At 35.5% G+C, this 115,343-nt stretch carries 104 protein-coding genes, 2 tRNA genes and 1 pseudogene (1 of these 107 only partly in view); 66 read left to right on the forward strand and 41 right to left on the reverse strand.

Going from position 1 to position 115,343, the window contains the following annotated elements; all coding sequences use genetic code 11:
* Positions 1-189 precede the first annotated feature (189 nt).
* The 12 genes from MHHB_RS04930 (at position 190) to MHHB_RS04985 (ending at position 12,793) form a co-directional block, all read left to right on the forward strand.
* Positions 190-987 carry an MBL fold metallo-hydrolase gene (locus MHHB_RS04930; RefSeq protein WP_131007560.1) on the forward strand — a complete coding sequence of 266 codons (798 nt, stop codon included), beginning with the start codon at positions 190-192 and terminating at the stop codon, positions 985-987.
* A 9-nt stretch (positions 988-996) separates the two neighbouring features.
* Positions 997-1,629, forward strand: coding sequence for a DUF2067 family protein (locus MHHB_RS04935; protein WP_131007561.1), 633 nt, complete (start codon positions 997-999; stop codon positions 1,627-1,629).
* Positions 1,622-1,921 carry a DNA-directed RNA polymerase subunit L gene (locus MHHB_RS04940; RefSeq protein WP_131007562.1) on the forward strand — a complete coding sequence of 100 codons (300 nt, stop codon included), beginning with the start codon at positions 1,622-1,624 and terminating at the stop codon, positions 1,919-1,921. The genes MHHB_RS04935 and MHHB_RS04940 overlap by 8 nt, the downstream gene beginning before the upstream one ends.
* Before the next feature lie 124 nt (positions 1,922-2,045).
* Complete coding sequence (gene psmB / locus MHHB_RS04945) at positions 2,046-2,687, forward strand: archaeal proteasome endopeptidase complex subunit beta (RefSeq protein ID WP_131007757.1); 642 nt, start codon at positions 2,046-2,048, stop codon at positions 2,685-2,687.
* A 143-nt stretch (positions 2,688-2,830) separates the two neighbouring features.
* Positions 2,831-4,738, forward strand: coding sequence for a beta-CASP ribonuclease aCPSF1 (locus tag MHHB_RS04950; RefSeq protein ID WP_131007563.1), 1,908 nt, complete (start codon positions 2,831-2,833; stop codon positions 4,736-4,738).
* Between the two features lie 468 nt (positions 4,739-5,206).
* On the forward strand, positions 5,207-6,454 hold the full coding sequence (locus tag MHHB_RS04955; RefSeq protein WP_131007564.1) for a phosphoglycerate kinase: 1,248 nt from the start codon (positions 5,207-5,209) through the stop codon (positions 6,452-6,454).
* 233 nt (positions 6,455-6,687) lie between these two features.
* Positions 6,688-7,698, forward strand: a complete 1,011-nt coding sequence (locus MHHB_RS04960) for a potassium channel family protein (RefSeq protein ID WP_131007565.1) — start codon at positions 6,688-6,690, stop codon at positions 7,696-7,698.
* Between the two features lie 644 nt (positions 7,699-8,342).
* Positions 8,343-9,179, forward strand: a complete 837-nt coding sequence (locus MHHB_RS04965) for a transketolase (RefSeq protein WP_131007566.1) — start codon at positions 8,343-8,345, stop codon at positions 9,177-9,179.
* Positions 9,180-9,217: 38 nt separating this feature from the next.
* Positions 9,218-9,874, forward strand: a complete 657-nt coding sequence (gene rpe / locus MHHB_RS04970) for a ribulose-phosphate 3-epimerase (protein ID WP_131007567.1) — start codon at positions 9,218-9,220, stop codon at positions 9,872-9,874.
* A gap of 21 nt (positions 9,875-9,895) precedes the next feature.
* Positions 9,896-10,849, forward strand: a complete 954-nt coding sequence (locus MHHB_RS04975) for a transketolase family protein (protein WP_131007568.1) — start codon at positions 9,896-9,898, stop codon at positions 10,847-10,849.
* 10 nt (positions 10,850-10,859) lie between these two features.
* Positions 10,860-11,651, forward strand: a complete 792-nt coding sequence (locus MHHB_RS04980; RefSeq protein WP_131007569.1) for a TrmB family transcriptional regulator sugar-binding domain-containing protein — start codon at positions 10,860-10,862, stop codon at positions 11,649-11,651.
* A gap of 32 nt (positions 11,652-11,683) precedes the next feature.
* A complete protein-coding gene (locus tag MHHB_RS04985) occupies positions 11,684-12,793 on the forward strand; it encodes an oligosaccharide repeat unit polymerase family protein (RefSeq protein WP_131007570.1) in 1,110 nt (369 codons plus the stop codon).
* Here the strand turns inward: MHHB_RS04985 and MHHB_RS04990 are convergent.
* The 8 genes from MHHB_RS04990 to MHHB_RS05025 form a co-directional block, all read right to left on the reverse strand.
* Positions 12,790-13,155, reverse strand: coding sequence for a hypothetical protein (locus MHHB_RS04990; protein ID WP_131007571.1), 366 nt, complete (start codon positions 13,153-13,155; stop codon positions 12,790-12,792). The two genes, MHHB_RS04985 and MHHB_RS04990, sit on opposite strands and share 4 nt — an antisense overlap.
* A gap of 67 nt (positions 13,156-13,222) precedes the next feature.
* Complete coding sequence (locus MHHB_RS04995; protein ID WP_131007572.1) at positions 13,223-13,417, reverse strand: 4Fe-4S binding protein; 195 nt, start codon at positions 13,415-13,417, stop codon at positions 13,223-13,225.
* Between the two features lie 60 nt (positions 13,418-13,477).
* Complete coding sequence (locus tag MHHB_RS05000) at positions 13,478-13,831, reverse strand: cupin domain-containing protein (RefSeq protein ID WP_131007573.1); 354 nt, start codon at positions 13,829-13,831, stop codon at positions 13,478-13,480.
* A gap of 38 nt (positions 13,832-13,869) precedes the next feature.
* Positions 13,870-15,525, reverse strand: a complete 1,656-nt coding sequence (gene hcp / locus MHHB_RS05005) for a hydroxylamine reductase (protein ID WP_131007574.1) — start codon at positions 15,523-15,525, stop codon at positions 13,870-13,872.
* A gap of 306 nt (positions 15,526-15,831) precedes the next feature.
* Positions 15,832-16,239 carry a CopG family ribbon-helix-helix protein gene (locus tag MHHB_RS05010; RefSeq protein WP_131007575.1) on the reverse strand — a complete coding sequence of 136 codons (408 nt, stop codon included), beginning with the start codon at positions 16,237-16,239 and terminating at the stop codon, positions 15,832-15,834.
* 20 nt (positions 16,240-16,259) lie between these two features.
* On the reverse strand, positions 16,260-17,093 hold the full coding sequence (locus MHHB_RS05015; protein ID WP_131007576.1) for a PhoU domain-containing protein: 834 nt from the start codon (positions 17,091-17,093) through the stop codon (positions 16,260-16,262).
* A gap of 12 nt (positions 17,094-17,105) precedes the next feature.
* A complete protein-coding gene (locus tag MHHB_RS05020) occupies positions 17,106-17,897 on the reverse strand; it encodes an ABC transporter ATP-binding protein (protein WP_131007577.1) in 792 nt (263 codons plus the stop codon).
* A gap of 9 nt (positions 17,898-17,906) precedes the next feature.
* Positions 17,907-18,665, reverse strand: coding sequence for an ABC transporter permease (locus MHHB_RS05025; protein ID WP_131007578.1), 759 nt, complete (start codon positions 18,663-18,665; stop codon positions 17,907-17,909).
* 799 nt (positions 18,666-19,464) lie between these two features.
* On the opposite strand from MHHB_RS05025, the gene oadA reads away from it, so the two are divergent.
* From oadA to engB, 6 genes are all read left to right on the forward strand, one after another.
* Positions 19,465-21,168, forward strand: coding sequence for a sodium-extruding oxaloacetate decarboxylase subunit alpha (gene oadA, locus MHHB_RS05030; RefSeq protein WP_131007579.1), 1,704 nt, complete (start codon positions 19,465-19,467; stop codon positions 21,166-21,168).
* 40 nt (positions 21,169-21,208) lie between these two features.
* Positions 21,209-22,729, forward strand: a complete 1,521-nt coding sequence (locus tag MHHB_RS05035; protein WP_131007580.1) for an acetyl-CoA carboxylase biotin carboxylase subunit — start codon at positions 21,209-21,211, stop codon at positions 22,727-22,729.
* Positions 22,730-22,973: 244 nt separating this feature from the next.
* The gene (gene gatA, locus MHHB_RS05040; protein WP_131007581.1) at positions 22,974-24,284 is read left to right on the forward strand and encodes an Asp-tRNA(Asn)/Glu-tRNA(Gln) amidotransferase subunit GatA; all 1,311 of its coding nucleotides are present in this window, start codon (positions 22,974-22,976) and stop codon (positions 24,282-24,284) included.
* 176 nt (positions 24,285-24,460) lie between these two features.
* Entirely contained in the window at positions 24,461-25,624 is a 1,164-nt protein-coding gene (gene mfnA, locus MHHB_RS05045) for a tyrosine decarboxylase MfnA (protein ID WP_131007582.1), read from the forward strand.
* Between the two features lie 821 nt (positions 25,625-26,445).
* A complete protein-coding gene (locus tag MHHB_RS05050) occupies positions 26,446-27,294 on the forward strand; it encodes a UbiA family prenyltransferase (protein WP_131007583.1) in 849 nt (282 codons plus the stop codon).
* Positions 27,295-27,565: 271 nt separating this feature from the next.
* Positions 27,566-28,216, forward strand: coding sequence for a GTP-binding protein EngB (gene engB / locus MHHB_RS05055; RefSeq protein WP_229701928.1), 651 nt, complete (start codon positions 27,566-27,568; stop codon positions 28,214-28,216).
* Positions 28,217-28,422: 206 nt separating this feature from the next.
* On the opposite strand, the gene MHHB_RS05060 is transcribed toward engB, so the two are convergent.
* From MHHB_RS05060 to MHHB_RS05075, 4 genes are all read right to left on the reverse strand, one after another.
* Complete coding sequence (locus tag MHHB_RS05060; protein ID WP_131007585.1) at positions 28,423-31,095, reverse strand: DNA-directed RNA polymerase subunit A'; 2,673 nt, start codon at positions 31,093-31,095, stop codon at positions 28,423-28,425.
* 109 nt (positions 31,096-31,204) lie between these two features.
* A complete protein-coding gene (rpoB, locus tag MHHB_RS05065; RefSeq protein ID WP_131007586.1) occupies positions 31,205-33,040 on the reverse strand; it encodes a DNA-directed RNA polymerase subunit B in 1,836 nt (611 codons plus the stop codon).
* Positions 33,041-33,078: 38 nt separating this feature from the next.
* Positions 33,079-34,611 (reverse strand): DNA-directed RNA polymerase subunit B'', encoded by a 1,533-nt coding sequence (locus MHHB_RS05070; protein ID WP_131007587.1) that lies wholly within the window; start codon positions 34,609-34,611, stop codon positions 33,079-33,081.
* 65 nt (positions 34,612-34,676) lie between these two features.
* Positions 34,677-34,913 carry a DNA-directed RNA polymerase subunit H gene (locus tag MHHB_RS05075; RefSeq protein ID WP_131007588.1) on the reverse strand — a complete coding sequence of 79 codons (237 nt, stop codon included), beginning with the start codon at positions 34,911-34,913 and terminating at the stop codon, positions 34,677-34,679.
* A gap of 188 nt (positions 34,914-35,101) precedes the next feature.
* Here MHHB_RS05075 and MHHB_RS05080 point away from each other — a divergent pair, with 188 nt between their 5' ends.
* Positions 35,102-35,650, forward strand: coding sequence for a methanogenesis marker 17 protein (locus tag MHHB_RS05080; protein ID WP_131007589.1), 549 nt, complete (start codon positions 35,102-35,104; stop codon positions 35,648-35,650).
* 528 nt (positions 35,651-36,178) lie between these two features.
* A complete protein-coding gene (locus tag MHHB_RS05085) occupies positions 36,179-36,955 on the forward strand; it encodes an ExsB family transcriptional regulator (RefSeq protein ID WP_131007590.1) in 777 nt (258 codons plus the stop codon).
* On the opposite strand, the gene MHHB_RS05090 is transcribed toward MHHB_RS05085, so the two are convergent.
* The gene (locus MHHB_RS05090) at positions 36,952-37,932 is read right to left on the reverse strand and encodes a cobalt-precorrin 5A hydrolase (protein WP_131007591.1); all 981 of its coding nucleotides are present in this window, start codon (positions 37,930-37,932) and stop codon (positions 36,952-36,954) included. The two genes, MHHB_RS05085 and MHHB_RS05090, sit on opposite strands and share 4 nt — an antisense overlap.
* A gap of 324 nt (positions 37,933-38,256) precedes the next feature.
* Positions 38,257-39,075, reverse strand: a complete 819-nt coding sequence (locus MHHB_RS05095) for an SPFH domain-containing protein (protein WP_131007592.1) — start codon at positions 39,073-39,075, stop codon at positions 38,257-38,259.
* Positions 39,076-39,185: 110 nt separating this feature from the next.
* On the opposite strand from MHHB_RS05095, the gene trm5b reads away from it, so the two are divergent.
* The 8 genes from trm5b to fwdC all read left to right on the forward strand — a co-directional run bounded on the left by trm5b (position 39,186) and on the right by fwdC (position 45,954).
* Positions 39,186-40,217: a tRNA (guanine(37)-N1)-methyltransferase Trm5b gene (gene trm5b / locus MHHB_RS05100; protein ID WP_131007593.1), complete on the forward strand. Its 1,032-nt coding sequence runs from the start codon at positions 39,186-39,188 to the stop codon at positions 40,215-40,217.
* A 446-nt stretch (positions 40,218-40,663) separates the two neighbouring features.
* Positions 40,664-40,837 (forward strand): hypothetical protein, encoded by a 174-nt coding sequence (locus tag MHHB_RS06495; protein WP_192893826.1) that lies wholly within the window; start codon positions 40,664-40,666, stop codon positions 40,835-40,837.
* Between the two features lie 294 nt (positions 40,838-41,131).
* Positions 41,132-41,599 (forward strand): 4Fe-4S binding protein, encoded by a 468-nt coding sequence (locus MHHB_RS05105; RefSeq protein ID WP_131007594.1) that lies wholly within the window; start codon positions 41,132-41,134, stop codon positions 41,597-41,599.
* Between the two features lies 1 nt (position 41,600).
* A complete protein-coding gene (gene fwdF / locus MHHB_RS05110; RefSeq protein WP_131007595.1) occupies positions 41,601-42,686 on the forward strand; it encodes a tungsten-dependent formylmethanofuran dehydrogenase subunit FwdF in 1,086 nt (361 codons plus the stop codon).
* An 18-nt stretch (positions 42,687-42,704) separates the two neighbouring features.
* Complete coding sequence (locus tag MHHB_RS05115; RefSeq protein WP_131007596.1) at positions 42,705-42,944, forward strand: 4Fe-4S binding protein; 240 nt, start codon at positions 42,705-42,707, stop codon at positions 42,942-42,944.
* Positions 42,945-42,954: 10 nt separating this feature from the next.
* A complete protein-coding gene (gene fwdD, locus MHHB_RS05120) occupies positions 42,955-43,347 on the forward strand; it encodes a tungsten-dependent formylmethanofuran dehydrogenase subunit FwdD (protein ID WP_131007597.1) in 393 nt (130 codons plus the stop codon).
* A 16-nt stretch (positions 43,348-43,363) separates the two neighbouring features.
* Positions 43,364-45,067 carry a tungsten-dependent formylmethanofuran dehydrogenase subunit FwdA gene (gene fwdA, locus MHHB_RS05125; protein WP_131007598.1) on the forward strand — a complete coding sequence of 568 codons (1,704 nt, stop codon included), beginning with the start codon at positions 43,364-43,366 and terminating at the stop codon, positions 45,065-45,067.
* Positions 45,068-45,138: 71 nt separating this feature from the next.
* The gene (gene fwdC, locus MHHB_RS05130; protein ID WP_131007599.1) at positions 45,139-45,954 is read left to right on the forward strand and encodes a tungsten-dependent formylmethanofuran dehydrogenase subunit FwdC; all 816 of its coding nucleotides are present in this window, start codon (positions 45,139-45,141) and stop codon (positions 45,952-45,954) included.
* A 172-nt stretch (positions 45,955-46,126) separates the two neighbouring features.
* On the opposite strand, the gene MHHB_RS05135 is transcribed toward fwdC, so the two are convergent.
* The 3 genes from MHHB_RS05135 to gatB all read right to left on the reverse strand — a co-directional run bounded on the left by MHHB_RS05135 (position 46,127) and on the right by gatB (position 49,619).
* Positions 46,127-46,774: a protein-L-isoaspartate O-methyltransferase gene (locus tag MHHB_RS05135; protein WP_192893827.1), complete on the reverse strand. Its 648-nt coding sequence runs from the start codon at positions 46,772-46,774 to the stop codon at positions 46,127-46,129.
* Positions 46,762-47,997: an MFS transporter gene (locus MHHB_RS05140; RefSeq protein ID WP_131007759.1), complete on the reverse strand. Its 1,236-nt coding sequence runs from the start codon at positions 47,995-47,997 to the stop codon at positions 46,762-46,764. Before MHHB_RS05140 ends, MHHB_RS05135 begins: the two co-directional genes overlap by 13 nt.
* 206 nt (positions 47,998-48,203) lie before the next feature.
* Positions 48,204-49,619 (reverse strand): Asp-tRNA(Asn)/Glu-tRNA(Gln) amidotransferase subunit GatB, encoded by a 1,416-nt coding sequence (gene gatB, locus MHHB_RS05145; protein WP_131007600.1) that lies wholly within the window; start codon positions 49,617-49,619, stop codon positions 48,204-48,206.
* Positions 49,620-49,936: 317 nt separating this feature from the next.
* On the opposite strand from gatB, the gene MHHB_RS05150 reads away from it, so the two are divergent.
* On the forward strand, positions 49,937-50,335 hold the full coding sequence (locus MHHB_RS05150) for a helix-turn-helix domain-containing protein (RefSeq protein WP_131007601.1): 399 nt from the start codon (positions 49,937-49,939) through the stop codon (positions 50,333-50,335).
* Positions 50,336-50,352: 17 nt separating this feature from the next.
* Positions 50,353-51,345 (forward strand): ribonuclease Z, encoded by a 993-nt coding sequence (gene rnz / locus MHHB_RS05155; RefSeq protein ID WP_131007602.1) that lies wholly within the window; start codon positions 50,353-50,355, stop codon positions 51,343-51,345.
* Here the strand turns inward: rnz and MHHB_RS05160 are convergent.
* On the reverse strand, positions 51,319-52,434 hold the full coding sequence (locus MHHB_RS05160) for a metallophosphoesterase family protein (protein WP_131007603.1): 1,116 nt from the start codon (positions 52,432-52,434) through the stop codon (positions 51,319-51,321). The genes rnz and MHHB_RS05160 overlap by 27 nt on opposite strands.
* Positions 52,435-52,678: 244 nt before the next feature.
* Between MHHB_RS05160 and MHHB_RS05165 the strand changes: the two genes are divergently transcribed.
* Complete coding sequence (locus MHHB_RS05165; RefSeq protein ID WP_131007604.1) at positions 52,679-53,473, forward strand: RlmF-related methyltransferase; 795 nt, start codon at positions 52,679-52,681, stop codon at positions 53,471-53,473.
* 241 nt (positions 53,474-53,714) lie between these two features.
* The gene (locus MHHB_RS05170) at positions 53,715-54,980 is read left to right on the forward strand and encodes an MBL fold metallo-hydrolase (RefSeq protein ID WP_131007605.1); all 1,266 of its coding nucleotides are present in this window, start codon (positions 53,715-53,717) and stop codon (positions 54,978-54,980) included.
* Here the strand turns inward: MHHB_RS05170 and MHHB_RS05175 are convergent.
* Positions 54,972-55,352, reverse strand: a complete 381-nt coding sequence (locus MHHB_RS05175; protein WP_229701929.1) for an Sjogren's syndrome/scleroderma autoantigen 1 family protein — start codon at positions 55,350-55,352, stop codon at positions 54,972-54,974. The two genes, MHHB_RS05170 and MHHB_RS05175, sit on opposite strands and share 9 nt — an antisense overlap.
* 117 nt (positions 55,353-55,469) lie before the next feature.
* Here MHHB_RS05175 and MHHB_RS05180 point away from each other — a divergent pair, with 117 nt between their 5' ends.
* The 6 genes from MHHB_RS05180 (at position 55,470) to MHHB_RS05205 (ending at position 63,896) form a co-directional block, all read left to right on the forward strand.
* Positions 55,470-56,597 (forward strand): DNA double-strand break repair nuclease NurA, encoded by a 1,128-nt coding sequence (locus MHHB_RS05180; RefSeq protein WP_131007606.1) that lies wholly within the window; start codon positions 55,470-55,472, stop codon positions 56,595-56,597.
* A 263-nt stretch (positions 56,598-56,860) separates the two neighbouring features.
* Positions 56,861-57,643 carry a proteasome assembly chaperone family protein gene (locus tag MHHB_RS05185; protein ID WP_131007607.1) on the forward strand — a complete coding sequence of 261 codons (783 nt, stop codon included), beginning with the start codon at positions 56,861-56,863 and terminating at the stop codon, positions 57,641-57,643.
* 177 nt (positions 57,644-57,820) lie between these two features.
* Positions 57,821-59,980, forward strand: coding sequence for an acetate--CoA ligase family protein (locus MHHB_RS05190; protein WP_131007608.1), 2,160 nt, complete (start codon positions 57,821-57,823; stop codon positions 59,978-59,980).
* A complete protein-coding gene (gene arfB, locus MHHB_RS05195; protein WP_192893828.1) occupies positions 59,943-60,611 on the forward strand; it encodes a 2-amino-5-formylamino-6-ribosylaminopyrimidin-4(3H)-one 5'-monophosphate deformylase in 669 nt (222 codons plus the stop codon). Before MHHB_RS05190 ends, arfB begins: the two co-directional genes overlap by 38 nt.
* A gap of 618 nt (positions 60,612-61,229) precedes the next feature.
* Complete coding sequence (gene cysS, locus MHHB_RS05200) at positions 61,230-62,660, forward strand: cysteine--tRNA ligase (RefSeq protein WP_131007762.1); 1,431 nt, start codon at positions 61,230-61,232, stop codon at positions 62,658-62,660.
* Positions 62,661-62,816: 156 nt separating this feature from the next.
* Positions 62,817-63,896, forward strand: a complete 1,080-nt coding sequence (locus MHHB_RS05205) for a tryptophan--tRNA ligase (protein ID WP_131007609.1) — start codon at positions 62,817-62,819, stop codon at positions 63,894-63,896.
* On the opposite strand, the gene frhD (MHHB_RS05210) is transcribed toward MHHB_RS05205, so the two are convergent.
* A complete protein-coding gene (gene frhD / locus MHHB_RS05210; protein ID WP_131007610.1) occupies positions 63,897-64,385 on the reverse strand; it encodes a coenzyme F420-reducing hydrogenase, FrhD protein in 489 nt (162 codons plus the stop codon). It abuts the gene before it with no gap.
* Between the two features lie 139 nt (positions 64,386-64,524).
* On the opposite strand from frhD (MHHB_RS05210), the gene MHHB_RS05215 reads away from it, so the two are divergent.
* The 4 genes from MHHB_RS05215 (at position 64,525) to tes (ending at position 68,182) form a co-directional block, all read left to right on the forward strand.
* The gene (locus MHHB_RS05215) at positions 64,525-64,938 is read left to right on the forward strand and encodes a hypothetical protein (RefSeq protein WP_131007611.1); all 414 of its coding nucleotides are present in this window, start codon (positions 64,525-64,527) and stop codon (positions 64,936-64,938) included.
* A 136-nt stretch (positions 64,939-65,074) separates the two neighbouring features.
* Positions 65,075-66,175, forward strand: coding sequence for a permease (locus tag MHHB_RS05220; RefSeq protein ID WP_131007612.1), 1,101 nt, complete (start codon positions 65,075-65,077; stop codon positions 66,173-66,175).
* 64 nt (positions 66,176-66,239) lie between these two features.
* Complete coding sequence (locus MHHB_RS05225; RefSeq protein WP_131007613.1) at positions 66,240-66,488, forward strand: MTH895/ArsE family thioredoxin-like protein; 249 nt, start codon at positions 66,240-66,242, stop codon at positions 66,486-66,488.
* 230 nt (positions 66,489-66,718) lie between these two features.
* Positions 66,719-68,182 carry a tetraether lipid synthase Tes gene (tes, locus tag MHHB_RS05230; RefSeq protein WP_131007614.1) on the forward strand — a complete coding sequence of 488 codons (1,464 nt, stop codon included), beginning with the start codon at positions 66,719-66,721 and terminating at the stop codon, positions 68,180-68,182.
* A 36-nt stretch (positions 68,183-68,218) separates the two neighbouring features.
* Here the strand turns inward: tes and MHHB_RS05235 are convergent, their stop codons facing one another.
* Positions 68,219-69,511 carry an amidohydrolase gene (locus MHHB_RS05235; RefSeq protein WP_131007615.1) on the reverse strand — a complete coding sequence of 431 codons (1,293 nt, stop codon included), beginning with the start codon at positions 69,509-69,511 and terminating at the stop codon, positions 68,219-68,221.
* A 347-nt stretch (positions 69,512-69,858) separates the two neighbouring features.
* On the opposite strand from MHHB_RS05235, the gene MHHB_RS05240 reads away from it, so the two are divergent.
* Positions 69,859-70,062, forward strand: coding sequence for a hypothetical protein (locus MHHB_RS05240; RefSeq protein WP_131007616.1), 204 nt, complete (start codon positions 69,859-69,861; stop codon positions 70,060-70,062).
* Here MHHB_RS05240 and fdhD read toward each other — a convergent pair.
* From fdhD to MHHB_RS05275, 7 genes are all read right to left on the reverse strand, one after another.
* Positions 70,052-70,747 (reverse strand): formate dehydrogenase accessory sulfurtransferase FdhD, encoded by a 696-nt coding sequence (gene fdhD / locus MHHB_RS05245; protein ID WP_131007617.1) that lies wholly within the window; start codon positions 70,745-70,747, stop codon positions 70,052-70,054. The two genes, MHHB_RS05240 and fdhD, sit on opposite strands and share 11 nt — an antisense overlap.
* 2 nt (positions 70,748-70,749) lie before the next feature.
* Positions 70,750-71,148, reverse strand: a complete 399-nt coding sequence (locus MHHB_RS05250) for a secondary thiamine-phosphate synthase enzyme YjbQ (RefSeq protein WP_131007618.1) — start codon at positions 71,146-71,148, stop codon at positions 70,750-70,752.
* A 10-nt stretch (positions 71,149-71,158) separates the two neighbouring features.
* The gene (locus MHHB_RS05255; RefSeq protein WP_131007619.1) at positions 71,159-71,797 is read right to left on the reverse strand and encodes a cobalt-precorrin-8 methylmutase; all 639 of its coding nucleotides are present in this window, start codon (positions 71,795-71,797) and stop codon (positions 71,159-71,161) included.
* A 10-nt stretch (positions 71,798-71,807) separates the two neighbouring features.
* Positions 71,808-72,083 (reverse strand): DUF2097 family protein, encoded by a 276-nt coding sequence (locus tag MHHB_RS05260; protein ID WP_131007620.1) that lies wholly within the window; start codon positions 72,081-72,083, stop codon positions 71,808-71,810.
* A 506-nt stretch (positions 72,084-72,589) separates the two neighbouring features.
* Positions 72,590-74,464, reverse strand: a complete 1,875-nt coding sequence (locus tag MHHB_RS05265) for a PINc/VapC family ATPase (protein WP_131007621.1) — start codon at positions 74,462-74,464, stop codon at positions 72,590-72,592.
* A 655-nt stretch (positions 74,465-75,119) separates the two neighbouring features.
* A complete protein-coding gene (locus MHHB_RS05270; protein WP_131007622.1) occupies positions 75,120-76,328 on the reverse strand; it encodes an ammonium transporter in 1,209 nt (402 codons plus the stop codon).
* Positions 76,329-76,351: 23 nt separating this feature from the next.
* A complete protein-coding gene (locus tag MHHB_RS05275) occupies positions 76,352-76,690 on the reverse strand; it encodes a P-II family nitrogen regulator (protein ID WP_131007623.1) in 339 nt (112 codons plus the stop codon).
* 529 nt (positions 76,691-77,219) lie between these two features.
* Here MHHB_RS05275 and MHHB_RS05280 point away from each other — a divergent pair.
* The 3 genes from MHHB_RS05280 to MHHB_RS05290 all read left to right on the forward strand — a co-directional run bounded on the left by MHHB_RS05280 (position 77,220) and on the right by MHHB_RS05290 (position 81,207).
* Positions 77,220-78,473, forward strand: coding sequence for a cation:proton antiporter (locus MHHB_RS05280; RefSeq protein WP_131007624.1), 1,254 nt, complete (start codon positions 77,220-77,222; stop codon positions 78,471-78,473).
* A 63-nt stretch (positions 78,474-78,536) separates the two neighbouring features.
* Positions 78,537-79,820 (forward strand): nucleotide sugar dehydrogenase, encoded by a 1,284-nt coding sequence (locus tag MHHB_RS05285; RefSeq protein WP_131007625.1) that lies wholly within the window; start codon positions 78,537-78,539, stop codon positions 79,818-79,820.
* A gap of 451 nt (positions 79,821-80,271) precedes the next feature.
* On the forward strand, positions 80,272-81,207 hold the full coding sequence (locus MHHB_RS05290) for a manganese-dependent inorganic pyrophosphatase (RefSeq protein ID WP_131007626.1): 936 nt from the start codon (positions 80,272-80,274) through the stop codon (positions 81,205-81,207).
* 520 nt (positions 81,208-81,727) lie between these two features.
* Here MHHB_RS05290 and bioF read toward each other — a convergent pair.
* On the reverse strand, positions 81,728-82,861 hold the full coding sequence (gene bioF / locus MHHB_RS05295; RefSeq protein ID WP_131007627.1) for an 8-amino-7-oxononanoate synthase: 1,134 nt from the start codon (positions 82,859-82,861) through the stop codon (positions 81,728-81,730).
* Between the two features lie 397 nt (positions 82,862-83,258).
* Here bioF and frhA point away from each other — a divergent pair, with 397 nt between their 5' ends.
* The 8 genes and pseudogenes from frhA to hmd all read left to right on the forward strand — a co-directional run bounded on the left by frhA (position 83,259) and on the right by hmd (position 90,561).
* Positions 83,259-84,488 (forward strand): coenzyme F420 hydrogenase subunit alpha, encoded by a 1,230-nt coding sequence (frhA, locus tag MHHB_RS05300; RefSeq protein ID WP_131007628.1) that lies wholly within the window; start codon positions 83,259-83,261, stop codon positions 84,486-84,488.
* Between the two features lie 51 nt (positions 84,489-84,539).
* On the forward strand, positions 84,540-85,067 hold the full coding sequence (gene frhD / locus MHHB_RS05305) for a coenzyme F420-reducing hydrogenase, FrhD protein (protein ID WP_131007629.1): 528 nt from the start codon (positions 84,540-84,542) through the stop codon (positions 85,065-85,067).
* Complete coding sequence (gene frhG / locus MHHB_RS05310; RefSeq protein WP_131007630.1) at positions 85,057-85,728, forward strand: coenzyme F420 hydrogenase subunit gamma; 672 nt, start codon at positions 85,057-85,059, stop codon at positions 85,726-85,728. Before frhD (MHHB_RS05305) ends, frhG begins: the two co-directional genes overlap by 11 nt.
* A gap of 24 nt (positions 85,729-85,752) precedes the next feature.
* Positions 85,753-86,608, forward strand: a pseudogene (gene frhB / locus MHHB_RS05315) (coenzyme F420 hydrogenase subunit beta).
* Positions 86,609-87,053: 445 nt separating this feature from the next.
* Complete coding sequence (gene mfnD / locus MHHB_RS05320) at positions 87,054-87,956, forward strand: tyramine--L-glutamate ligase (protein ID WP_131007631.1); 903 nt, start codon at positions 87,054-87,056, stop codon at positions 87,954-87,956.
* Positions 87,957-88,305: 349 nt separating this feature from the next.
* The gene (locus MHHB_RS05325; protein ID WP_131007632.1) at positions 88,306-89,169 is read left to right on the forward strand and encodes a radical SAM protein; all 864 of its coding nucleotides are present in this window, start codon (positions 88,306-88,308) and stop codon (positions 89,167-89,169) included.
* Between the two features lie 105 nt (positions 89,170-89,274).
* Positions 89,275-89,351, forward strand: a tRNA-Cys gene (locus MHHB_RS05330).
* A gap of 178 nt (positions 89,352-89,529) precedes the next feature.
* Positions 89,530-90,561, forward strand: coding sequence for a 5,10-methenyltetrahydromethanopterin hydrogenase (gene hmd, locus MHHB_RS05335; protein WP_131007633.1), 1,032 nt, complete (start codon positions 89,530-89,532; stop codon positions 90,559-90,561).
* Positions 90,562-90,745: 184 nt separating this feature from the next.
* Here the strand turns inward: hmd and MHHB_RS05340 are convergent, their stop codons facing one another.
* Positions 90,746-91,507: an ATP-binding protein gene (locus tag MHHB_RS05340; protein ID WP_229701931.1), complete on the reverse strand. Its 762-nt coding sequence runs from the start codon at positions 91,505-91,507 to the stop codon at positions 90,746-90,748.
* A gap of 146 nt (positions 91,508-91,653) precedes the next feature.
* Between MHHB_RS05340 and MHHB_RS05345 the strand changes: the two genes are divergently transcribed.
* Together MHHB_RS05345 and MHHB_RS05350 are read left to right on the forward strand one after the other, a co-directional pair.
* Complete coding sequence (locus tag MHHB_RS05345) at positions 91,654-94,908, forward strand: HEAT repeat domain-containing protein (RefSeq protein ID WP_131007635.1); 3,255 nt, start codon at positions 91,654-91,656, stop codon at positions 94,906-94,908.
* Between the two features lie 23 nt (positions 94,909-94,931).
* The gene (locus tag MHHB_RS05350) at positions 94,932-95,405 is read left to right on the forward strand and encodes a YkgJ family cysteine cluster protein (protein WP_131007636.1); all 474 of its coding nucleotides are present in this window, start codon (positions 94,932-94,934) and stop codon (positions 95,403-95,405) included.
* Positions 95,406-95,482: 77 nt separating this feature from the next.
* Here the strand turns inward: MHHB_RS05350 and MHHB_RS05355 are convergent, their stop codons facing one another.
* From MHHB_RS05355 to MHHB_RS05365, 3 genes are all read right to left on the reverse strand, one after another.
* Positions 95,483-96,532 (reverse strand): class I SAM-dependent methyltransferase, encoded by a 1,050-nt coding sequence (locus MHHB_RS05355; RefSeq protein ID WP_131007637.1) that lies wholly within the window; start codon positions 96,530-96,532, stop codon positions 95,483-95,485.
* A 5-nt stretch (positions 96,533-96,537) separates the two neighbouring features.
* Complete coding sequence (locus MHHB_RS05360; RefSeq protein ID WP_229701932.1) at positions 96,538-96,870, reverse strand: helix-turn-helix domain-containing protein; 333 nt, start codon at positions 96,868-96,870, stop codon at positions 96,538-96,540.
* A gap of 160 nt (positions 96,871-97,030) precedes the next feature.
* Entirely contained in the window at positions 97,031-98,200 is a 1,170-nt protein-coding gene (locus MHHB_RS05365) for a glycosyltransferase family 4 protein (RefSeq protein WP_131007638.1), read from the reverse strand.
* A gap of 156 nt (positions 98,201-98,356) precedes the next feature.
* On the opposite strand from MHHB_RS05365, the gene larB reads away from it, so the two are divergent.
* Entirely contained in the window at positions 98,357-99,157 is an 801-nt protein-coding gene (gene larB, locus MHHB_RS05370; RefSeq protein WP_131007639.1) for a nickel pincer cofactor biosynthesis protein LarB, read from the forward strand.
* Between the two features lie 76 nt (positions 99,158-99,233).
* Here the strand turns inward: larB and speB are convergent, their stop codons facing one another.
* Positions 99,234-100,082: an agmatinase gene (gene speB, locus MHHB_RS05375; RefSeq protein ID WP_131007640.1), complete on the reverse strand. Its 849-nt coding sequence runs from the start codon at positions 100,080-100,082 to the stop codon at positions 99,234-99,236.
* A gap of 427 nt (positions 100,083-100,509) precedes the next feature.
* Between speB and truA the strand changes: the two genes are divergently transcribed.
* Positions 100,510-101,322, forward strand: coding sequence for a tRNA pseudouridine(38-40) synthase TruA (gene truA, locus MHHB_RS05380; protein WP_131007764.1), 813 nt, complete (start codon positions 100,510-100,512; stop codon positions 101,320-101,322).
* Here the strand turns inward: truA and MHHB_RS05385 are convergent.
* From MHHB_RS05385 to MHHB_RS05395, 3 genes are read right to left on the reverse strand one after another with little or no spacing between them, the layout of a single operon-like run.
* Positions 101,290-102,483 carry an argininosuccinate synthase gene (locus MHHB_RS05385; RefSeq protein WP_131007641.1) on the reverse strand — a complete coding sequence of 398 codons (1,194 nt, stop codon included), beginning with the start codon at positions 102,481-102,483 and terminating at the stop codon, positions 101,290-101,292. The two genes, truA and MHHB_RS05385, sit on opposite strands and share 33 nt — an antisense overlap.
* A 4-nt stretch (positions 102,484-102,487) precedes the next feature.
* Positions 102,488-103,279 carry an SAM-dependent methyltransferase HcgC family protein gene (locus tag MHHB_RS05390; RefSeq protein ID WP_131007642.1) on the reverse strand — a complete coding sequence of 264 codons (792 nt, stop codon included), beginning with the start codon at positions 103,277-103,279 and terminating at the stop codon, positions 102,488-102,490.
* A 10-nt stretch (positions 103,280-103,289) separates the two neighbouring features.
* Complete coding sequence (locus MHHB_RS05395) at positions 103,290-103,772, reverse strand: FeGP cofactor biosynthesis guanylyltransferase HcgB family protein (protein WP_131007643.1); 483 nt, start codon at positions 103,770-103,772, stop codon at positions 103,290-103,292.
* Between the two features lie 257 nt (positions 103,773-104,029).
* Here MHHB_RS05395 and spcS point away from each other — a divergent pair, with 257 nt between their 5' ends.
* From spcS to MHHB_RS05420, 5 genes are read left to right on the forward strand one after another with little or no spacing between them, the layout of a single operon-like run.
* Positions 104,030-105,346: an O-phosphoseryl-tRNA(Sec) selenium transferase gene (spcS, locus tag MHHB_RS05400; protein WP_131007644.1), complete on the forward strand. Its 1,317-nt coding sequence runs from the start codon at positions 104,030-104,032 to the stop codon at positions 105,344-105,346.
* Positions 105,347-105,357: 11 nt separating this feature from the next.
* Positions 105,358-106,140: a cell division ATPase MinD gene (gene minD / locus MHHB_RS05405; protein ID WP_131007645.1), complete on the forward strand. Its 783-nt coding sequence runs from the start codon at positions 105,358-105,360 to the stop codon at positions 106,138-106,140.
* A complete protein-coding gene (locus tag MHHB_RS05410; protein ID WP_131007646.1) occupies positions 106,137-106,319 on the forward strand; it encodes a hypothetical protein in 183 nt (60 codons plus the stop codon). Before minD ends, MHHB_RS05410 begins: the two co-directional genes overlap by 4 nt.
* 27 nt (positions 106,320-106,346) lie before the next feature.
* Entirely contained in the window at positions 106,347-106,532 is a 186-nt protein-coding gene (locus MHHB_RS05415) for a hypothetical protein (protein ID WP_131007647.1), read from the forward strand.
* A 9-nt stretch (positions 106,533-106,541) separates the two neighbouring features.
* A complete protein-coding gene (locus MHHB_RS05420; protein WP_131007648.1) occupies positions 106,542-106,727 on the forward strand; it encodes a hypothetical protein in 186 nt (61 codons plus the stop codon).
* On the opposite strand, the gene dph5 is transcribed toward MHHB_RS05420, so the two are convergent.
* Together dph5 and MHHB_RS05430 are read right to left on the reverse strand one after the other, a co-directional pair.
* Positions 106,728-107,498, reverse strand: a complete 771-nt coding sequence (gene dph5, locus MHHB_RS05425) for a diphthine synthase (RefSeq protein ID WP_131007649.1) — start codon at positions 107,496-107,498, stop codon at positions 106,728-106,730.
* A 295-nt stretch (positions 107,499-107,793) separates the two neighbouring features.
* Positions 107,794-107,870, reverse strand: a tRNA-Thr gene (locus MHHB_RS05430).
* Positions 107,871-108,177: 307 nt separating this feature from the next.
* On the opposite strand from MHHB_RS05430, the gene MHHB_RS05435 reads away from it, so the two are divergent.
* The 3 genes from MHHB_RS05435 to hypD all read left to right on the forward strand — a co-directional run bounded on the left by MHHB_RS05435 (position 108,178) and on the right by hypD (position 112,750).
* Positions 108,178-109,557, forward strand: coding sequence for an HD domain-containing protein (locus tag MHHB_RS05435; protein ID WP_131007650.1), 1,380 nt, complete (start codon positions 108,178-108,180; stop codon positions 109,555-109,557).
* 9 nt (positions 109,558-109,566) lie between these two features.
* The gene (locus MHHB_RS05440) at positions 109,567-111,318 is read left to right on the forward strand and encodes a bifunctional N(6)-L-threonylcarbamoyladenine synthase/serine/threonine protein kinase (RefSeq protein WP_131007651.1); all 1,752 of its coding nucleotides are present in this window, start codon (positions 109,567-109,569) and stop codon (positions 111,316-111,318) included.
* 355 nt (positions 111,319-111,673) lie between these two features.
* Complete coding sequence (hypD, locus tag MHHB_RS05445; RefSeq protein WP_131007652.1) at positions 111,674-112,750, forward strand: hydrogenase formation protein HypD; 1,077 nt, start codon at positions 111,674-111,676, stop codon at positions 112,748-112,750.
* 70 nt (positions 112,751-112,820) lie between these two features.
* On the opposite strand, the gene MHHB_RS05450 is transcribed toward hypD, so the two are convergent.
* A complete protein-coding gene (locus tag MHHB_RS05450) occupies positions 112,821-114,125 on the reverse strand; it encodes an amidohydrolase (protein WP_131007653.1) in 1,305 nt (434 codons plus the stop codon).
* Between the two features lie 9 nt (positions 114,126-114,134).
* A protein-coding gene (locus MHHB_RS05455; protein WP_131007654.1) for a TldD/PmbA family protein crosses the window boundary here: on the reverse strand, positions 114,135-115,343 show its 3' portion. Its footprint extends 162 nt past the window's final position; only the last 1,209 of its 1,371 coding nucleotides appear in the window; its start codon lies off the right edge, out of view — the gene reads right to left on this strand; the stop codon is at positions 114,135-114,137.

The raw sequence follows: 115,343 nt of genomic DNA on the forward strand, positions 1-115,343 counted from the left end.
TAAGTATACAAAAAGGATAAAGTATATATAATGTATCGTAAGAATAGTAATTTACTATTTTAAAGTATGGTACGCACTGTAGTAAGGAAAACTTGAACTATTAATATCCATCTATGGAGATATCTCAAGGGATATATATCAAATAATTATAACTACCAGCTATTTTTACTATTAAATAAGGGATGTGGTATCTTGGTGGATATAATATTCTTAGGTGCTGGAGGAGGTAGGTGGGAAACTATATATCAAAATAAGGGTACAGGAGGTTTTAGGATACACACTGAGAAAACACGGTTACATATAGATCCAGGTCCTGGGACTTTGGTAAGGATGAAGGATTTAAATATAAATCCCCTAGATACTAACATTCTCTTCGTCTCTCACGATCATCCAGATCACTATACAGACGCTGAGATAATAGTAGAAGCCATGACTAAAGGAATGACAAAGAAAAGAGGCTATATTGTAAGTAACATCTCAGTTTTAGAGGGTTTTGGTAAGTATGAAAATGCAATCTCTAAGTATCATCAGTCTATGTGTGAGAAGGTCTATATACTAAATCCTGGAGAGTCTGTAAGTATCTACGATGTAAAACTAACAGGTACAAAGACGAAACATGGAGATCCTTTTGGTATTGGTTTAAGAGTTAGCACATACAACGGGGATATTGGATACACTGGAGATACTGAAAAAATAGATTCCCTCATCCAAGATTTCGATGGAGTTAGAGTACTTGTAGCTAACGTTATGAAGGAGAAGGGGAAAAGGATAAGGGGACATCTATGTTCCAACGATTTGATAGATCTCTTGGGGAGTATGAACAAAAAGCCTGAATTAGTGGTTATTAATCACATGGGTTTAAAGATGGCGAATGTAATAGGGGAATGTAGATATATCTTAGAAAATACTGGAGTTAAAACTGTTGCTGCAAAGATTGGGTTGAAGGTTTCACTATATAAGGATTTCTACAGTATAATGTATCTTTAGGGTGAGAGTATGAAAAAAATTATAAGTTTAAAGGCAACAAATAGGGAGATCCTAGATTTCTGTAATGAAATATCGAAGATTGATATTAACTGTTCTGTAGAGTCAAAGACAGTTTATAGTGAATGCGAAAATATAAACACTTTTAGGATTAAGATATATGGATACGATAAGGATAAACTTACAGAGGACTATAGAACTGTAAAAGCCTTGATAAACAAGATACATAGAAGATACAACCCAGATCGAAGGGGATTCTACGAGTTTCAACTCTCTGAGTTGAAGTACCCTATAAACAAAGATCTAATAATGGAAACATTGAAAATGTTGAATATTGACTATATATACAACAAAGATAGTGGTAGTATAAAGTGTAAGTTATCCTATGACGAATTCAACAGAATCTTAGAGGAGTTAAACAGTATATGTAGTGATCCAAGGTTGAATATGATGAAAATAGGTTCAAGACCTGTAAAGAATATAATAGTTCTTATCTCTTACTTCACTAAAAAGGATGTAGAAGAGATTGTAGATGAATGTATTGAGAACGGTTTCTTTAGAGTAGAGGAAGATGGTAAAATACAGTTGAACAGGGATCCAAAACTTATAAAGGAGTATTACTTCAAGAGGGGAGAGAATGAGTGAATACGTGAAGGTGTTAAGCAGAGATGCGAACAGTATTGAATTAGAGATAGTAAATGAAGACCACTCGCTATGCAACCTACTTAAGGACATTTTACTAAAAATGGAGGATAAAGTCGTTATGGCTTCCTACTGTATAGATCATCCTGTTTTAGATCCTGAAACTGGTAGATATATATCTAATCCAAGGATAACTCTAATAACTAAAGAAGGGGTGGATCCTATAGAGGTACTCAAGGAAGCACTAAGAGAAATAATAGATCTATGTGATAGATCATTAAGAGAGCTAAAATGATCTGCAATATATTATAATAACAAAAATTATAAAAATAAAATTTTATTAATAATAACTATTTTTTTATTATATTGTATTATAAGGAGAAGGAGAGGATTGTATGATGATGCCCAACAACTTATATATGGAGTATATGAAAGGAACTACCACTATAGGCCTTATATGTAAGGATGGTATAGTACTTGCCACTGACAGAAGGGCTACAATGGGCAACCTCATTGCAGATAAAGAAGCGAAAAAGTTATATAAGATAGATGATTATATAGCTATAACTATAGCAGGTAGTGTCGGGGACGCCCAGGCCCTTGTCAGGTTGATCTCTGCAGAAACCAAGTTATACAAACTGAGGACTGGGAGTTATATACCACCACATTCCTGTGCAGTACTTTTAAGTAATATACTACACAGTAGTAGATACTTCCCTTTTTTAACCCAGATGTTAGTTGGAGGATACGACAACTTATATGGCCCAAAACTATTTTCCTTAGATCCCTTGGGTGGAGTTAATGAGGAGTCGTCCTTTACAGCAACAGGTTCAGGCTCTCCAACAGCTCTAGGTGTCTTAGAGAGTGAATATAGAAGAAACTTGTCTGTAAAAAAAGGTAAAGAGCTGGCAGTTAGAGCTCTTGTATCGGCCATGGAGAGGGATGCCTATTCAGGTAACGGCATCTCTCTTGGAGTGGTAGATAGGAACGGAGTTAAGATATACTCCGAGAATGAGGTGAATAGGTTAGTGAATAGAGTTAAAAAGAAGATAAAACATTAAAAGTCTTATTTAAAATTAATTATTTTTACTTAATTTTTAGATATTTTATTGTTTTTGTTAGAATACTATCTTTTATTTTTCTTCAATAATTAAAATAAAAATTTTGATTTTTTTAATTTAAAAAAATTTTTGGAGGGTTCGTTTTGTCAGCTGAGGAGTTATTAAAGGAGATAAAAGAATACATAATAAGGAATTTACCAGGAAATGCTACAATTACCGATGTTCAGTTTGAAGGGCCAGAAGTGGTAATATACTCCAAGAATCCTGAGATCTTTTCAAACACTTTTATTAAGGAGATTGCAAAAGTATTTAAGAAGAGAATAGCTGTAAGACCAGATCCTTCTGTTTTGACAGATCCAGAAACTGCCAAGGATAAGATATTGGAAATAGTACCTGAAGATGCTGAGATAACAGATTGTATATTCGATGTAAATACTGGGGAGGTAATTATAGAGTCTAAAAAACCTGGATTGGTTATTGGGAAAGAGGGGCGTACCTTAGAAGAGATCAAGAAGGCTATAAAGTGGGCACCTAAACCTGTTAGGACTCCTCCCATACCTTCTGAGACTATCAATGCAATAAGGGCCACACTTTACAGGGAGAGGGCAGAGATTAAGGAGATATTAAGAAAGATAGGGAGAAGGATACACAGAGATGTGCAACTGAAGGGGGACGTCTGGGTGAGAGTGTCTTTCTTAGGAGGTGCAAGGGAAGTGGGGAGAACCTGCAACTATCTTCAGACACCAGAGTGTAGGATTGTTATAGACTGTGGGATAAACATTGCTGTAGAAGGGGAGAAGGCATTCCCTCATTTTGATACTCCAGAGTTCTCTATCGAAGAAATAGATGCAGTAGTTGTCACCCATGCCCACTTAGATCACTGTGGTTTTGTCCCAGGGCTCTTCAGGTACGGCTATGACGGACCAGTATACTGTTCCAGACCTACAAGGGATCTCATGACTTTACTTCAGAAGGACTACTTAGAGATTGCAGAGAAGGAAGGAAAAATTGTACCTTACACCACTAAGGATATAAAGAAGTGTGTTAAACATACCATACCCATCGATTATGGCGTAACTACTGACATTGCACCTACAGTAAAACTCACTTTGCACAATGCGGGACATATTCTTGGATCTTCTATTGTTCATCTTCACATTGGAGATGGACTGTTCAACATAGCCTACACAGGTGATATAAAGTTTGAAGCCTCTCGACTACTAGAACCTGCAGTATGTCAGTTTCCAAGGCTGGAGGCGTTGATAATAGAATCTACCTATGGAGGGCAGGAAGACATCCTTCCAGATAGGGAGAAAACAGAGAAGGAGTTTCTAAGAATAGTTTCAGAAACTATAAAGAGAAAAGGTAAGGTACTTATACCAGTATTCGGTATAGGTAGAGCCCAGGAGTTGATGCTCGTCTTGGAAGAGGGGTACAATCAGGGCATATTCAACGCACCAGTTTACTTAGACGGTATGATCTGGGAAGCTACTGCAATCCATACAGCATATCCAGAGTATCTATCGAAGAGTATAAGGGACAGGATACTTCACGAAGGGGACAATCCATTTCTATCTGAAGTGTTTAAGAAAGTTAAAAGTACCAACAACAGGAGGAACATAATAGACAGTGATGAGCCCTGTATAATACTCACAACTTCAGGTATGCTAACTGGAGGCCCAAGTGTAGAGTACTTCAAGGCTCTAGCAGGGGATGAGAGAAATTCTCTAATATTCGTAGGTTATCAGGCTGAGGGTACCCTTGGAAGGAAGGTACAGAAGGGCTGGCGCGAGATACCTATTACTGGTAAAAATGGGAAATCCAAGGTGATAAAGGTAAATCTAGAGGTACATACTTTAGAGGGGTTCTCTGGACATAGTGATAGGAGACAGTTGTTAAAATATCTGAGAAAACTTAAACCTATGCCTGAAAAAATACTCATGGTCCATGGTGAGGCTTCAAAATGTGTCGATTTTGCAAGTACTGCTCATAAACTCTTTAAGAAAGAAACAAGGGCTCCTATGAATTTAGATGCTGTTAGAGTGAGATAGATTCTGTAAAACATGTGTCTGTAAAATAAGTAATAAGATAACATACTTTTCGACATCTATTAAGATAGAAATTAAAACAGCCCAGATTATCTTTTACAAGGTGTTAATCTAGATTTGGGATTGTCTGTAAAAGGATTATTTTCATTATTATTATATAATAACAGTTACACCCTACTTCCTATCAAAATAGTGATTAAAAATATAAAATATGTTTTTTAAAAAATAATAAAGATCTAAAAATAGAGGTATAACAATAAATAATGAAACCATCAGCTGTATCCGTATCTCAGAGTTATACAATATTTATATTCGAGGTAGGGATTTTATAATTATATTTTGTTTTTATAATTTTTATAAAATTTATGACATGAACAGGATAAATAATCGTTATTTTTAACAAAATTTTTAACAGTTTTTTATATATAATATCATTGGTAATTATAATATAAAAAATGTTGGAGGTAGGATATGTTCCTAACTATGGATGATTTCGATTTTAAGGGTAAAAGAGTAGCTTTGAGGGTAGATATAAACAGTCCTATGGATGTTAACAGTTATACAATCTTAGATGATACAAGAATAAGGGCCTGTAAGGATACCATAGAGGAGTTGTCTGGAGAAGGGGCAAAAGTGGTTATATTGGCCCATCAGAGTAGACCTGGAAAAAAAGATTTTACACCTCTCTATCCACATGCAAAGAAGTTATCTGAGATTTTAGGTAGGGATGTCGAGTACGTAGATGATCTCTTTGGGTCTCATGCTTTAAACACTATAGAAAGGATGGAAGATGGAGATATTGTAATACTGGAGAATGTAAGATTCTACTCCGAAGAAGTGTTGAAGGACTGGAATACCTGGAATGACTCTTTTCCAAAGAAACAGGGTAAAACTATAATGATAAAAAAGTTGTATCCTTACTTCGACTACTTTATAAACGATGCATTTGCAGCGGCACATAGAGCCCAGCCATCCTTAGTAGGTTTAGCTTACTACATGCCCGCAATTGCTGGAAGGATTATGGAGAAGGAGATAAAGGTACTTAGTAAAACCTTGGAGGATCCTGATAAACCTTCAATTTTTATACTTGGAGGAGCTAAAGCTGACGACAGTATAGAGGTTATAAAGAACGTGTTAAAAAATAACTCTGCAGACAAGGTACTCACAACTGGAATTGTGGCGAATATCTTCCTTATAGCTAAAGGTTACGATCTAGGACCTAACAGAGATACGATAGCTGATATGGGGTATTTAGATCTAATAGAAGTTGCAAGGAATCTCCTAGATACCTATGGGGACAGGATAGAGGTGCCGGTAGATGTTGCATTGAATGTAAATGGAGAAAGAAAAGAAGTAAAGTTGGATATAGGGGAGAGAATTACCTATTCTATATACGATATAGGTAGTGAAACTGTAGAACATTACGATGGAATAATAAAAGAGGCTAGGACCATAGTTGCAAATGGGCCTGCAGGTGTTTTTGAAAATAAAAACTTTTTAAAGGGTACTGCAGAGATACTAAAAAGTATGGTTAGATCTAGAGCATTTACGGTGATAGGAGGAGGTCATCTATCGGCAGCTGCCAGTATAGTTGGTGTTGCAGACAGAATAGATCATATCAGTACAGGAGGAGGAGCCTGTATACAATTCTTAGCAGGTAAGAAGTTACCTGTAATAGAGATACTGAAGAAGTCGTATAGAGAATACGTTGCAAGATAAAGTTTAAACTTTATATTAAGTACCCATTTTAAGAATAAAGACAGGTTGATAATCAGTAAAATGACAGATTCTTAATAAGATTTTAGATTTATTAGTAAATTTACTTTAGATTCCTCACTTTTATGAGGAATTTTTTAATAACGCACTTTGAAATATTCTATAACACTTATACAAACATAGATCCTTTAATAGTATTTTTGTGTTATTTTTGACAGTTTCGGGAAGGGAGAGGAATGAAAGCACTGAACAGAATAAAATTAGGTATTCTAGTGCTATTAGTTATTATTTTTTCAGCTACTTTGGGCCTAATGTACTTAGAGGGTTGGGATTTTTTTACAGCCCTCTACGTTACAGTGATCACTTTATCCACTGTAGGATACGGAGATATAACCCCTACTACCTTCTGGGGTAAGGTATTTACACTGTTGTATATAGTTTGTGGTGTTGGAGCGATGGCCTATACCTTCGCCTCCATCGCAGGATTCATAATTGAAGGAGAGTTGAAAAAGGTACTAAGGTTGAAAAAGATGGAAAATAAATTGAAAAATATCAATAACCACTATATAATATGTGGATTTGGGAAAATTGGAAAGGTAGTAACAAAGAAGTTTGATAATGCTGGAGTACCCTACGTAGTAATCGATATCGATGAAAAGAACCTAATGGAGGAAACAGAGAATTATAAAAATCTACTGTACGTTATAGGGGATGCTACCTTAGATGAAGTCTTAATAAAGGCTGGAGTAAAGAGAGCCAAGGGATTGATTGCAACAGTTAGTTCTGACGCTGAGAATCTATTTATCACCATTTCTGCAAGGGGATTGAATCCCAATCTATATATTATCGCCAAAGCCGAGGCAGAGAATACAGTCGATAAACTTCTAAAGGCTGGTGCAAATAGAGTGGTCTCTCCCTATAGTATTGGAGGAATGAGAATAGCCGAAATGGCCCTGAGACCTGAGATATTGGATTTTGTATCCACTCCGATGGATGAGACTTATGATATGGAGATTGGGAGATTCACTGTCCATCCAGGCTCAGAGGTCGTTGGAAAGACTCTTCACGAATCTAAGATAAGGCAGAAAAGTGGTGCCACAATACTAGCAATTATAAAAGATAATGATAATGTGATCATCAACCCAGGTCCAGATGTTGTCTTAGAGGTCTATAATGTTATATATGCTTTTGGTACAAAGGAACATCTTAAGAAACTTAAAAAGATATTGGGATGTCCTGAAGAGTAGAGTGAATTAAATAATACACCTATTATTAAATAATAATTTCAGTAAAATTTTTCTTTTTCTTTTGAAAATAAAGGCGGTTAAATTCATGTTTTCTCTCTTCTAATATTTTACCTTAATCATGATTTTTATGGAGGGAAAGAACTTCTGTATTTTCTGATACAATTGCGAATCATTCTTATATTTGTGTCATATTACAAGTTTTAAAATAATATAAATTAAAATAATATTATATAAAATTAAAAAATAAAAAAATCCTAAATAAAGTAACGTAAAAAAGTAAATTTTCTATTAATCTCCTTAGAAGTTTTTTGCTTTATTATTATTAATTTTGTGTTGTTTTTACTCTAAATTATTAATTTATTATTTATTAAATTATAATTTTAAAAAATTATGTTGCTCTATCACTTTTATTACTCTCCTAATTACTAATTTGATTGGAAGTAAGGTTTAACGATCATCTTTTAATGTGGTATTTAATTATATTAATGGGAATTAAAATTATAATAACATTAATTGACCATAGAAACATTTTTAAATGGATACATAAAGTTTAAACACATATATTAATATCTTAAGAAAAATAAAGTATATAAACAATATAACAAACCTTTTTAGAAATAAAGTTGTCAAAAGGTGAAAACCTCATGAGTGGCACCCCTTATATCAAAAACACGGATTTAGAGGAGTTAAAAACAATAGCCAAAAAGATAAGGTACAATGTTGTGAAGATGATAGGATTAGCCAAATCTGGTCATCCCGGTGGTTCCCTGTCTGCAACTGATATTATAGTTGCACTGTATTACAAGATAATGAACCACGATCCAAAGAATCCAGAGAAGAAGGGTAGGGATATATTCGTATTAAGCAAGGGACACGCCTGTCCTGCACTCTACGCAGTTCTTGCAGAGTTGGGATACTTCGACAAGGAGGAACTATGGAAGTTGAGAAAGGTTGGAGCCCTCCTTCAGGGACACCCTTCTATAAGCATACCAGGGGTTGAAGCCAGTACAGGATCCTTGGGACAGGGTTTCTCAGTAGCTGTAGGGATTGCCTTAGGATGTAAATTGGACGGATTGAATAATACCGTCTATGTTCTTCTTGGAGATGGAGAGTGCCAGGAGGGGCAGGTTTGGGAAGCTGCTATGGCAGCCTCCCACTATAAACTCGATAACTTAATAGGGTTTGTAGATAGAAATAGGCTTCAGATAGACGGTTGTACCGAAGATGTGATGCGCTTAGATGATTTAAAGGAGAAGTTTAAAGCCTTTGGATGGGATGTATTTGAGATAGATGGACATAACTTCAAGGAGATAATCAATACAGTCAATACTGCTAAATCCTTAAAGAATGGTAGACCTAAGATGATCATAGCAAATACTATTAAAGGTAAGGGAGTATCCTTTATGGAAGATAACATAGGATTTCATGGTAAGGCTCCAAATGAGGAACAGTTAGAAAAGGCACTTAAAGAGCTCTCTTAATCACTCTTTTTTACAGCATAACAACAAAAGGAGAAAGTATGGTGAAGATAGGAGCTTCTATACTCTCTGCAAACTACGGATATCTAAAGGAGGAAATAAGAAAGGTAGAAGAAGCAGGTGTAGATCTTATCCATGTAGATATGATGGATGGACACTTTGTACCTAATATAAGTATGGGTATTGGGATATCCAAGTATGTTAAGGACATAACTTCTCTACCCACTGAAGTTCATCTTATGGTAGAAAATCCTAACATGTTTATATCTGTCCTTGCAGGAAATGTGGATATAATTTCCTTCCATATAGAAACCTGTAGATTCCCTTTCAGAACTATAAACCTAATAAAGGAAAAGGGCTCCAAACCTATAGTAGCCCTCAATCCCTCAACTCCTATAAACACTATAGAGTACATCCTAGACGAGGTTTATGGAGTGCTTGTAATGACTGTAGAGCCTGGATTCTCGGGACAGAAGTTTATACCTCAGATGCTCAAAAAGATAGATAGTTTAAAGAGACTTATAAACAAAGAAGGACATGATGTCCAGATCTTTGTAGATGGAGGTATTAATTTAGAAACTGCTCCAAAGGTGGTAGAAGCAGGTGCAGATGTACTTATTTCCTCTTCTGCAATATTCTGTCACGGTGATGTAGAAGAAGCTGTTAGAAGATTAAAAGAGGCGGTTAAATTTAGATAACAAAGATCCAAAGGTGAATCTATGAAGTACAAACTTGGTGAAAAAAAGGGCATGAGAACTGCCTACGGAGAGACCTTAGTTAAATTAGGAAAGGAGCTTCCAAACCTTGTAGTCCTAGATGCAGATCTCTCTGGATCTACAAAGACCGCTATGTTTGCAAAGGCATTTCCAGATAGGTTCTTCAACGTAGGTATAGCAGAACAGAATATGATGAGTATGGCTGCTGGACTTGCTAAGACTGGAAAGATAGTATTTGCCTCCACCTTTGCCATGTTTGCAACTGGAAGGGCATGGGAACAGATAAGGAACTCCATAGCCTACCCAAATCTCAATGTAAAGATTGTTGCAACCCATAGTGGTATAACTGTAGGAGAAGATGGAGCTACTCATCAGATGACTGAAGATATTGCTATAATGAGATGTATTCCAAATATGAGGGTTATATCTCCAACAGATTATTACGAAACGAAGAGTGTAATAGAGTGGTGTGCGAGAAACGAGGGACCAGTTTATGTAAGGATGCCAAGGAGGGATACTGAGACTGTTTTCTCCAGTGAAGAGGATGCCAAATTTCAATTTGGAAAAGGCAGGATACTGGAGGAGGGTTCGGATCTAACAATTGTTGCCACTGGTGAGATGGTACCAGAGGCTATAAAAGCGCTGGAACTTCTAAAAGAGGATGAAATAGAGGGCCAACTGATATCTATGGCTACGATTAAACCTATAGATGAGGAGATGATAGTTAACTTTACTAACGATTTTATCATATCCATAGAGGATCACAACATCATAGGGGGACTGGGAAGTGCAATAGCAGAAGTGATTGCTGATCATGGTCTAAATAAGAGACTTTTAAGGATAGGTATAAGAGATGTATTTGGTATATCAGGAAGTGCCACAGATCTACTGAAGTATTACGGATTAGATGGAGAAGGTATATATAGAAGGATAAAAGAAGAACTTGAAAAACAATAATGGGGTTTTCATGAAGTTGAAAATTGGTATCCTTGAGGTGTTGGTAATAGTATCTATCCTAATAACTTCTGGGGCTCTGGTATATAAGTTTCTATTTTCATCAGGTGATACCTACCAATTTGATGGAGATCAGATGTACAAATGTGCATGGGTTTCTGAAAAGATTCTATCTAAGGGTTTTCCCCTTTATGCAGATATCTACGGTAGATGGACGAGTACTGGAAAAGAGTTTAACGGTACAGTCATTATAGTTGGGGCTCGGGGTGGAACCCTCTATGGAATATATAATAATCGATCTGTGACTATTGGAGGAGAGATGGCCTATAAGGAAAATATAGCTGCCGAGAAAGTTATTTTAAGACCTTTAGGAAACACAATAGTTTCATATCAGATATATCCTGTTGAAGGGTATTCTTTTAAGGATATAGAAGATAAAATAATGAATAGTGTGAAACCTTATAAGAAGTTGAATATTACAATACTTGGAATTTATATCACAGGAATTTTTGCTGTAGATTCAAAAACCTACACCCCCACTGAACAACAGTATATTAGAAATAAAATAGAAAATATAAACAATATAGGTGAAAAGGTAAATGTGCATTTTTTAGATAACGGATTAATTATAGGGGGAAGACAGAAGATAGAAACCTTAGAAATTTACGATAATTTGATAAAACCTAAGAAAATACTTACCTCTAAAATAACCGTTTATTTAATTTTAAATAAGACGTTGGATAGATTACCTAAAAACATTACTTCATACAACAATATTACTAATATAATCACTTTAAAAAATTAACTCTAAAATAATTATGAATATCATGGGTTATCATGAACTGGTTGAGAAAACATTCAGATGAAAAATTAGAAGGACATTTCTTATTTTTGATACTAACTTCTATATTTATAATACTCACTAGTGTATCTTGCTCTACGTCTATTTTGGTACTCCTAAGTGCTTTAGTATTTTATATTTCTTTTGTTGTGGGCAAGAGACTTTACCATGTTTTAGGTTTAGAGGATCTGTTGGATGAAAGTAGTTTGTTAAATTTAAAGAGTAAAGGAAAATATAAAATAGATTACTTAAAACACTATATCTTTGGATTGACCCTAATGACTGTTGGACTGGTCTTTTTAGTTATAGACATTCTCTGGACAGGAGGTGTGCCTCTCTTTGATCTAACCTCTAAAAGGTTTTTAAGCCCTTTATATACAATGTTATCGCGTCTCTTAATCTTGGGATGGGCTATAGTAGTAGCATCTAAATTGTCTCTGGATAAAATAAGAGTGATAATATACTCTCTTATTTTTTCAGGTGTTATAATGCTCCTAGGATATAGGACAAGTGTAATGGTGCTTTTAATGTCTACACTTTTTGTTCTCTACTATACAAATAAGATAAAAAATAGGGAGTTATTACTTTTTATCTCTGGAATACTCGCCCTTCTACTACTTCTCTCTTTGATAAAACTGAAGATATTGGGTAGTGGAGGTATCCCCTTACTTTCCAGGATGGATCTAACCATGAGTGTGTTGGATATAATAGTGCATAACTTCAACGGTGTATTTAATGGCTATCTAACCTACAGTGCCATATACTCCTACCTTGGAATGACTCCAGGTCCAAGGACTATTGTGGCTAACAGTTTAGGTATCTACGGCGTTACAATAACTCCAACGATATTTGGAGGGGTAATTGGAGACTATGGAGTATTGGGTATTGTCCCATATTTTGGATTATTAGGCATATTTATGGGATTCCTCTACAGGATCGCCGAAAGTTTTAAAGGGATATACTTAGGAGTTTATGCTGTACTACTCTCATATCTATTAGTGTCTATTGAAACTGGCATCTTAGATTTAGATGTAATACTGTATTACATCTTTGGTTTCTTGCTATGTATCTACGTTATACTCAGGAAGTTTATGTGTAGATCTTAACTCTCTGATAACAACCTTTTCAGATAATAGTAATACTTTTCATCTTCTGCCAAGGCATGGATAATACTCTGTCTAATTCCAAAGTTCGCCCCTATTTTTTTTGCAGAGGTTTTCTCCAACTCGATAGTTTCTTCTAAAATATCTATTATATTTTCCTTAGAATCTACTTCAAATTTTATATCAGGTCTCCCGTAGTGGATAAGATACTTCTCATATAATGTCTCAACACCTTCCATCTGAACCTCTGAAAAATCTTCCAATATATCATTACGGTACTCCTCAATAGAGAGAAACTTTGCAAGCACTCCCATCTTTATCTTATTACATATAATTTTTAATATACACTCTTTTAGATTATCCATAATTTCACTAACTGTTTATAATAATATTAATAATATTATTATAATAAAAATAAAAAAATTAAATATTTTACTCAAATTTTACCTTAACAGCACCTGTTGGACAGACATCTTCACAGACACCACAACCTGTACACTCCTCTTCATTGGCTACAACTACTTTATCTCCCTCAATGGTAAAAACCTCCATTGGACAGTTATTATAACACTCTCCACACTCCTTAGCACCTTTACATATTTGGTAATCTATTGTTACACTGGGCATCTATTTCACCATTTTTGTTTTTGATTAGGAATGTTAATAATAGATATATAAACTTAACTATTAATTGTCCACTTTAATAGGCTCTTCCGGCCCTCCGATCTTTGAAGGATGAGGAGCCTTGATTACGAAGAACTCCAAAATATCTGAAGTTAAATTTTGAGCGATCATCTTTGTATTAAAAGGTATATATATTATCGTCCCAGCGGGATAAACCTTTGGTTCTTCATCTTCCAGCGTTAAGGTCATTTCCCCTCTTACAACTATAAGATGGACGTTAGAGTTAGTGTAGTGTTTAGGAGTACTTTCTCCCTTAGGAAATATCATATGGATAATCTGGACATCTTCAGTGTTTACTATTTTCTCTACAACCTTGGTGTCAGACTCCCTTGTAAATTTATATACTTTCTCGATCATAGTATCCCCTATTAGTTATAAAAAATTAATAAAAATTATTATTTTTCATCGTATATTAACCTTTTAATATCCTCTTCTACAGTTGAAATAGTTCCTATTCCAAATTTATCTACAAGTACTTTTGTCACGTTTGGAGACAAGAACGCCGGTAGTGTAGGTCCTAGGAGGATATTCTTAATCCCTAAATAGAGTAGTGCTAAGAGTACTGCCACTGCCTTCTGTTCATACCATGCTATGTTGTATACAATCGGTAGTTGATTTATGTCCTCTAAATTAAATGCCTCCTTTAACTTGAGAGCTACCACTACCAAGGAGTAGGAGTCATTACACTGTCCAGCATCTAACACCCTTGGAATACCGTTTATATCTCCCAAATCCAATTTTATATACCTATACTTTGCACATCCTGCTGTAAGTATTACAGTATCCTTTGGTAGAGCCTTTGCAAATTCAGTGTAGTAATCTCTACTACTGTGTCTTCCATCACACCCTGCCATTACAACAAACTTTCTTATAGCCCCAGATTTTACGGCCTCGACGATCTTGTCAGCCAATGATAACACCTGGTTATGGGCAAATCCTCCTACAATCTTCCCTCTCTCAAGTTCCTTTGGAGGAGCACACTTTTTAGCCTGTTCTATTATCTCCGAGAAGTCCTTATTACCATTCTCATCTTCAGGAATTCTCTTTACACCTGGATACGAGACACATCCTGTGGTGTATAGCCTGTTCTTATAACTATCCTTTGGAGGTACTAGACAGTTGGTAGTTATTATAATCGGCCCATTGAATGCTTCAAATTCCTCTCTCTGTCTGTGCCATGCACTTCCATAATTACCTACAAAGTGATCATACTTCTTGAATGCAGGGTAGTAATGGGCAGGTAGCATCTCACAGTGGGTATATACATCTACACCAGTGCTCTTAGTTTGTTCTAAGAGTTGCTCTAAGGTTTTTAGGTCATGGCCACTTATCAATATACCTGGGTTATTCCTAACTCCAATATTTACCTCTGTTATTTTAGGGTGCCCATAAGTTTCTGTATGTGCTTTATCAAGTAGAGCCAAAGTATCTACAGCATACTTACCAGTTTCAAGTGCAAGGGCTAAGAGATCGTCCACAGATAAATTGTCGTCCATGGTAGATATAAGCGCCTTCTTTATAAACTTGTGGATATTTTCATCGTTGTACCCCAGTACCATTGCATGATGTAAGTAAGCTCCTATCCCCTTAACTCCATAGGTGATCAGCTCCCTTAGGGATCTTATATCTTCATCTTCTGTAGCTAGGATAGATACCTCTTCTGAGTTAGCCTTTTTAACGATATCTTCTTCATTCTCTGGTATCCATGTAGCACAGTCAGGCAATTCTACACCGTTAGGAAGCTCTTTTTTTAAATTCTCCCTAAGTTCAATGCCTCTCTTTATCTTCTCTATTATATCCCTATCGTCAAAATTTACATTTGTTATTGTGGCAAATAGACTATCTACTATGTATCTGTCGATCTCTTTAGTAGATCTACCTACCTTTTCACACACATAGGCTAACCCTTTTATAGTATATACTAAAAGATCTTGAAGATTGGCCACGTTATCCTTTTTACCACATACACCTACAACTGTACAACCTGTATTCCTTGCGGTCTCCTGACACTGGTAGCAGAACATCTTTGTAGGCCTTTTCTTATATTTCATTTTATACACCTTTTTTAACTTTTCAGCAAAAGTGTTATTAGTGATATTATTGTATAAAAAAATTTTTGATAATAACCATTAGATTTTATACATAAAAATTAATACTCTTTAATGAAAGGATTGTTACATAAATGATAATAATTATTATAAAAATAGTAATACTCATAAGTTAAAATATCATTCTATCTTTTAGAATTACTCTTAGCGATAAAAACAGTTTTAGAATTCTGTTAATCCTCCTCCTTTAGGTAGTTTTTATTAAATATTTTATAAATTATTAGGGATTTTGAATTAAAAATAAACCCCCTAAAATACTATTATCTTATCATAAATCTTTCCATCTAAGTTAGATACTTTACTGTAAAATTTAGATACTTCTTTAGAATTACCCTCTACGATAAATATCTCAACCTTTTTATTACATCCACAGGATGTTCTAATGTAGGACTGATTTATAGACTTTACTATACTGTTGTGTTCAAAATAGGCCTTACTCATTTCCTCCATGGAATTTTTAGTTGGATTATATACTACTATAATGATGGCATTAATTAGGTCTCTTTTACCCAGTTGATTATTCTCTAGGATATACTTTCTAACAGCATCCCTTATAAGTTCACTCCTACTGGAGTATCCTTTCTTTTTTACTACTTCATCTATCTTCTCCAGGAGAAATTTATGAAATGATAAACTGATCCTCTCAACATTCACCATGGTGATACACCAGGTATTATCTATTTTCTCGAATCTTCTCCTAATAGTCCATGATGGAACTCCCTCCCCGTCTCAAATATCTTTATACACCTATCTCCAAATCTCTCGATATCTTTCAGGAACATTCCAAATTGGATATAGTAATTTATATTTTTTGTTTTACACTCTTCCTTCTCAGATAGGACTTTCATAATTTTTTCTAATTTTCTATGAAGTTCTTCCTCTAAGTCATATATCTCAAAAGAGGCTTTACCATCTTTCACCATATCCATAGCAATGGAAAACATCTTCTTAGTTATATTAAATATTTCGTCTATGTCTTCATGGAGATACTCTTTTATATACAAACCCTTTGTAATCTCCTCTGCAATGTTTGACAGGTAATCTCCACATCTCTCAATATTAGAGGCTATCTTAGATAGGAGTGCAGTCTGTTTAGAAGGCAGATACTTGAGATTATCCATCTTAAGAGTGATATTAACTTCTTCCTCTAACTTGTTGAGTGTGTAATCTTGAAATATAACACTTTTTGCATCTTCTATATTCCTTGTCTTCAGTGCGTTATGGACCTTATCCAAGTTGTACAGTACGTTATTGCCCATCTTATCCAGTAGATCTATAATATGAAATATGGGTTTTTCTATACTGTGATATATCTCCAACTTCGACAACTTCTCTATATCCACCACGTAGGGATGCATAACTATCTTTTTATCTATCAGAGGTTTCAACAACTTTGCAACATACCTCCTACTTATGTTTAATTTTTTTGCTATTTCATCCTGGGTTTCAGGTTCCTCGTTTAGTATTGTTTCAATGATAGCAGCCAATGTAGCATCTTTTCCTCTCAACATCCTATCCCATTTTTATACATTTTTTGAATAATTATACATATTATATGATTTAAGTACTTCATCCTTTAATATATTTGTTATCTTTCTCTTATACTCTATAAACTCCAAGGTATCCCTCTTCCTTGGTCTCTCCAGATCTATGGGGATAATATCCTTTATTTTTCCAGGTCTTGCAGTCATCACTATAACTCTATCTGAGAGGTAGATAGCCTCATCTACACTGTGGGTGACAAATATAACCGTCTTTTTCTCCTTTTCCCATATCTTTAGAAGTTCATGCTGGAGTATAGTCCTAGTCTGGGTATCCAGGGCTCCAAAGGGTTCATCCATGAGTACTATCTTAGGGTCGTTAGCCAAAGTCCTTGCAATAGCCCCCCTCTGCTGCATCCCTCCACTGAGTTCATAAGGATAAGCCTCTTCAAATCCTTCTAACCCTATCATCTTGATGAACCTTTTGGCAATCTCATACCTCTCTTTTTTAGGTATACCTCTAATTTCCAGTCCAAATGCAACGTTGTCCAATACAGTTCTCCAAGGTAGTAAAGTGTACTGTTGAAATACCAGGCCTCTCTCTGCTCCAGGTCCTTCAATCCTCCTATTCTCCATTAGAATTTCTCCAGAAGTAGGTTTCTCAAGTCCTGCAATCATCCTCAACAGTGTGGATTTACCACACCCACTGGGGCCGACAATAGATAAAAATTCATTGTATTTAACGTTAAAAGTTATGTTATCCACTGCGAGAATCTCCTTCTTCTTACTTACAAACTTTTTACTTACATTTCTAATTTCCAGTATATTCTCCATAGAAACACCTTATTTTATTAGGTATCTCCATTTAAAGTATCTATCTTCTATATATCTCAATCCTCTATCTAAGACAAGTCCTATTATACCTATTATTATCATAGATGCAATAACTACATCCATTCTACTTAAAGAGTAGGCATACATGATGAGATATCCTAAGCCTGCACTACTTCCTGGGAGCATCTCCGCCGCTACAACACACATCCACGCTATACCTGCTCCTATCCTCAATCCAGTTAGTATATGTGGAGAAGATGCTGGTATGACTACCTTTAATAGTATGTCTTTCTCACGGGCTCCAAGGGTTTGAGCAGTCTCTATAAGTATTTTGGGAACACTCTTAACTCCTGCAATGGTGTTGAGTAATATTGGAAAGAAGGCTCCTATGAATATTATAAACAACATAGAAGTCTCTCCTACACCAAACCATGCAAGGGCCAGTGGTACCCATGCAAGAGGAGGTATTGGTCTCAGAAGTTCTATAACAGTATCAAAGAGATCCATAACTGTAGGGAAATAGCCCATAAGTATTCCCAAAGGTACTCCAACAATACCTGCCACAATAAACCCTGAAAGTACCCTCTTTATACTTACTAAAGTATTCTCAACTAAAGTACCAGTTCCAAGGAGGGTTGTCTGAGGATTTATTAAAATTTTAATCACGTTCTCCACTGGAGGGAGTATTACAGGGTTGTTCAACCATATAGCTAAAAGTTCCCAGAGTACAAGACCCACTATAGGCATTATTACCTTCTTGATATCCATACTATCTCTCCATAAAGTATTTGAGATTTTATAGGTAGTGGTGTATTTTTATACTTTTAAAGTTAAAAGTGTTATAGAGTTATAAAATAATACTAAATAATAATACTATAAATAATAATACTTTAGTTTTTTTAAAATATCAGTAAAAACCCTCGTTAAGGAAAGTACAATGACAAGTTGTAAATAATTTAAATAATAATTTAAATCTTGAACAAAACTTTTATACAATAAATAACAATACCTGAATTCAATAAAATAAAAATTAGAAAATTTTCTAAAGTTGTTAAACGATCTAAAAGGAATGAACAGATGAAAAATCCACTCTCTAAACGTTTCTGAGTATTGGAAGTAAAAAATAAGATCCTATCTTGTAATCAGACATAAACAGACTTGACAACAACTTCACTTGAAAGAGAATGAGAGATCTTAAAAAACCCTTAATCTCTTCAATTATAGTAATTTCCATATATTTAATGATATACGAGATAAAGATTAGAAATTTATTCGTAATATAAACAGTTATAGGGGATATTCAGGATCGCCCTTTCTACCAATGTCCAAAGGTGGATATATATCTGTTTATACCTTATTTATTTTTTTAAAGATTTATTTTGATTTTGGATTACTCCTAAATTTTTTCGATAATTATTCTTAATATTAGTATTGTAAAGTGGCTTTACTAATTTTTATGTGAAGTAAAAAGATATAAATAATACTTTATATAAACATACCATATGGCTATTTTTATCAATTTTTTGTAGATATGGTTTTGACAACTATTTTTTTTAAGGTGGAAAGTATGGTGAAGATAACAGATGTTACACTGAGGGATGGACATCAATCCCTTATGGCCACAAGGTTGAGAACTGAAGATATGATACCTATTTTGGAGAAGATGGATGAAGTGGGATTCTATTCCTTAGAGGTATGGGGTGGAGCTACCTTTGATGCCTGTATAAGATATTTAAATGAAGATCCCTGGGAGAGACTTAGAATAATAAGGAAGAGAGTGCAGAATACACCTCTTAAAATGTTGTTGAGAGGGCAGAATCTCGTAGGATACAGGCACTATCCAGATGACATTGTAGAGAAGTTTATAGAGAAGGCTTATGAAAACGGTATTGAGATATTCAGGATATTTGACGCCTTAAACGATATTAGAAATATGGAGTTCTCCATAAAAGTTGCAAAGAGGTTAGGCGCCCATGTACAGGGAGATATATGTTATACTGTAAGTCCAGTACATACCATAGATCAGTTTGTAGAACTCGCCAAGAAACTTGAGGAACTGGGCTGTGATTCTATAGGTATAAAGGACATGGCAGGACTACTTCTACCCTACGATGCTAAAGAACTTATCAAGAGGTTGAAGGAAGAAGTTTCCCTACCTATACATCTTCATAGCCACTGTACCAGTGGTATAGCTCCATTTACCTTCATGACAGCAATTGAAGCAGGGGTAGATGTGGTAGATTGTGCCATATCTCCCCTAGCAATGGGTGCTTCTCATCCACCTGTGGAGAGTGTAGTTGCTGCACTTAAGGGCACTCCCTACGATACAAAGTTAGATCTAGAACTTTTAAACGAAATTAGGGAGTACTTCGACAAGGTTAGGGAGAAGTACAAGTATCTCATAGATCCAATAGCAGAGAGAATAGATACAAGGATACTTGTGTATCAAATACCTGGAGGGATGCTCTCAAATCTCGTGTCCCAGTTGAAGGAGCAGGGGGCCTTAGATAAACTACAGGAGGTATTGGAGGAGATTCCAAGGGTAAGGGCAGATCTAGGTTATCCACCTTTAGTAACGCCGACATCCCAAATAGTAGGTACTCAGGCTGTTATGAACGTACTTACGGGGGAGAGGTATAAGATCATTACAAACGAGGTAATAAACTATATAAAGGGACTTTATGGAAGGCCACCTGCTCCAATAAGTAAGGAACTTATGAAGAGGGCGTTAGAGGAAGGTGAAAAACCTATTACATGTAGACCTGCAGATCTCTTAGAACCTGAGTACGAGAAGTTTAAGAAAGAGGCTGAGGAGAAAGGGATAGTATCAAAGGAGGAGGATATACTAACCTACGCTCTCTATCCACATGTCGCCCTTAAGTTCCTCAGAGGGGAGTTGAAACCAGAACCGATTCCAGAGGAGAAAGAGGTATCTAAATTCTTGGAGATACCAACTGAGTATATTATTGAAGTAAACGGTGAAGCATACGAAGTTAAAATAAAGCCTAGGTATGGAACTGAGATGAACAAGAGAAGGGAAGAGATCACTGTAGAGACAGAGGGAGCAGTAACTTCTCCTCTCAGGGGTATGATTACCAAGATAAAGGTAAAAGAAGGAGATACTGTAAAGAAAGGGGATGTTATACTTATACTTGAGGCTATGAAGATGGAGAACCCAGTTGAAAGTCCTGTAGATGGAAAGGTTGAGAAGATTCTTGTCCATGAAGGACAGACTGTGAATGTGGGAGATATCCTTATGATAATAAAATAATATAAAATAATTATTATTTATCTTTTCATAAAGTGATACTATGTTCAAGAAAATACTTATAGCTAACAGGGGGGAGATTGCTGTTAGGGTTATAAGAGCATGTCAGGAGTTAGGTATAAAAACTGTTGCTGTATATTCCCAGGCAGATGAGCATGCCTTATTTACATCCTTAGCAGATGAGAGTTACTGTATAGGACCTCCACAGGCATCTAAGAGTTATCTAAATATAGAGAGGATAATAAAGGTTGCGAAGAAAAGTGGTGCCGAGGCTATACATCCAGGTTATGGTTTCCTCGCTGAAAATCCAGAATTTACCAGAGCCTGTGAGGAAAATGATATAGTATTTATAGGCCCTCCTGTCAAAGCCATTGAGGCCATGGGTAGTAAGATAAACGCAAAAAAGATTATGAAGAAGGCTGGAGTACCTGTACTCCCTGGTACAGATGGGCCTATTGAAGATATAAAGGATGCAGTGGCTATTGCAGAGGAGATAGGTTATCCTGTAGTGGTTAAGGCCTCCGCTGGAGGGGGAGGTATAGGAATGGCAGTGGCTCATAACGAGGAGGAGTTGATAGAGACTATAGAATCTACACAATCCATAGCAAAGAGTGCCTTTGGAGATCCTACTATATTCCTAGAGAAATATCTAGAAAAACCAAGACATATAGAGATACAGATACTGGCAGATAAGTATGGGAATGTGGTATATCTTGGAGAGAGGGAGTGCTCTATACAGAGGAGACACCAGAAGTTAATTGAAGAGGCACCTTCACCTATTATGACTGAGGAGTTGAGAAAAAAGATGGGGGAGGCTGCAGTAAGGGCTGCAAAAGCTATAGATTATTGTAATGCAGGTACTGTGGAGTTTCTATACTATAATGGAGAGTTCTATTTCTTAGAAATGAATACAAGGATCCAGGTGGAACACCCAATAACTGAGATAGTTACAGGTATAGACATAGTAAAGGAACAGATAAAGATAGCATATGGAGAAAAACTCTCCTTCAGACAGGAAGATATAGAGATAAGAGGACATGCAATAGAATGTAGAATAAATGCAGAGGATCCATTAAGGGAGTTTGTACCATCTCCAGGGAAGATAAAGTACTACAGATCTCCAGGAGGACCTGGAGTTAGGATAGATAGTGGTGTCTGTAGTGGTGCAGAGATACCACCTTACTACGACTCTATGATAGCAAAGTTGATAGCCTATGGTAGAGATAGAGAGGAGGCAATTGCAAGGATGAAAAGGGCACTTAAGGAGTATATAATATTAGGTGTAAACACAAATATACCTTTCCACAGGGCTGTGATGGAGGAGGAGGATTTCAGAAAAGGAAATATATCCACTCATTACATAGAGGACCATAAGAAATATCTGAAGGAGAAGATAACTAAGTACGCTATAGAGACTATGGACCTTGAGAAACTCTTCAGGGAGAAGGTATTCTACGACAATAAGAAGATAGTTGCACTTGCAGGTGGTTTAAACGCCTATATTACAAGTGTTGTAAATAGAAATAAGTTAAATAAGAAATATTCAGAAGATTATGGGGATTAGTATAACCCTATTTTTTCAATTATAAATAATGTAAAATTAAAAAACTTTTAAAAAATTCCTCATCTTCTCTTTCCTTGAAAAGAGTGTTTCTTAGTAAGAGTGTAAAATTCAATCATTAATAAAGATCAATCTTTTTTTATTTAATTAAGATTTATATACTAAAATAAAATTAGGATTTAGTGAAAAAAGATTCAGGATAATTTACCTTTAATAATCTATTTTTTAAGTTATTAAGGTGAATACAATGGGCCATATTGTAGAGAAAGTTCAGGAGTATCTCGAAAAGATAGAAAAATCTGATATAAATGCATACATACATGTAAATAGAGAAAAGGTACTTAAGGAGGCAGAAAATTTAGAAAAAAATGAGAAGTTAAAGAAGAAACCATTATATGGTAAAATTATTGCAGTAAAATCCAATATAAACATCAGGGGATATTTAGTATCCTGTGCCTCGAAGACACTTGAGAATTATATAAGCCCCTACGATGCCACTGTAATTAAAAAGATAAAATCCCAGGGAGGTTTAATAATCGGTATGACAAATATGGATGAGTTCGCCTGTGGAAGTAGTGGGGAGACTTCCTACTATGGTCCTACAAATAACCCCAAGGCTGAGGGTAGGATACCTGGAGGAAGTAGCTCTGGGAGTGCAGCTGCAGTATCAGCTGACCTCTGTGATATGGCATTGGGGAGCGATACAGGAGGAAGTATAAGAAATCCTGCCTCCCACTGTGGAATAGTTGGATTTAAACCGTCTTATGGAGTTGTAAGTAGGCAGGGATTGTGTGATCTAGCCATGAGTTTCGATCAGATAGGGCCATTGACAAAGAACGCTAGAGATGCTCTATTATTGACTAATATAATTAAAGGTAAAGATATTTCAGATAGTACAACTGTAGATACTCCAGAGTTTAAGGTATGGAACGGGGAGGAAATGAAAAACTATAGGATAGGAATTGTTAAGGAGTTTATGGAGGTTAGTGATGAGAAGATAAGAAAGAGAATTGAGATGGGAATTGAGGTTTTCAGAGATCTCAACTGGAAGGTGGTAGAGTTAAATTATAAATATAGAGATCTTGCCCTTCCTACATACTATCTTATAAACTACGTGGAATTCTTCTCTGCAACAAGGAGGTACGACGGTAGAAGGTATGGATATCCAATAGAGGAAGTGTGTGGGGAAGAAGTATTAAGGAGGATAATGATAGGGAAGCATATAAGTGAAAAAGAGTTCAGTGGGAAGTATTACAAGAGAGCACTACAGGCTAGGAAGATAATGAAGAAGGAGATGTTGAAACTCTTCAAGAATGTAGATGCCATAGTATCTCCTACAGTGCCTAAACTTCCCCACAAACTGGGGGAGAAACTTACTCCGATGGAGATGTACGCCTACGATATCTTAACTGTGCCAGCAAACCTCTGTGGTATGTGTGCAGGTGTAGTTAGATGTGGAGATATAAACGGAATACCTGTGGGATTACAGATAATGGGGAAACCCTTTGATGACGAGAAGATATTAAATATTATGATACAATTTGAGGAGAATTTCTAAAGAGATTTTTCTATTCTTCTACTATCTGGAGTTGTTAGAGAAAAATATTAATTTTTATTTTTATAGAGTTTAACGTTTTGAAGATCTACTTTTTTATTTATTCTTATTTTTATTACTTTTTATGAACTAAGAATTTTATAATAATAACATTGTTAAAAGAAGATCGAAGGGAAAATATGGAAAAAGAAAGGGAAATCTTAGAAAAATTAAAAAAATACAGAGAAATGGACTTAAAATATGTGGATGGAAGGATATTGGGATCTATGTGTACTAAGCCTCATCCCATATCTAAAAAGATTGTTGAGATGTTCCTTGAGACAAACTTGGGAGATCCAGGTTTATTCCCAGGGACTAAAAATTTGGAAGAAGAAGTTATCAAGATGATAGGGGAGATGCTCCACAACAAAAATCCCTTCGGTTATATCATATCAGGAGGTACAGAGGCTAATATAACTGCTATGAGGGTTGTAAAAAAGATGTCGAGAGAGAAAGGAAGGAAAGAGGTAAATATCTTCATACCTGAGACTGCACATTTCTCCTTTGAGAAGGCTAGGGAAATGATGGATCTAAACTATATTGTGGTACCTCTCGATAAGAAATACACCATGGATGTGAAGTATATAAAGGACTATATAGAAGACAACGTAGAGAAGGGCATAGATGGTATAGTAGCTATAGCAGGTTCCACTGAACTTGGTACTATAGATAATATTCCAGAGATTTCCAAGGTGGCCAAGGAGCACAACATATATATCCATGTAGATGCAGCATTTGGAGGTTTCGTCATACCTTTCTTAGAAGATAGATATAGGTTGGAGGGATACAACTACCATTTTGACTTCTCAGTGGATAATGTCATCTCCATTACAGTAGATCCCCATAAGATGGGCCTTGCACCAATACCTGCAGGAGGTATAGTATTTAGAGACTCTTCCTTTAAGAGATACCTAGATGTGGAGACACCTTATCTAACAGAAAGTTATCAGGCTACACTTATAGGGACGAGGAGTGGTATTGGGGTAGCTACAACCTGGGGCATAATGAAACTCTTAGGATATGAAGGGTATAGGAAAATAGTATCCCAGTGTATGGAGAATACCTACTACCTGGTGAAGAGAATGAAAGAGTATAGTTTTGAGAAGGCAATAGATCCTGTTTTGAATATAGTGGCGATAAGGGATGAAGATCCTGTAGGTACATCTCTAATACTCAGGAAGATGGGATGGTATCTTTCAACCTGTAGATGTGTAGATGCCCTGAGAGTTGTAGTAATGCCCCACATTACAAAGGAGCATATAGACAGGTTTATCGAGACTCTTGCTCAGTGTAAGAAGTATTAAAAATAATAACAATACAGAAAAGAAGCAAAAACTTCTAAGAAGGAGGATTAACAGAAATTCTGTACTGCTTTTTAGTACTGATGTAGTCCGGAGAATAAGGGCTTATTTTTACTTTTTAATTTAGGCATTATTAAGATTATAGTATATTATTATAATTTTATTTGAGATTTCCATAGTTGTTGCTAATTTAATAAAAAATTTTTGTATTGATATAAATACTTGGTGCCATTCTCTCCTCTGGAGGGATAACAGAAGCAAAGATTTAGATATATACCAAGAAGAAAAATTACTATAAAACCGAAAAGATCAAGAACTTCTAAAAACTACCTAAGATCTTATTATTTCTACAGTTTTGAGGATAAACTCCCAGATACTCTGAGCAATGGAGAAAAAGATAAAATCTTCATTATAAATCTTTAGTGGAAAAAAGAAAAGATAGATTTAATAGTAATTCTTTATATTTTTTTATTTTTTTAACTTCTATAAAATCGTTATTTTTAGATTATGGAGTGTAAAATGTTATACACCTGGTTAATTAGGATTACAAACCCTAGTTTTTATCAAAAATAATTATAATAATTACAAAAAATAAGAAAAGGTTTTTAAAATAAAAAATAATAAACTCAAATAAGATTTTAAAGGAAATTGGAAAAATAATATTCTGAATATTTCCATACAACAGTTGGTATCACAGTAAGTTTTGAGATATTTAATGGTTTTATTCATTTTTATTAATTTATAATATTGTAATCCTTATTTTCAATTTTTAATCACTACTTTAATAAGAACTGAGGGTTGTAAATAATATATGTGGGATAATTATGGACATCAGGGATTATATGGATCTTATAAGAGTGAAAAACTGTTTAATCGCATCTTTTGGAACAGCTATCGCTGGGTTAATTGCCTCTAATTTTAACATCCACCTGTGGGATAGAATACTTTTGGCATCTCTTGTTGTTTTTTTCATCTGTGGTTTTGGAAATGTTATAAACGATATATATGACATAGATATAGACAAGATAAACAAACCTTATCGTCCTCTACCATCGGGGAAGATATCTCTCAAAAGTGCAAAATTATTTGCCTGGATATTGGCTATATCTGGAATACTTCTCTCAGTTTTCAATTGGAAATGTTTTATCATAGCCTTGGTAAATACTACTATTCTATACCTTTATGCTAAGAGGTTTAAAAGGAACAAAATTATAGGTAATCCCTTAGTTGCGTATCTTACAGGCTCTGTGTTTCTCTTCGGTGGTGCTTCAGTTGATAACATTTTTATCACCTTCATATTGTTTCTCTGTGCCATGTTAACAACCTGGGGAAGGGAGATAGTGAAGGACTTTGAAGACATGGAGGGAGATAGAAGGAGTGGTGTTCTATCCTTTCCAATAAAGTATGGGAAGAGATCCCTCTACCTTGCACTTGGGTTGTTGATTTTGGCGGTAATCCTCAGTCCTTTACCCTACTTGTTAGGTATTTTCAGTTTTCTCTACCTTGCAGGAGTGCTATTTTGTGACATACTACTTCTTTACTCTATTGTGAAACTCTTAAAGAACCCTACAAAGGAGGAGGCGTATAGATGTGCTAAGAAGATTAAGATGGTTACAACTCTTATACTGATATCCTTTATATTAGGAGCTATATATAGGGACTTTATAACATAATGATTAATGTAAAAAAATAAAGAAATAATAAAAAAGGAAAGAACTCCAGAGGAAAGACTAACATAAATCTAGCCTGTTTTTCAATATCCAGTATATAGTTCAGGGAAATATGGCAATTTTATGAATTTTTATTAGGTATTACGAGTTTTAAGTATCTTTATTATTACATTATATAAGACCTTCGATGGTATTGTTATAATATCATTGTTTAATTTATATTAAAACTAAAAAGTACTATAAAAGCATGGTGGATTTTAAAAAAGGGAAAAATATGAGGGAGTTAAAAGATATTAAAAAATTTAAAAAATTTATCAAAGAAGAAAAGATAGATAAGCCGGAGGTTATAGTTACTGGGAGGTCTAACGTGGGAAAATCTACCTTAGTTAGGTTGATTACAAACAACAAAAATGTTAAAGTTGGAAAAAGACCAGGAGTTACCTTAAAAATAAACAAGTATCCCATGAAAAACTATATCTTAGTGGATTTTCCAGGATTTGGATTTATGAGTGGTGTAGATAGAAAGGTTCAGGAGTCTATAAAGGATAAGATAGTGTGGTATATAGAAGATAACTGTGAGAAGATAGCCTGCTCAATTTTGGTGATAGATGGAAAGGCCTTTTCCGAGATAGTAGAGAGATGGGATAGTAGAAATGAAATACCTATAGATATTGAGATGTTCCAATTTTTAAAGGAGTTGAAATTAAATCCTATAGTCCTTATAAACAAGATGGACAAGATAAAGAGAAAAAATTGGGATGAACAGTTGAATAAGATAGTAAAGTTGTTTGGATATTCGCCTCCATGGAGACAGTGGTTAGATACCTTCGTAGTAGGTTCCCTGAAGAAAAATTTTGGATGGAATAGGTTATTAAGTATGGTCAACAGGTATGTTGAGGAGTATAGGAAAAAAAGAAGTAATTAGAAAGATTGTTATCTTCCAAAATAAAAAAATAAAAATAATAGAATCTAAAGTGGGAAGAACAATCCTCTTTTGTAGAGAGAGTATATTTAATAGTTCCAAATTCTAAATTTAATTTTTTAATTTATAATTATAATTTATATTATATTGATTAATTATTTTATCTTTTAATCACCACTTTTTAATGAAAACTTGGAGTTAACAGTACCTTATGTCATCCCTTCTCTCCTAGACAGTACCTTGGTAAATATCTTGTCTAAATCCACAGCCTTTCCATGATCTGCCTTGGAAGGATCTACACCATCTTCTCCATAGGAGAACTGAACTATACGCCCCTTCGCGTCCCTAACTGTACCGTCGTATTCTACCTTTAAATCCTGTAAAGCGTTTATAAGTCTCCTCTGCATATATCCTGACTGGGCAGTTCTAACTGCCTGATCAACTAAACCTTCCCTACCCCCCATAGCGTGGAAGAAGAACTCGGTTGGAGATAAACCCCTCTTGTAGCAGCTTCTAACGAATCCATGGGATCTTGCAGATAGACTACCTTTCTTAAAGTGTGGAAGTGTTCTCCCCCTGTATCCTCTGAATATTCTTCCCCCTCTTACAGACTGCTGACCTACACAGGCAGCCATCATAGTGATGTTTAAGAGAGAACCTCTGGCACCAGTTCTAGCCATCAGTGCAGCGTGGTTGTTCTCACTTAGATACCTCTCTGCAACCTTACCTGCTTCATCCCTTGCCCTACCCAATACCTGCATAATGTAGGTTTCCCTGGATTCCTCTAAGTTCCTTCCAGGTAGAGGTTCAAGGGTGCCCTCTTCGTATGCCCTGATAATATTCTCTACCTCCTCTTCAGCCTTATCTAGTATTTTCTCTATCTCCTTTCTAGCTTCTTCTGGTATGTCCTCGTCGTCTATACCAGTGGTAAACCCTTTTATCATAAGGGTTTCAATAGCCATTTTTGTGGATCTATCTAAGAAGTCCCTTGCAACCTCAGATCCATACTCTTTTACTATGGTGTTTAAGAGAACACCTGCCTCTGCACCGTATCCATTTTTATCTATCACTCCTTTTATAAGCTCTCCGTTCTTTATAATTACCTTAGCATCGTATGGACACTCCTCCTTACATTCATCACATTTTTTACAGATCTTTGCCTTGTACTTCAGATTGAGTCCCTTTGGTAGCACCTTACTGAAAAGTCTCTTTCCACTGTAGAGACCTACACCATCTTTAACCATGTCAGGCTCTCCTAAATCTTCCTTTATACCTGCAGCCCTCAATATAAGGGCAGCTTCATCCTTTGTGAAGTAGGAACTTGTTAAGATGTATGCTCCAGAGATGTAGTCATGGATAGCTCCTATAATAGGCCCTCCAAACCTTGGAGAGATGATATGTTTTTCTACTAACATTAAAATTTCAGCTTCTGCTCTTGCTTCTTCGTTCTGGGGGACATGGAGGTTCATCTCGTCTCCATCGAAATCTGCATTGTATGGTGGACATACACAGAGGTTATGCCTGAAGGTTCTGTAAGGCAGTACTTTAACCTTATGAGCCATTATAGACATCCTGTGAAGGGATGGCTGTCTGTTATACAGTACTATATCTCCATCCATTAAATGTCTTTCAACTATCGTTCCTTCTTCGACTTTCTCTGCCCATAGATCCTTGTTCTTCTCGTTTATCTTTATCTTTACCTCTTCTTCCCTTCCATCTGCCAATCTTATCTTCTTTATTATATAATTCACTCCAGGGTGTTTTCTTGAACCATTCTTTATAAGTCTTTTTATCCTCTCTATATTGTGTTTTGTTACCTTCTCAGGTACCGTCAGTTCCATCGCTATCTCTACAGGTACACCTACCTCGTTTATACTCAGTCTTGGATCTGGAGATATAACAGTCCTTGCAGAGAAATTTACCCTCTTACCTGCAAGGTTGTGTCTAAATCTTCCCTCTTTCCCTTTCAACCTCTGAGCTATGGTTCTAAGGGGCCTCCCACTTCTATGTTTGGCTGGAGGTATACCAGGAGCCTCGTTGTCAAAGTAGGTGTTTACATGGTATTGTAGAAGATCCCAAAGATCCTCAATAATTAAATTTGGAGCTCCTCCTTCAATATTCTCTTCTAACCTCTGATTTATCCTTATTATATCAACTAATTTATGAGTTAGATCGTCCTCACTCCTTTCCCCACTTTCAAGTGTAATAGATGGTCTCACCGTAACTGGAGGTACTGGTAATACAGTTAAAACCATCCATTCTGGCCTTGTAGTCTTTGGATTTATTCCTAACAATAGGCAATCTTCATCTGGTATCTTCTCCAATATCTCTCTAACCTCTGAAGGGGTCATTTGTTTCTCTGATTTACCATCTATCCTATAGTAAGTTGTAGGTTTAGAATATCTTATACTGTACTTTGTCTCCCCACAGTAAGGACATACCTCCTTCCCTGTAGCATCTTTAAATATCTCGTCTACCAGGCTCCATTTATCCCCTCCATCTTCCTCCAACTTTTTCATCTTCTTCAAGTACTCCTCCCTCTTTACCTCGGAGAGTGTTACTCTCCCACAGTGGGGACATACAGCTTTAAGGATCTTGTATATTTCCTTTGCAAATCCTATATGTATTACAGGTTTTGCAAGTTCAATATGCCCAAAGTGTCCTGGACAGTTTCCTATTCTACCTCCACATGTTTTACATATTAACCCAGGATCTATAACTCCCAATCTAGTATCCATCAACCCTCCTTCTATAGGATAACCGTCATCGTCATAGGTATCTGCCGTTACAATTCTCGCTACAGATATCTTCCTAATATAATCAGGGGAGAGGAGTCCAAATACAATCTCCCCAATCTCTTTTGGAATATCGTATTTATCCATAGGACTTCACCTATCTTAACTATCAAAGGTGTTTTATTTATACTGAAGTAGTAGTGTCCTCAAAGGTAGATCCAACATTTTTGTATTTTTTGTATTTTTAGAAGATATATTATATTCTATCCCTAATCTTCAACTTTGGATTTATACCCATACTCTTAAGTTCATCCAGGAGCAATTTAAATGCATAGGGCATTTTAACCTTTGGTATCTTTTTGTTACTTTGGGCATCTTCCATTTCTCCACATACTTGGCAGTACTTAATACCTTTCCTATGGTCGTATATTGCAATCTCTCCACAGTTTGAACAGATATAACACTCGTATGGATCGGATTCGTCAAATAATCTCTCCTTAAGAAGTAGGGCAGCACCATGTCCTATGAGCACATCTCTTTCCATCTCTCCGAATCTTAAACCACCTTCCCTAGCCCTACCTTCTGTAGGCTGTCTTGTAAGTACCTGAATTGGTCCTCTACTTCTTGCATGGATCTTACCTGCAACAAGATGGTGCAGTTTCTGATAGTAAGCTATTCCAATGAATATCTCACATTCCAACTTCTTACCCGTCCTTCCACTGTACATAACTTCTTTTCCATGGTGTTTAAAACCGTACATCTCAAGGGTTTTCCTTAGATCCCACTCTTTCTCCCCACTGAATATAGTACCATCTATTCTCCTACACTCCAAGGCTCCGACCTTTCCACCTATCATCTCTAGCAGTTGTCCTATGGTCATCCTAGATGGTATGGCATGGGGGTTTATTATCAGATCTGGAACTATCCCACTTTCCGTAAATGGCATGTCTTCCTGGGGAACTATCAGTCCAACAACCCCTTTCTGCCCATGTCTGGAGGCGAACTTATCTCCCAACTCAGGTATTCTAAGATCCCTAACTTTCACCTTTACTAGTCTATTACCCTCTTTAGTCTCTGTAAGTATTACAGTATCTACTATTCCCCTCTCTTCGTGTCTCACTGTAACGGAAGTATCTCTCCTCTGGGATTTCGTCCTAAGAGATATATCCTGCTCCTCTAAGAATCTTGGTGGAGATGTTTTTCCAATTATCACATCTCCAGAGTCCACTTCTGCCTCAACCCTTGCTATACCATCTTCTTCAAGGATCTTATATGCCTCATCCGATCTGTACCCCCTAACTCCTTTCTCAGGTATTTCAAATCTATCCATCTGCCCTCCTGGATATCTCTTTTCGTAACCTTCGTAGCATCTAAAGAAAGTACTTCTACCTAAACCTCTGTCGATGGATGCTTTGTTCAATATAAATGCATCCTCCATGTTGTATCCTTCATAACTCATAATGGCTACGACGAAATTCTGTCCAGCAGGTCTTTTATCGAATCCTAAGATATCTTGGTGTTTCGTCTTTACAATTGGTATCTGTGGATAGTGAAGGAGATGGCTCTTAGTATCCATCCTCTGTCTGATATTTGACATTGGAAAACCTATAGATTGCTTTGCCATGGCGGCAGCCATGGTAATTCTCGGTGCAGAGTTGTGCTCAGGATATGGTGCCACACCTGCACCTACTCCCAATATAGACATTGGATCTATCTCTAAATGGGTATGTTCTTCAGTTAGCTCCTCTTCATACACTGCAATATAGGCATTTTCCTCCTCTTCAGCATCTAAGTACTCTATAATCCCCTCCTTAACTAGATCTGAAAATGTTATTTCCCCTCTCTTTAACTTCTCAATGTGTTCTTTAGTTAATTTAGGTTTCCCATTCTCCACAACGATTAGAGGCCTTATAATCCTACCTCCATCTGTGGATATGTGGATGTCGTTACTCTCCTCGTTGTAGGATATTGAAGTATATGGTGATAACTCCCCCTTTCTTCTCTTCTCCCTCAGGTACTTTACAACCTCTTCTGGATTATCTACAGTACCTATTAACTTCCCGTTGATATAGAGATTTACCTCCTTTTTCAAGGATTTCACCTTTAAGGTATTTTATACTTCACAACCCTTTAGGTGTTAGGAGGGGTTAGAAAATCCCTAACAGGGTTTATAGATATATCTTTTAAAACTTCCAGTATCTTTTTCTCTCCATCCGTCTCATCTGTGGTAACCTTACACATTATCGCAAGGTTCTTGACGAGACCACAGTTTGGACCCTCAGGTGTTTCAGAGGGACATATCTTACCCCACTGAGTAGCATGGAGATCTCTTGCCTCGAAGTGTGGCTGGGATCTAGATAGTGGAGATACTACCCTTCTCAACTGGGAGAGAGTAGAGAGATAACTTGTCCTATCTAACAATTGACTTACTCCAGTTCTACCTCCTACCCAGTTTCCTGTAGCCATTGCATGCCTTATTCTCTCAGTCAAAACATCACTCCTTACTGCAGACTGTATAGATGGAGACCTCTTTCTAAGAACTTGCCTCTCCAACTGATATCTTATATCCTTAACTAACTGGTTGAAGGAGTATCTAAATAGATCCTCCATCAACTCTCCCGCAAGTTTCAATCTCTTGTTTCCATAGTGATCCTTGTCATCCTCAACCCTGAGATCTAGGTATAGCTCTATGGCGTTTCTAGCCATCCTCCCCAAGAAGGCACATTTTCTAATAAAATCTTCTTTTCTAACGCCCATATGTGGTAGTAGGTAGTTGCAGAGTACAGTTTCCGCCCTCTTAAGTCTGTAATCTTTTGGCTGCCCAGGTGCCACCTTCTTTCCAATGTACTCCAAAGCATCCTGCTGGGTAACTATGTTGTGTTCTTCTCTGATCTCCAGTATATTGGCGATCAACTGCATAACTACCCTTTGATCATCAGAGATCATATTTATAATATCGCTATCACTCTCTGCTCCAAGTGCCTTCATAAGTATAATGAGAGGAATACTTCCAGGGAGTCCTGGGAAGGTTACATTTAACTTACCATCTTCATGTTTCTCAACGGTACATAGAGCCCTGAACCCATGTCTAGTTGAAAATACCTTGGCAACATAAACCATCTTGTTGTTCCTTTCAGTCTTCTCACATAGTATTCTGTTTTGAACAAGATCCTCCTGGGCTACTAATACTCTTTCTGAACCGTTTATTATAAAATAGCCAAAAGGATCTTCTGGATCCTCTCCCATCTCTATTAACTCCTTTCTACTTTTCTTGTGGAGATAGCAGGCTTTAGATCCAAGCATTATAGGTAGTTCCCCTATATATACCTCTACAGTTTCACCGGCAACTTCCTCTTCCTCCCCTTCCCCGATAATAGGTGTCATCTCTAGGTATACTGGAGCTGAGTATGACAGGTTTCTTATTCTAGCCTCCATAGGAGTTATCTTTCTAATGGAACCATCTGCTTCCTTATTTATTGGCTTCTCTACCCTGATCTTCCCAAGTTTTACCTTATACCCACCTTTAATTTCAGTCTCTATATATCCTACCTCATCTATTATCTTCTGTAGTTTGTAATCTAAAAATCTGTTGAAAGATTCTATCTGATGCTTTACTAAGTTGTTCTCTTTAAAAAAGGAATCTACTATTACCTGGGTTTCCATAGTTCTCCCCATATCGATAATAATTTTAGTATAACGATCATTATAAACATAAAAATAATAAAAAATTACACAGTCTTTTTAATAACCAACCTGTAATATACACTCTTCCCAGCTGTAGGGCTCTCCCTCGTTATTTTAATAACATCCCCTGGTTTTGCTCCTATCTCTTCAACAACTGGATCGGTGTCAAATATCTTAGGTAACTGTTGTATTTTAATGTTATACTTTTTCAATAAGTTCTGCACCTCTTCTTCAGACATAATTTCATGTTTAGGTACCAACCTATGGGAGGTCACCTTCACACTCTTAGCCTCCATAAAAATAGTTTAGTATAATATTTTCTGATGTGCATCATGAGAAGTATTTTTTACTAATATATATCTTTTTCGGTGAGTGGGTATTTCAGTGATAAAAAGTTTTAAATAACCTTCATCAATAAAAGATACTAGTAAAAATTTTAAAATCTTAGAGAAACTTCTGAGGAAGAAATATGGCCAAGATACATATAGACTGTGAGGATAAAGCAGGGCGGGAGATATACCATAGGATTATTCAAAGTGCTTTGATGGATGTGGTTATTGGTAAATCTCTGATTAAGGTAGTCATGATATGTAGAGAAAAAGATCCTTACTTTATTATTGGAGTCCTTCCAAGATCTACCTCCAAACCTGTAAAACTTAGAGATGTTGCAACTGTGGAGGAAAGTAAAAGGGAGGGAGACAGAACAATCACAAGGTTGAAGATAGAGGATGAAACATACGCTCCCCAGTTGTTAGAGAGATTAAATATCTTAGATCAGCCTTCAAGGTTTGAAATTGTTACAGACACTCCCATAGATCCGGATATGGTTATATATGATGCAAAGGAGGAGTTCATATCTAAGGTTTTAGACTTTATGAATAGAGTATTTCCAGAAGGTATGAGGATTAGGAAGACATTCTACGGAAAAAGTATAGTTATGATAGCATCTGAGAGACCATTCGAAGACGGATGGATAAAAAAGGCCCTCGAGTTGAAAGAGGAATTGGAAAGTGGATAATTTTTAAAAATCGATAACAATTATAACAAAAGAAAAGAGAGAAATCCCCTGTCAATAATTATATTGGAGCAATTATAAATAAAAAATACCCACTCCCATCAAAAAAGTTACAAATTATAAAATTAATTGTTATTATAAAAATAATTCAGGATAAAAATAATATAAAAATAATAAAAAAGTTGTTTGAAAAAATAAAAGACCCTAACTTCAAATATAAAATTTTATAAGGATAAATAGAGTATATATTTACTCCTGAGAATTGAGGAGAGGTAATCTTCTCTGAATATTTTTAATAACTGTTTGACGTTACAGCAGAGATCTTTAATGTTTATTATTTTATGTTAATTTTTTCATAGCTTGTTTATCATTATAAACTTAATATTATTATACTTATTCTTTATAATTACTACTTCATAGAAGTCGGGGATTTATTATTTTATTAAATTTTATTATTTTTAAATTCCCACTCTGATCGGGAAACTATTCGAAATTTTTTATTTTATCTCAATATTACTAATGATGATATATATGTATCCAGAGGTAAGGGATATCAGATTAAAAATTTCAATGAAAAACTTAGAGAACTTCTACAGTAGTGGAGTGTTGGAGCCTCAAATTTACAATAAGTTAAAATTACTCCTATCACTTAGTAGGGATTTTAAAAAATTTCTAAAGTATATACTTGAAGAGGATAACGGTGAAAAAGAGAGAACTGTCGTGGCGTTCAGTGGAGGGGTAGATAGTACTGCATCTGCTTTAATCTCGAAGAAGGTCTTTCATGTAGTAGGTGTTACTATCTATTCACCGATCATAATGGAGAAAAAAGATAAGGACAAAATATCATATTTGGTAGAGAAGTTGGGAATAACTCATAGATTTATAGAGGTAGATCTTGAGGATATAAAGTTAGGTGCATTGGAGGGAAGGTATCATCCTTGTGGTAGGTGTCACAAAAGGATAGAAAAGTGTATTTTAAACTACGCCAGAGTGGAAGACATTAGGTATGTAGTATATGGAGATATGTTATCAACTGGTTATCTATCTATCGTAAAAGAGGATGATGATATAATAAGAATAAACATGCCATCCTTCCTTTCCCTAACGAAGAACCAATGTAGAGAGATATTAGAGAGTATAGGTATAGAAATAAAACAGAGATACACCTGTCCCCTCCTAAGGATCGCCCATAGGTATGAGAGAAATAAAAAATTTACCATCCAGAGGATATTAAGGGAGGTTAGGGCCCAGGTAGTAGATAGCAAAGAGGGGTTAAAAAATATTTTAGAAGTGCTATATCAACATTAACCTGCACCTATAGAAACTGTAACTCCATTATTTTTAAACTTTTTAAGTATAAGAACCACATCTCGAGGATCGATATTTTCTCCTCTTAATTTAGATACTCCCAAAATAGAGACTGGTTCAGATACTCCGTAGACCCCTAAACTTTTAAATACAAAAGGAGATTTTTCTAGATCATTCCTTATCTTATATATTTTCATTATCTCCTTCTTTGTGAAGGTATAAAGTTTTCCCTTAAACTTCCTTACACTTTCCAAAATTCCATTTTCCCTTTCTTTTATATCTATAGTTGCGAATCCATCCACTCTCCAGGGAGGTATATTTCTTATATAGAGTGCCTTTTTAACAGTCCAATATACCTTCCAGGTTTCAATCCCCTTTCTACATCCTAAACCTACTACAACGTACTTTTTAGGTAGTATTATATCATCCACTACTATGTAATCCCTGTTGTGATAGTGTACGTTGTAGGTGTTCTCTATCCTTCTATCAATCACTTTCCAATTTCTTGGTAGATAGAGGTCTACCTTCTCCTCTAACACTTTTCTGTTTATCCTAAGTATATCTTTCTTTTTAGGAGTTTCCAAGAAGTACATTCTGGAGAGCTCATCTATACCAACTTTGTTGTTTGTATCAGTTGCCGTAGTTAGCACAGCCTTTCCTCCTAACTCCCCTTCTAATAACCTGGAAAAGTAGTTACCTCCACCGAGATGGTTGGATAGTAGTGGGATGATATACTCCCCATTTTCATCTACAACTATTACAAAAGGATCTCTTGTTTTGTCATTCTTTATCTTATCTATACACTTTCTTATCACAATACCCACTGCCATTATAAAGATAAATCCCTTTTCTACCCCCTCTATCTGGAGATCCTTTAAGTGACAGGTAGAGGAGGAATATCTGTAGTATTTTAGGATATCTTCTATTTTTCTAGCTATGTTTTTTCCCTTTTCAGTGATATAAACTATTTTTATCATGTCCATCCATTTTTGTAATTGTTCCCGTAAGGTTTTATTTTTATTGATAGTTTTTTCCTTTAGAGTTTTTTGTTATCTTTGTTATTATAATAATATATAATAATAAAAGTAAAAAACAGCAAAAGATTAGTAAATAAAAAAGAGATAAAAAACTCTTAAAAAGAAGGATTATCAGAGATCTCGTTATACGTTTAGGATAGGGATTTATTTTTTGTTTTGACCTGTATTTATCTATATACTTATATACTTATAGTTTATACTATTATTTTATTTTTATTATTATTTTATAATTCATAACTTTTTATCTTTTACCAGGATCTAACTCTATTTACTCTTCTCCTTACTCTTCAGTAGATTCTTGACAAGATCCAACACATTTTCAGATATGACAAACTTACTATTATCTTTTAGAACTATACTGGCTACTTCGAGAGCCTTGTAGAGTTGAGCCTCATTTTTAAAGTACTGCTGTGCAGCCTCTGCAACTATTTTTATAGCCTTTGCCTGTCCTTCGGCTTCTATCCTTAGACTCTCGGCAACCCCTTCTGCCTTTAATATCTTACTCTGTTTCTCTCCTTCTGCCTCGAGGATTGCTGCCCTCTTTAACCTCTCAGCCTTCATCTGCTGAGTCATAGCATTTTTTATATCTTCTGGAGGGTCTATCTCCCTAAGTTCTACCTTCTCAACCCTGACACCCCAGGCATCTGTATCTCTATCTAAAGTCTCCAACAATTTCGAATTTATAAATTCTCTCCTATTAAGTACTTCATCTAATTCCAAACTACCTATGATAGCCCTAAGTGTTGTCTGGGCTAGATTTATTATGGCGTATTCATAATCTTGAACTTCTAAAAGTGCTCTCTTTACATCTATAACCCTGTAGTAGACAATTGCATCTACTGAAACTGTTGCATTATCCTTTGTAATCATCTCCTGAGGTGGTATATCTATAACCTTGGTTCTCATATCTACCTTTGCAGGGTACTCTATAAAAGGTATTATTATATTTACTCCAGGATGTAGTAATCTAGATACTTTTCCTAGTCTAAATACTAATCCGGATTCATACTGGTTTATTATAACTACAGATTTTATAATTATATATAGAACAATTAGTCCTATTATTAGCCAGAACCAGCTCATTATTTCACCCTTGTTTTAGAGTAATTATTTATTATATATATTAATAGCTCTATTATTAATTATTAATTAATACTGTTATTATGATCATATAATCAAAAATATGGGATCTTATGTACTGCTGTAAGGTATATAGGAAGGAAGGGGAAAGGGTAAGAAAATATCTCTTAGATAGAGGGCTACTGAATAGAGAGTACAAGATAAAGAAAAAGGGGGATTTTTTATACATACCTCTTATTAGAAGGTTAGAACCTATATTGGAAGGGGAGTTAAGATCCTTGTTTAGTAATATAGAGTTTTTAGAGTTGGAGGAGGAGTTTCAAAGGAGAAGATGTGGTAAAAAGAAAATGAGTTTTAGAGATTATCTTCTTAAAAACTTCAAAGAAGAGATAGAAGAAGGATTGGTATCACTCTCATACGATGTGATAGGGAGTATAGTTATACTTCAGATTTCTGAAAAGATAGATATAGAGACTAGAAAGGAGATTGGAAAAAATGCTTTAAAACTTATACCTTCTGTTAAAACTGTCTTCAGGAAAAAGGGAGGTATTGAAGGGGACTACAGAATCCGTAAGTTGGAGTTGTTAGCTGGAGTGTATAACACCCTTACACTCTACAAGGAGAATGGTTATAGATTGTGGGTAGATGTGGAAAAGGTGTATTTCTCCCCTCGTTTAAGTTGGGAGAGAAAGAGAATAAGGGAAATGGTATCTTCCAAAGATATTGTAGTGGATATGTTCTGTGGTGTTGGGCCCTTTTCCATAGCCTGTAGGAAAGCTAAGAAAGTGTATGCTATAGATATAAATCCCTATGCCATAGAATTACTTAAGAGAAATATAGAGTTAAACAAGGTTAAAGATAAGATTGTGCCTATACTGGACGATGTAAGGAATGTAGAGGTGTCTGGAAACAGAGTAATCATGAATCTCCCGAAGTATTCCTACAAATTTGTAGATAAGGCGTTGGATATTGTGGAGGATGGGGGTGTTATTCACTACTATACAATAGGTAAAGATTTTAAAGATGCAGAGAAGGTATTTGAGTCTAAATGTGATTACGAGATACTGGGGAGAAGGGTAGTGAAATCCTACGCACCAAGGGAGTACGTTATAGTGCTGGATGTGAAGGTCAATAAACAAATCTGAATAATAAAAGGGAACCACTTATTCTCACATATTCTATCCTAAATTTTTTTAATGTTTAAGCACTGGAGAAATAGAGTATGATCTTATCTACTATATTCTAATTCCCATCAAAAAACAATAAAATATATTATAATAATAAAAAGTGTAATAAAAATAATTTTTTATCTTAATGTTCAGAAAACATTACGAGGTAAAGATATTGTTTATAGTCGTTGAGATTTTTATAATATATTTTTTTACTTTTTTACTATATTTTTAATTATTACTTTAATAGGAAGTAGATTATCCTCCTATTATTTTTATTGATAACAATTTTATCATTATTTTTAATTACAAAAAAGATTTATCATTATTTTTAATGAGCAAAAAGGCATATATATCAGTTTTTTCCACTTTATAGTTAAAGATTAAAATCATATGGTAAAAAAGGTGAAGAGGGTGATATTATGAATGTAAAATTAGATATTGTAACCTTTAAAGATGATGAAAAAATTAAAGAAATTGATGAATTCTCAAAGGATCTAAAAAGGCCCTACAGAATGGACAATAAAATAAAAATACTGGCCTATATATTTAGTATATTGATCGTAATATCAGCGTTGTTTAATATAGTGCATTAAATTAGGGTAGAAGAGTTAGATGTTAATACAATAAAGGGGTCTTTTTTTTGGGTAAGATAAGTGGTTATCTAAAGGATTTATAATGAATAATCATGAAGGTTGTAGGGGATTAAATTAAGAACATTATTAGTAGTGTACACTTATATCTATATATTTAAATACATAGATATATAGGATGTTAATATAGCTAACTCAAATATATAAAATTTACTATCAACTATAGTTAAAAAAATATATAAAATATTAATAAAGAATGTTAGTTATACTAACACTGGATCGATGTTAGTGACATCCATGCCAGAGCATATCCTATCAGGAATCAAGGCCATAGTGGCAATGAAACTTAGAAGGGAGGGGAAATTACAGAAGGAAATAGCAGAATATCTAAATACAAATAGAGCTGAGATCTCCCACTATCTACAGGGAAGGCATCCATCAAAAAGGGTCTTGAAAGTGTCTGAAGAGATCTTAAAATTACCTCCTCAGTATGCAGTAATGATTATAAACTCCCTCAGTAATGATAAAGAAATCACATCGAGGATAATCAAGGTGTTATACAACACCAGGGTAGAGGTAGAAAAGGATAAGTGTATCTTCTGTGGAGAATGTTTAGAATGTCCCTACAAAGCTATAGAGAGGGACAGTAGTGGTACAGTTGTTGTTAATAGCAACAGATGTAGAGTATGTGGGAGATGTATATCTCTATGTCCAACAGATGCCTTGAAATTAGTATTTCTAAATAACAACAAATTGGGGGAATAAAATGACATTGGTAAAGAAAAAGTTTATTGAAGTAAAAAAGGAAAAATTAGGCAAAGATTTTAAGATAATAAGGGAAGGATCTGTTGAAAAGAGAGTGCTCTACTGGAGTGATGACTACTGTGTTGGCTGTGGTATCTGTGAAGATATCTGTCCAGTTGGGGCTATAGAGATGGGTCCCTTAGGTGCTATCTTTAAAGGTGTAGTGGATGCTCCAAAGTTAGATGTGGATAGTTCAAAGTGTGTACTCTGTGGCATGTGTGCAGCTGTATGTCCTTTTAACGCTATGGACTTGGAGATAAACGGTACTTCCATAAAGAAACTTCCACAGTTTCCAAAGATTAAAAGGGATATCACTATAAATCAGGATGTATGTGTCCTATGTAAGCAGTGTGAAGTGGTATGTCCCCAAGCTACCATCCATGTTGAAAGAGAAGTTCCTGAGAGAAAAACCCTGGTTTTAGGGGAGATATCCATCAACAAAGATCTCTGTGTATTCTGTGGAATATGTGCAGATTATTGTCCAGCAGATGCTATAAAATTGATACCTAACGAGGAAACCCCACTAACTTTGAACCCCTATAAGGATATAGTAATAGATACAGAAGTCTGTGTATACTGTAAGGTGTGTGAAAAAGCCTGTCCCCATGGAGCTATAGAAGTGATATGTTATAAGTGTCCCCTTGTAAAGAGGATAAAGACACCTGAGATACATAAAGAGATAAAAGGAAAAGTTGTTGTAGATAAAGACTTCTGTGTTGCCTGTAGTTGGTGTGAAAAGGTATGTCCAGTAGATGCTATAAAGGTGGAGAAGCCATTTGAAGGGAAGTTGATTATAAAAGAGGAACTTTGTAGTGGTTGTGGAGCATGTGTCGCTATATGTCCATGTAATGCATTGGCATTCCCAGAACCAAAGGAACAGGGGGAGAAGGTTCCGAAGTTGGTTGTAAATCAGGATGTATGTATCCTCTGTGGTGCTTGTACCAAGGCATGTCCTGCAGGTGCATTGGAAGTTAAGAGAACAAAGGGAAATATGACAGATACCAAGATACTTGCATGGAAGAAGGCATTTGATAAGTTGTTAAATTAAAAAGTCATAGGTGATCTTATGTATAAGTTAGAGGTGTATCCGGAGAAATGCCACGGATGTGGAAACTGTGTTATAGCATGTCCTGTAAATGCCAGAGATCCCAACGTATTTGGAGGAAAAGGTCCAGAAGACGACAGTAAAGTTGTAATGAGGATTATAAATGGAGTTGTTACCATTATCAACGGCGATCTATGTAAAGGATGTGGAGCATGTGTGGAAGCCTGTCCTGTAGATGCTATAAAACTTATAGTAGAGTAAAGGTGATACGATGAAGTTTATATTGAATACGGGAAGAACTATCTGGCAGGGGGAGGCCATAGAAGCAGGGAAAAACCTCGAGATGTACAGAAAGGCAGCAGCAGTTTGCTATATAAATAAAGAGGATATGGAAAAGTTAGGCCTAAAAGATGGAGATACTGTAAAGGTAATATCAGAGTATGGAGACGTTGTAGTCTACGCAAAGGAAGCAAGTGAGCATATGCCTGAAGGTATGGTCTTTATACCTATGGGTCCTTGGGCAAATAGTGTAAGCTCACCTAAAACTGACAGTACTGGAATGCCATCTTTTAAGGATGTACCTGTTGAGATAGTAAAGGCTGAGGGGGAGAAGGTTCTCTCTATGAGTGAACTGATGAGAAAGAAGTACATAGAAAGGGATTAACTTTGAGGTGATCTAGATGGAATACATCATAAAGAATGGGATTGTATTTGATCCCTTAAATAGGATAGACGGAGAAAAGATGGACATCTGTATAAAGGACGGCGTAATTGTAGAATCTGTATCTAAGGATGCTAAAGAAATAGACGCCAGTGGATGTGTAGTAATGCCTGGAGGTATAGACTCCCATACTCACATTGCAGGACCTAAGGTAAATACTGGAAGATTGATGAGGCCAGAGGACAGTTATAGAGATATTTATTACAAAAAAGGGTTGAAACCAGGTACTGGGTTTTCCATCCCTTCAACCTATAAAACAGGTTACCAATACTGTGAGATGGGATATACTACTGTAATAGAAGCTGCAATGCCTCCACTGAAGGCAAAACATGTCCATGATGAATTTGTAGATACTCCCCAGATAGACAAAGGAGCGTTAACACTATTTGGTAATAACTGGATAGTTATGAAGTATCTTAAGGAGAAAGAATATGAACTATGTGCTGCCTACGTAGCTTGGGTTTTGAGGAATGTAAAGGGGTTTGCCATAAAGATAGTAAACCCAGCTGGAACTGAAGCCTGGGGATGGGGAAAAAACGTCCATGGTCTTGATGATCCTGCCCCTTATTTCGGTATAACTGGAAGGGAGATAGTAAGAGGACTGTGTAAAGTAAATGAAATGTTGGGACTACCTCACTCCATCCATGTCCATCCAAATGACTTAGGACACCCTGGAAACTGGAGAACAACAATAGAAACCATGGGCTGTGTTAAGAATATGGAACCTAAACCAAAATATGGGAATAGAGAGACCGTGTACTACAATACCCATGTCCAATTCCACTCCTACGGTGGAACATCCTGGAAGGACTTCGTAAGTAAGGGAGTTGAGATTGCAGAGTACGTTAATAAGGTAGATCATGTGATGATAGACGTAGGACAGATTACTTTAGATGAGACAACAACTATGACTGCAGATGGGCCTATGGAGTACGATCTTCACATGTCAACAGGTAACAAGTGGGCAAACTGTGACGTTGAATTGGAGACAGGTTCTGGAGTTGTGCCATTTTACTACTCTCCAAAGGGACCGGTATATTCTGTACAGTGGGCAATTGGTTTAGAAATATTCCTCAATACAGATCCTAGTAAAGTAATACTTGCCACAGATCATCCAAATGGGGGACCATTTACTAGGTTCCCAAGGATAATAGCCTGGTTGATGAGTAAGAAGTATAGGGACTACTGGTTAAATGAAAAGGTCCATAAATGGGCAAGGACAAGATCATCAGTTGGAGACAACGATAAGGAATACACCATGTACGAGATTGCTCAGATAACTAGGGCAAATCAGGCAAAAGTGTTAGGACTTAGTCCAGAGAGAGGGCACCTGGGAGTTGGAGCTATAGCTGATATCGCCATTTACGAAATAGCACCTGAAGAGAAAGATCCAAAGATTATCGAGAGAGCATTTAGATACACTAAATACACATTCAAGAGAGGAGAGATAGTTGTTAAAGATGGAAACATAGTTAAGGAGATATTTGGAGATACCATATATGTAGATGTGAAGATAGATGAAACCTTAGAGAAGGAGATGATGAAGGACTTAGAGGAAGTATTTAAGAAAAACTACACTGTTCAGATAGAAAACTACAAAGTTTCTGATCATTTAGCTAACAGTTGGAAGGTTATCCAGATAGACAGCTCTGAGATCACTTAATTATTTTAAAAATTCAAAATTTTTATTATTTTAATAATTTTATTATTTAATAATAAAAATTAGGTGAGAGAATGGAAATTATACTTACACTTAAAGAAGATATAACAGTTCCAGTGGAGTTAGATGCACTACTTCCTGAAAAGATAGATAATATGGATGTGGAGGAAATCAAAAATATAAAGATACCACAGGGAAGGACAACTGTAAAGGTAGGGGAGTTATTCGATGTTGAGATAAGAGAAAGTGATACACCAAAGATGACAATAAAGAACTCCTCCATTAAGTTAAAGAGGGTTGGAGAAGGAATGACCACCGGGGAGATAGTAATAGAGGGAGATGTTGGTATGCATGTAGGCGCAGAGATGAAGGGAGGTAGGATAGTTGTAAATGGAAATGCAGATAACTGGGCTGGTAGGGGAATGAAAGGAGGAGAGTTAGTAATAAAAGGAAATGCGGGGAATTACGTAGGTTCTGCCTATAGAGGAGGATACTGGGGAATGTCTGGAGGTACTATAGTGATAGAAGGAAACGCCGGCCATGAGATAGGAGAATACATGACTGGTGGTAAAATACATATCAAGGGAAATGTAGGGTACTTTGCGGGCATCCATGCAAAGGGAGGGCTTATAGTAATAGATGGGGATGTCCCTGGTAGGTTAGGCGCAGAGATGATAAAAGGGGCTATTGTTGTAAATGGTAAGGTCTCTGAAATACTACCTTCCTTTAAATACAAAGGTATAGTTGAAAATCCCGTTATAAAGATAAAGAAGAAAGATGAGGGAACTAAGATAGAAGGAGTTTACCACATGTTTGCAGGAGACTATGTAAATAATAAACCTAAGGGACAGTTGTATATATCTGTAGATAGGAATCCCCATCTAGGATAAAAAGACATGATACTTAATTATCTATTTATATTTAAATGTAATGTAGAATGATAATTAAAATGATCAGAAATAAAAATAGTTAAAAAGATTGATAAATAAAATAGTAGATAACAGAAACTCTTAGAAAAATTCTACTTATTTTCCTGGTATATAGGATAATGATAATTTTTAACTACTCTCTCCATCCTTCTTCTCCAATAAGAGGGACAAATGCAACCTCACACAACCTTTTCTCAAATACTTTGCATTCTCTTTTTTCCAAGAGTATCAACTCCTGAATTTTCCTACCTACGGGAGCTACTATCTTTCCACCATCTTTCAACTGATCTATTAATGGTTTAGGTACCTTTGGACCTGCAGCTGTAATGTATATCCTGTCGTAGGGAGCGAGAGGTGGGTATCCCAAGGTACCATCTCCACATACAACTATAACGTTGTCATAACCCAACCTCTTAAGTACTTTCTTAGCCCTTTCAGCCAATTCAGGTATCCTCTCTATAGTCACTACTACACCATCTTTTCCAACAATTTCAGCCACAACGGCAGCATGATATCCTGAACCTGTACCTACCTCTAAAACTTTCTGCCCTTCCTTTAGATCTAGGGCTTCACACATCATACCTACCATATGTATTGCAGATATGGTCTGGCCATACCCTATACTTAGAGGTGTATCTATATAAGCATACTCCTTCAACTCTTCTGGTAGGAATTCTTCCCTTGGAACTTTCAAAAGGGCCTGGATAACTTTTTCATTTCTTATATATCCTTCTCTCTTTAACCTTTCCACAACTGGAATCATCTCTTTTATAACCTGCATAATTTCCCTTTTTTTCTATTCAACAAATAGTTACATATACTTACAACAATTAATATAAGAGAAGATATTTTGTACATATTAGATAGTCCAAAGACATCTGCAAGATATCCCAATACTACGGCACCCAGGAACATTCCAATATTTAAACTTGTGGTAAATACTCCCATGGCTGCTCCCTTTTCCTCCACACCTACTCTCTTCATGGCCTGGGAATTTACAGCGGGAAGGAACATGGCTCCACCTATGGCAACCAATTCCAAAGCTGAAAACATTTTAAGAATAGGAGGGAGAGTTGTTAAACACATGGGAAATATGGAAAGTAAGTAAAATCCAACTGCACTTAGGAGCAGTCCTCCACACACCAATAGAGTTTCATATTTACTATCTCTATCGTATATCTCCCCAAATTTCTTTTGGAAGGCACCCATAGTTAAATTTGTAGCGGCTATTAAGGCCCCAATTTCATCTAATCCTATATAATTACTAGCATATACTGCCAGGTAGGCAATAATACCTGTATTTACAACATAATATATTAAGTTTATAATATATGCAGAGAAAAAGTATCTATCCTTTAAAAACTTCATAAAAAAGAACCTTCTTTTAACAGGTGTCTCGTATTTTACTATAAGTTTCGAGACATATGTAATACTTCCATCCTTGTTTATCTTTATATTCTTCAATTTAAAGAGACATATTAAGAAGGATAAAAAACTTAAAGCACCACAAAAGTAGAAGGGTGCTTCTATACCATACCACTTTGCAATTACACCCCCTACCAAAGGTCCCAGGGAGAAGCCTAAAGGTAGTGCAGAGTTGAATAGTCCCATATACTTACCAAGTTTTTCCTTAGGTGCTACTGTGGCAACATAGGCTCCAGCCACAGGGTTTATAAGTGAAGAAGATATCCCGTTAAGTATTCTTAACACTATCAGATGTATCACAGAATTTGCAAAAGGATAGAGTATAGTGAAAAAACCATAAAAAAAAGTACCTATTAACAGAAATATCTTCTTACCATATTTATCTGAGAAATACCCTACAGGTATCTGTGCAAGGGTCCTTGCAAGTGCGAATGAACCAAAAATAATACCAATTTCAAAATTTGATGCCCCAAGTAGTTGGGCATACTTTGACATCAGTGGAGCTATTAGGCCTATTCCGATCATAGTTATAAAGGATATAAACCACAGTATAATCACAACCTCTGTAGGATTGTACATCTCTTTCAACATTTCACCATTTTGAGTAAATATAGTAAATATCTTAAAATCTTATGATTGGAAATAAAATTTTTAATAGGAATATCTTAAAATATTCAAAATTTATAGTAAGTAGATAACAATTGAGAGAGATACATCACCTCGAACTTTTGGAATTGATAGACTTAGTTAGGATAATAAAAAATTTATTTAAAAATAAAAGAATTTTACACCATAGTATCTAACTTCTCCTTCAATATCTTAACAACCTTCTTAGGTTCTGCCCTTCCCTTCGTTAACTTCATTACCTGGCCCATCAGGAAGTGTAGGGCTACTTTATTTCCATCTAAGTAATCCTTAACAGCTTTGGGATTGTTTTTGATAGCTTCCTCACAGGCCTTTACAAGGACATCGTCTTCAGTGATTACAGTTAGTCCCATCTCCTCTACAATTTCCCTTGGGGACTTCTTTCCCCTATGTTCTACCATTATTTCGATAATCTTTTTACCGATCTTCTGACTTATAATGTTATCAGTGATCAGTCTTATAAGTTCCGTTAAATGTTCAGGTTTTAGGTTACTCTCCAGGAAGTCTATCTTGTTATACGCCAAAACCCTTTTTAACTCGTTCCTTATCCAGGTTACTGCAAGGTTTACATGTTTCTCATTCACTCCTAGATCCCGAACAACCTTCTCAAAGACTTCGGCAAGGGCTAAATCAGAGACTAAAACCTTAGCATCCTCTTCCTTTATCCCATACTCCCTTATAAACCTTTTCTCCTTCTCAAGAGGAGTCTCTGGCATCTGGGATTCTACTTCTTTAATCCATCTCTCATCTATTACAATAGGTTGGATGTCAGGATCTGGTATATACCTGTAGTCCTCTGCAGTTTCCTTTGTTCTCATTGCCCGTGTGATCATCTGGGATTCCATAAATGCCCTAGTCTCCCTCTTAACCTCGCCTCCCCTCTTCAGAATATTCTTCTGTCTTATAAACTCATACTTTAGAACCTTGTAAACTCCTTTGATAGAGTTGATGTTCTTTACCTCAACCCTATTTCCCTGAATGCCTCTGTAATTAACGGAGATATTTACATCTGCCCTCATGGTACCTTCTCCCCTGAGATGTCCAATGTATCTAAACAACCTCATCAACTGTTTTAGAAACTCCCTAGCTTCTTCGGGAGATCTTATATCTGGTTCTGTGACAATCTCAATCAGCGGGATACCACTTCTGTTGAAATCTACAAGACCTAAATCAGGTTTGTACTGCCCAGGATCCTCTTCCAGGTGCACCTCCGCTATCCCAACATTTAAGAATCTTCCATTTACACCGATGGGGACAGTTGTTCTCTGATAACCACTTGGTAGATCTGGGTAATCGTAGTGTTTCCTCTGGAAGTAGATATCTTTATCAAGTACTATCTCACAGTTCAACATCTTTGCTACCATGATGGCTATATCTATAGCCTTTTTATTGGGGGGCATAGGTCTTGCTCCAGGGAGTCCCATACATACAGGACATACGTTAGTATTTGGAGGTACCTCGTTGTAATTAGTTGGACATCTACAGAACAATTTAGACCTAGTTTCCACTTGGACGTGTATCTCTAAACCACACTTCATAGTAGTTTCTCCATCCATAAAAATCACCGTAGTATTTTTTATATATATCAAAAATCTAGTTAAATCTTAAAAAAATTATTGTTAATTAAAGTTGTTATTATTAACATTAGTCCACTAATAATAAAAATATAAAAACATATTAAAAAATTTAACCAGACGATGAATAAATCCACCTAAGGTAAAGAAGTTGCTACCATATACATTACACTTTAACCTGTTATATAATACTTCTATGTTATTTAAAAAATAGATATTTTATTCCTATTTTAGGAACAAAAGTTAATACTTAATGTATTTATACTATAACATTACAAAAATATTATTGTGGTGATTCAATGAATAAACCCCTATTTAAATCACCTATCTCACCCTTAACCTTGGAAAATATAATGTGTTGTATATTTAATATAAAACCTTTAGATGTTGCTGTATATTTTACCCTCTTGAAAAAGGGACCTTCCAAAGTGAGCGAAATTGCAGAGTTGTTAAATAGAGACAGAAGTACAATCCAGAGATCTGTACAGAATCTAATAAAGGCAGGTCTTGTGAAGAGGAAGCAGGTGAATCTTAGAAAGGGGGGTTATTTCTACAGATACGAGGCAATCTCCTTCAATGAGATGAAGTGTAAATTATTGAAAACTATGGAAGAGTGGTATGACCAGGTTAGAAGATGGATAGGTGATATAGACAATATGAACTTGGAGGAGTATATCGGAGAACATGTTAAAAAATAATAAATAAGGAGGATATTATGAAAATAGTATTCTTAGGAACAGGTTCTTCCATACCTACAAAGAAGAGAAACCAGCCTTCAATAGCACTTAAATACAACGGAGATGTGCTCCTCTTTGACTGTGGAGAAGGTACCCAGAGGCAGATAGTCCATACAGACATCTCTCCTATGAAGATAAAGCATATATTTATTTCACACCTCCATGGAGATCATATACTAGGTATTTCAGGTCTTCTACAATCCATGGGGTTGAACAAGAGGAAAATCCCTATCCATATCTACGGTCCTCCAGAAACTGAGGAGGTAATAAGGAGTGTGATGAAATTAGGTTTCCATACAACCTTCGATATATATATACACGAAATTTCCACTGATAGTCCCCAGTGTGTTTTAGATGGGGAGAAGTATCAGATATATTCCTATCCTATGAAGCACTCAGTGCCTACATTAGGTTACATATTTAAGGAGAAGAAAAAACCACAGTTAGATATAAAGAGAGCAATGGAGTTAGGAGTAATGATGGGCCCAGATCTGAGAAGATTGAAAGAAGGTTACCCAGTGATATCCAAGGATGGTAAAAAGGTATATCCTGAGGACGTTCTACTTCCTCCAAAGAGAGGAATATCTATAGCCTACAGTGGAGATACCTTACCAGTTAAGGGCTTTGGGGAATTTATAAGGTCCTTGGATTGTAGAATACTGATTCACGAAGCTACCTTTGACAGTACTAAAGAAGACCATGCCATTGAAACCATGCACTCCACGATAGAAGATGCTATAAACATTGGATGTATTGGAAAAGTGGAGAAACTTATACTCACCCACCTTTCTGCAAGATATGATGATGAAACAGAGAATTATCTAAGAGAGTTTAAAACACTTAGGGAAGAGAAAGGTATAGATGCTATAGTTGCAGAAGATCTTATGGAGTATCCACTTATCTCTAAAGGGGGAGGGAACATAGGAGTTAACGTCAGTTGTCACCTAAAAGCCTCTAAGGTAATCCTCTAAATATCTATACAGATTCCCTCCTTTTATCACTTCATTGTAAATCCCATATACAAAATTTACGTCGTAATTTCTACTCTTCAAGAACTCCTTAAACACTTCATCAACATCTGTATTAGCAATATTTAATATTTCTTCCTCAGTAATTCCATCTAAGTACGTTATCTTCTTATAGAGGATTTTCTTACTTTCCAGTGCTCTCTCCAACCTCTCAGATAGATCTCTAAGAACGGAGCAGATAACCACAGGTTCATATTTAGATTCTAAATTTTCAAGGAATCTTTTAAAGGATTCCTCATCTATTATACATTTATCCACTACAAAATCTCTGCATTTTATATCTATTCTTTCTACGTCCCTTATATCAAAGTCTTTTCTACTAATATCTACTAAATAGAACCCTTTTCTATTTTTTTCATAATCTTCATATTCGTCGTATCTACATATCTCTGTAGAACCACTGTAGGCGAGGATTCCTTCTCCTACACATTTTAATATCCTCCGGTGTATATGTCCTCCAGCGTAATATTTAAATCCCCGGGGGAGATCTTCTAACTGTATCTCGTAGGTTGGAAAAGCTGAGTAAGAGTACAGGTCCTGGTGGAAGAGAAGTATTCTATCCCTGTAGTCTTTAGAGGCTACTTCTATCATCTTGTAGATCTCATGAAGAGTATCTACTCTATTTCTCGGAGTATAATCACTACCTCCTATAAACACTTCCCTACCTTCTTTTTTAAATATATGGTACTTCTTTTTAAAGAACGTCTTAAAATGATCACCTAAGATTTTCTTGAGTACTGTAAAGGGAGATTTCTTAAAAGTCCTCCTAGGTATTTCGTGGTTTCCATGTATTATATAGATAGGTATTCCACTCTCTATCAATTTCTTGAAACCTTCTATTGCTGTATAGAGAGCGTTAACTGAAGGCTCCGAATTCTCAAAGAGATCTCCACTGTGCACAACAAAGTCTGGCTTTATCTCTATTATCTTATCTATACACTCCCCAAATGCTCTGTATATGTCTTTTTCTCTTTCATCTAAGTTGTACTGCCTATATCCAAGGTGATTATCTGCGATATGGACAAACTGCAAGATATCACCTGATATATTAATTCAGATATATTTTTTATTAAAATTATTTTTTTTATTATTATTTTTTATTGAAGTTATATGTAAATCAGATCATTTATGTTTTTAGAGTCTTCTCTGAATATATTTATACTAATGTTATGCCTTTTTACTGCTACAACTCCCATAATATATTTTAACTCTTTATAGTTTTTTTGTAATAAATATTATATACCAAACTACAATAATTAAAAACTCTGGGATTCTTATGGAGTTAGGACTAAAAATAGAGGATGCTGTAAAGCTAAACCCGGAATTAAAAAAATACACCTACTACAAAAACGGAAAAATAAGAATAGATTTTAAGAGTAAAGAATCTCTCTACCTCTACAACAAAACTGTACTGAAATATGTATTTAACATAGATATGGATTTCCACAGAGATGCTCTAATACCAGCACCTATCAGTAGATACCTCTTTATAAAAAACCTATGTGAGAGTTTTAAAGAAGAAAACAAAAGGAGTATAGACGATGTACTGGAGATAGGAACAGGTTCAGGTATTCTTGCCATCATGATTGCAAAGTACTATAGGTGCAATGTCTACGCCACAGAAGTTGTAGAAGAGTATATAGAGTTGGCCAAGAATAACGTTATTAGAAACAGCTTAGAGGATAGGATAAAAATAATAGACTCTAAGGGCAAGGTCATTGAAGGGATAACCAAAATTGAAGGTAAAAAGTTCGATATAATCGTATCTTATCCCCCTTTCTACCCACCACATTCTGTACCATCTAAGAGGAGTTTTGGAGGAGCCTACGCCAGGAATGTAGAGTTAATTGGTGGGGGAAAATATGGAGAAGAATTTTCTTTAAGGATCCTCAGAGAAGGTATAAAGTATTTGAGAGAAGGAGGAATCATTGGACTTATGATGCCCCATAAACCTAAGGAGAGGAGAAAGATAATAGAGGAAGAAGTGGTTAATTTAGGATTAATTTTGGAGACAGATAAGATTAAAATTGGTAAAAGAATAAGACATATTATAAAGGGGTATCTCCTTTAAAGGGTAATTTTAATTTTTTATCTTTATAATAGTTTTTTATTATTTATTATCTTAATATTGAGGGAGATCAAAATAAATTTTTTAAAATAATAAAAAAGAGAAAAATAGACACTACTGCCAACTTCCAACTTAAATGGTTCTTGGAACATCTATAATTATCCATAAACCTGTAAACTACTTCACTTTAAATAGTTATTAAAAACTACTATATATATTTTTACAAAATCAAAACGTGGAGATCATGCCGGTAGTTAGGTTTCACGGAGGATGTCATCAAATAGGTATGTCTTGTATAGAGATAGATACAAAAAAATCCAGAATACTTCTAGATTGTGGTATGGATCCTAACAAAAACACTGTACCAAATATAGATCCGAAGGATATAGATGCTGTACTGGTATCTCATGCTCACTTAGATCACTGTGGAGCTATACCCTGTTTCAACTTCAAGAAAATATACTGTACAACACCTTCTGCAGATCTCATGTATATACTCTGGAAGGATGTTTCAAAACTCTCGAAAATTTACGGTGAAAAGGAGATAAAAAGAGCCCTGGATGTTATAGAAACTGTAAATTACAGGGAGAAGAAGAAAATAACTGAAGATATCACCATGGAAATGTATGATGCTGGCCATATCCTTGGGAGTTCTTCTATATACTTAGATATAGATGGGAAGAAGGTGCTCTACACTGGAGATATAAACGAGAGGGAAACTAGAACGTTGAAACCTGCAGATACAGATATAGAAGAGATAGATACTCTTATAATAGAATCCACTTACGGTTCACCTTTAGATATAAAACCTGCTAGGAAGACATTAGAGAGACAACTTATAGAGGAGATCTCAAGTACTATCGAGAAAAAGGGTAAGGTAATAATACCTGTATTTGCAGTTGGAAGAGCCCAGGAAATAATGTGTGTAATATATCACTATATGAACAGTGGAGCCTTGGAGGAAGTACCTGTATATGTAGATGGTTCTATTATCCATACCACTGGAGTCTATCTAAGTTACTCTCACTGGCTGAATCCAAAGATGAAAAGGATTTTAGAATGTGGACAGAATCCCTTTGGATATGTAAAGAAAGCTGATAGCAGTGTCTTCAATGAGGATCCCTGTATTATAATATCCACCTCAGGGATGCTCCAGGGAGGTCCAGTACTCCAGTATTTAAAACTTCTCAAATATCCTACCAACAAGATTATCCTAACAGGATATCAGGCTGAGGATACCTTAGGAAGAGCATTGGAAGAAGGAGCAAAGGTAATCAAACCCTTCAAAAACGAGATACCTGTTAGAGGAGAGGTGGTTAAGATAGAGTTCTCCGCACATGGAGATTACAACTCCCTTATAAGATACCTGAAAAAGATACCCACTCCAAATAAGGTATTTGTGGTGCATGGGGAGAAGTATCAATCATTATCTCTGGCTATGACTATATGGAAATCCCTCAAGGTCCCCACCTTTGCACCTCCAGTGGGAAGTGTATTGCCTCTATTCTAATTTAGACTTTAACTTTAGAAGAGCTTTGATGGCGTCGGTAATCTCCATTATTCTGGCGATATCGTATTCTTCATCTAACTTTTTAAATAAGTAGTCTATTTTTCTCTCTAATATTTTTATGCCAGTATCTTTACTGTAGGGAGGCACTGTATCCTTCTTATCTTCTTTATTAATATCTGTTATATTGTTTCTCTCTTTCTCCTCCTTTTTCTTCACTACCTCGCAGTATACACAGTATTTATTTCCTCTGGTATCTTCGAATAGGGGAAAACCACAAACTTTACAATGTTCTCCCAGCATCTTTGAACCTTTCAACATCTCCCTTGCAGCTATCTTTATAACATCCATCTCATTGTTTTCCACATCTTTCATAGTATCACGCTTTAATTTTTAAAGATGGGTTTATATACTACTACTATAAAAACTATATATAAGAATATTAAAAGATTGATATTTAAGGATGTATTTAGATTTTTAATAATTAATGAGGTGTCTCCTTTGAAGTATTATTATATTCTTAGTAAAAAGGAGGAGATCTCCAAGTTGATAAAGAGGATAAAGAGGGGGATCGACTATAATAAACGGATAGTTTATAACAACAACAGTTGGATAAGTTGTAACTTCGAAGGTAATGGATGTGAATATACATTTGCTGGAGGAGATGGTAGTTTCAACAGGATAGATTATACCGATTTCTGTTTCTACGTGGTGGGATCTGTCTCCTATACTAACAGAGTAGGGGAGAAATTAGAGGATTCCATCTCTTCCTGGGAACCAGGTATTGTTATTCCCTACAAGTATATGGAGTATAGGCTTAAACTATACATGATCAACATGGAGTTGAAAACTGCACTCTGGAACTTTGAAAACAAGGATATAGATTGCTACCTATTTGACGGTTCCCTCTATTCTCTAATTATACAGACCCATATATACGGAGGTAGGATTAACGGAGAAATTATAAAGAGTTATGAGGAGATAGTAGAGTATTATAAAAATTATAAAAAAGATATAAAAAATGAAATCTACGAAGATCTTAGTAATAATAAATTAACACCTCTTACAGATACTGTCAGGAATATTGAAGATAATAATCTTAGGGTTATACTGGAACAGGTTGAGTATATAGTACTACTAAGGGAGATTATTAAAAACTACGGGGATAAATTTGTAGGAATATCAAAAACCTCTAAAATGAGCATATACTCTAAAAAATACAACGATGGAACTTCTATCTTTAAGACTCTTCCTGATATGGGGATCTTTTCAATAATAGAAGGTACTGGTTATTCTAAACCTGTTAATCTGGCAGATAAAAAAGAGGTGGATAACGACATCTACTACAATATACATTACTTAAAGAGATTCAATTTTGATATCAATGAGTTGTACTATCAGTTTGTAAGGTTGGATAGGAGGGGAGGAGTTCTAAATATCACATCCTTTAAAAAGTTAGACGAGAATTTTTTTATAAATCTAAGGGATATATCTATGAGAGGTTATCCACTCATACTTAAAAAGAGTCATGATGAGGTAAAGATCAGTGATAAAGATATGAAGAAATGTGCCAAATTGTTTAAGTTATACGACAGTAGAGATAGGGATAAAGTATTATAAATAGTTACCATCTAAGTGATAATTTAAAAATTATCAACAATAAATAATAAGAATGAATAGGATAATATAATAACAGAATTTTCCTCTTTATCTCAGTGTTCAGGAAAGATCCTGGGATATAGGATTTATTATCTCATTTTTTACTAATTGTTTTTATTGGGATTTTTATTATAACAATGTTATATTCTTTTTATTTAATGGAACTAAAATATATAAAACAAAAATAATAATAAAAATAATAATTAAAAAATTAGGGTGTGGTTATGGTCGAAATTATAGAAAAGGTAATAAAAAAAGTTGAACCCCTAAAAGATGCAGTACTTATAGAAGGACTTCCTGGAATAGGACATGTTGGTAGGATAGCAGCGGAGCATCTTATACAGGAGTTTCAGGGAGAGAAGATTATGGAGATCTACTGTGATGACTTTCCTCCTCAAGTGTTGGTAAATGATGATGGTACTATGGAGTCTATGAATAACGAGATCTACATTATAAGGGAGCCTATTCCTATGGTGGTGGTCACTGGAAATACCCAGGCTCTATCTCCAATAGGGCAGTATCAACTCTCCAAGAGATTGGTAGAGATTGGAATCAAATACGGTGCAAGAATAACTTATACCCTCGGTGGATTTGGTATAGGACGTATAAAGGAAGACCCTCTTGTCTACGTTGCTGCCACCTCAAAGGAACTTGCAGAGAAAATAAAGGCTCATGGAGCACTCTTTAGGGTAGATGGTGGAGGTATAGTAGGTGCTGCAGGTTTGATGTTAACATTCTCAAAGTTGATGGGAATTGAAGGAGCATGTCTCATGGGAGAGACTCCCGGCTATCTCATAGATCCAAAATCTGCAGGGAAAGTGTTGGGAGTACTCTCTAAGGTTCTCAATATTGAGATAGATATGAAGGAATTAGAGAAGAGAGCTAAAGAGATGGAGGCCTTCTTAGAGAAAATCAGAAGATTCGAGAAACAGTTAGAACGGGAGCACCTTATGATTGGAGAGAAAGATAAAAGACAGAGGGACGAAGATTTAAGGTATATTGGATAACTTTTTTAAAATTATATTTTATAATATTTATTTTAATGTTAAATATGGCTATTATTTTTATTATATTTATATTTTTATTAATTATTTACAGAAGTTAGATTTAATTATTAAGTTATGTAAGATATTATTGATATTATTTCTGATTGCTAATTCATATTATATAAATAGGGATAGGTTATGTTAGATGCTATCTTCAATCCAAAATCTGTTGCAGTAATTGGTGCTTCCAATATCGAGGGAAAGGTAGGTTATTCAATAATGAAGAATTTAAAAGCTTTTGTGGAATACAGCCCTGATAACAAGGTGTATCCTGTAAATCCAAAGTACAGTAAAGTGTTAGGTTTCAAATGCTACAGATCTATATTAGATATTCCAGAGGAAAGTATAGACTTGGCAGTTATAGCTGTACCTGCAGAGTATGTGCCTACAGTGTTGGAGGAGTGTGGAGAAAAGAGTGTAAAGGGAGCAGTTGTTATTTCAGCAGGTTTCTCAGAAGTGGGCAACTACCATTTAGAGGATGAAATAAGGACCATAGGTAGGAGATACAACATAAGAATAATCGGTCCAAACTGTCTCGGTATAATAAACATGTACAACAGGTTAAATGCATCCTTCAGTAAGGAGTACTTTAAAGAAGGCAACATTACATTTATATCCCAGAGTGGGGCTCTGATAACTGCTGTGTTAGATATAGCTCCTCTCTTAAATCTAGGATTTTCTAAGATTGTAAGTTTAGGAAATAAAGTAGATGTACAGGAAAGTGATATACTGGAGTATCTTATACAGGACAACACCACAAAGGTAGTTGTACTCTATATAGAGAGTATCAAAGATAAAAAATTTATAGACAGTGCAAGGAAGTTGGCAAAGGTTAAACCGATAATAACACTTAAGGGAGGTAGATCTGAAGAAGGAGTGAAGGCTATCTCCTCCCATACTGGAAGTTTAGCAGGAGATATGCAGATATACAGTGCAGTATTTAAAAAGGGAAAAGTTCTTACAGTGGAAACCTTCGAGGAGTTGGTAGATCTGATGCATCTATTTTCTACCCAACCTCTTATGGAGGGGAGTGGGTTGGGAATTGTTACAAATGCAGGGGGCTTTGGTGTGATGGCTGCAGACAGTTGTAGGAAGTATGATTTAACGCTCCCTGATTTTGAACCTTCAACAGTGGAAAAGTTGAGGAAGTATCTTCCACCTACATCATCTATATCCAATCCACTGGATCTCATAGGGGATGCAGATACCGACAGGTACCGACACGCCTTAGAAACCCTTATAGAAGATAAAAATATAAATGGAATACTTGTAATACTGACACCTCAGGAGATGACAAAACCTTTAGAGGTTGCTGAAGTTGTGGTAGATATAAAGGAAGAGATAGAGAGGAGAAAATTGTCAAAGGTGATAGTTGCCTCCTTCGTTGGAGGAGTATCTATAAAAGGTTCAAAGAGTTATTTAAGGAAAAATGGAGTTCCTGCCTATATATCTCCAGAGAATGGTGTAGAAGTACTCTCCCGTTCTTATAAGTACAGTATTATGAAGGTACAGGAAGATGATTGTAGATACTTGGAAGATATAAGATCCCAGCTGATGGAGGTTAAGGAAGAGAATTTGGATACTATAAAAGAACTCCTAAGCAATCCTAACGAGTACAACTCAAAGAGATTCTTAAAACTCCATGGTATAGAGGTGCCTAAAGGGTATTTAGTAAAAACCCTGGAAGAAGCTGAATACTACGGTAGTATCTTGGGAGATGTTGTGATGAAGATATGTTCTAGATACATACCTCATAAATCTGATATCGGTTGTGTTGTAGTAAAACCAGAGGATGTTGGGGAGACTTTTCACAGGATTATGGAAAGAGGAGAGAATTATCTAAAGGAGAGGGGAATTAAAGGCGAAATAGATGGTGTACTTATAGAAGAATACATCGAAGGGATGGAACTTATCGTAGGGGGGAAAAGGGATAAGGTATTCGGCCCAGTGATCATGGTAGGGTTAGGAGGAGTGTTTGTAGAGGTGATGAAGGACGTCTCCTTTGCAATCCATCCCATTACAAGGGAGTATGCCTTGGATACTTTAAGGGAGTTGAAATCTTACAAGGTATTAGAGGGGATAAGGGGACGTCCAAAGAGAGATATAGACTTTGTAGTAGATACTATGATGAGACTTGGTTTAATTATGGAGTTGTATCCAGAGATAAGAGAGATAGATATAAACCCTCTCTTTGTAAAAGAAGAGGGCAAAGGTGGATACGTAGGAGATGCACTGATAATCATTGAAGATGAGGGATATATTGGAACTGAGATGGGAAGCAGGAAATATAATAGATAAGAAGGTTCATGAGGTAGGCGTTATCGCCTTAGGTTCCTTCTTGGAGAATCACGGCTCTGCACTTCCCATAGATACAGATGTAAAGATAGCATCCTATATATCCTTGATGGTTTCCTTGATAACAGGTGCCAAATTCTTAGGGATAGTGTTGCCTTCAACAGAGTACTCATATGTAAAACACGGGATACACAACAAACCTGAAGAAATAGTAGATTACTTAAGATATATACTCTCCTGGAGTAGGAAGTTAGGTATTAAAAAGGTGTTGATAGTAAACTGTCATGGAGGTAATATTCTTATCTCTAAGTATTTGGGCGATTTAGAGAAGGAGTTTAATCTAAAAATAGTAATGAAGAATATCACATTTATTCACGCTGGAACTGAAGAGGTATCCGTTGGAAGTGTTATAGGTATTGCAAGGGAGGATAAAATAGAAGATCACCATCCCAGTAAATATCCTGAAATAGGTATGGTAGGATTGAAGGAGGCAAGGGAGAATAATAAGTTGATAGATAGAGATGCAAAGATCGTTGAGAAGTATGGAGTAAAAATAGATAGAAAACTCGGAGAGGAGATACTTAATAGAGCTATAAAGGAGTGTGTAGAGTGCATTAGGGAGTTGATAGGTTAATGTTTTTTATTATATAAAAAAGTGTAATTAAAATTGTTATAATGGAAATAATAGATTCCTAAAAAAATATAACAGAATATTAATAATATATTAATAATAACGAAACTAGGAGATATTAGGAGGTCTTCTTTTCCTCTAAATTTTAGAAGTGGGAAATATTATATCAATTATGAGTAGATATTTATTATTTTTAAAATCTATCTCCTCATTTTTTATCTTATTACTATCTCCAGAGTTTTGTAGATATAAACTTTGTCTCCTTCAGGGTTTTTCAGTTCTCAGGATCACTCCAAAGAAGATAATAACAATAATTAAACACTCTTTATTTACATGATCCTTAACACTAGAAGAGAAGAAAAAATTTCGTTAACTACTTTTCTCCTTTTAACGTTTTCTTATCTTTTTTAATTATTTTTATATTTTATTTTATATTTTAACTATTACTTTTATTTGGAGATTAAGAATATTACAAGTTTTGAAATTAATGTTACGTGATTGAGTATAAAGATTATAAAAATTTTAAATTATCTAAATAGATGATTAAGATGATCTAAACTTTAAAAAGGTGGTAGGCTTCTTACTTCTTACTATATCTGCTACAACTCTAAAAGTTATGTGATACTTATGAAGATCTACAACACACTAACAAAGAAGAAAGAGGAGTTTAAACCTCTTGAGAAACTTGTAGTTAAGATGTATGTCTGTGGTCCTACAGTCTACGATGATGCTCATCTCGGACATGGTAGAACCTACATAGTGTTTGATCTCATAAGGAGATATTTAGAACATAGAAACTACATCGTAAAGTTTGTTATGAACTTCACAGATATAGACGACAAGATCATAGACCGTAGTAAGAAGGAAGGGGTATCTATAGAAGATCTTACCAACAGATATATTAAATCCTTCTTTGAAGACATGGAGAAGTTGAGAGTCAAAGGTGCAAATGTCTATCCCAAAGTTTCTGAACATATAGACGATATAATCCAGTTTATAGATGTGTTAATAAAAAAGGGATACGCCTATATATCTAAAGATGGAATCTACTTTCATGTTAGGAAGTTTAAAAATTATGGAAAATTAAGTAATGTAAAGTTAGATGAAAAAAAGGTACACAGGGTTAAAGATCTCAATAAAAGAGATCCTGCAGATTTTGCACTGTGGAAGTTTGTAAAACCTGGTGAACCATCCTGGGACAGTCCCTGGGGAAGAGGGAGACCTGGATGGCATATAGAATGCTCTACTATGGCTATTAAGTACCTTGGAGAGTGTTTCGATATCCACGGAGGAGGTAGTGATCTCATATTTCCACATCATGAAAACGAAATAGCCCAAAGTGAGGCATATACAGGTAAAAGTCCCTGGGTTAAATACTGGATACATACAGGTTTTGTAACTGTGAATGATGAGAAGATGAGTAAAAGTTTGGAAAACTATGTAACTCTTAAGGAGATCCTCAGAAGGTACGAACCTGAAGTTGTAAGGTTATTCCTACTTCAGAGACATTACAGATCTCCACTGGAGTACAGTGAGGAAGAATTAAGAGATACAGCGAATGCCTTAGAGAGACTTTACAACACTTTGGAAAATATAGAAGCCATGCTTAGAGATGCTGAAGTGAAATACAGACTTGAGAAGGACGATAGGGAGGTTTACGATACTTTAACTAACTTCTGGGCTAAGTTCTACAGTGCTATGGATGAAGACTTCAATACCCCGGAGGCCCTTAAATGTGTGTTTGAAGTCTCTAGTTGTATTAACAGGTATATAACAGTATCTAACAGACCTACTAGAAGCACGTTGCTCCTTGCAAAGGATTTTTTCAAGGTAGTTGGTGAGATATTTGGTATATTCAACAAGTATTATGAGAGTTCTCAGGGCGAAGATGAAGAATTTAAACGTCTCGTTGATATGGTGGTGAATATACGTAATAAGTTAAGAAGGGAGAAGAATTACTCATTGGCAGATGAGATTAGAGAGATGTTAAAAAAGGTAGGTATCCAACTGGAGGATACACCAAAGGGCACCATCTGGAAGAAGATAGTATGATTTGGAAATTATACGAAATAATGTGTAGATGGACCCTTTAATGATTAAATTCATTTTAACTCTATAATTTTAATATTAATAATTTTAATAATAATTAATTAATATTAATATTGAATTCAATCGAACTTTTTGCTATACTATCAAAAGGGTGAGAGGTTGATAACGCCCTGGGAGGTTTCAGAAGATATAGATTATAAAGAGACGATGGAAAAATTTGGAATAAAACCGTTTAAAGACATACTAAATAAACTGGAGACCCCCCATCGTCTAATGAGAAGGGGAGTAATATTTGGCCATAGGGACTTTGAGAATATAGTAGAGTGTATAAGAGGGGGTAAGAGGTTTGCAGTGGTTAGTGGTATGATGCCTTCTGGGAGGATGCACTTTGGACATAAGATGGTGGTAGATCAACTTATATACTATCAAAATTACAATGCAGAGATATACATCCCAATAGCAGATCTAGAGGCCTACTGGGCTCGGGGAATAGATTTTGAAAGGATTAAGAAGTTGGCAGTTGAAGAGTATATTACTAATTATATAGCTCTAGGTCTCACCTTGAAGAATACCCGTATCTACCTACAATCTCAGAATAGTGTAGTTAAGGATCTAGCGCTGAAGTTGGCAAAGAGGGTAAATCTCAGTGAGATGAAAGCTATATATGGTTTTAGTGGAGAGACAAATATAGGACATATCTTCGCCCCTATAATTCAAGTTGCAGATATACTCCATCCTCAACTGGAAGAAAGAATGCCAGTCTTGGTTCCTGTGGGAATAGATCAAGATCCCCATATAAGGTTGACGAGGGATATTGCTGGAAGGTGTAAAGAATACAACTTTATACATCCATCTTCCACATACCACAGGTTTATGACAGGATTAACTGGAGGTAAGATGAGCTCCTCTAAGGAGGAAACTGCTATATTTCTAAGTGATAAACCCTCTGAAGAGCTTAGAAAGAAAGTAATGTCCTGTAAAACTGGAGGTAGGGAAACCTTGGAGGATCATAGAAAGTACGGAGGTGTGCCTGAAAAGTGTGTTGTATATGAACTCTATCTATACCATCTAGTAGATGATGATAGGGAACTTAGAGAGATATACGAGAGGTGTAGATCTGGAGATCTAACCTGTGGAAGGTGTAAAAAATTATGTTATGAGAAGTTGACGGAGTTCTTAAAAGATCTAAATGAAAGAAGAGAGGTTGCAAGGGAACAGGCCTGGGAAATTTTGAGGTAACTATTTCTCTCTTTTAATTTCCTCTAAAACCATCTCAACAGCCTTTTCAATAGATCTTTCAACCTCCTTAGAGAGCCCTATCTTTATATCTGGACAGGATATCTCCTTCCCCTGGCAACCTATTATCACCACCTCTATTCCTCTCTTATAGACATCTATAAGATAGGGCGCTAAGGGCACGTCATGGGCGTCAAAGTTGTACTTCTCAATCCTTGGAAGATCTTCGACTCTCAACTTTTTCAAAGTCCCTGGAGGTAAGTTGAAATCGATGATATCGACAACTATTAACTTCTTAACTGAAGATTCTTCATCCAACAGAGATATTATATAGTAGGCACTCCCAGCCCCTGCATCTATAACTCCTACGTTGTCTGGAAGATCCATCTCCTCCAATCTCTTAATTACCTCATATCCAAACCCATCATCTCCAAATAGGACATTTCCACATCCTATAACAAGTATTTCTTTCCTTAGATAGGCCGGTATCAACGTTTTCACCTGGAGTTAGTGTTAAGAGATTACTGTATATCTTCTTCGTTAATTATACGTAATGTATATATATTAAAATAAAGTAGAAATAGGTATCTTTATTTTATAACGTTTTTTTAAAAATTTAGAGGGTGAAGGGATGAGGGTGGTTAGTAACCGTGGGATAGCAATAATTCCAGAGTATAGTGAAGGTAGTGTCAAATTGAAGATGGTAGATGAAAACGATAAAGAGATAGAATCAATAGAGATGGATCTTGAAAGTGCTTCTCTACTCACAACTTTACTAGAATACGGGGCTATATCTGCAGAAAATATAACCAAGAATTTTAAAAAAGATGGTGTAATGCTAAGGAAGATAAAAGATGTTGGTACATGTTTTGCAGGTAATGGAAATAGAATATCCATAGCCATCCTCCCTGCCGATGAAAAGAGAAGCGCATCTGTACTTATAGGATTTCACAAGGGGAATAAACACTCTTCGATAATACTAAAACCAAAGAAAGTTGCCTATCTAAGTAAGATACTGACAAAGTTAATAATTTCCAACATATAAAACAATAATATTTTTTTACAGTCTTTTTATCCATATATTTAAATATTTTTAAAATAAATTTCAATGTATCAATTAATCGAAAGTAATAAATATAAGAATTTTCGGATTTAATGTTATATAACTTAGAGGTGGTTCAATGTATATCTCGGGATTACTTACCTATACCTTGAATATTATGATGAAAACAGTATTAGACTATCTAAGTGTCAATAGATTAATAGCGTTAACATTTGCCTTCCTTATGGCAGGAGGTATTAGTACCATGATAAATAAAGAGTTCATACTGAAGTACTTCGGCCCAGATACGCCTAAAAGAATATCCTACCTCGTTGCCGCTGTAAGTGGATGTATCCTTGCAGTGTGTTCCTGTACTATACTACCACTGGTTACCAGTCTCTACAAGAGGGGAGGAAGTATAGGACCTGTTACCACCTTACTATTCTCAGGACCTGCCATCAACATTCTTGCAATCTTCTACTCGGCAGCTGTTTTTGGATGGGATATTGGATTCCTAAGGGCTTTGTATGCTATAACCTTCTCTATAATTATAGGACTAGCTATGGAACTATTCTTTGGAAGGGAGGACAGAAAGAGAGTGGAGAGTAAAGGTATAAGGAGAAGTGTAAGAAGTATCACCTCTAAGCCTTGGTATCAAACTCTAATATTCTTCCTCATACAGTTGTTGATACTCCTCACAATAACAGCTTCTCCAAAGTTTGCACCTTTCTTGAACATACCTATCTATGGTGAAATACTCACTAAACATGTTATTACAGCTATCCTCATTGTAGTCTTGATTATAGTTGTAAAGAGATGGTACAAACCTGAAGAGATAAAATCCTGGCTCTCCGAGAGTTATGTCCTAATTAAGATGATATTTCCTCTCCTTATAATAGGTGTAGCTATAGCAGGTCTAATAAGCGCATTCCTCCCACCTCAGTACATCAGTGAATACGTAGGTGGAAACTCCATATTTTCGAACTTCATCACGTCTTTATTAGGTGCCCTTATGTACTTCGCAACACTAACCGAGGTGCCTATTGTAAAAGCTTTGATGGATTTAGGGATGGGTGTTGGGCCTGCTATGGCTCTACTCTTAGCAGGACCAAGTTTAAGTATCCCTACTGTACTTACAATCTCCAGGGTATTTGGAAGTAAAAAAGCTATTACCTACTTAGCCCTTGTAGTAATACTCTCCACATTTGCAGGATATATCACTGGTATCATATTACAATAAAAAAACTATAAAAATTTTGAGTGGTAAATAGATAGATAGTAAGTAAGAAAAATGAGGTGATAATGTGATAATTAGAGTATTGGGAACAGGATGTCCCAAGTGTAAGAAGACCTATGAAAATGTTAAGAAAGCTGTAGAGGAGCTGGGTATAGATGCAGAGATCCTAAAAGTTGAAGATATAGATAAAATATCTGAATGGATAATGCTCACTCCAGGAGTAGTTTTTGATAATGTTGTAGTATTTGAAGGGAAGGTACCAACTGTAGAGGAGATAAAGAGAGAATTAAAGAAATATCTTGAGAAGAAAGATTAAAAAATTGTATGATTAATTAATTTTTTACTTTTATTTTTTTACTCTTTTTATAGTTTCGAACAAAGACTATCTTTTAGGTGTCTATAGATATTTCAAAAAGAGATTAAATGTAGAAGAGTCTTATTACTCTGTATCTTTTTATCAATAGTTTTATTTATATTATTATTTTATTTATATTATGATTATTATATTATTAAGAACTTATTTTACAACCCCTTAGGGGAGATATAATGAGAAAGATTATAGGTACAACACTATCCATATGTCCAAGATGCTTTAAAAGGATCCCTGCCACCCTCTACGAAGAAGAAGGAAAAGTATTTATGGAAAAAACATGTCCTGAACATGGGGAATTTAGAGATATCTACTGGAGTGATGCTGAATTATACAGGAAGTTTAACAAATACCAGTATATCGGTAATATTGAGATAACCCAAAGCAAGATAGAGAAAGGCTGTCCTTACGACTGTGGGCTCTGCCCCAACCATAAAACTGCAACTGTACTTGCAAATATCGATTTAACCAACAGGTGTAACCTGAACTGTCCCATATGTTTTGCAAATGCAGGTAAAACTGGGATAGTTTATGAACCAACCTTCGAGGAAGTAAGAAAAATGATGGAAATCTTAAGAAGTGAAATTCCACCAACTCCAGCCATACAGTTTGCAGGAGGAGAACCTACATTGAGGAAGGATCTCTTCGATATTATAAAGTTAGCCAGAGAAATGGGATTTTTGCATGTTCAGTTGGCTACTAATGGTATAAGGTTGAGGGATAAAGATTATCTCAAGGGACTTAAAGAGGCTGGTTTATCTACAATATACCTCCAATTTGATGGGATATCAGAGAAACCTTACTTAATAGCCAGGGGAAAGAATCTCTTACCTATTAAGATGAAAGTAATCGAGAACTGTAGGAAGGTAGGTTTCAACAGTGTAGTTCTCGTCCCAACCTTGGTAAGGGGCGTTAACGATGGAGAAGTTGGAGACATAATAAAATACACAGTTGAAAATTTTGACATTGTTAGAGGTGTTAACTTCCAGCCAGTTTCCTTTACTGGAAGAATAGATGAAGAGAAGAGGTTAGAAGGTAGGATAACAATCCCCGACTTTATAAAGTTAGTTGAAGAGCAGACTAACGGAGAGATCGTGAAGGATGACTTCTATCCGGTACCATCCGTCGCCCCAATATCTTTATTTGTTGAAAATCTATCAGGTGAAAAAAAACCAATCCTGGGAGCCCATCAACATTGTGGGGTATCTACTTACATTTTTGTTGAAGATGGAAAAATGATACCTATCACAAGATTCTTTGATGTTGAAGGCTTTTTAGAAATTATAAATGAAAAAAATGAAGAGTTGAAAGATAAAAAGAGAGGTAAAATTAGATCTGTTTTAGATCTAAGTATGAACGTATTGAAACTGATAGATAGAGAGAAGGCACCTAAAACCATTAATGTAAAAAATTTTGCCAACTTTATAGTGAATATACTGAGAGGTAATTACAGTTCACTTGCAAAACTACATCATAACGTTCTTATGATCAGTTGTATGCACTTTATGGATCCCTATAACTTCGATGTAAAGAGATGTGAAAGATGTTGTATCCACTACGTCATTCCAGATGGAAGAGTTATACCTTTCTGTACCTTCAACACTATCCATAGACCTTCATTGACATCTGGTAAAAAATAATAAATTAAAAATAATTAACTAGTAGTTCCAACAGGATTAATTAAATTTTTTTATAATACTATTTACCTTATGGTAGATATTCCTTAGATATTTATCATCTATCTTAGAGAATTTTTTGTTCTCCAGTAATACCTCTCCTTCTACAATTACAGTATCTACGTCATTTCCATTTGCAGAATATACTATATTAGACTTTATATTATGAACAGGTCTTAGATGAGGGCTATTGAGATCCAAGAGTACTATATCCCTATTTTCAAATCCTATGGACTCACTGTTGAAGGCCATACGTAAGACGGTATCTACATCTCCTACTGTAGGATCCCACCTGTGTGCCTTGTGAAGTAGTGCTGCTATTTTCATCTCTTCAAGTATGTCTAAGTTGTTGTTGCTGGCAGGTCCATCTGTTCCAAGGGATAAGGATACTCCTTCCCTTAACATTTCCACAAGGGGCATAACTCCCCCACTGGCAAGTTTCATATTGCTTCCTGGACAGTGAACTACCTTTACCCTGTGCTTTGCAAGTATCTTTACTTCCTCCTTTGTAATCCATACGCAGTGAGCAGTTATAAGGTTATCCCCTAAAATCCCTATACTCTCTAAGTACTCTACAGGTCTCATCCCTATCTTGTTCTCCATCTCCACAACTTCATACCTTGTCTCAGATAGATGGGTGTGTAGAAGGACGTTGTACTCCTGGGATATCTCTCTACACTGGACATACGTATCTTTTGAACATGTGTAAGGGGCATGGGGTGCTACAACTGGGTTAATCTTCTCCTCTGCAATATACTCCTTTATAAATTTTTCACAGTTATTTAGGAGTTTATCCAAGTCCTTACATTGAGGTGTACCAAAGTCTATTATGGGAAAACCTACAGTCCCCTTTATACCTACTTCCTTGGTAGCTCTAACTATCTCCTCGGGAAAAAAGTACATGTCGTTAAACGAAGTTATACCAAATCTCAACATCTCTAAACATCCAAGTAGTGCCCCATAATACACATCTTCTCCTGTAAGTCTCCCCTCGTTAGGCCATATCTTTTCCCTCAACCACTCCTGCAGTATCATATCATCTGCTATTCCCCTCAGGAGTGTCATAGGTATATGGGTGTGGTTGTTGCTCAACCCAGGTAGTGCACATTTCTTATCCCCATCTATTATCTTCAGATCTTTTTTATCTAAGTTAGATTTTTCCAGGAGATTTCTACCTCTATCTATTGATATCTTTTTACTATCTTCGTCTCTCCTGATAAGTATATCTATATTCTTATAGACGTTTAAATTGATATCTACAGCGTAATCTAGATCCCTAATGAGTATATCCATGATACCACCGTTGTATAGGTTCCAACGACTTCTTCTATTATTTATTATTTTTTTTATCTTTTTTAATGGGAACTAAGATAATCCTAAACTATGTCTATATTTATAACAACAACATAAAAATAATAAAAGTAATAACCAAATTCCTATATTAAAAATAATAATAAAATGATAAAAACTAGAAGTTTCCTAATACTGAGATAAGATAATAGAGTTTGACTGGAGGGAAAGATTTAACAGGATTTTTTTCTTTTATTTTATATAATATAATTAATAAAATTAAAAATATAATTAATATTATATTTAATGATTTTAAATTAAACTTTAACGATTCAAAGGTAGGAGGTACTATGGATGAAAAAACAAAAGAAGCTCTACTAGTAGATATAGCTCCTTATATTGAAGATATAGAATTTTTTAAAGAACTTTTAGAGAATTCAAGGAATATTGAAGATTTAAAAAGGAAATTAAAGGAACTACTGAAAAAGGAGGAAAATATAACGAGGAAAACAGATATAAAGATAATACTAAACAAAATAGAGTCTACTCCTTAAAGACTATTCTGTCATAACCGCTGTACACCGTAAATCTATCCCCTCTGGCAAATCCTATGAGGATTAAATTACTTCTCCTTGCAAGTTCTACCCCTCTATTCATAGGAGGAGACTTTGATATAATCACAGGTATTCCTGCATTCACCCCTTTATTTACCATCATGTAAGGTTGTCTACCGCTAGATACGAGGATCTTATCCTCTAGATCTATCTCTCTTAGTACACAGTAGCCTATTACCTTATCCACTGCGTTGTGTCTCCCTATGTCCTCGATGGAGATAATTTTCTTCCCATCTAAAGTATATATGGATGCCCAGTGAGTGCCTCCAGTTAACTCCCATACCTTTTTATCTCTTAACATGTCCTTTATAACCTTCAGAATAGTAGTTAGAGACAACATTATCTCTTTTACAACCCTGCTGTTGCTATTTTCTTTATCTACCTGGCCATCTACAACTATTTTGTTATCTTCTACATAGGCGTCTTTAACATCCTTTTTCTTTAAATATCCTTGGGAAACAGTATATCCTACTCCCAACTCTCTCAAATACTCAGGAGATGCAGAAATTTCCTCTGCTATCTTCTTATCCTTTATGTATATATCATAATCCCTTTCAATACATACGTAATCCTCTGTAATCTCTGGATTTCCCCTCCATATCAAAACATCCAACTTTTTTATCATAACTACTCTCCTACAACCTTAACGTAGAACTTCCTAGTCCTGGGCCCATCAAATTCACAGAAGAATATCCCCTGCCAGGTTCCAAGGAGTAACTTTCCATTGGATACTATGAGATTTAAGGAAACTCCCAAGAGAGAACTTTTTATATGGGCATCCGAATTGCCCTCAAGATGGGTATAAGGACCATCCTTAGGTATCATCCTCCTTAGAAATCCCAAGATATCTTCCTTAACTGATGGATCTGCATTTTCGTTTATCGTCAGGGCTGCAGTGGTATGAGGCGTATATACTACAACAATCCCATTCCTTACTTTAGATTCTTTTACAGATTGAATCACATGCTCTGTAATATCTATAAACTCTTCTCTCTTACTAGTTTTTATAACGTACTCCTTTAACATGGTATCACTGTTAAACCATCTTCCCTCTACTTAACTCCACTATACCGTTAGCTATAGACACTGCAACTGGAGTACCTCCTTTAGGTCCTTCAGTAGTTATAAAAGGAACATCTATACTATGTAGCAACTTCTTAGATTCACTTGCCTTAACAAATCCTACTGGAACTCCTATTACAAGTCTCGGCTCCACTTCCTCCTCTTCTATCAACCTAACAACCTCGAAGAGTGCAGTGGGGGCATTACCAACTATAACGATACCCCCATGGATGTAAGATTTTGCAATTCTCATAGCAGCAGCAGCCCTTGTAATTCCCTCCTCCTTGGCAATCTCATATACTTTTTTATCATTTATAAATGAAACTATATTGTTGTATCTTATACCTACCTTAACCATCTCTACATCCACTACCATTGGACAGTTACTCTTTACACCTTCTATTCCTTTCTCGATAGGATGGTTTTTGAATCTTATCAGTTTTGCATACTCTACATCTGCAGTGGCATGGACTACCCTCTCGATTATCTTCATCTCCCACTCTGAGTACTTATCTATATCTTTTCCTAGTACCTTCCTTATCTTTTCCCTAACTATCTCCCTGGATCTCCTGGCAATATCCAATCCATCTCTACTGATTGCACCCATGAACATCTATCCACCTTTACTCGATTAACTTTAAAACCCTCCTTATACCATCAGATTTTGTATATGCAACCTCTATCAAATCAGGGAGTACCTTGGTAAGTTCAAAATCTACAATTCCCAGAAACTCCCTCTTTGTATCTAACTTGAAGAAAGTTTCATCCTTTAAAACTATGATGCCTTCTACATGGTATCTGCCGAAGTAAGCCTCGAAGTAGTCCCCTTCTTCTATATCTTCCAAGTATTTATAGAGTTCATCTTCACCGTTTAGTACTATCTCTATCTCTTTATTCATAGCTATTCACCTGTAGTTTTAATGAATAATAATGAAGAGTTATGTTATAAATATTTTAATCACCTTAATTCCATATAAAGTAGTAGTTATTTACTGTGATATAAGGTAAGAAGATAATAATATCCTTGAGAGACCATCTGTTTATACTTTCTTTTTAATAATATTATATTTTTATCGTATTATATTGGTTTATAAAAGACTTTTTGAACAATAACTGTTAAAAAATAATAATTATAAACAGGGAATGAATTAAAATTAGAAATTACAAAATTAAAAATAGAAAATTTTAAACTCTGTCAATACCTTAAATAGAAATATAACAGGTAAAAAAGCAAAGTATACCTTTATCCTCTGGATCACAATCGAGTGTTCGAGAATTAGCAGGATTTCTGTCAGATCTTTTCTCAAGAGTTTTCTGCATCTTTTTCCTGTTTTTTGATTTATATTTTATTTTTTTTACTTTTATATAGATAATTATTATATTTTTATATAATTTTTTTACAGTATCAACTAATATCTACATAAATGTCCTTGTTCTTCTTCATCGCATCTAAAAGTTCCTTACCTATTTTACTCTTCTTGTTTATCCTCACCACTCCATCAGATCCCACTGTCGCATGGCATAGGAACTCACCATCTATGTAGATCTTGATATTACTTCCTACCATATCCTCACCAACATCCACTATAACATGTCTCTCAGTCTCAACCAATCTCGTAGTCTCGTAGTCGTTTATATACTCATAAGTTAGGTACTCCTTATTTTTTTTCCTATCTTCCTTTTTCTCAACGTTTATTTTAAGTCCTAAGTTATCTTCCAACTTTGCAATCTCCTTTCCTCCCTTTCCTATAACCACAGGTAGATACTTCTCAGGGACTATGAGATCTATGGTGTGTTCATCTTTTACACTAACCTCCATACTTTTCTTGATCTTCCTAGGTAGATACTCTCCTAAAACTTTCTTTATCTCATCTTCTGCATACTTATATACTGGGGGCTTGGAATCTTCATCCTTAATTGGCATAACTATAACTTCTTCCCCATAAGTGTATATCTCGTACTCTGTCTTCCCTGTCTCGAAGTCCCTTACCTCTATAACTGGCCTGGCTAAATCCGCCTCCTTCATCCCATGAGGCACTTTGACGGTAAATGTGATTTCATATACTTTCTTGATCTTACCGTCTTCTAGAAATATAACAGTGTCCACTATCTGAGGTATTATACCTAAATCTACTCTACCTATGAGACGTTGAATAGCATCTATAGGTTTTGAGGCATGGACAACTCCTACCATTCCCACTCCAGCCATTCTCATATCTGCAAATATCTCAAAGTCCTTGGTTTTTCTAACCTCATCGTATATGGTATAATCAGGTCTTACTAGTAGTAAAACATCACAGGTATTCTCCATACTGCCTTCAAGGGGTGCATACTGGGTAATTAACTCATCTACCTGGAGATCCCTTGGATTCTCCATAGTCTTTACTATCATGTTGTTCTCACAGTAGAACTTTGCCAGTGCAGAGACAAATGTAGATTTTCCACTCCCTGGACTTCCAGAGACAAATATTCCTCTGGATTTGTCCTTCAACCTCTCCAATAGTTTATCTGATAGTTTGTAATCCTCAAGAGACACTTTGGCGATAGGTCTCACTGCTGTAATCTCGATTGCCTCTGAGAATGGAGGCCTCGTTATAGATATCCTTATATTACCCAACTGTATTACCGTAGCACCTCTCTTCTGTATCTCGATTAATCCGTTGTTCTGCTCTGTGTATTTTAATATGTTGTCTATGAGATATTCTATATACTCTTTGGACAGTTTCTCATCGGATATAGGGACTAACTTTACATCTCCTGGTCTTCCCTTTTTTGCGTAGGGCTGACAGTTCTCCTTGAGATGTACGGACATGGTGTTTTCATCAAAGTACTTAAGTATTTCCAACTCTACCTTCTCCTCTTCGATTTCTAAATAGTACGCTTCTATACCTTGAGCTTTGGCTAGACTGTACTGTATTTTATCACTTGTAAGCAGTACAGAGTTAGTCTCCTTTGCAACCTTTCTGATCATGGCGTCTATCTCTCCAGTTTTGGCAAGTTGTATTGCATCTATGGAGGGTCTCTCACCGTAATACTCTACTTCTATGTTGTGATCTTTAGATATCTCCACAAGTCTAGTAAGTTCCTCTATACCCAGGAATCCTATCTCTCGGCCTTTGTTTGCCTGGGCCTCCAACTCTGCTACTACAGCCTCTGGGATTATGATCTTACAGTCTTTTATAACTCCATTTTTTATAAGTTCAGATATCCTCCCATCTATAATTACACAGGTATCGACAGTGATATTTTTCCCCTGTAAATTCATCTTCTCTTTTTCCATAATTGTATCACCTAAAAATAAATTAAAAATATCCCCTTTAAATTATCTTTAATCTCTTATTTATAAAAAAGTTTTAGATAGTATAAAAACTCACAATAATAAATGATTGTTGTATTTATATTTTACCTTTAGTTTCCCAAAATAACCATGGAAAGAGATAACAATAATAAACAAAATTATTATTATATAATAAATAACACTATGAAAATCTCGATAAAAATAGTAAATTGTTATTATAGAAGAGCTAAGTAGTAGGAACTTCTAACATTGAAAAGAATAAAATAAAATTCTGTTAAATACCACCTCCATAGGATGTATCCAATATCGTCCAAAAAACCTACAGGGAAATCCCATCTTTCCAGTGCGTAATTAGAATTTTTTTACTTTAAAAAGAAGGAACCATTACCTATTATCTCCCTATTTTATTGTAACATAGGATACCTTTAGTTAGGAGAAAATGATTTCTTGTTAGGAATTTCCTTCCAGTTGTTCAGGAGCAGCCAGGAAGGTTATTTATCTGTTTATTGATTTTTATATTAAATAAGAATAGATCGTATTATATTTATAATTAAAACTATAGTTTCCATCAAAAGTACTTTAAAAGAATATATTATATTGTAAAATATGATTAATGAAAAAATAATCGTAAATAAATCTACATCTTATCTTCCTCTGGATAGGCTGGTAGTTTGTGTTCTGCTAAATCGAGACCCATCTCTTCTTCTTCAGATACTCTGAGACCTCCAGTTATAACTCCAACTATCCTGGCCATTATATATCCTAAGATTGTACCATATAGAATACAGAATACAACTGCAATTATCTGGTTTATTATATTGATGTCTTGTCCTGTACCTCCAAAGACCGTCATTCCAAAGATTCCTGTCAATATCGCCCCAATAGCTCCCGCAGTCCCGTGGACCGCTACAACACCACATACATCATCTAACTTAAAGTTTTCCAAGAGTTTATACACAAGAGGTACCTGGGCACCTGCAATGAGACCTATTATCAACCCACCAACTGGACTGACTATATCTGTTCCAGCACAGATTGCCACTAAACCAGCAACTAAACCGTTGGCTGTAAACAGTACATCCTTCTTTGATACCAAGAGAGCCCCTATACCTCCTCCAGCCATGGCCATTGTAGTAGTGGCACATACCAATCCACTTATATCTTTTAAAGCTATGGCGCTACCTACGTTGAATCCATACCACCCTATAGCTAAGGCAAAGGCTCCAAAGACTGCCATAGGTATGTTATGTCCTAAGATAGGTACAGGTTTTCCATCTTTAAACCTACCCTTTCTAGGCCCCAACGCTGCAATAGCACCTAAGGCTAAGAATCCTCCTAAACCATGGACTATTAAACTTCCGGCATAGTCATGCCATGGTATTACACTTGCCCCCCATGGACCTAGATATACGAACAGTGGATAAAGGAAGGCTGTAATTAATATAGATAGTAGTATGTAGGCACTAAATTTTATTCTCTCGGCAACACCTCCTGAAACTATAGTAGCTGCCGTAGCTGCAAACACTAAACCGAAGAACCATTCTGCCAGTTCGAGACCGTTATCCTTTAAAAATGGCACTGTACTGAATATCTTTCCCCACCAGGCTATAAAATCATCTGGATTTAAAGATTGAGATATAATATAACCTATGAACAACCATGAAACACATCCAACTAACCAATCAACCATGTTTTTCATCATAACGTTATTTACGTTTTTACTCCTAACCTGTCCCCCTTCTAGCATTGCAAACCCTAACTGCATTAAAAATACCAATACTCCCATAACAACTAAGAAAAATACGTCTAACTGGGGAATTACCTCTAGAATGTTGGTACCGGTCATATCACCACCTCATCTATTATATATTACAGTGCCTTATCGTCTCTCTCTCCAGTTCTAACCCTTACAACCGATTCTACAGGTATAACGAATATCTTACCATCACCATGTTTTCCAGTTTTGGCATTTTCACAAATAACCTTAATAACATCTTCAACATCGGAATCCTTAACAACGATTTCAAGTTTTACCTTAGATAGCATATCTACGATATATTCCCTTCCTTTATATCTTTCGGTAATACCTCCCTGCAATCCTCTTCCTCTCACGTCGCTAACTGTTAAACCGATGTACCCTTTCTCTGCTAAGGCATTTTTGACAATTTCCAATTTCTCCGGTCTTATTATAGCCTCTATTTTTTTCATATTATCACCTAAGTTAAACTCTAAAAAAGATTAAGGAGGAATGGGAATTCCTATTCCTAATTCTTATTTAGTTATATATATACTTTTCTATAATATTAAAGAGGAATAGGAATTCCTATTCCTTAATTCTTACTTTAAGTTATATATATACTTTTCTATAATTTAGTTGATCTAAATAAAGCATGTGGTATAATCTTAATCCATTACAGTGATATTGAATCTATTAAAAATAGAATGAAAACATTTCTGTTATTTTTAACAAAAAATAATAATTAAAATAGAAAATTCTATTAATATTGGAATTTCTTCCTTATTCAAGTACTTATAAGTCTTCTAAAAGATAAATAAATTTCTCTTTATAGTTTCACTAAGTCGATTTTTAAATTTTTAGGTTTATTATTACCATTATTATTTTATATAATGTAGTAATTTTATAGATACGGAGTCTAGTTCAACTAATATAATGTATTAATATAAACTCCACTTCTATAGATAATAAATAGTTACTCAAAACCATAACGGTGATTCCATGGAGTTAGCTGTTAGCATCGGATATCTTGCCCTGCTCTTAATTTCAGGTGCATTTATTGCAAAAGTAGGAGAGAAATTAGGAATACCAGATATACCTTTATTTTTAATATTTGGACTGATAGTAGGGCCATTCTTAAATATTATATATCCAAGTTATGCTCAGAATATCTTCGAATACGTTGCCAACTTAGGTCTAATAATAATCCTTCTAGCAGGAGCATTTGAGATGAGATGGATAGTGTTAAAGAGAGTTCTAAACACAGTGTTAAAGTTAGATACCATTACCCTCATTATTACAATGTTGATCTCTGGTATTATTTACAACATCATCTTGAAGATACCCTTCCTCAGTCCAGTGGGGTATCTCTATGGGGCTATAACTTGCGCCACAGATCCTGCTACCCTCATGCCTATATTCTCCAAGTCAGATATAGATCCAAAACTGGCTATAACTTTAGAAGCAGAGAGTGTATTCAACGATCCTCTAGGTATAGTGGTCACAACTATAGTACTTACCACTATGGGATTAGGTACATCCTTGAATCCTGTAATCAGTTTCCTATCTCTCGCTCTCGGAGGTATAATCTTAGGGATCTTAGGGGGAAAGATCTTCGAAATGTTGTTTTTAAAGTGTGATTTTAAAGAATATATAATTCCTCTGTTAATTGGATTGGCCTTTTTCCTGTGGTACTTTGGAGATAAGATATTCCCAACTCTCACAGGATATCAAATAAGTGGTTTTATGGCTGTGGCTATTATGGGACTTTACTTGGGAAACACCCTTACTAAATATCACCATAAAACTAGATATATAGAGAGTATGGTGAGATTTTGTGAGGAGTTGTCTACAATATTCAGAATACTTATCTTCATATTCTTAGGGGCAAGTATCAGTTTAGTTATACTTGAAAAATACTGGGTAGTTGGATTACTCTGTGCACTGGGGTCTATATTCATGGCTAGGCCCTTAGGTGTATTTATTGCAACTTCTATTCCCCCTGCAAATTCCCTTAAGGAAAAAATATACTTTGCCTTAGAAGGTCCAAGAGGTGTAGTACCTGCAGCATTATCTGCTACAGTTTATGGTATAATAAAAACTCACTCTTCTTCTATACCTGCAACTATTGTTAAATACATTCCACCTCAGGAGATTGCAGGATCTATACTTGTGGCAACATTTATAACAATACTCCTAAGTGCGATCCTCGAGGCCTCCTGGGCAGAACCACTATATAAGAAACTTTTTAAATAGTATGGAATACGGTGACTAAATATTTATTATGTGGAAGTAAGAATCCATGCTTTTGGTGGTTAAATGGAGAATAAGGACAATAGGAGAATAAAAAAAATATGTGTAATTGGGTTAGGATATATTGGATTACCAACTGCTTCTATGCTTGCAAACCATGGATACTACGTAGTAGGTGTGGATGTCGACAGGGAACGGATAAGGAGGATAAAAAACGGAAATTTAAATATAAAGGAACCTGGGTTGAAAACTCTCGTAAGTGGTGCCATAAACTCTGGAAATTTAAAGGTAAAAACTACACCTGAAAACGCAGATGCATATATAGTATGTGTACCTACACCTGTAAAGTGGGAAAATAACTCTCCAAAGTGTAATCTTTCTTACATCTATAGTGCTATAGAAAGTATAAAACCGTATCTACGTGATAGGAATTTAATAATTATAGAGAGTACAGTACCTCCAAAAACTACGGAAAGAATATACAGGTATCTCAACGATGGAAGAAAAATATACATGGCTTACTGTCCTGAGAGAGTGCTGCCCGGTAAGATATTGAAGGAACTTGTAGAGAATGACAGGATTATTGGAGGAGTAAATAAAGAGTCTGCAGAGTTGGCCAGGGAGATATACTCATCCTTCGTAGATGGAAATATATATTTAACTGACTCCACCACTGCAGAGATGGTAAAACTTATGGAGAATACATACAGAGATGTAAATATAGCCTTGGCAAATGAATTCGCGAAAATATGTGAAGAGATAAATGTAAATGTATGGGAAGCCATAGATCTCGCCAATAAACATCCAAGGGTGAATATACTGAATCCCGGGCCTGGCGTAGGTGGACACTGTATAAGTGTAGATCCCTGGTTCATAGTGGAAATATCTAAGAATGCAAAACTTATAAGGTGTGCACGGGAGTTAAATAACAGTATGCCTTACTACGTCTGTGATCTTGTGTTTAAGGAACTTAAGAGGAGAGAGATAGAGAACCCAAAGGTTGCTATATTCGGAGTTGCCTACAAGGGAAATGTGGAAGATACAAGAGAAAGTCCTGGAAAGAATATAATAGAATGTCTCACCTCTAAGGGCGTCTCTGTTTCCATATACGATCCCTATGTAAAAACCTTTGAGTATCCTCTGGAGAGTTTAAAGGAATGTGTCACTAAAGGAGATGTTATCTTGGTGATAACAGATCATGAGGATTTTAAAAATTTCAAAGAAGAGGAGATTAGAGAAATATATGATCTGATGAGAAATAAGATAGTAATAGATACGAGAAATATACTCAAACATGATCTCTGGAGGAAGGTTGGTTTCTATGTTAAGTTGTTGGGAGATGGGAAATAAAGCTATAATTAGACAACGTCTCATAAAAATTATTATAAAAATAATACTGAGGTAAAAAAATAATTAGAAAAGAAAAATATAAAAAATGCATACTTCTGATCATTGGAAAATAGAAGTATTCTTTGCAATTATCTCCTGTTCTCTAGGATCTCCAATAAAAATAAAAAGATTTTCTTAAAATACCTAAAGAATAAAAGAGATAAAAACCAAATTGACCTTTATATCAGAGTACTAGAGAAGTAGAGTAAGATTTCTGTTGATCTTTTTTATTATTTTTTATTCTAATTTTTAATAATTAATTTATTATACTTTTGAATATTTAGGGGAGGAGAGCCCTCTCTAGCTGGAATGGCATTATTAAATAAGTAGAAGGTTTTTATAATTTTATATAATTTTATATAGAGAATGTTTTAATTATAATTAAACATAATAATAAAAACCGAGGGATACGATGTTATACGTGGTAGGACATAAGAATCCAGACACTGACAGTATATGCTCTGCCATAGTTTTAGCGTACTTCTTAGATGGAGTTCCTGCAAGGTTAGGAGGTGTAAATCCAGAAACCCAGTTTGTATTGAAGAGATTTGGAGTTATGGAACCTGAATTAATAAGATCTGCAGAAGGTAAAGAAATATTCTTGGTGGATCACAGTGAGAAATCCCAAACCTTAGAAGATTTAGAGAAGGGGAAACTTGTAGGTATTCTGGATCATCACAAAATAGGTATAACGACATCGGAACCTATCATATATCTTGCAAAACCTGTGGGATCTACTGCTACATTAATAGGAGAACTCTACTTTAAAAATACGTTGGATATTATAGGAGGAAAGAATAAGGAGTTAAAACCTGATTTAGCAGGGCTACTACTCTCTGCAATCCTCTCAGATACAGTTCTCTTTAAATCTCCAACTACCACGGATATAGATAGGAAGATAGGGAAAAAACTTGCAGAGATTTCTGGAATAGAGGACATACAAACCTACGGTATGGAGTTACTTAAGGCAAAATCTACAGTAGGTAAGATGGCTCCCGAAGAGATCGTTAAATTGGATTACAAGGAGTTCAACTTCAACGGTAGAAAGGTAGGTATTGGGCAGGTTGAAGTGATAGATATTGGGGAGATTCAGGAGAAGAAGGAGAAGATATATAGGATCCTCGAAGAGAAACTTAAAGAGGGTTACGATCTAATCCTGTTCCTTATAACTGATATAATGAAAGAAGGTAGTGAAGTGTTAGTTGTAGGTAATAAGGAGGCATTTGAGAGAGCCTTCAATGTAAATTTGGAAGGGAAGAGCATATACTTAGAAGGTGTTATGTCCAGGAAGAAACAAGTAGTCCCTCCATTGGAGAAGTACTATAAGGAGATCTCCAATAAAAAATAATAAAAAGATAATTAAAGAAAAAATAAGACAATAAATATAAAAATAAAAAAAGCAAAATAAGTTCTTATTCCCAGATTATATGATATAGTGGAAAAGTACGTGAAATTCCTGTTAAATCTCTTCCTATCTTTTTCTATTTTTTTCTTAGTTATTATTTTTATACTTTAAAAATTATGTTCTTGGTTTAATAATAATGATAAAAATGTTAAGGATTATAATAATTACAAAAAATAAGAAAAGGTTTTAAAAAAATAAAAAAATAATAAACCCAAATACAAGATTTTAAAGGGAGGAGATTAAGAAAATAATATTCTGAATATTCTCATACAACTGTTGATATTACAGCAGGGATTCCTTAATATCTTTGTATCCGGTGTTTATAGATATATTTTGGAATGTTTAATGGTTTTATTTTGTTTTTATTTGTATATTATAATAGATTTCATAAAATTTTTAATCACTATTTTTAATGGAGACTGGAGACTAAGTTTTATTTTTATTATATTGTATCATAACTATACTATGTCGAAATGGAGTTATTAGTTTGTCCAAATTTATTTAAGAGATTACATAACCTTTCAAAATCCTCCTCCCTATGTTCCACATTTATACTTACTCTTATCCTCTCAAGTCCTTTAGGTACAGAAGGATATCTGATTCCTGGAGCAAATATTCCATTTTTAATTAGATACTCTGAGATTTCCATAGTCCTCTTCCCCAATATTATGGGGTATATAGGCGTTAAATTGTCCTCCTTAATAAGGTTATATCTCTTAAATATCCTATTTGTACTCCTTATATTCTCCTGTAACATCTTAGTTAAATATCCTTCCTCTATCAACTCTAAACTCCTAAGAACTCCAGAGACTACTGGAGGAGGCAGTGCAGTTGAATATATGAAACTCCTGGAAGTATTTATCAGATACTCTACTACTTCTTCTATTCCACATACAAAGCCCCCCAACCCTCCAAAGGCCTTGGAGAGGGTGCCTATCTGGATGATGTTATCTGAAGGTTTTATGTTGAAATGTTTCAAGGTGCCCCTACCTCCACCTAATACCCCCGTACCATGAGCGTCATCTACTATTACTACACCGTTGTACTCCTCAGCAACCTTCTTTATATCCCTTAGTGGTGCAATATCTCCATCCATGGAGAACACTCCATCAGTAACAATGAATATATTGTTGTATCTTCTTCCTTTCTTCTCCAAGATATCTACTAAACTCTCTATATTACAGTGTTCGTATACCTCTACATCTGCTCTACTTAACCTACACCCATCTATTATAGAGGCATGGTTTAACCTATCACTTAGAATCAAATCCCCTTTTTTACAGAGGGAACTTATAACTCCCACGTTTGTAGAGTATCCAGTAGGGTATACTAAGGCTCTTTCTGTCTCCTTGAAGTCTGCCAATCTCTCTTCTAAAATCTCATGGTTTATATTTCCAGAAGTTAATCTGGATCCTGTAGAACCTAAACCGTATTTCAGCCCCTCCTTTACAGCCTCTATTACCTCAGGATGTTTTGAAAGACAGAGATAGTCATTTGAGGAGAAGTCTAAAATGTTTCTATCTTTTTTTCTTAGAAATCTGTATAAGCCGTTTCTCTTAATAATCCCCAATTCGTCCCTTAGTTTTAGCCTAAACATACTTTCACACATTTAAATTATGAAAAAAGATACTGTAAAAAATAAAAAGAGAGTAAATACGCCCTGTATTACATATTACTTTTTTCCGGAGTGCCTTTGGGATCTTGAAAGGCTAATTCCTATCGTTAACATGAGCCTGTCCATTCGTGAAGTTTTAAACTGATTATGTGATTAAATGTCCTTACTGTCTAAATCCACTTCACTACCGTAGGGTAATAGGGCTAGATTATAGATTTATTATTTTTAATTTTTTGTTTTTATTATTTTTTTAGATATTTTTAAGATTTAAAATGTTAAAAACCCCTATTTAGACATTTGAAAATATCAATTTATTATATCGTCATAACTATAATTGAAATCAGGATTCTATCTGATCTTTTTACGGAGAGGTGATACCTTGACAGAGGTTGTTAATATTGCACCATCTACCAGGCATGAAGGACATGCTAAGTTGATACTTGAAGTTGATGAAAAAGGTATAGTGAGTAGGGCCTACTACATAAATACTACTCCAGTTAGGGGTTTTGAAACGATGTTAGTAGGGAGACCTGCTGAATTTGCCCCAATTGCAGTCATGAGAATATGTGGTATATGCCAAACTACCCATGGTATAGCCTCATGTAGTGCAATTGAAGACGCTATCGGTTGTGAAGTACCAGAGGATGGACTTCTGTTAAGGGAGTTAGTAGGATTAGGAAATAGAATGCATTCCCATCTACTACACCACTTACTAACCCTTGAGGACTTTATAAAACCTGATGAAGAAGATCTAAAGATTGATACTATAAAACTTATCCAGAGGATGAGAAAGGTTGGACAGTTGATAGTGGATATTGTAGGAGGCGAAGGTATTCATCCTCCAAATATTGTGATAGGTGGTATGAGGACAAACATCTCTGAAAGAGCTAAGGCAAAGTTATACTATGCGTTGAAACAGTATGAAAAGGATGCCCATATGATGTACGAGATATATGTAGAATTAATAGAAAGATACTTGGAAGAAGTTGGTATTCCAGATTTAGGATCCCACGACTACCCTTACATAGCATCACATACCACCTACGGAGATAAATATGCTATAAACTGGGATAGTGTTGTAGAGATACCTCCCCACAGATACTATAAAGATATCAAGATCGCAGAGAGTACTTCGGTAATGATACCTCTCTACGAAGGAGTTCCTGCTGAAGGGGGACCAAGAGCTAGGTTAGTTAAATTTGGGAACTTTAAATCTGGAGGAAGTGTAATGGATATAAACATTGCAAGGGCCAAAGAAAATTTAGGAGCAGTATATAGAGCCATCGAGATACTCGATGAGTTAAATATAAATGGAAAGACTAGAACAACACCTGAGTACAGAGATGGCTTTGGAATAGGAGTACATGAGGCACCTAGGGCTACAAATACCCACTTTGCAGAAGTTGGAAAAGATGGGAGGATTAAATCTTATAAAATTATAGCTGCATCAACCTGGAACTTCCCCGTAGTTGAGAAGGCTATTGAGGGCTATCCTCACCAATACGCAGAAGTTATAATGCGTGCTTACGATATATGAGCATCATGTGCAACCCATGTAATTGTTAAAGATGATGAAAGCAAGGAGATAATAGAGATAAGGAAGATTTAAGACTCGAGGGGAACCATCTCTGGACCCGAGAGTCAAGATAAAGGTAATAACATGGAGGAGTTAAATCCATCTTACTTTAAGGATATAATGGTTTTAGGTTGTGGGAATATCCTATTTGGAGACGACGGTTTCGGTTTTCATGTCATCGAGAAACTTAAAGATCTATTAACTGAGGAGGAGAAGAAAAGAGTAGCCCTTGTAGATGCTGGTACGGGGGCACCACAACAGGTACTCTCCCTTATAGATGAGACTACAAAGACAAAAAAGATAATTGTTGTGGATATTATAGATTACAATCTAAAACCTGGAGAAATAAAGATATTGAAAAAGGAGGATCTACCAGATCCTAAGCATTCTCGATTGGATATACACAATTGGCCCTTGGCAGGTATCTTAAAAGAGGTATGTGAGAAGTATAACATAGACATCCTTGTGGTAGGCTGTCAGGGGAAGTATATACCAAAACCTGATGTATATATTGGACTTAGTAAAGAGGTTGAGAAGGGGGTTGATAAAGCTGTGGAAATAATTCTAAAGGAGATAAGAAACAACAGCAGAGAGGGATATGATGGAAGATAAAAGAATAACTGTAGCACATGTGCAGTTAAGTAGTTGCTGTGGATGTTTAATATCCTTAACAGATACCTACGAGAAACTTCTAGACGTCCTAAATAGTGTAGATCTTGTATACTGTCAGACACTGATAGATGTAAGGGAGATTCCTAATGCTGATGTTATATTGGTGGAAGGTGCTGTATGTCTCGATGATCACCACGCCATGGAAATAGTAAAGGAAGTTAGAGAGAAGGGGAAGATAGTAGTTGCATTAGGTGCATGTGCAGCAGTAGGAGGTATTACAAGATTCTGTAAAGGGGGACAGATGCCTAAGCCCGTCCAAAGCTCTTTTTCTCCACTGACAGAGGTAATAAAGTGTGATCTTGCTATACCAGGATGTCCTCCATCCCCAGAGTTGATAACAAATGTTATCACTGCAGTTATAGAAGGAAACACTGAATATTTAAAACCCTTTGCTAAATATGGGGAGAAGAAACATGAGGCTTGTGGATGTGATCTTATAATTAACGTTATAAACAAATCCCTGTGTATGGGATGTGGTACCTGTGTAGCTTCCTGTCCAACAAGAGCCATAGAGATGGTTGATGGGAGACCATTGGTCTCCTCTCAACTATGTATAAAGTGTGGAGCATGTTCCTTCCAATGTCCTAGAATAGGGATTTAAATATAATATTTTATAGGTGATTCCATGGAACCTCTCGGAAGTTATAAAAGTATAATATCAGCAAGAGCTACAGATAGTAGAATACTCAAAAGATCCCAGGATGGAGGTATAGTATCTGCAGTATTCATATATGGATTGGAGAATAGCATTTTAGATGGAGTTATTGTAGCAGATAAGGAAAAGAACTTTAAACCGGTCCCAAAGGTTGCTACTACACCTGAGGAGGTGTTAAAGGCAGCAGGTACTAAATACACAGTATGTCCGAATCTCAGTGTATTAAAAAGTGCTATAAGGGAGTACGGTTGTGAAAGGATCGGAGTAGTCGGCACCCCTTGTCAGATTATATCTTTAAGGAAGGCCCTTAAATATCCCGTAGGGTTTCGACATCTGGTAGATAAAGTTGCACTACTTCTAGGCATATTCTGTATGGAAAACTTCCCATATATGGGGATGAAGACTATAGTGGAGGAACTCTGTGGTGTAAAGTTGGAAGATGTAGTTAAGATGGATATTGGAAAGGGTAAATTCTGGGTATACACTAAATGGGGGGATACGAAATCTGTTAAACTGAAAAAAACCCATCCCTATGAACAGACTTCCTGTCATGTATGTACAGACTATACTGCAGAGTTGGCAGATATTTCAACAGGTTCAGTAGGTAGTCCAGATGGCTGGAGTACAGTACTCATAAGAAGTGAAAAGGGAGAAGAGCTTATTAATAGAATGATAGAAGAAGGTTATCTGGAAACTAAACCTATAGATGAAGGTAAGTTTGGATTAGGTATACTTAAAAAACTAGCACTAACTAAGAAGGAGAAAAATATGAAAAGAGATAGAGCATAGAAAAGAGTTAGGATTACCTGTACCTATTATCGAATAATAACATTAACTATTTTTTTAAAGTTATAATGATTATTAAAATTTTAAAATTTATTATTATAATTTATTATTGTATGGTAATATATGCTTAGTGTATGTATACATACCGATTAAAGTTAAATAGAAAAAATATTTATACGGCAATAGGTTTCCTAATGCCTATTGGATCTATAGTTGCTTGTAAATTTTTATTGGAATTTATTTACATACTCTAAAGTCCCAAATGGTTATTATTAGAGCATTTTAAAATAAGTTATATCTCCCTTAAATTCATTGAAGGTATTTTTTTAATATCTAATGTAAACAACTATACGTTATTATTTAGAAATATTCGAAAAACTATCAAAATAAAAACAGTTCAAAGTACCCCTTGTACTAACTGAAATAGTAAAATATGATTTAGCAAAACTATGGAAAATTTATAAAAGTAAGGGAAAGGGGTAACGATGAATATATTTCTCTTTGAATACGCCGTAGGAAGTAACGAAGATGTAGATCTTCATATACTGCAAGAGGGTAAGTTGATGTTCGACAGATTGTTAGAAGATTTTCTAAATAACAACTTCACTGTCATCACTGTTGTTGGTGAGAGGCATACACAATACTACAGGGATAGGGATAATCTGAAAGTGTACATCCAGAGAGATTCTAACGTAATGGGAACAGTAGAAGAAGTGTTAAATAGGGAAAAAATAGATAGTGCCCTTGTAATTGCACCTGAGTGTGATGGATTGCTTTACAGACTGACTAAATTGATCGAAGAAGAAGATATCTTAAATTTAGGTTCCCACAGTGAAGGTGTGAAAATATGTGGAAATAAATATCTAACCTATGAGAAGATAAAAAATATTGTTAAAACTCCTAAAACTTTACCTCCAAAGAGATACATAGTAAAGAAAATAGACGGTTGCGGTGGTTCCAATCAACTGATAATCCCTGAGAATCACATAATTCAGGAATACATAGAAGGGGAACCTTATTCCACAAGTTTCATAGTGGGAGACAAATTCTATCCACTATCCTTGAATAAACAGTATTATAGAGATGGGAGATACATAGGAGGAGAGATCAATATATCTCATCCCCTAAAAGATAGGATAATAGAGGAGTCGATGAAGGCTCTGGAGGAGATAGAAGGTTTAAATGGGTATGTAGGTGTGGATATCTTATTGGACGGAGATACTATATATATTCTCGAGATAAATCCCAGAATAACTACATCTATAGTAGGTATATACACCACTCCTCCAATCTCACAGCTATTAGTAGATAATGCCAAGGGAAAGGATCTTAGATACACTATAATGGGAAGTAGGAGGATCACTATAGATCTCCAGAGTTCCCATTAAAAACGATATAAAAAACATTTTATAGATAATAAATAATAAAAAAGAATAGAATAAATATAAAATAAAAAGATTTTTAATAAATAAAAACCTCTATCTAGATACGTCTTTCTTCTACTTCCGAAGAGTGAAGGAAAAAAGAATTCCTAACGTCTATCTAACTACAAACTCTGGGACATGCTTTATACTATATACAGAATTTTCTTATCTTATCTCCATATTAAGAAAACATCTAGGGATATTATAATTATATTATTTTTATTTTTGATCAACTACTTTTGAGGGAAACTGAGGTATAATTATGTAATTTATCAGGATTTTTGATGAGATATAAACGTAAATTTGTGATAATATGAAGTTTCTAATACTGATGATAACTAACAACTGTAATTTAAAGTGTATCTACTGCTATAGGAAAGATAACACAGGTAAAAAAGAGATGAGATTCAAAACTGCTAAAAATGCCATAGATTATATCCTAAAGAAGGATGATAAATTAAAGATCCAATTTACGGGAGGGGAACCTCTATTAAATTTCAAATTAATTGAAAGAATTGTAGATTACTGTAAGGATCAATATCCGGACAAAAATATAACCTACGCTGTCCAAACCAACGGAACTTTACTGGATAAAGAAATTATAGAGAAGATTAAAGAGTTGGATATAAAAGTTGGGGTAAGTTTAGATACTATAGATCCTAAAGATACTATCTTAAGACCATACAGGAATGGGAGACCTTCCACCTTGGATACCTTAAAAGGTATGTATCTCTTGAGGGAGAACAAAGTACCCTTTGGAGTTACAACTGTAGTGACCAATAAAAACCTCCCACACCTTCAGGATCTCGTGTATTACCTCATCTCCATAGGTGTGAGGAGTATAAGTTTTGATCTGTTGAAACCTAAGAAGAGAGAACACTTCTCACTGATGCCAGAAGAGGAAGAATTCAGAAAAGTTTTAGAGAAGATGAAGGATCTTCCCATATATATAAAGAATTTAAGAAAAAGGCCTGAGAATAAATACTGCTATCTAAACAGTGGAGATCTTCTTTTTGTCAGTGAAATCGGAAACATTTATCCCTGTCCCACCTTAGAGGGCTACTTCTACGGAGGAAACATTAACAGTGGAAAAGATATTAAACTATTTAAAGTTAAATGTAACTACTGTTTTGCCAGAAGTTATCTAATTAGAAGGATTGCTAACTACCTTTCCTAACGGTATTTAGATATATCCATTATTTTATTTTGTTCCATCATAACCGAAAAGTTTATATAGGAGATATAATTATTGCCATATAGGATATCCTTAACTGAGTATTGTGCCAGGGTAGTCTAGTCTGGCGAGGCGGCGGACTGCAGATCCGCTTTAGGAGGGTTCAAATCCCTCCCCTGGCTCCATTTTTTTTGTAGATATTATATTTATATATTCAAATATATCAGTAAAATATAGATAAGTTATTAAATATTTAGATACCATATTTTAAATTTATTAATAGATGTCTCCATAATTCCAAAACGATAATTTTTTATATAATTTCTATAAAGAATATTGATAGTTAAAAAATAAGGTGATATTATGAAGATTGCCATATTGGGAGCAGGGTGTTATAGAACTCATGCCGCTTCAGGAATTACAAACTTTGCAAGAGCTGTAGAAGTGGCAAATAAAGTGAATAAACCTGAGATTGCACTAACTCACTCTTCAGTTACCTACGGAGCTGAATTGTTGCACCTTGTCCCAGAGGTAGATGAAGTCATACTCTCAGATCCATGTTTCTCTGAAGATCCAGGCCTCGTTATAATAGATGAATTTGACCCACAAGAAGTTATAGAGGCACATTTATCTGGAGATCCTGAAAAGATAATGCCTGCCATTAGAAAGGCTGTAATGGAGAAGGCCAAGGAACTTCCAAAACCACCAAAGGCCTGTATCCATTTAGTACATCCGGAGGATGTAGGGTTAAAGACAACCTCGGATGATAGGGAAGCAGTAAGTGATGCAGATATTGTAATAACCTGGTTACCAAAGGGGAAGAGTCAGCCAGGAATAATTGAAAAATTCGTAGATGCAATAAAGGAAGGGGCTATAGTAACACATGCCTGTACTATCCCAACTCCAAAGTTTGCTAAAATATTCAAGGATGCTGGAAGGGAAGACCTAAATATTACATCATATCACCCAGGAGCAGTACCTGAGATGAAGGGACAGGTATTCTTGGCAGAAGGATTTGCATCTGAAGAGGCATTAGAGAAACTTTACAACATAGCAAAGATTGCAAGGGGTAGTGCCTACAGATTACCTGCAAATCTCATAAGCCCAGTGTGTGATATGGGTTCAGCAGTTACTGCCACAGTATACGCAGTATTGTTGGCATATAGAGAAGCTGTTACAAAGATACTTGGGGCACCTGCAGACTTTGCCCAGATGATGGCAGATGAAGCTATCACTCAGATACTGGAGTTGATGAGGAAAGAAGGTATAGATAAGATGGAGGAAAAGTTAAACCCCAAGGCTCTAACAGGTACAGCAGACAGTATGTGCTTTGGACCTCTTTCAGATATATTGCCCAATGCATTGAAGGTTCTTGAGAAGTACGGAAAGGATTAATTAGATAACCTCTAACTTTTTTCTTTTTTTAGTTAATAATTATAACTCCGTTCCTATTAAGAAATCTTATAAAAATAGTTAATTATTATAAAAATAATAAATACAAATATAAAAACAGAATTTTCATTAAATCTTACTTATTGAACTTTTGACATATTATTTTTTTTAAGATATTTTTAAGAACTTAAGATATTATATACCTATCTACAATTTTTTCAACTTCTCTATACACCTCGTTATTCTCGTCTATGTTAAATAAAGGTATCCCCAAAAGATCATACTTGGCTATTTCTTCACTGTAGGGTAGCTTTGCAATTAACTTGAGTCCAAGTTCCCTGGCGTATCTCTCTACCATTTCTGAAGTTTTCTCATTAACCTTGTTAGCTACTACATAGATATTTTTAAATTTGATATCTAACTCTTCTGCCAACTTTTTTATCCTCTTTGCAGTTCCAAGCCCTCTCTTAGATGCATCAGTCACCACTATCATAGTATCTACATTCTGAGTCGTCCTCCTACTTAGGTGTTCCAGTCCAGCCTCAGTATCTATCACTACGTAGTCGTAGGATGTTGATAGGTTATCTATTATCTGTCTTAACCAGTTATTTATACTACAGTAACACCCACTACCTTCCGGCCTTCCCATAACTAACAAGTCGTAGTTGTCAGTCTCCACTATTATCTCGTATATCTTTCCCATAAGGTACTCCTGTTTAGATATACCTGGCGGTAACTTATTCCCTTCTGCCAACTTCTTCAACTCCTCCCTTATATCACCTATGGTTCTCTCAACTTCTACACCAAGGGTTTCTGGAAGGTTAGAGTCTGGATCTGCATCTATAACAAGTAGATTTTTACTCCTTTTAGATAGTGCTTTTACAAGGAACGTGGAAAACATGGTTTTCCCAGTTCCACCCTTCCCACTCACAGCGATTATCTTTGTCAATATATCACCAAGGGAATTTAAAATATATATCATTTCCAATGATAACGAGTACTTATGTATCTACACAAAAGATTTATATTTGTTACAAATATTATCTTACTATATTGAATTTTTTAATTATTTTAAATTTATATATAGGGATTTATATGTATGACCAAATGTCTCAAAAAGATCTCTTACAACTTTTCCTTGAATATTACAAACAAGACTGGAAGAAAAGATCTGAAGCTGCTAGGATATTGGGATATATTAATGATCAGGAACTAATAGAAAAATTAACTCCATATATCGTCGAGTTAGCCTTAGATACAAATAGATTCATTAGAGTAAACCTCGCCCACTCCTTAAAGAAAATAGTGTTGGAATACAATATTATAAATGAAGATATTTTTGTTCTCTTATACATTTGGGCTAATTCTCCAATTGCTGTACTCTCAGAAATGGCTAGGAGAATTGTATCATCCTTAGATATACACGTGATATCAAAATATGTAATCTCCCTGTCTTTGAAGTTGTACTCTTCAGAACCTATAAAAGTGTTATATGCGCTATTCAGTATAGGGTTTATATCCACTGTAAACCCTGAATATATCATAAACACATTACCTGAGATAATAACCACTGCCTGTGGACATAGGTACAAACTTATACAGTTACTTGCCCTTGAGATATTGGAAGAATTAGTAGACATAAAAAAAGAGCATTTAGTATCTAACTTTGCACCTGTCTACAGAGTATATATATGGACTGTATACAAGAAGGAGGGTTTACAATTTAAGAAAGGAAGTGTTGAGTATATTCTCTCTAAGTACTTTAAAAAACACCTGACAAAGGATGATGTTACAGACTTAATCTACGATTTGATACAACTTCAAACACCACGTAAAAAGATTATTTTACTGTTGATGTACACCCACTTCAAGCCTCTCAGGGAGTTGTTAAATGAAGATGAAAACCTCGGTAAGGTACTACTGGAGGAAGTTCTAAACAATATAGAAAGTGACAACTTTATCGTCAAACTCTCTGCAATACTACTCTTCTCAAAAATCATAACTGTAGAAAAAGTTTATAAAAATTTAAGTAAAAATGATATTGACAATTTCTTTAAGGTGATAGAAGATAGTTTAGTTAAGGGAAATTATCTCCTCAAAGGATTTTCCCTTGAGGCACTGTGCAATCTTGTGAAATGGAGCAATTCCCAATATATTCTGAAGAAGGTAGAGGAAGTGATTGATAAGGTTGATATGGAGAAGGTTATGAGTGAGGGTTATCTGTGCTATTACAACGGAGTATGTATATTGTTAAAGTTAAACAGAGAGTGTCCTTCAACTAAGAGTTCTCCCTATTTCGACAGAAGTGTAATAGAAGAAGTGTCTTCCTTAGGAATGGACGACTTTAGACACTTAATACTAAATATAACAACATCTGTAAAAAGATCAGTATGGATATGTGGTTGGCTAGATAGGTTCTACTCTGGAAAATATTTAGGTAATCTGCTCCATGTAAAACCTGAATACTGTACCAAAGTTTTAAACGATGTAAAATATCTGACACACGATAACTACTTTATGGTTAGAAACTTAGGAATCTGGATACTGAGGACCATAGTTCAATTAGGCATTTCCCTTCCAGAAGACTTAATAATAGATACTCTCGTTCTATTTGACGATAGGTTTTCTCAATGTAGGTTAGAATACATGTTATTTTGGAAAACAGTTTTGGAAAAATCCCCTAACTTACTAGATAATGAAATTATATGTGGAGAAATCGCTTACGAGTTGATAGCAAAATATCTAAATGATGGACATATAATACTGAGAGAGGCATATCTAGATATATTAGAGAAGAGTGGCATAATTGAGAAATATCCTGTACTTAAATATTTTAAAGACTATTATACTATCTCTGAAGAAGAGAAAAAAGAGGTATTTAAAAGATACTGGAAATTTAAGGAGTTAAGGAAGGCAATAGCAGTAGCTATTAAATTGAAATTGAAAGAATTTATTAAAAATAAAAAATATAATGCCATAAGAGAATATTTGGATATGATATCTCAGATGGAGATTCACAGGGAAATATTCTACATGTTATATGAGCTCATTTTACTGAAACATATGGGATTTAAAGAAGCAGGGAATATAATAAACAATATCAGGGATAAACATCCTACCATCCCCTACTACTTAGAGAAAAGATTATTCTTCAATATAAATGAACCTATAATCATTATTAGGAGTTATAAGCTTAAAAGACTGCTGGCAATGGTTAAAGAGGGGTTCTACATAAGTTACGATCTAGTGAACAAAGTCAAAGAGGTAGCAATATATGAACATGTCTGCGGGGAAAATACTGAAATAGCATTAAAAATTCTATCTGAGATAAATGATGAGGAATGTAAATCTATCGTTAAGGAAAAATTGGAGTTAATGAAATATATAAAGGAGAAACCGATAGTCAAAAATAAAAAGTTAAAGGAGATGGACTGGAGAGAAGTCTGTCTTATGATAGAGTATCTACCAACTGAAGGAAAACTGATAATATCAGGCGACTACGACTTGGAAGATCTCTTAAATAAAATGATGGATATTTTAGAGAAGGAGGATAAAATTATTGTAAAAATTAAAATTCTGGATTACCTAATAAATGAGATTTACGAAAATGAAGAACTGTTGAATATGTTGCTAAGTAATAGAAATCTATTCAAGATTATCTACAATCTTTGTTCAGACAACAAACATCTTCTACTATTTAAGAGGGCGGTGATATTACTGGAGGAGTTAGCATCTGTAGAGGAGGGATGGTTGGAGAGAAATATTATAGAATACTACAAAGAAGGAGTAGAATATAAAAAACCCCTAAGATATTTACTCTATATGTTATCTGAAAATATACCACTGTATTTCAAATTAGAGATCTTAAGGGCAGTAAAAAAGACGATAAAATACAGAGTAGAACAGTGTAAGAAACTCTGTGTAGACATCCGTAAAATGTTAGAAGAGGGAAAGATTACAAAAGAAGAGATCCTATCTAAGTATAAGGATATTATGGGAATTCATGCCATAACTTCACCTAACTCCATAATATGTCAAAATATGGATAATGCATTAATAATAGTATGCACTATATTCTCGGGGGATATAAAGAAACAACCGTGGATCCTCATCAAGAATGCACTAGATATTTTACTTCTAATGTGTGATTATGTACTGTCAGATGAGAATATTGTAAGTACTGTGATAAAAAAGTTGTTAGAATACTACGAAGTATTGAAGGACGAGGAAATAATCTATCTATATCTGTATATAAGAAAACTTTTAGAGAGGAGTAACTACAATATTGAGAAGTTAGGAGAAGAGTATCTAAGGAGATATGAAGAACTTAAGAGGCGTGTACTTGTATAAAAAATTGCTGTGGAAGTCTTTTTATGGTAAATATTAAAATAGATACTAAAAATATAGCCTGGATATGTAGAAAATGTGGAAGGTGTTGCTACGATCCTCCTACTGTAACTAAGAAAGATATTGGTAACATATGTGGATATTTAAAAATTGCCTTTAAAGAGTTTGTAAAGAGATATGTAGATCACTTCAATGGTACTGTAGGAGAATTGCGGCGGATTAAAAAGAAGTGTATATTTCTAAAAGACAACAAATGTTCCATATATCCCGCAAGGCCCTTAATCTGTAGATTACGCCCCTACTCCATCCAGGAGATAGATGGCCAGTTGGTGCTAACCTACGACAGTTGGTTTTTAGAGAAATGCCCAGGACTGTTCGTAGGAGACATCCCAGTTGAAGAAGAATATATAAGGTATGGATTATTGGTAGCTAAATACCTTGGCATTGAGAGGAGAACTCCCAAGGATGCCTTTAAATCTATTAGATATAAAAAGATATAAAAAATAGCATATACCAATGATGAGAGACTTACACTGATTTATGATGATCCGTATGAGCTCTGAGGTATAGAAATAAATTATACTCTTTCAATAACCAACATACCACTGCCTAAAACCTTATATCTAAAATCGTATCCCATTTTTTCCAAGGAGTCTAATATTTCTTTCTTCGATAGATACCTTTTAAAAAACTTGTTCAATCTGTTATAGAATTCAAATAGCTCCACATTTACATCTTTGGCTAAATCTGTGAAGAATTCCTCTGCAATGAATAACTTGCCTCCTGGACACAGGGCGTCCATCATCTTTTTAAGGAATATCCTCGGCGAGGAAACGTACTTTAAGGTATATGTACAGATGACGTAATCGTATTTGTTTTTAATTATTGCATCATGGAAGTCTATATTTTTCAATACTATGTTTCCAAAGTTCCACTTTTTGGTTCTAATTTCAGCCATTTTTAATAGGTTCTTTGAGATATCTATACCTGTATACCATCCTCTTGGAGATATCTTGGAAGCATAAAACTCAGGAGATCTAGACCCGCAACCTACATCTAACACATGATCCCCGTTGTCTAAATTTAAGAACTTGGCTACTACATTTCTACAAGATTTCATATAAGAGGTATTCAATATAATATCCCATATATCTGCATCCTTTATAAAGTTTAGCCATATCTTAGGGTGGTTATACCCTATAAGAGCATACTTGGAAAGTTTAGTCATGTAGTCGTAGTTTATAGAATAATCTTCCATAAATTTATCATACTCTGGATGTCTTATAGTTATCTCCTTGTCCATATTTAACTCCAAAGTACCGTCGTCATTTTGATACACTATCTCCAGGCTAATCGCTGTTTTTATATAGTTGTTGAGGAAGTCACTGTTCGGATATCCTAAGAGAGTGTTTACTTCCTCTATTTTCGGTTTATACTTACTAATTATCCCGTATATTCCGAAGTCCATCCCCTGTCTAAAGAATGCTACCAGGAGTTCACTGCTTAAATATTTAATTGTAAAGTCCATAGATTCAATAAGTTTATTTATGTTATCTGTCTGATATTCGTATTCGTAGTTACTTCTTTCGAGTATTCCCTGAACATCGTAGTTGTAATCGATACTCATAAACCTCACCATTTACTTATTTTATCGTAATCCTTTAAATACTCTACGACGTTTCTTCCATACTCGGTAATGGTATAGATCTTCATTCCGTTTTCATCGATACATTTTACTAAACCTAACTCAATCAAGGAGTAATGACCGTTATACCTTGTACTCATTCCCTTCAGACATCCTAACACGTTACTTGGATCTGATTTTACCCACCTCGAGAGTTCAGATAGATAAACCCCTTGGGGATATATTTTATATAAGAAGAACAATATTTTCTTTCTCAACTTACTTTTATTCAACGATCTTATAATAGTGGGATTTATAAAAATCATGTCTCGTTTTGTCATAGAGGACACCCTGTATAAACAGTAAAATCTATACTCATCCTATTATTCCTATATATCTAAAATTCCAGTTTTTATATTTTATATTTATATTATTATATTATTATATTTTATTTCATATTATCCAATAAAAATTTTTATGGTTATATAAAATTTATCTTTATTATATCAGTTTCATCACCTTGTTGTAGATATCTACGGTACTCTTAGCAACAGCTTCCCAACTATATTTACTATACACATTCCTTTTTGCATTCTTTACTATCCATTCCCTAAGACCTTCATCAGATAGAACCCTATCTATCCCCCATGCAATAGAGTTAGGATCCTGAGGATATACTGTTATACCGTTATACTCGTGTTGGATTATCTCCTTCAATCCTCCAATTCCACTTGCAACAACTGGAGTTCCTGCAGCCATTGATTCCAAAGCCACTATTCCAAAAGGTTCATACACGGATGGTATAACTGTTACATCGGCAGACTTATAAAGCTTTTTAAGCATATCCCCATTGACAAAACCTAGAAATATTATCTTATCTCTACACCCTAACTGAAAAGCTAAATTCTCCAGATATCCCCTCATATCTCCAGAACCTGCTATAACTACCTTAGAGTTGGGATATTTTTCAAGTACCTTGGGTACTGCCCTTATGAGATACTCCACCCCTTTCTGATAAACCAGCCTTCCAACGAAAAGTATCATTTTTTCATCAGGTTTAACCCCAATACTCATCTTAAACTTTTCTTTTTCCCTCTCATCCATGTAGATATCAAACTCTTCTGGATTGATACCGTTATAGATTACATTTACTTTATCCCACGGTACCTGGAATAAAGAACAAATCTCTTCCTTAATGGAATGGCTTACAGTTATTATCGCATGGGATTCATAGGTACTCCACCACTCCAACTCGTTTATAACCTTGGAATCTTCGGAGTAAATACCACCACATCTACCTCTCTCTGTACTATGTATAGATTGAATGTAAGGCTTATTTAGTAGATGTTTTACACTACTACCAACTGTATAGGTCATCCAGTCGTGGCAGTGAATAACATCGTAGTTATCAATTCCTAAGAGTCCTAATTTTTTCTCAAGGGCGCTTCCCATCAAGAGAACCCACGTTAAAAAATGTCGATGTTTTATAGGTCTAACTCTGTAGACATTGACACCATTTATATTTTCATACTCTGGTAAATCGTAACCAACTGTAATAACATCCACACTGTGTCCAATTTTAACTAAAGCTTCAGCCAGTCCTTTACAATGTACTGATAATCCTCCTACCATTATGGGGGGGTACTCCCAAGTAACTATAGCCACCCTCACGTTGTCCCTTCTTTATTATTTTATTATTAATATTATTAATACTCAACATAAAAATTTTCTGATTGTAATAGATATTATGGTTATTATTATTTTTTTTATTTTTTTATTATTATTTTTTTTAATAGTGTTAGTGAATACAATTTCAAGGAGATATATATGGAAAAAAAGCTAAAGAATATTCTACAAGATCTATCAGAGAAGAGAATCTCAGTTAAAGAGGCTGAAACTCTTTTAAAGATCTACCAGATTGAAGAGATAGAGGGTAGAATTAAATTAGATATCTTCAGAGAGTTGAGATCAGGTATTCCAGAAGTGGTGTATGCTAAAAATAAAGACTTCGATGATGTAATTTTGGTGTTGAAGAGATCTGCAGAAGAGAAGGGGATAGCACTTGCAACAAAGGTTAGAAGAGAACATATACTAAAATTGGAAAGAGAAAAAGAAGATATTACAAAAAATCTGAATATTCAGGACTATGAATTTATTGTAAACCATAAGGCCTGCACTATAGTACTTAAAAGGAGAGGTTATAAACAGAAAATCCATGGAAAAATAGGTCTCTTAGCTGCAGGTACAAGTGATATACCAATAGCAGAAGAGGTTAAAGTTACAGGTGGGTTCTTAGGTTGTAAAGTTATACACTCCTACGACGTAGGTATAGCTGGTATCCACAGACTCTTTGAGCCTTTAAAGAGGATGATCGAAGAAGATGTATGTTGTATTGTAGTAGTTGCAGGGATGGAAGGAACCCTACCTTCTGTGGTGGCAAGTTTAGTGGATATCCCTGTAATCGGCGTCCCTGTGTCAGTGGGATATGGAGTTGGAAAAGATGGTAAGGCTGCTCTCTACTCTATGCTAACATCCTGTGTTCCAGGACTGGTAGTGGTGAATATAGACAACGGCTTTGGTGCAGCATCCTTCGCTGCACTACTGGCAAGGAAGGTTTATAAACCTTAATTCCTCTCAAAAGTAATAAAAATCCTAATAAAAATTAATAAAATAACAGTAATTAAATATATAATATATAAGGATTTCACTTCCCAATGGTAAGTATAAGTTCCCTTATTATCTTTGCAGCTGCGATAGAGGTAATACTATTTACATCACAGGGTGGAGACACCTCTACAACATCGAAACCTACTATTTTATCCCTTAGATCCCTAAAAAGATAAAGGGTACTTATCAGCTCCTTAGTAGAATATCCACAAGGTTCAGGAGTGCCAGTCCCGGGGGCGTAGGCTGGATCTAATACATCTATATCTATGGTGATATAAATATACTTATCTAAGGATTTTATCTCTTTAATATCCTCTTCCTTCGGTAACCTACTGAATATATTTGTATTCTTCCAGGCAAATTCCCATTCGTCTTTATCTCCACTTCTAATACCAAATTGATATATATCTTTTGTAATCTCATAACATCTCCTTATAACCGAGGCGTGGGAGTATTTATTTCCTAGATACTCCTCCCTTAGATCGCAGTGGGCATCAAAATGGATAAGCACTATATCCTTATAGACCTCTTTTGAAGATTTAACGAGGGGATACGTAGTAGAGTGATCACCCCCTATCATTACCACCTTCTTTCCATCCCTCATAATCTCAAGAGTAGCTCTATAGATTCTATTTAGGATCTCCCTTTGATCCCCCTCTATTATAATGTTGTTTAAATCTGAGATTTTTACATCTGCTAGATCTCTTCTTAGATGTGGACTGTAGGTTTCTAACACCCAGGAGGCTTTCCTAACTTCGTCTGGTCCAAATCTTGCCCCAGGTTTATAGGTAGTTGTGCCGTCGTATGGCACTCCAAATATAGCAAATTCACACTCCTGGTAGTCAGAATAGGCACATAGATACCTATAACACTCCTCGAAGTAGATGTTCTCACCTTATTTATTAAATTTATTAATTATTCATCAGCTATTAACAAACCTCAATAATTAAGTATCAGATTATATTAAAAAATAAGATAAAAAATAAGGAAAAGGTTTAAAATAAAAATAGAGTTTTTCAATTATCCTGCTAGTAAGAATTTTTCATTATTTTATTCTCGTTATAGCTCTAATAGTGTTTTTTAACATATATATATTTACTATATTTCTTTAAACTGTCACTTTGATGGAACTCTCACCGATCTCACACCTTTCAGGGTAACAACTGTAGTTACATAATTTTATGGTTATTATTATTTTTAATAATTTTTTAATTTATGATATTTAAGATAGTTATTTTTTTATTAAAATCTTAATGAATTATTATAACTTTAAAGAACATATAATTTTTGTATTTCGTGATACTATGGAAAGAATGTATATCCTTAAGGTAGCTTACGATGGACGTCATAGGGGATTCCAATCTCAACCTCACAGAGACACTGTATGTGATCACGTACTAAGTGCATTAGAAGAGTGTGGTTATATAAGTGAAGAAAAAAGGGGTATTGTATTTTACGGAGGTAGAACCGATAAAGGTGTCTCTGCACTTGGAAATTTTGTAGTAGTCTATCTAAAGAAAGAACCTAAACTTTCCTACATTTACTCAAAGTTAAAGAATAAAGGTATCTGGGTACTAGGATATAGAGAGATAGAAGGAATACCTAAAGTAAAATATAGACACTATAGGTATATACTTCCAAAGGAAGGTAATTACAACGTAGGTCTGATGATCGAGGGATCTAAAAAACTTATTGGGACCCATTCCTTCCATAATCTTTCCAAAAGAGACAGATCCAAGAAAAAAAGTCCTATTAGGAGAATATTCGATATAAAGATCTCCGAGGATAGATACTATATTATAATAGATGTCATAGGCGAAAGTTTTCTCTGGAATATGGTAAGGAAGATAGTAACAGTACTCTCTGAGATAGGTAGAGGTAGGAAAGATATAAGTTGGATAGATGACCTCCTGCATATTGATCATAGGGAAGGTGTACCTCCTGCTCCTCCTGAAGGTCTTATTCTAGTTGAAGCTAGGACAGATGTAGAATATATATACGACCCCTACGTACTTAGAAGATTCAGAGAAGAATGGATGGAAGAGTATCTTAAGAGTATTGTAAAGTTTGGAATATCTAAAAGTATGGTAGATCTACTGGAATCTCCTTTTAACAGAATGGTATAGTATAGCCTGTAGTCCGTAGTATTTAACCATGCCTACGATCTCTCTCTGGTCCATATCCTTCTCCTCAAAGGATACGAGATCTTTATTGTACAGTGCATATGGACTCTCTCTTCCAATAACCCTAATAGAACCTCCGTATAACTTCAAGGTAACTTTTCCACAAACTCTTTCCTGGGTTTTTTCTATGAATGCATCTAATGCTTCCCTTAGAGGTTCATGCCAGAGTCCTCTATATATAAGATCTCCGTAGGTGGCATCTACTATATCCTTGAACTTCAACTCTTCCCTACTGAGTACTAACTGCTCCAACGCCTTATGTGCAGTTATTAGCATCACCGCCCCCGGACATTCATAGTTTTCCCTGGATTTTAAACCTAAGATTCTATCTTCCATAATGTCTATCCTACCGATACCGTTCCTTCCACCTATTCTGTTACACTCCCTTACAAGATCAACAGGATCCATCTTCTTTCCATTTATACCGACAGGGACACCTTTTTCAAACTCTATCTCTATGTATTCTTCCTCAGTACATTCCTTTGGATTCCTCGTCCATGTAAATATCTCTTCAGGAGGTTCAAATGATGGGTCTTCCAAAGGACCTCCCTCTATACTTCTGCCCCACAGGTTTTCATCTATACTGTATTTTTTACTCTCTGATGGAATATCTATACCATGTTTTTTGGCGTACTCTATCTCCTCCTTCCTTGTAAGATTTAGGTCCCTAATTGGAGCTATGATTCTTAGATGTGGTGCCATCGCCCTGACGATACTTTCAAATCTAAACTGATCATTCCCTTTCCCTGTACAACCGTGAGCCACTGCCTCTGCACCTAACTCCTCTGCCAGCTGGACCAGCTTCAATGCAATTAAGGGCCTTGCTAGAGCTGTAGATAGAGGATATCCTTCGTACATGGCATTTGCCTTTATTGCCCTAAATATGTATTCTTTTACAAACTCTTCCTTGGCATCTATAGTGTAGTGTTTATATACTCCGTATCTTTTTGCCTTCTCCTCAGATTCCACAATCTCTTCTTCAGGTTGTCCCACATCTACACACAAGGTTACTACCTTATAGCCATACTTCTCCTCTAACAACTTTAGACAACAACTTGTATCTAAACCTCCAGAGTATGCTAAAACACATATCTTATCAGCCATCTTATCACCTGTATATTGGTTCTACGAAGGATTTTACCCTCTCCATATTTCTCCTGAGTATCTCATCTATCTTTGGATATATATCCTCATCTAAGCAACTTACAGTTATGGCAGGGGTGTTTATCTCTCCCATAAACTTTTTGACGTTCTTCTCGTGGAACAGAATACCCTCGTAGTATTTGAGATTTGGTATTACATACAGTATCCCTTCAAGTTCCCTGATCTCATGGCAGGCGTCTAGTATAGTGTCTATAGTTAATGTCATAGTTCCAGAAGTTTTCGAGATCCTAGAGATCCTGTAAGTATTTAACAACCCCCTTTTCTTACCTACCTTTAACCTCTCTAATGAGTTATCTACCTCGAAAATCTCCCTATCATACACTCCTTTTGGATTCTCTACAATAAGTACTTCGGGATCGAAGTTGGAAATGACCTCTGGACTCAAGCCCCCTAACCCAGTTAAGTCGATAACTAAGTCAGGGTTTAACTTCTTATTTCTCAAGGCGAGATTGAAAGAGTTTATGTCCATAAAAGTTATATCCTTATTGTTTCGCACAATATCCTTCAGATGGGGATATATATCTACAAGTATCACCTTCTCAGAGTCATTTAAAAGGGAAGAAGCCATATAATTTCCACAGAGGTAGGCTCCAAATATGAGGGTCTCCCTAAACTCTTCCCCCTCTAAGAAGTACTTTATAGCTCTTGTCTTCTCCTCCACAATAGAGTATATTATATCTACTACCTTAGTTTTTGACTCCAAGGTTTTCACAGTCTCAGTTATACCACACATCATAGATATCCCTCTATATACCTATCCTCTTCAGAGCTTCCAACAACTCCTCTCTCACAGTATCTTCAATACTTCTTTTATGTATAACAGAGGGAGGAGACAGGGAACCACTTAAGATCCTACCTTTGCCGTCCATAATGAGAAGCATAGAACCTGAACCTGGCACTCCCAATCTTCCCCTTGCAATAACTATATGGGCATCTGTAGTATCTACTGCCATCAAACCCTTACTTAATACCGGCATCCTTGTAAGATCTGAGACCTCTGTAGGTATATCTACCTTGGATATATCTACATCCTTATCTTTATATACCTTCTCTATTAAGATATCTCTGATTATCCTAAATTTATTTAAGTTGTTTGTAGCAACAACTATCTTTTTCCCATTGAGAATATAATTCTTTATAGTTTCTATCTCTTCCCATTTATCTCCTTTTCTTTCTCCCCTGTAGGATTCAAGGTATGCCTTTAGAATACAGTTTTCCAATCTATCCATCCCTCTCCCTTTTCTATTTATTTTCTTTTTAGTTGTTGATGATTTTTAAGATATATATCTCTAGGTGTGTTTATAGTATTCCTACTATTTCTTTTTTTATTAAATTATAATTAATTAATACAATTAATAATCTTAGAATCATGAATAAAAAAATAATAATTTCAAAACACCTAAATAAACAACAATAAATAAAGGTAAAAAACAAAATATGGCTTTTATATCGGAGTATTGGAGAAAGTTTAATAAAAAGTGAAACTATGTTCAGGATGGATGTAAGTGGGCTGATCCCCAAGAATATGGAGAATAGAGGTTTATTAATATTAAAGGACAACCTAAGGTTCATCGAGGATATACTAAGTCATCGAAGAATTCCAAAAGAAGGGTTACCTGAAGATAAGATAAGATTACTTTTAAAGTTCTTCTCACTTATGGATACTGACAAGGATCCAAAGGTTATAAGGATTGGGGAGAGGGAGGGTAGATGTGTTTCTAAGATCCAGGAAGAGTTAGTCTCTGGATTCTGTCATGGTATAGGTAGAAGTGGCAATCTCATAGATCCTCAACCTAAAGCCCCCGGTGCAAGTGCAATGTACAACTTGACTAATAGTATGTTAACAAGTTTCCTAAGGAATCTTGGTTTAAAGGTCCATGGGATAGGGCTACCAGTGGCAACAGGACTCTCCCTATCTCTCTGTCTGAATGCTGTAAGGAGGATGTATAACTCCAACGTGGTGATATACCCCTACGCTGCCCATAAGAGCCCAATAAAAGGGGTCTATCTTGTAGGGTTTAGGATGAGGCTGGTGGAGACTAAACTTTACGGAGATGCCGTCAAGGTAGATGTAGATGATATAGAAGATGCCATAGTACATGAGATAGATATGGGCAACAATCCCTGTATATTAAGTACTTTAACATTCTTTCCACCTAGGGAGAGTGATGATATAGTAGAAATAGGAAAAATCTGTAAGGAATACAACATACCTCACATTGTAAATGGTGCTTATGCACTCCAGAATAGATACTATATAGAAAAACTGAGGAAAGCATTCAAGTATCGTGTAGATGCAGTAGTAAGTTCTTCAGATAAGAACCTACTAACACCCATAGGTGGAGGTATTGTATATTCAAAGGATAAGGATTTTTTAAGGGAGGTATCTCTCAGTTATCCAGGTAGAGCCTGTGCAACTCCTATTGTAAATATACTTATCTCTCTCCTATCCCTAGGAATGAAAAGATATCTGGAGTTGATGGAGGAACAGAGGAGATGTAGAGATCTTTTAGAAGAACTCTTAAACAATCTAGTTGAAAAAACAGAAAGTAAAGTTTTAAATATTAACAATCCCATATCCTTAGCTGTAACTGTTAATTCGGATCCTGTTGAAATTGCAGGAAAACTTTATAACTTACGGGTCACTGGTCCAAGAGGTGTAAGATCCACCGACAAATTTGCTACCTGCTATCTTCACAAGTATCCTTACGATTACATTGTTATAAATGCAGCTATCGGTGTAAGGGATAAAGATATTATTGCGGTAGTTGAAAAATTGGAAGACGTTCTATTGAGACGGTAACAGGTGAAAAGATGGCTATATCCATTGCTATAGCATCAGGTAAAGGAGGTACGGGTAAAACCACTATTGCAGCAAATTTAGCCGTAGCTTTAGCTAAGTTCAGAAGAGATGTTATAGTGTTAGATGCAGATATAGCTATGGCTAATTTAGAGTTAGTATTGGGAGTTGAAGGAAAAGGTAAAACATTAAACGATGTTCTTGCAGGGAGGGCCAGTATAGAGGAGGCTATATATGAAGGACCTGCAGGGGTAAAGGTAGTGCCTGCAGGTATATCCCTAGATGCATTTAGGAAGGCACGACCAGAGAAATTAGAGGAAGTACTGAAGAAATTACATGACATGGCTGAAATTATAATTATAGACTGTCCTGCAGGAATTGGAAGAGAGGCTTTGACTGCAATATCTGCTTCAGAACACCTAATACTGGTAGTTAATCCGGAGATATCCTCTATCTCCGACGCCCTCAAGGTTATAGCTATTGCCAGGAGATTAGATACAAATGTATTAGGAGCTATAATAAACAGAACTATGAAAGAAGATTCAGAACTAAGCTCAAAGGCTATTGCTACAATTTTAGAAGTTCCGGTTCTAGGTGTAGTTCCTGAAGACCCCAACGTAAGGAAGTGTGCTGCATTTGGAGTACCTATTGTAATAAGGTATCCAGATTCTCCCGCTTCTCAGGCCATTATGGAGATCGCTGCAAAGTTGATAGGTAAAGAATACAAACCTAAAAAAGTTGAAAAAGAATCCTTTATTAAAAAATTCATTAGAGGAATATTTGGAGGTAGAAAATGACGTATGGTACAGTAGCCATAATAATAGCCATATTTAGCCTTATATTAAACGTTATATTATTCATAAAAGTAGTCCAGTTAAAGACGGAGTTAGATCATATTAAACAATCCACTAAGTTAACTAGAGAGGAGTTGGAAAAAATCCAGGAAAGACTGAAGAGACTTAAAGATTTGAAGTAATTTTGATAGTATATGAAAGGAGAAAGAATGAATTTCTACGAAATAATGGCTACTGTATTGTCTATCTTTAGTATTTTTGTATATTTTACACTATTTATAACTACTATCCAACTAAAAAAAGAGTTGAAACAACTTAAACAATCCACGAGATTAACTGAGGAAGAGTTGGAAAAAATTAACGAGAGGTTAGAAAAACTTAAAACTTCAAAATAGAGGGAAAAAATGATACCATACAGTACAATAGCCATAATAATAGCCATATTTAGCCTTATACTAAACGTTATATTATTCATAAAAGTAGTCCAGTTAAAGACGGAGTTAGATCATATTAAACAATCCACTAAGTTAACTAGAGAGGAGTTGGAAAAAATCCAGGAAAGACTGAAGAGACTTAAAGATTTGAAGTAATTATGAGATGTTCTCGCATAAGTACTTCAAGGCCTCTTCTTCCATAAAGTGCAACTTTCCAGGAATGATAATGGAGTGTAGAGGAGGCCCAAAGTCGTAATCAATAAGATCTTTGATTTTGCCATATACAATTTTTGGTTTAAAACTCCCTGCCCTGGCAAGTACAACAACCTTGGTGTTCTCATTTAAAATGTTCTCCCTTCTCCTATTCTCTATCTCAAGTAGGATCTTAAGACCTTCGTTGGCACTCATGAATCTATTTTTATCACTATCTAAATCTAAGAGACAGAGTGTGTGTAGGCCCATCCTCAGATTATCCCTTATAACATAGTAGGGGGTCTCTGGAAAGTAGTTAGGTTCGGGAAAGACTATTGAGGCGGTTCTTCCAAATTTGTATATCTGTAATCCTGTAATTCCCACTGCAGAGTATATAGAAGGGGCATTAATAACCCTTACATCTATACCTCTCTTCTTAGCCTCTATGACGAGATCTACATGGGTCGTAGCCACCATAGGGTCTCCTGCTGTTAGGAACATCACTGTCTTATTTCTACTCTCTTCAATTAGTTTATCACTCCTACACTCAACATCTTCTCTACTAAGGAGGGTTATCTTCTTTCCAATAACTTCTTCTATTTTATTTAAGGTTGTACCAGTTAAAGCAGCTGTGTAGAATTCTGCGTATATTTTATCTGCCCTTTTAGCGTATTCAAGAGTTTTTAGAGTCATATCTTTTTCGTCGTACAATCCCAAACCCGCAAGTATCAACATATTACAATCCCTCTTTATTATTAAAGATATTGAAAAATCAATAACAAAAATATATGGTTATAATAGTTATTATAATAATATCCTAAAATCGTTAAATATCTCAGGATTTTTATGAGCACTAAAATAAGAATTTGATAATAGAAGATTTCTCTATATTTTATCTTATATTTTATTAAGTATTATTTTTTAAACAATATATTAATGAGGACTGTTCTAATCAAGGTTTTACCTGTTCATTATTAAATCAATATATTTACATATACAGATAAATTGGATACCAAAAATAAACGAAAAATGGAGCCTTGGGCGGGATTTGAACCCGCGACCTTCTGCTTACCAAGCAGACGCTCTGCCAGGCTGAGCCACCAAGGCACAATACCGATTATTCTATAAATCCACCATCAGGTATATATACTTTTCGGTTATGTAGAATCTGACTACCTTACTTCTTCAATACCTAACTGTTAATTCAGGATAAAATTCAGGATAAGAAGAACTTATTTTATATTTTATTTTTATTTTTTTGATTTTAATTATTCTTAATTTTATAATTATTATTTTTTTAATGTGCTCCATTGTTGCTACTATTTAGTAATTATTTTTGTCATGATTACAAAAAGTAATAGTTGTTAGGTACATCGGTTATGTATTTATATATTAAAATATCAAATTATTTAATATGAGTGGAGATAAGATAATTCGGGATCCTATATACTACGATATCCATATCAAGGATAGTGAGATGTCTCTAATAGATACTTTAGAGTTTCAAAGACTGAGGAATATAAAGCAAACTGGATTAACTTATATGGTATATCCCAGTGCAACTCATACTCGTTTTGAACACTCCATAGGTGCCATGCATATTGCTGGGGAGGTTTCTAAGGGTTTAAAAGGGGTAGATTGTGATCTCATAAGGATAGCAGCATTACTTCACGATATAGGCCATCCTCCATTTTCTCACTCCTTAGAAATTAGAGGTTATAATCATGAATACTATACCAGGAAGATAGTGAAAAAGATGGATATCGAAAATTACTCTCCAAGGGAAGTTATAGATGTTCTGCAGTATAAAGGACCGGAAGGGTCATTAATAGGTGGGGATATAGATATAGACAGAATAGACTACCTACTAAGAGACAGCTATCATACAGGGGTGGCATACGGATCTATAGACTACAACAGGTTAATAAAGTGTATTGTACTATTCGAAGATAACAAACCTAAACTGGGTATATTGGAGAAAGGAGTAGTTGCGGCAGAATCCCTTCTCATAGCTAGGTATCAGATGTACTCCTCTGTATATATGCATCCAACCTCCAGGATCTCTGAGACAATGTTGAAGAATGCTGTTATCTATGGGATAGAAGAAGGTCTCTTTGAGGTAAGGGATCTCTCGAAGATGGACGATATAGACTTAATAAGTATATTAAGGGACTCCGAAGGGGAAAGTAATAAACTGATTAAGATGCTTGACAGAAGGAAGTTATTTAAGAATGTACTTGTAGTTAGATACAACGAGTTATCCCCCTATGAGAAGTGGATACTGATAAACCTTGGGGAAGAAGAGATCAGACGTATAGAAGAAGAACTCTCAGAGAAATTTAATACAACTGTATTCCTCGATATACCTCCTTATCCTAAGATAAGCGAGCACCGTATTACAGTACTTGCAGGCGAGAGAAGATACAGGTTAGATGAGATATCACCTCTTGCAAAGAATTTAAAATGGGCCTATATGAAATCCTGGGATGTTAGGCTGTACAGTCCTCCAGATAGATATAAGGAGTTGAGGGAAAAGATAGATAGCACCAAGTTGAAAGAAATACTCCTCCAATTCAGAGATAGGTGTATGGAGAGTCCCATCTTGGATATCCTCAGAAGAGAAGATAGAATAAGGGGAAGAGGAAAACTGTTAAGTATTGTAAAGGAGAGAGGTTTATCAGAGTCGGAGTTTTTAAATGAACTTCAAAAGTTGATATTCTCAGGTTTAATAAGAGAAGAGGTTGTAAAAGTAAGAGGTATCTACAGGTACGACTACTCTGCATTGGAGGGTTAAGGTGATAGGATGATAGTTCTGGGACTGGAAGGTACCGCCGAAAAAACTGGTGTGGGGGTTATAGATTCAGAAGGTAATATACTCTTCAATAAAACTGTGATGTATAAACCACCTGTACAAGGTATAAATCCAAGAGAGGCTGCAGATCACCATGCAGAAACCTTTCCTAAGTTGATTAAAGAAGCCTTTGAATATGTGCCTAAGGAAGAAATAGATCTAGTAGCATTCTCCCAGGGGCCAGGGTTAGGTCCAAGTCTGAGAGTTACTGCAACTGCAGCAAGAACTTTGGCACTGTCAATGAAAAAACCTATAATAGGTGTTAACCACTGTATAGCACATGTTGAGATTGGAAAGTTGGTGACTGATGCCCAGGATCCCCTAACACTCTATGTAAGTGGTGGAAATACTCAGATATTGGCATACGTTGGAGGTAGATATAGAATATTTGGGGAAACATTGGATATTGCCATAGGTAACTGTCTCGACCAGTTTGCAAGGAACTGTGGCCTGCCCCATCCAGGAGGACCATACGTGGAGAAACTTGCTAAGGAAGGTAGTAGGTTGTTGGATCTACCATACACCATTAAAGGAATGGATATAACGTTCTCGGGGCTCCTAACTGCAGCTATAAAGAAGTATGAACAGGGGGAGAGACTGGAAAATGTATGCTTCTCCCTTCAGGAGGTAGCGTTTTCCATGCTTACAGAGATTACAGAGAGGGCTCTGGCACATACAGATAAGGGAGAGGTAATGTTAGTTGGAGGAGTAGCAGTTAATGGTAGACTTAGGGAGATGTTAAGGGATATGTGTGAAGAGCAGGGAGTGGATTTCTACGTACCTAGGAGGGATCTCTGTGGAGATAATGGAGTAATGATAGCCTACTTGGGGCTGTTGATGTATCTCAGTGGTAGGAGGATGTCTATAGAGGAGACAAAACCCATTCCTAACTACAGGAGTGATACTGTAGAGGTAACTTGGATAGATGAAGAAGGAGGTAGGAAAAGAAGAAAGATACCAGAGCATCTTATAGGAAAGGGGGCAGAGGCAAATATAAGGAGAATCTACTATCTAGGTTGGGAGTGTGTTGTAAAAGAGAGGGTAAAAAAGAAGTATAGATTGGAAGAGCTAGATACAACTATAAGACTGAGGAGGACTGTAAGGGAGGGAAGGTTCTTATATCTAATCAAAGATTATGGTATATTATCTCCCTATATATTCGACATAGATAAGAAGAATTACACGTTAACTATGAGTTATATTCCTGGGAACCTTGCAAAGGATGAGATAGAGAGAGGTAACTTGGATTGTTGTTATAACATCGGTGTTATAGTAGGAAAACTCCACGAAAGGGATATAATACATAACGACCTAACGACATCTAACTTTATAGTTGTAAAGGAGGGGGATACAGATGACAGTAAGGAAGTTGTTGAAGATTATAATGGTACTAAGATATATGGTAGCTGTACTCAAAGGGTTTTGGAAGATTGTGAAGACTGTGAGAATGATCTTGAAATTGATAGGAAACTTCTCGAAAAGAATAAGGTCTATATTATAGACTTTGGGTTAGGTAAATTTTCAAGTATGTTGGAGGATAAGACTATTGATCTTATAGTTCTTAAGAAGTCTATTATGAGTACCCACTATAGAGTATTTGAGGATGTGTGGAAGAGGATATTGGAAGGTTATAAGGTGTATAAGGAATGGAAGGAGGTAGTTGACTATATGGGTGAGGTGGAAAAGAGGGGAAGGTATTGTTAAAAGTAGAGGGATTAACAGAGTTTTATCCTCTTTTTAAGTGTTCAGATTATTATACTTTTAAAAAAAAGAATTAGAAAACCTCTATACAGTCTCTCCAGTATTCAGTGTAGTATGGAGATAGGAGATAAAAGCTTATTTTATTTTGTCTGTATATTCTTGATTTAGGTATTTTAGGTATTAACATTTTCAGGATTTTATTTTTTTGATATTTATTTAAAATTGAAATCTCTAATGGTTGCTGTTAATTTAAAAAGTTTTATCTATTGCTATAATCTATAATAGTTATAATGACAATTTTTAATAATAATAAAAAATAATAAAAATAAAAATAATAAAATAACTCTCCAGTGGAAGAATGATTGATATCAACGATAGAAGAATCATAAAAAGATCCATAGAAGCTATAAAAAAGCTATCCAGTAAATTAGATAATATTAAAATAATGCACCTCTGTGGATCTCATGAGCATGTTATATGTAAATATGGGATAAGGGATGTTCTACCTGAAAATATAACTGTTATTCCAGGTCCAGGATGTCCAGTATGTGTAACCACACAGAAGGAGATAGACACTGCCATATATCTTGCTGAAGAAGGTTATACAGTGGTAACACTGGGGGATATGTACAGAGTCCCAGGGAGTAGAAAATCTCTTATGGAACTTCAATCTGAGGGGGCAGATATAAGGATAGTCTATGGAATAGGGGACGCAGTTAGAATTGCAGAGAAAGAAGGGGAAAAAGTAGTGTTTATTGCCATTGGATTTGAAACTACTGCACCAACTACTGCCGCTGAAGTTGTCAATGTTAGATCTAGGAAGATAGATAACTTCTACATATTAAACTGTCATAGACAGATACCTCCAGTTGTAGAGTTCCTACTGGAGGAGGGAAGTAATATTCAGGGCTTCATATGTCCAGGGCATGTAGCTACTATTACAGGGCTAAAACCTTACTATAAACTCTGTAGCAGATATAAGATTCCTATGATAGTGGCAGGTTTTGAACCTGTGGATGTTTTAGTATCTATAGTAATGATATTGGAGCAGATACTAAACAACAGTTATAAGGTGGAGAACGAGTATAGAAGGGCTGTTAGGGAGGAAGGAAACCCTATTGCCCAGAGGTTGATAAATGAAGTATTTGAACCTGCAGATATGCCCTGGAGGGGATTCCCAGTAATAAAAAATGGGGGGCTAAAACTTAGGAAGAAATACAGGAATCTTGACATATACTACCATGAGGATATACCTGAGATGAAAGAAGTAGTGAACAGTAACTGTATATGTGGGGAAATACTTAGAGGTAAGAAGTTACCTACTGATTGTAAGTTGTTTGGAAAGTACTGTACTCCTATTAACCCTGTTGGAAGTTGTATGGTCTCCGAGGAAGGCACCTGTTATATATTTTATAAGTATAGGGGGTTTATTTGAGGTAGAAGTATAATCATAAAGAAAATAATTGTAAAAATTAAAAAAATAAATAAAAAAATAAATCATGATTTTAATTATCCCTTTTAATATCCACATCTTCAACTAACTTACTATACGCCTTCTCAGCCATTTCATAAATCTTATACTCATCGATATTAGTCATCTTCCCATCCCTTAGAACCACATTTCCATCTATTAAAACAGTATCTACAACTCCGTTGAAGGCATAGACTAGATGAGACTTTAAGTTTTCAACAGGTATCAGGTAGGGTTTCCTGAGATCTACAAGTACTATATCCGCCAAGTATCCTTCTTTCAGCACTCCAACCTCTAAGTTTAATGCCTTACCTCCGTTTAATGTGGCAAACTTAAAGGAAACCTCTCCAGGTATTGAAGTGGGATCTAGGGATATCCCCTTATGGATAAGAGATGATATCTTTATTTCTTCAAAGATGTTTAAGTTGTTATTACTACCACAGCCATCTGTTCCAAGGGTGATGAGGATATTCTTCTCTAAGAGTTTTGGAATAGGTGCAATACCTGAACCTAACTTCAAATTACTTATAGGGTTATGGGATACTACAACACTTTTTTTCTCTATAATATCTATTTCCCTATCTGATAGATGGACGCAGTGGGCTGCAATTACCTTTACTCCTTCAAAGAACTCTATGGAGTTAAGGTATTCAAAAGGTCTCATTCCAGTTTTTTCCTTTACTATTTTTATCTCATTCAAAGTCTCATTCATGTGTATGTGTACAGGGATATTATACTCCCTCGCTATCTCATGGGAAAATGTTAGAAGTTCCTTGGAACATGTGTATGGTGCATGGGGTCCTATGGCAGGTTTTATCCTCGGATTATCCATCTTTATTATCTTTTTTACTATTTTTTCACAGTTCTTTATCTCTTTCTCCCTTTTCTCCTCGTCGAATAGATCTATCATCCCGTAGGAGAGGACAGCCCTTATACCACTTTCAAGCACTCCCTTTATTATACCATCTAAGTGAAAATACATGTCGTTAAATGTAGTTGTACCACTCTTTATCATCTCTACAGTTCCAAGGAGGGTGCCTATATAAACCAACTCTTCATTTAACTTAGATTCCATCTTCCAGATGTAATTGTTCAACCACTCCATAAGGGGGATATCGTCTGCAACACCTCGAAAGATGGTCATGGGTATGTGAGTATGAGTATTGACAAGTCCAGGGATCGCCGCCATATTTTTTCCATCTATTATCTCCACATCTCTTTTATCTATGCTCTCTTTCTCTAATAGGTTTCTTCCTATTCTTTTTATCCTGTTCCCTTCTACAAGTATGTCCCAGTTGCCGTTGCTCTCCAGTAGTCTTACATCCCTTATAAGTATCATCCTAATCCCTCAACTAATTATCGTTTTAGTTCTTATACTACCTCCTCCATCTCCTACTGGCACACTCTGTCCATTTTTACCACAGTATCCAACACTTAGCTTAAACTCTTTTGTAACACCATCTACGTTGTGAAGTATTTCCGTTATCTCTCCACTGAGACCAGCGTCCCTTAATGGTGTTGTAAGTTCCCCATTTTCAATTAAAAAAGCCTCAACTGCATTAAATTGGAAAAGCCCTTTACCTGTATCTACCTGTCCTCCACGGGAACCTCTCAGGAAGATACCATTTTTCGTATCTTCTATTAACTCCTGAAAATCCCAATCCCCCGGTTTTATATAGGTATTACTCATTCTAACTAAGGGCTTATTTAAACCTTCTGCCCTCCCATTCCCTGTAACCTCCATATCCAACCGTCCTGCAGTTTCTCTAGTATGGAGGTAACTCTTCAAGATACCCTCTTCTATTATAACAGTCTCTCTACCTTTAACACCTTCACTATCGTACTTGTAATATCCAAAGGCATTTTCTATAAGGGGATTGTCTATTACAGTCACGTAATCACTACCGACTCTCTCACCTATCTTGTCCTTAAATACACTGTCATTCTGTAGCACTAAATCGGCCTCTGAAGCATGGCCCACAGCCTCGTGGATAAAGACCCCTGCAAGTTCAGGATCTAGAACAGCTTTAAACTCTCCCTTTGGACAAGGTTTTGCCCTAAGTAACCTTATAGCCCTCTCCTTAGTATTCTTAGACAACTCTTCTATATTACCCTCCTTTACAACCTCGAAGCCATAACCTCCAATACGTTCTGAGGCGTACTGTATATTGGAATTATCCCTTGCAACTGCAGTTATTCCCATAAGTACTCTACTAACCTCGTTCCTTATTAGGGCTCCTTCACTACTTACAAATAGAGAGTTTCCCAGTATATCTGAGTAGAGTACCGAAGTACTTACTATCATCCCCTCCTTATCTAGCATGTTTTTATGGGCTTCTATAATATACCCCTTCTTCTCTTCCACATCTACATCCTTGGGATTTATCTTTCCTATAGATTTTACATGGTCTCTATAAATTTTCACATCCTTAAGTATTACAGTTTTCTTCGAGTTCTCGTTGGAGAGTTTAGCCATTCTGTAGGCTCTCTCTAGCAGTGTTTTAATCTCTTCAAAGTTTATTCTGTGGGAATTTCCATACCCCCATCCATTTTTGTA

It is taken from the genome of Methanofervidicoccus abyssi (assembly GCF_004310395.1).
Lineage (GTDB): Archaea > AGJL01 > Methanococci > Methanococcales > Methanococcaceae > Methanofervidicoccus > Methanofervidicoccus abyssi.

Excerpts from the sequence above, each read along its gene's own strand:
- MHHB_RS04935 (WP_131007561.1), top strand. The coding sequence starts at position 997 with ATGAAAAAAATTATAAGTTTAAAGGCAACAAATAGGGAGATCCTAGAT.
- MHHB_RS04940 (WP_131007562.1), top strand. The coding sequence starts at position 1,622 with ATGAGTGAATACGTGAAGGTGTTAAGCAGAGATGCGAACAGTATTGAA.
- psmB (WP_131007757.1), top strand. The coding sequence starts at position 2,046 with ATGGAGTATATGAAAGGAACTACCACTATAGGCCTTATATGTAAGGAT.
- MHHB_RS04955 (WP_131007564.1), top strand. The coding sequence starts at position 5,207 with ATGTTCCTAACTATGGATGATTTCGATTTTAAGGGTAAAAGAGTAGCT.
- MHHB_RS04960 (WP_131007565.1), top strand. The coding sequence starts at position 6,688 with ATGAAAGCACTGAACAGAATAAAATTAGGTATTCTAGTGCTATTAGTT.
- MHHB_RS04965 (WP_131007566.1), top strand. The coding sequence starts at position 8,343 with ATGAGTGGCACCCCTTATATCAAAAACACGGATTTAGAGGAGTTAAAA.
- rpe (WP_131007567.1), top strand. The coding sequence starts at position 9,218 with ATGGTGAAGATAGGAGCTTCTATACTCTCTGCAAACTACGGATATCTA.
- MHHB_RS04975 (WP_131007568.1), top strand. The coding sequence starts at position 9,896 with ATGAAGTACAAACTTGGTGAAAAAAAGGGCATGAGAACTGCCTACGGA.
- MHHB_RS04980 (WP_131007569.1), top strand. The coding sequence starts at position 10,860 with ATGAAGTTGAAAATTGGTATCCTTGAGGTGTTGGTAATAGTATCTATC.
- MHHB_RS04985 (WP_131007570.1), top strand. The coding sequence starts at position 11,684 with ATGAACTGGTTGAGAAAACATTCAGATGAAAAATTAGAAGGACATTTC.
- MHHB_RS04990 (WP_131007571.1), bottom strand. The coding sequence starts at position 13,155 with ATGGATAATCTAAAAGAGTGTATATTAAAAATTATATGTAATAAGATA.
- MHHB_RS04995 (WP_131007572.1), bottom strand. The coding sequence starts at position 13,417 with ATGCCCAGTGTAACAATAGATTACCAAATATGTAAAGGTGCTAAGGAG.
- MHHB_RS05000 (WP_131007573.1), bottom strand. The coding sequence starts at position 13,831 with ATGATCGAGAAAGTATATAAATTTACAAGGGAGTCTGACACCAAGGTT.
- hcp (WP_131007574.1), bottom strand. The coding sequence starts at position 15,525 with ATGAAATATAAGAAAAGGCCTACAAAGATGTTCTGCTACCAGTGTCAG.
- MHHB_RS05010 (WP_131007575.1), bottom strand. The coding sequence starts at position 16,239 with ATGGTGAATGTTGAGAGGATCAGTTTATCATTTCATAAATTTCTCCTG.
- MHHB_RS05015 (WP_131007576.1), bottom strand. The coding sequence starts at position 17,093 with ATGTTGAGAGGAAAAGATGCTACATTGGCTGCTATCATTGAAACAATA.
- MHHB_RS05020 (WP_131007577.1), bottom strand. The coding sequence starts at position 17,897 with ATGGAGAATATACTGGAAATTAGAAATGTAAGTAAAAAGTTTGTAAGT.
- MHHB_RS05025 (WP_131007578.1), bottom strand. The coding sequence starts at position 18,665 with ATGGATATCAAGAAGGTAATAATGCCTATAGTGGGTCTTGTACTCTGG.
- oadA (WP_131007579.1), top strand. The coding sequence starts at position 19,465 with ATGGTGAAGATAACAGATGTTACACTGAGGGATGGACATCAATCCCTT.
- MHHB_RS05035 (WP_131007580.1), top strand. The coding sequence starts at position 21,209 with ATGTTCAAGAAAATACTTATAGCTAACAGGGGGGAGATTGCTGTTAGG.
- gatA (WP_131007581.1), top strand. The coding sequence starts at position 22,974 with ATGGGCCATATTGTAGAGAAAGTTCAGGAGTATCTCGAAAAGATAGAA.
- mfnA (WP_131007582.1), top strand. The coding sequence starts at position 24,461 with ATGGAAAAAGAAAGGGAAATCTTAGAAAAATTAAAAAAATACAGAGAA.
- MHHB_RS05050 (WP_131007583.1), top strand. The coding sequence starts at position 26,446 with ATGGACATCAGGGATTATATGGATCTTATAAGAGTGAAAAACTGTTTA.
- engB (WP_229701928.1), top strand. The coding sequence starts at position 27,566 with ATGAGGGAGTTAAAAGATATTAAAAAATTTAAAAAATTTATCAAAGAA.
- MHHB_RS05060 (WP_131007585.1), bottom strand. The coding sequence starts at position 31,095 with ATGGATAAATACGATATTCCAAAAGAGATTGGGGAGATTGTATTTGGA.
- MHHB_RS05070 (WP_131007587.1), bottom strand. The coding sequence starts at position 34,611 with ATGGAAACCCAGGTAATAGTAGATTCCTTTTTTAAAGAGAACAACTTA.
- MHHB_RS05080 (WP_131007589.1), top strand. The coding sequence starts at position 35,102 with ATGGCCAAGATACATATAGACTGTGAGGATAAAGCAGGGCGGGAGATA.
- MHHB_RS05085 (WP_131007590.1), top strand. The coding sequence starts at position 36,179 with ATGTATCCAGAGGTAAGGGATATCAGATTAAAAATTTCAATGAAAAAC.
- MHHB_RS05090 (WP_131007591.1), bottom strand. The coding sequence starts at position 37,932 with ATGATAAAAATAGTTTATATCACTGAAAAGGGAAAAAACATAGCTAGA.
- MHHB_RS05095 (WP_131007592.1), bottom strand. The coding sequence starts at position 39,075 with ATGAGCTGGTTCTGGCTAATAATAGGACTAATTGTTCTATATATAATT.
- trm5b (WP_131007593.1), top strand. The coding sequence starts at position 39,186 with ATGTACTGCTGTAAGGTATATAGGAAGGAAGGGGAAAGGGTAAGAAAA.
- MHHB_RS06495 (WP_192893826.1), top strand. The coding sequence starts at position 40,664 with ATGAATGTAAAATTAGATATTGTAACCTTTAAAGATGATGAAAAAATT.
- MHHB_RS05105 (WP_131007594.1), top strand. The coding sequence starts at position 41,132 with ATGCCAGAGCATATCCTATCAGGAATCAAGGCCATAGTGGCAATGAAA.
- fwdF (WP_131007595.1), top strand. The coding sequence starts at position 41,601 with ATGACATTGGTAAAGAAAAAGTTTATTGAAGTAAAAAAGGAAAAATTA.
- MHHB_RS05115 (WP_131007596.1), top strand. The coding sequence starts at position 42,705 with ATGTATAAGTTAGAGGTGTATCCGGAGAAATGCCACGGATGTGGAAAC.
- fwdD (WP_131007597.1), top strand. The coding sequence starts at position 42,955 with ATGAAGTTTATATTGAATACGGGAAGAACTATCTGGCAGGGGGAGGCC.
- fwdA (WP_131007598.1), top strand. The coding sequence starts at position 43,364 with ATGGAATACATCATAAAGAATGGGATTGTATTTGATCCCTTAAATAGG.
- fwdC (WP_131007599.1), top strand. The coding sequence starts at position 45,139 with ATGGAAATTATACTTACACTTAAAGAAGATATAACAGTTCCAGTGGAG.
- MHHB_RS05135 (WP_192893827.1), bottom strand. The coding sequence starts at position 46,774 with ATGCAGGTTATAAAAGAGATGATTCCAGTTGTGGAAAGGTTAAAGAGA.
- MHHB_RS05140 (WP_131007759.1), bottom strand. The coding sequence starts at position 47,997 with ATGTACAATCCTACAGAGGTTGTGATTATACTGTGGTTTATATCCTTT.
- gatB (WP_131007600.1), bottom strand. The coding sequence starts at position 49,619 with ATGGATGGAGAAACTACTATGAAGTGTGGTTTAGAGATACACGTCCAA.
- MHHB_RS05150 (WP_131007601.1), top strand. The coding sequence starts at position 49,937 with ATGAATAAACCCCTATTTAAATCACCTATCTCACCCTTAACCTTGGAA.
- rnz (WP_131007602.1), top strand. The coding sequence starts at position 50,353 with ATGAAAATAGTATTCTTAGGAACAGGTTCTTCCATACCTACAAAGAAG.
- MHHB_RS05165 (WP_131007604.1), top strand. The coding sequence starts at position 52,679 with ATGGAGTTAGGACTAAAAATAGAGGATGCTGTAAAGCTAAACCCGGAA.
- MHHB_RS05170 (WP_131007605.1), top strand. The coding sequence starts at position 53,715 with ATGCCGGTAGTTAGGTTTCACGGAGGATGTCATCAAATAGGTATGTCT.
- MHHB_RS05175 (WP_229701929.1), bottom strand. The coding sequence starts at position 55,352 with ATGAAAGATGTGGAAAACAATGAGATGGATGTTATAAAGATAGCTGCA.
- MHHB_RS05185 (WP_131007607.1), top strand. The coding sequence starts at position 56,861 with ATGGTCGAAATTATAGAAAAGGTAATAAAAAAAGTTGAACCCCTAAAA.
- MHHB_RS05190 (WP_131007608.1), top strand. The coding sequence starts at position 57,821 with ATGTTAGATGCTATCTTCAATCCAAAATCTGTTGCAGTAATTGGTGCT.
- MHHB_RS05215 (WP_131007611.1), top strand. The coding sequence starts at position 64,525 with ATGAGGGTGGTTAGTAACCGTGGGATAGCAATAATTCCAGAGTATAGT.
- MHHB_RS05220 (WP_131007612.1), top strand. The coding sequence starts at position 65,075 with ATGTATATCTCGGGATTACTTACCTATACCTTGAATATTATGATGAAA.
- tes (WP_131007614.1), top strand. The coding sequence starts at position 66,719 with ATGAGAAAGATTATAGGTACAACACTATCCATATGTCCAAGATGCTTT.
- MHHB_RS05235 (WP_131007615.1), bottom strand. The coding sequence starts at position 69,511 with ATGGATATACTCATTAGGGATCTAGATTACGCTGTAGATATCAATTTA.
- MHHB_RS05240 (WP_131007616.1), top strand. The coding sequence starts at position 69,859 with ATGGATGAAAAAACAAAAGAAGCTCTACTAGTAGATATAGCTCCTTAT.
- fdhD (WP_131007617.1), bottom strand. The coding sequence starts at position 70,747 with ATGATAAAAAAGTTGGATGTTTTGATATGGAGGGGAAATCCAGAGATT.
- MHHB_RS05250 (WP_131007618.1), bottom strand. The coding sequence starts at position 71,148 with ATGTTAAAGGAGTACGTTATAAAAACTAGTAAGAGAGAAGAGTTTATA.
- MHHB_RS05255 (WP_131007619.1), bottom strand. The coding sequence starts at position 71,797 with ATGTTCATGGGTGCAATCAGTAGAGATGGATTGGATATTGCCAGGAGA.
- MHHB_RS05260 (WP_131007620.1), bottom strand. The coding sequence starts at position 72,083 with ATGAATAAAGAGATAGAGATAGTACTAAACGGTGAAGATGAACTCTAT.
- MHHB_RS05265 (WP_131007621.1), bottom strand. The coding sequence starts at position 74,464 with ATGGAAAAAGAGAAGATGAATTTACAGGGGAAAAATATCACTGTCGAT.
- MHHB_RS05270 (WP_131007622.1), bottom strand. The coding sequence starts at position 76,328 with ATGACCGGTACCAACATTCTAGAGGTAATTCCCCAGTTAGACGTATTT.
- MHHB_RS05275 (WP_131007623.1), bottom strand. The coding sequence starts at position 76,690 with ATGAAAAAAATAGAGGCTATAATAAGACCGGAGAAATTGGAAATTGTC.
- MHHB_RS05280 (WP_131007624.1), top strand. The coding sequence starts at position 77,220 with ATGGAGTTAGCTGTTAGCATCGGATATCTTGCCCTGCTCTTAATTTCA.
- MHHB_RS05285 (WP_131007625.1), top strand. The coding sequence starts at position 78,537 with ATGGAGAATAAGGACAATAGGAGAATAAAAAAAATATGTGTAATTGGG.
- MHHB_RS05290 (WP_131007626.1), top strand. The coding sequence starts at position 80,272 with ATGTTATACGTGGTAGGACATAAGAATCCAGACACTGACAGTATATGC.
- bioF (WP_131007627.1), bottom strand. The coding sequence starts at position 82,861 with ATGTTTAGGCTAAAACTAAGGGACGAATTGGGGATTATTAAGAGAAAC.
- frhD (WP_131007629.1), top strand. The coding sequence starts at position 84,540 with ATGGAGGAGTTAAATCCATCTTACTTTAAGGATATAATGGTTTTAGGT.
- frhG (WP_131007630.1), top strand. The coding sequence starts at position 85,057 with ATGGAAGATAAAAGAATAACTGTAGCACATGTGCAGTTAAGTAGTTGC.
- mfnD (WP_131007631.1), top strand. The coding sequence starts at position 87,054 with ATGAATATATTTCTCTTTGAATACGCCGTAGGAAGTAACGAAGATGTA.
- MHHB_RS05325 (WP_131007632.1), top strand. The coding sequence starts at position 88,306 with ATGAAGTTTCTAATACTGATGATAACTAACAACTGTAATTTAAAGTGT.
- hmd (WP_131007633.1), top strand. The coding sequence starts at position 89,530 with ATGAAGATTGCCATATTGGGAGCAGGGTGTTATAGAACTCATGCCGCT.
- MHHB_RS05345 (WP_131007635.1), top strand. The coding sequence starts at position 91,654 with ATGTATGACCAAATGTCTCAAAAAGATCTCTTACAACTTTTCCTTGAA.
- MHHB_RS05350 (WP_131007636.1), top strand. The coding sequence starts at position 94,932 with ATGGTAAATATTAAAATAGATACTAAAAATATAGCCTGGATATGTAGA.
- MHHB_RS05355 (WP_131007637.1), bottom strand. The coding sequence starts at position 96,532 with ATGAGTATCGATTACAACTACGATGTTCAGGGAATACTCGAAAGAAGT.
- MHHB_RS05360 (WP_229701932.1), bottom strand. The coding sequence starts at position 96,870 with ATGACAAAACGAGACATGATTTTTATAAATCCCACTATTATAAGATCG.
- larB (WP_131007639.1), top strand. The coding sequence starts at position 98,357 with ATGGAAAAAAAGCTAAAGAATATTCTACAAGATCTATCAGAGAAGAGA.
- truA (WP_131007764.1), top strand. The coding sequence starts at position 100,510 with ATGTATATCCTTAAGGTAGCTTACGATGGACGTCATAGGGGATTCCAA.
- MHHB_RS05385 (WP_131007641.1), bottom strand. The coding sequence starts at position 102,483 with ATGGCTGATAAGATATGTGTTTTAGCATACTCTGGAGGTTTAGATACA.
- MHHB_RS05390 (WP_131007642.1), bottom strand. The coding sequence starts at position 103,279 with ATGATGTGTGGTATAACTGAGACTGTGAAAACCTTGGAGTCAAAAACT.
- MHHB_RS05395 (WP_131007643.1), bottom strand. The coding sequence starts at position 103,772 with ATGGATAGATTGGAAAACTGTATTCTAAAGGCATACCTTGAATCCTAC.
- spcS (WP_131007644.1), top strand. The coding sequence starts at position 104,030 with ATGTTCAGGATGGATGTAAGTGGGCTGATCCCCAAGAATATGGAGAAT.
- minD (WP_131007645.1), top strand. The coding sequence starts at position 105,358 with ATGGCTATATCCATTGCTATAGCATCAGGTAAAGGAGGTACGGGTAAA.
- MHHB_RS05410 (WP_131007646.1), top strand. The coding sequence starts at position 106,137 with ATGACGTATGGTACAGTAGCCATAATAATAGCCATATTTAGCCTTATA.
- MHHB_RS05415 (WP_131007647.1), top strand. The coding sequence starts at position 106,347 with ATGAATTTCTACGAAATAATGGCTACTGTATTGTCTATCTTTAGTATT.
- MHHB_RS05420 (WP_131007648.1), top strand. The coding sequence starts at position 106,542 with ATGATACCATACAGTACAATAGCCATAATAATAGCCATATTTAGCCTT.
- dph5 (WP_131007649.1), bottom strand. The coding sequence starts at position 107,498 with ATGTTGATACTTGCGGGTTTGGGATTGTACGACGAAAAAGATATGACT.
- MHHB_RS05435 (WP_131007650.1), top strand. The coding sequence starts at position 108,178 with ATGAGTGGAGATAAGATAATTCGGGATCCTATATACTACGATATCCAT.
- MHHB_RS05440 (WP_131007651.1), top strand. The coding sequence starts at position 109,567 with ATGATAGTTCTGGGACTGGAAGGTACCGCCGAAAAAACTGGTGTGGGG.
- hypD (WP_131007652.1), top strand. The coding sequence starts at position 111,674 with ATGATTGATATCAACGATAGAAGAATCATAAAAAGATCCATAGAAGCT.
- MHHB_RS05450 (WP_131007653.1), bottom strand. The coding sequence starts at position 114,125 with ATGATACTTATAAGGGATGTAAGACTACTGGAGAGCAACGGCAACTGG.